Source organism: Kitasatospora sp. NPDC092286 (genome assembly GCF_044755565.1).
Classification (GTDB): domain Bacteria; phylum Actinomycetota; class Actinomycetes; order Streptomycetales; family Streptomycetaceae; genus Kitasatospora.
This window is the reverse complement of the sequence record NZ_JBIVRD010000023.1, coordinates 57,672-149,646: the sequence shown is the minus strand read 5'-3', so window position 1 is coordinate 149,646 and position 91,975 is coordinate 57,672. Positions and strand designations below refer to the sequence as shown.

At 73.1% G+C, this 91,975-nt stretch carries 81 protein-coding genes (1 of these 81 running past the window's edge); 39 read left to right on the top strand and 42 right to left on the bottom strand.

What is annotated here, in order from left to right; translation table 11 throughout:
* Positions 1-290: 290 nt before the first annotated feature.
* The 3 genes from ACIQIB_RS23560 to ACIQIB_RS23550 form a co-directional block, all read right to left on the bottom strand.
* Positions 291-1,505 carry a CMD domain-containing protein gene (locus ACIQIB_RS23560; protein ID WP_400760309.1) on the bottom strand — a complete coding sequence of 405 codons (1,215 nt, stop codon included), beginning with the start codon at positions 1,503-1,505 and terminating at the stop codon, positions 291-293.
* A gap of 136 nt (positions 1,506-1,641) precedes the next feature.
* Positions 1,642-2,673, bottom strand: a complete 1,032-nt coding sequence (locus tag ACIQIB_RS23555; protein WP_400760307.1) for an LLM class flavin-dependent oxidoreductase — start codon at positions 2,671-2,673, stop codon at positions 1,642-1,644.
* 167 nt (positions 2,674-2,840) lie between these two features.
* A complete protein-coding gene (locus ACIQIB_RS23550) occupies positions 2,841-2,915 on the bottom strand; it encodes a putative leader peptide (protein ID WP_363608505.1) in 75 nt (24 codons plus the stop codon).
* 579 nt (positions 2,916-3,494) lie between these two features.
* On the opposite strand from ACIQIB_RS23550, the gene ACIQIB_RS23545 reads away from it, so the two are divergent.
* The 5 genes from ACIQIB_RS23545 to ACIQIB_RS23525 all read left to right on the top strand — a co-directional run bounded on the left by ACIQIB_RS23545 (position 3,495) and on the right by ACIQIB_RS23525 (position 7,935).
* Positions 3,495-4,112 carry an OsmC family protein gene (locus tag ACIQIB_RS23545; protein WP_363608479.1) on the top strand — a complete coding sequence of 206 codons (618 nt, stop codon included), beginning with the start codon at positions 3,495-3,497 and terminating at the stop codon, positions 4,110-4,112.
* Complete coding sequence (locus ACIQIB_RS23540) at positions 4,112-5,188, top strand: LLM class flavin-dependent oxidoreductase (RefSeq protein ID WP_400760305.1); 1,077 nt, start codon at positions 4,112-4,114, stop codon at positions 5,186-5,188. Before ACIQIB_RS23545 ends, ACIQIB_RS23540 begins: the two co-directional genes overlap by 1 nt.
* Positions 5,189-5,252: 64 nt before the next feature.
* On the top strand, positions 5,253-6,344 hold the full coding sequence (locus ACIQIB_RS23535; RefSeq protein WP_400760303.1) for an ABC transporter substrate-binding protein: 1,092 nt from the start codon (positions 5,253-5,255) through the stop codon (positions 6,342-6,344).
* Positions 6,341-7,165, top strand: coding sequence for an ABC transporter permease subunit (locus tag ACIQIB_RS23530; protein ID WP_400650743.1), 825 nt, complete (start codon positions 6,341-6,343; stop codon positions 7,163-7,165). Before ACIQIB_RS23535 ends, ACIQIB_RS23530 begins: the two co-directional genes overlap by 4 nt.
* Positions 7,138-7,935: an ABC transporter ATP-binding protein gene (locus ACIQIB_RS23525; RefSeq protein ID WP_363608473.1), complete on the top strand. Its 798-nt coding sequence runs from the start codon at positions 7,138-7,140 to the stop codon at positions 7,933-7,935. The genes ACIQIB_RS23530 and ACIQIB_RS23525 overlap by 28 nt, the downstream gene beginning before the upstream one ends.
* A 161-nt stretch (positions 7,936-8,096) precedes the next feature.
* Here the strand turns inward: ACIQIB_RS23525 and ACIQIB_RS23520 are convergent, their stop codons facing one another.
* Positions 8,097-9,080: a carbohydrate kinase family protein gene (locus ACIQIB_RS23520; protein ID WP_363608471.1), complete on the bottom strand. Its 984-nt coding sequence runs from the start codon at positions 9,078-9,080 to the stop codon at positions 8,097-8,099.
* A 247-nt stretch (positions 9,081-9,327) separates the two neighbouring features.
* Entirely contained in the window at positions 9,328-10,800 is a 1,473-nt protein-coding gene (locus tag ACIQIB_RS23515) for an MFS transporter (RefSeq protein WP_400760300.1), read from the bottom strand.
* 221 nt (positions 10,801-11,021) lie between these two features.
* Here ACIQIB_RS23515 and ACIQIB_RS23510 point away from each other — a divergent pair, with 221 nt between their 5' ends.
* Positions 11,022-11,378, top strand: a complete 357-nt coding sequence (locus ACIQIB_RS23510) for a helix-turn-helix domain-containing protein (protein WP_363608467.1) — start codon at positions 11,022-11,024, stop codon at positions 11,376-11,378.
* A gap of 86 nt (positions 11,379-11,464) precedes the next feature.
* Positions 11,465-12,547 carry an LLM class flavin-dependent oxidoreductase gene (locus ACIQIB_RS23505; protein ID WP_363608465.1) on the top strand — a complete coding sequence of 361 codons (1,083 nt, stop codon included), beginning with the start codon at positions 11,465-11,467 and terminating at the stop codon, positions 12,545-12,547.
* Between the two features lie 108 nt (positions 12,548-12,655).
* Here ACIQIB_RS23505 and ACIQIB_RS23500 read toward each other — a convergent pair whose 3' ends face one another.
* The 7 genes from ACIQIB_RS23500 to ACIQIB_RS23470 all read right to left on the bottom strand — a co-directional run bounded on the left by ACIQIB_RS23500 (position 12,656) and on the right by ACIQIB_RS23470 (position 20,948).
* Entirely contained in the window at positions 12,656-13,651 is a 996-nt protein-coding gene (locus ACIQIB_RS23500) for a methyltransferase (RefSeq protein WP_400760296.1), read from the bottom strand.
* An 88-nt stretch (positions 13,652-13,739) separates the two neighbouring features.
* Complete coding sequence (locus tag ACIQIB_RS23495) at positions 13,740-14,735, bottom strand: Gfo/Idh/MocA family oxidoreductase (protein ID WP_363608461.1); 996 nt, start codon at positions 14,733-14,735, stop codon at positions 13,740-13,742.
* A gap of 76 nt (positions 14,736-14,811) precedes the next feature.
* On the bottom strand, positions 14,812-15,312 hold the full coding sequence (locus tag ACIQIB_RS23490) for a flavin reductase family protein (protein ID WP_400650756.1): 501 nt from the start codon (positions 15,310-15,312) through the stop codon (positions 14,812-14,814).
* A 72-nt stretch (positions 15,313-15,384) separates the two neighbouring features.
* A complete protein-coding gene (locus tag ACIQIB_RS23485; protein WP_400760292.1) occupies positions 15,385-16,959 on the bottom strand; it encodes a trehalose-6-phosphate synthase in 1,575 nt (524 codons plus the stop codon).
* A gap of 65 nt (positions 16,960-17,024) precedes the next feature.
* Positions 17,025-18,092: a zinc-binding dehydrogenase gene (locus ACIQIB_RS23480; protein WP_400760289.1), complete on the bottom strand. Its 1,068-nt coding sequence runs from the start codon at positions 18,090-18,092 to the stop codon at positions 17,025-17,027.
* Between the two features lie 137 nt (positions 18,093-18,229).
* Positions 18,230-19,438: an acyl-CoA dehydrogenase family protein gene (locus ACIQIB_RS23475; protein ID WP_363608453.1), complete on the bottom strand. Its 1,209-nt coding sequence runs from the start codon at positions 19,436-19,438 to the stop codon at positions 18,230-18,232.
* Positions 19,439-19,727: 289 nt separating this feature from the next.
* Entirely contained in the window at positions 19,728-20,948 is a 1,221-nt protein-coding gene (locus ACIQIB_RS23470; RefSeq protein ID WP_363608451.1) for a transposase, read from the bottom strand.
* A 327-nt stretch (positions 20,949-21,275) separates the two neighbouring features.
* On the opposite strand from ACIQIB_RS23470, the gene ACIQIB_RS23465 reads away from it, so the two are divergent.
* Positions 21,276-21,857: a TetR/AcrR family transcriptional regulator gene (locus ACIQIB_RS23465; protein WP_363608449.1), complete on the top strand. Its 582-nt coding sequence runs from the start codon at positions 21,276-21,278 to the stop codon at positions 21,855-21,857.
* A 13-nt stretch (positions 21,858-21,870) separates the two neighbouring features.
* Here ACIQIB_RS23465 and ACIQIB_RS23460 read toward each other — a convergent pair whose 3' ends face one another.
* Together ACIQIB_RS23460 and ACIQIB_RS23455 are read right to left on the bottom strand one after the other, a co-directional pair.
* Positions 21,871-22,545, bottom strand: a complete 675-nt coding sequence (locus tag ACIQIB_RS23460) for an HAD family hydrolase (RefSeq protein WP_400760285.1) — start codon at positions 22,543-22,545, stop codon at positions 21,871-21,873.
* 417 nt (positions 22,546-22,962) lie between these two features.
* A complete protein-coding gene (locus ACIQIB_RS23455; RefSeq protein WP_400760283.1) occupies positions 22,963-24,045 on the bottom strand; it encodes a ScbA/BarX family gamma-butyrolactone biosynthesis protein in 1,083 nt (360 codons plus the stop codon).
* 236 nt (positions 24,046-24,281) lie between these two features.
* On the opposite strand from ACIQIB_RS23455, the gene ACIQIB_RS23450 reads away from it, so the two are divergent.
* Complete coding sequence (locus ACIQIB_RS23450) at positions 24,282-24,968, top strand: ScbR family autoregulator-binding transcription factor (RefSeq protein WP_363608443.1); 687 nt, start codon at positions 24,282-24,284, stop codon at positions 24,966-24,968.
* Between the two features lie 60 nt (positions 24,969-25,028).
* Here ACIQIB_RS23450 and galK read toward each other — a convergent pair whose 3' ends face one another.
* Together galK and galT are read right to left on the bottom strand one after the other, a co-directional pair.
* A complete protein-coding gene (galK, locus tag ACIQIB_RS23445; RefSeq protein ID WP_400760282.1) occupies positions 25,029-26,159 on the bottom strand; it encodes a galactokinase in 1,131 nt (376 codons plus the stop codon).
* A 55-nt stretch (positions 26,160-26,214) separates the two neighbouring features.
* Complete coding sequence (gene galT, locus ACIQIB_RS23440) at positions 26,215-27,366, bottom strand: galactose-1-phosphate uridylyltransferase (protein WP_363608439.1); 1,152 nt, start codon at positions 27,364-27,366, stop codon at positions 26,215-26,217.
* 185 nt (positions 27,367-27,551) lie between these two features.
* Here galT and ACIQIB_RS23435 point away from each other — a divergent pair, with 185 nt between their 5' ends.
* Positions 27,552-28,358 carry a DeoR/GlpR family DNA-binding transcription regulator gene (locus tag ACIQIB_RS23435; RefSeq protein WP_400650780.1) on the top strand — a complete coding sequence of 269 codons (807 nt, stop codon included), beginning with the start codon at positions 27,552-27,554 and terminating at the stop codon, positions 28,356-28,358.
* A 56-nt stretch (positions 28,359-28,414) separates the two neighbouring features.
* On the opposite strand, the gene ACIQIB_RS23430 is transcribed toward ACIQIB_RS23435, so the two are convergent.
* From ACIQIB_RS23430 to ACIQIB_RS23405, 6 genes are all read right to left on the bottom strand, one after another.
* The gene (locus ACIQIB_RS23430; RefSeq protein WP_400650783.1) at positions 28,415-29,434 is read right to left on the bottom strand and encodes a LacI family DNA-binding transcriptional regulator; all 1,020 of its coding nucleotides are present in this window, start codon (positions 29,432-29,434) and stop codon (positions 28,415-28,417) included.
* Between the two features lie 54 nt (positions 29,435-29,488).
* On the bottom strand, positions 29,489-31,228 hold the full coding sequence (locus ACIQIB_RS23425) for a glycoside hydrolase family 36 protein (protein ID WP_363608433.1): 1,740 nt from the start codon (positions 31,226-31,228) through the stop codon (positions 29,489-29,491).
* Positions 31,229-31,242: 14 nt separating this feature from the next.
* Entirely contained in the window at positions 31,243-32,076 is an 834-nt protein-coding gene (locus tag ACIQIB_RS23420; protein WP_400760279.1) for a carbohydrate ABC transporter permease, read from the bottom strand.
* Positions 32,073-32,999, bottom strand: coding sequence for a carbohydrate ABC transporter permease (locus tag ACIQIB_RS23415; protein WP_400760277.1), 927 nt, complete (start codon positions 32,997-32,999; stop codon positions 32,073-32,075). The genes ACIQIB_RS23420 and ACIQIB_RS23415 overlap by 4 nt, the downstream gene beginning before the upstream one ends.
* Positions 32,996-34,333, bottom strand: a complete 1,338-nt coding sequence (locus tag ACIQIB_RS23410) for an ABC transporter substrate-binding protein (protein WP_400650790.1) — start codon at positions 34,331-34,333, stop codon at positions 32,996-32,998. Before ACIQIB_RS23410 ends, ACIQIB_RS23415 begins: the two co-directional genes overlap by 4 nt.
* Before the next feature lie 101 nt (positions 34,334-34,434).
* Complete coding sequence (locus ACIQIB_RS23405; protein ID WP_400760274.1) at positions 34,435-35,544, bottom strand: aminotransferase class V-fold PLP-dependent enzyme; 1,110 nt, start codon at positions 35,542-35,544, stop codon at positions 34,435-34,437.
* 654 nt (positions 35,545-36,198) lie between these two features.
* On the opposite strand from ACIQIB_RS23405, the gene ACIQIB_RS23400 reads away from it, so the two are divergent.
* Positions 36,199-38,541 (top strand): collagenase, encoded by a 2,343-nt coding sequence (locus ACIQIB_RS23400; RefSeq protein WP_400760271.1) that lies wholly within the window; start codon positions 36,199-36,201, stop codon positions 38,539-38,541.
* 119 nt (positions 38,542-38,660) lie between these two features.
* Entirely contained in the window at positions 38,661-38,816 is a 156-nt protein-coding gene (locus ACIQIB_RS23395; RefSeq protein WP_400760269.1) for a hypothetical protein, read from the top strand.
* Between the two features lie 10 nt (positions 38,817-38,826).
* On the opposite strand, the gene ACIQIB_RS23390 is transcribed toward ACIQIB_RS23395, so the two are convergent.
* Entirely contained in the window at positions 38,827-39,564 is a 738-nt protein-coding gene (locus tag ACIQIB_RS23390; protein WP_363608423.1) for a GntR family transcriptional regulator, read from the bottom strand.
* A gap of 274 nt (positions 39,565-39,838) precedes the next feature.
* Here ACIQIB_RS23390 and ACIQIB_RS23385 point away from each other — a divergent pair, with 274 nt between their 5' ends.
* From ACIQIB_RS23385 to ACIQIB_RS23340, 10 genes are all read left to right on the top strand, one after another.
* On the top strand, positions 39,839-40,963 hold the full coding sequence (locus ACIQIB_RS23385) for an ABC transporter substrate-binding protein (RefSeq protein ID WP_363608421.1): 1,125 nt from the start codon (positions 39,839-39,841) through the stop codon (positions 40,961-40,963).
* Between the two features lie 26 nt (positions 40,964-40,989).
* Positions 40,990-42,609, top strand: coding sequence for a sugar ABC transporter ATP-binding protein (locus ACIQIB_RS23380; protein WP_400760268.1), 1,620 nt, complete (start codon positions 40,990-40,992; stop codon positions 42,607-42,609).
* A complete protein-coding gene (locus ACIQIB_RS23375; RefSeq protein WP_363608417.1) occupies positions 42,602-43,561 on the top strand; it encodes an ABC transporter permease in 960 nt (319 codons plus the stop codon). Before ACIQIB_RS23380 ends, ACIQIB_RS23375 begins: the two co-directional genes overlap by 8 nt.
* A complete protein-coding gene (locus ACIQIB_RS23370) occupies positions 43,558-44,568 on the top strand; it encodes an ABC transporter permease (RefSeq protein ID WP_363608415.1) in 1,011 nt (336 codons plus the stop codon). The genes ACIQIB_RS23375 and ACIQIB_RS23370 overlap by 4 nt, the downstream gene beginning before the upstream one ends.
* A 51-nt stretch (positions 44,569-44,619) precedes the next feature.
* Complete coding sequence (lsrF, locus tag ACIQIB_RS23365) at positions 44,620-45,507, top strand: 3-hydroxy-5-phosphonooxypentane-2,4-dione thiolase (protein ID WP_363608413.1); 888 nt, start codon at positions 44,620-44,622, stop codon at positions 45,505-45,507.
* Positions 45,508-45,573: 66 nt separating this feature from the next.
* Positions 45,574-47,232, top strand: a complete 1,659-nt coding sequence (locus tag ACIQIB_RS23360; RefSeq protein ID WP_400760267.1) for a glycerol-3-phosphate dehydrogenase/oxidase — start codon at positions 45,574-45,576, stop codon at positions 47,230-47,232.
* On the top strand, positions 47,229-48,743 hold the full coding sequence (locus ACIQIB_RS23355) for an FGGY-family carbohydrate kinase (RefSeq protein ID WP_400760265.1): 1,515 nt from the start codon (positions 47,229-47,231) through the stop codon (positions 48,741-48,743). The genes ACIQIB_RS23360 and ACIQIB_RS23355 overlap by 4 nt, the downstream gene beginning before the upstream one ends.
* 536 nt (positions 48,744-49,279) lie before the next feature.
* The gene (locus ACIQIB_RS23350) at positions 49,280-50,014 is read left to right on the top strand and encodes an alpha/beta hydrolase (RefSeq protein WP_363608407.1); all 735 of its coding nucleotides are present in this window, start codon (positions 49,280-49,282) and stop codon (positions 50,012-50,014) included.
* 477 nt (positions 50,015-50,491) lie between these two features.
* Positions 50,492-51,466, top strand: a complete 975-nt coding sequence (locus ACIQIB_RS23345) for an SDR family NAD(P)-dependent oxidoreductase (protein WP_363608405.1) — start codon at positions 50,492-50,494, stop codon at positions 51,464-51,466.
* A gap of 365 nt (positions 51,467-51,831) precedes the next feature.
* The gene (locus ACIQIB_RS23340; protein WP_400760262.1) at positions 51,832-52,371 is read left to right on the top strand and encodes a hypothetical protein; all 540 of its coding nucleotides are present in this window, start codon (positions 51,832-51,834) and stop codon (positions 52,369-52,371) included.
* A gap of 10 nt (positions 52,372-52,381) precedes the next feature.
* On the opposite strand, the gene ACIQIB_RS23335 is transcribed toward ACIQIB_RS23340, so the two are convergent.
* Positions 52,382-54,343 (bottom strand): LysR family transcriptional regulator, encoded by a 1,962-nt coding sequence (locus ACIQIB_RS23335; protein WP_400760260.1) that lies wholly within the window; start codon positions 54,341-54,343, stop codon positions 52,382-52,384.
* Here ACIQIB_RS23335 and ACIQIB_RS23330 point away from each other — a divergent pair.
* Both ACIQIB_RS23330 and ACIQIB_RS23325 read left to right on the top strand, forming a co-directional pair.
* Positions 54,336-54,533 carry a hypothetical protein gene (locus ACIQIB_RS23330; RefSeq protein ID WP_400760257.1) on the top strand — a complete coding sequence of 66 codons (198 nt, stop codon included), beginning with the start codon at positions 54,336-54,338 and terminating at the stop codon, positions 54,531-54,533. The genes ACIQIB_RS23335 and ACIQIB_RS23330 overlap by 8 nt on opposite strands.
* Before the next feature lie 52 nt (positions 54,534-54,585).
* Complete coding sequence (locus ACIQIB_RS23325; protein ID WP_400760255.1) at positions 54,586-56,205, top strand: MFS transporter; 1,620 nt, start codon at positions 54,586-54,588, stop codon at positions 56,203-56,205.
* Positions 56,206-56,270: 65 nt separating this feature from the next.
* Here ACIQIB_RS23325 and ACIQIB_RS23320 read toward each other — a convergent pair whose 3' ends face one another.
* Positions 56,271-56,945 carry a helix-turn-helix domain-containing protein gene (locus ACIQIB_RS23320; RefSeq protein ID WP_400760253.1) on the bottom strand — a complete coding sequence of 225 codons (675 nt, stop codon included), beginning with the start codon at positions 56,943-56,945 and terminating at the stop codon, positions 56,271-56,273.
* A gap of 288 nt (positions 56,946-57,233) precedes the next feature.
* Here ACIQIB_RS23320 and ACIQIB_RS23315 point away from each other — a divergent pair, with 288 nt between their 5' ends.
* Together ACIQIB_RS23315 and ACIQIB_RS23310 are read left to right on the top strand one after the other, a co-directional pair.
* Positions 57,234-58,103 carry a universal stress protein gene (locus ACIQIB_RS23315; protein ID WP_363608397.1) on the top strand — a complete coding sequence of 290 codons (870 nt, stop codon included), beginning with the start codon at positions 57,234-57,236 and terminating at the stop codon, positions 58,101-58,103.
* 105 nt (positions 58,104-58,208) lie between these two features.
* Positions 58,209-59,069: a universal stress protein gene (locus tag ACIQIB_RS23310; RefSeq protein ID WP_400760251.1), complete on the top strand. Its 861-nt coding sequence runs from the start codon at positions 58,209-58,211 to the stop codon at positions 59,067-59,069.
* 43 nt (positions 59,070-59,112) lie between these two features.
* Here the strand turns inward: ACIQIB_RS23310 and ACIQIB_RS23305 are convergent, their stop codons facing one another.
* Positions 59,113-60,351 carry a styrene monooxygenase/indole monooxygenase family protein gene (locus tag ACIQIB_RS23305; protein ID WP_363608393.1) on the bottom strand — a complete coding sequence of 413 codons (1,239 nt, stop codon included), beginning with the start codon at positions 60,349-60,351 and terminating at the stop codon, positions 59,113-59,115.
* A 340-nt stretch (positions 60,352-60,691) separates the two neighbouring features.
* Here ACIQIB_RS23305 and ACIQIB_RS23300 point away from each other — a divergent pair, with 340 nt between their 5' ends.
* Complete coding sequence (locus ACIQIB_RS23300; RefSeq protein ID WP_363608391.1) at positions 60,692-61,099, top strand: DUF190 domain-containing protein; 408 nt, start codon at positions 60,692-60,694, stop codon at positions 61,097-61,099.
* A 54-nt stretch (positions 61,100-61,153) separates the two neighbouring features.
* Here ACIQIB_RS23300 and ACIQIB_RS23295 read toward each other — a convergent pair whose 3' ends face one another.
* Both ACIQIB_RS23295 and ACIQIB_RS23290 read right to left on the bottom strand, forming a co-directional pair.
* On the bottom strand, positions 61,154-64,660 hold the full coding sequence (locus ACIQIB_RS23295) for a S8 family serine peptidase (protein ID WP_363608389.1): 3,507 nt from the start codon (positions 64,658-64,660) through the stop codon (positions 61,154-61,156).
* 225 nt (positions 64,661-64,885) lie between these two features.
* Complete coding sequence (locus ACIQIB_RS23290; protein ID WP_363608387.1) at positions 64,886-66,076, bottom strand: AI-2E family transporter; 1,191 nt, start codon at positions 66,074-66,076, stop codon at positions 64,886-64,888.
* Positions 66,077-66,353: 277 nt separating this feature from the next.
* Here ACIQIB_RS23290 and ACIQIB_RS23285 point away from each other — a divergent pair, with 277 nt between their 5' ends.
* From ACIQIB_RS23285 to kdpC, 5 genes are all read left to right on the top strand, one after another.
* Complete coding sequence (locus ACIQIB_RS23285; RefSeq protein WP_363608385.1) at positions 66,354-66,521, top strand: hypothetical protein; 168 nt, start codon at positions 66,354-66,356, stop codon at positions 66,519-66,521.
* Positions 66,518-66,607, top strand: a complete 90-nt coding sequence (gene kdpF, locus ACIQIB_RS23280) for a K(+)-transporting ATPase subunit F (protein ID WP_363608383.1) — start codon at positions 66,518-66,520, stop codon at positions 66,605-66,607. Before ACIQIB_RS23285 ends, kdpF begins: the two co-directional genes overlap by 4 nt.
* Before the next feature lies 1 nt (position 66,608).
* Positions 66,609-68,270 carry a potassium-transporting ATPase subunit KdpA gene (gene kdpA / locus ACIQIB_RS23275; RefSeq protein ID WP_400760247.1) on the top strand — a complete coding sequence of 554 codons (1,662 nt, stop codon included), beginning with the start codon at positions 66,609-66,611 and terminating at the stop codon, positions 68,268-68,270.
* Positions 68,270-70,399 carry a potassium-transporting ATPase subunit KdpB gene (gene kdpB, locus ACIQIB_RS23270; protein WP_400760245.1) on the top strand — a complete coding sequence of 710 codons (2,130 nt, stop codon included), beginning with the start codon at positions 68,270-68,272 and terminating at the stop codon, positions 70,397-70,399. The genes kdpA and kdpB overlap by 1 nt, the downstream gene beginning before the upstream one ends.
* Positions 70,400-70,473: 74 nt before the next feature.
* A complete protein-coding gene (gene kdpC, locus ACIQIB_RS23265; protein ID WP_363608377.1) occupies positions 70,474-71,112 on the top strand; it encodes a K(+)-transporting ATPase subunit C in 639 nt (212 codons plus the stop codon).
* 69 nt (positions 71,113-71,181) lie between these two features.
* Here the strand turns inward: kdpC and ACIQIB_RS23260 are convergent, their stop codons facing one another.
* From ACIQIB_RS23260 to ACIQIB_RS23240, 5 genes are all read right to left on the bottom strand, one after another.
* The gene (locus ACIQIB_RS23260) at positions 71,182-72,387 is read right to left on the bottom strand and encodes a sensor histidine kinase (protein WP_400760242.1); all 1,206 of its coding nucleotides are present in this window, start codon (positions 72,385-72,387) and stop codon (positions 71,182-71,184) included.
* A 149-nt stretch (positions 72,388-72,536) separates the two neighbouring features.
* Entirely contained in the window at positions 72,537-74,543 is a 2,007-nt protein-coding gene (locus ACIQIB_RS23255) for a hypothetical protein (RefSeq protein ID WP_400760241.1), read from the bottom strand.
* 113 nt (positions 74,544-74,656) lie between these two features.
* Complete coding sequence (locus ACIQIB_RS23250) at positions 74,657-76,546, bottom strand: stealth family protein (RefSeq protein ID WP_400760239.1); 1,890 nt, start codon at positions 76,544-76,546, stop codon at positions 74,657-74,659.
* A 1,167-nt stretch (positions 76,547-77,713) separates the two neighbouring features.
* Positions 77,714-78,901, bottom strand: coding sequence for a YbdK family carboxylate-amine ligase (locus tag ACIQIB_RS23245; RefSeq protein ID WP_400760237.1), 1,188 nt, complete (start codon positions 78,899-78,901; stop codon positions 77,714-77,716).
* A 149-nt stretch (positions 78,902-79,050) separates the two neighbouring features.
* Positions 79,051-79,344 (bottom strand): helix-turn-helix domain-containing protein, encoded by a 294-nt coding sequence (locus ACIQIB_RS23240; protein ID WP_363608367.1) that lies wholly within the window; start codon positions 79,342-79,344, stop codon positions 79,051-79,053.
* 204 nt (positions 79,345-79,548) lie between these two features.
* On the opposite strand from ACIQIB_RS23240, the gene ACIQIB_RS23235 reads away from it, so the two are divergent.
* Together ACIQIB_RS23235 and ACIQIB_RS23230 are read left to right on the top strand one after the other, a co-directional pair.
* A complete protein-coding gene (locus tag ACIQIB_RS23235; protein ID WP_363608365.1) occupies positions 79,549-80,205 on the top strand; it encodes a HemK2/MTQ2 family protein methyltransferase in 657 nt (218 codons plus the stop codon).
* Complete coding sequence (locus ACIQIB_RS23230; RefSeq protein WP_400650845.1) at positions 80,189-80,425, top strand: CDGSH iron-sulfur domain-containing protein; 237 nt, start codon at positions 80,189-80,191, stop codon at positions 80,423-80,425. The genes ACIQIB_RS23235 and ACIQIB_RS23230 overlap by 17 nt, the downstream gene beginning before the upstream one ends.
* On the opposite strand, the gene ACIQIB_RS23225 is transcribed toward ACIQIB_RS23230, so the two are convergent.
* The 3 genes from ACIQIB_RS23225 to ACIQIB_RS23215 form a co-directional block, all read right to left on the bottom strand.
* Positions 80,399-81,394, bottom strand: a complete 996-nt coding sequence (locus ACIQIB_RS23225) for an iron-containing redox enzyme family protein (RefSeq protein ID WP_363608363.1) — start codon at positions 81,392-81,394, stop codon at positions 80,399-80,401. The two genes, ACIQIB_RS23230 and ACIQIB_RS23225, sit on opposite strands and share 27 nt — an antisense overlap.
* On the bottom strand, positions 81,391-81,714 hold the full coding sequence (locus tag ACIQIB_RS23220; RefSeq protein ID WP_400760235.1) for a hypothetical protein: 324 nt from the start codon (positions 81,712-81,714) through the stop codon (positions 81,391-81,393). Before ACIQIB_RS23220 ends, ACIQIB_RS23225 begins: the two co-directional genes overlap by 4 nt.
* Positions 81,715-81,807: 93 nt before the next feature.
* A complete protein-coding gene (locus tag ACIQIB_RS23215) occupies positions 81,808-82,725 on the bottom strand; it encodes a SigB/SigF/SigG family RNA polymerase sigma factor (protein WP_400760233.1) in 918 nt (305 codons plus the stop codon).
* 272 nt (positions 82,726-82,997) lie between these two features.
* Here ACIQIB_RS23215 and ACIQIB_RS23210 point away from each other — a divergent pair, with 272 nt between their 5' ends.
* Positions 82,998-83,321, top strand: coding sequence for a plasmid stabilization protein (locus tag ACIQIB_RS23210; RefSeq protein ID WP_400650853.1), 324 nt, complete (start codon positions 82,998-83,000; stop codon positions 83,319-83,321).
* A gap of 312 nt (positions 83,322-83,633) precedes the next feature.
* Here ACIQIB_RS23210 and ACIQIB_RS23205 read toward each other — a convergent pair whose 3' ends face one another.
* Positions 83,634-84,098 (bottom strand): ATP-binding protein, encoded by a 465-nt coding sequence (locus ACIQIB_RS23205; RefSeq protein ID WP_363608356.1) that lies wholly within the window; start codon positions 84,096-84,098, stop codon positions 83,634-83,636.
* A gap of 10 nt (positions 84,099-84,108) precedes the next feature.
* Complete coding sequence (locus ACIQIB_RS23200) at positions 84,109-84,249, bottom strand: hypothetical protein (protein ID WP_363608355.1); 141 nt, start codon at positions 84,247-84,249, stop codon at positions 84,109-84,111.
* Positions 84,250-84,613: 364 nt separating this feature from the next.
* Between ACIQIB_RS23200 and ACIQIB_RS23195 the strand changes: the two genes are divergently transcribed.
* The 3 genes from ACIQIB_RS23195 (at position 84,614) to ACIQIB_RS23185 (ending at position 87,063) form a co-directional block, all read left to right on the top strand.
* Positions 84,614-85,666, top strand: a complete 1,053-nt coding sequence (locus ACIQIB_RS23195) for an AI-2E family transporter (protein ID WP_363608353.1) — start codon at positions 84,614-84,616, stop codon at positions 85,664-85,666.
* 204 nt (positions 85,667-85,870) lie between these two features.
* The gene (locus tag ACIQIB_RS23190; RefSeq protein WP_363608351.1) at positions 85,871-86,425 is read left to right on the top strand and encodes a hypothetical protein; all 555 of its coding nucleotides are present in this window, start codon (positions 85,871-85,873) and stop codon (positions 86,423-86,425) included.
* Positions 86,426-86,508: 83 nt separating this feature from the next.
* On the top strand, positions 86,509-87,063 hold the full coding sequence (locus ACIQIB_RS23185; RefSeq protein WP_400760230.1) for a hypothetical protein: 555 nt from the start codon (positions 86,509-86,511) through the stop codon (positions 87,061-87,063).
* A 224-nt stretch (positions 87,064-87,287) separates the two neighbouring features.
* Here ACIQIB_RS23185 and ACIQIB_RS23180 read toward each other — a convergent pair whose 3' ends face one another.
* The 4 genes from ACIQIB_RS23180 to ACIQIB_RS23165 form a co-directional block, all read right to left on the bottom strand.
* Positions 87,288-87,461: a CsbD family protein gene (locus ACIQIB_RS23180; protein WP_363608347.1), complete on the bottom strand. Its 174-nt coding sequence runs from the start codon at positions 87,459-87,461 to the stop codon at positions 87,288-87,290.
* Between the two features lie 307 nt (positions 87,462-87,768).
* Positions 87,769-88,242 carry an SRPBCC family protein gene (locus ACIQIB_RS23175; protein ID WP_400760228.1) on the bottom strand — a complete coding sequence of 158 codons (474 nt, stop codon included), beginning with the start codon at positions 88,240-88,242 and terminating at the stop codon, positions 87,769-87,771.
* Between the two features lie 64 nt (positions 88,243-88,306).
* A complete protein-coding gene (locus ACIQIB_RS23170; protein ID WP_400760225.1) occupies positions 88,307-89,944 on the bottom strand; it encodes a phytoene desaturase family protein in 1,638 nt (545 codons plus the stop codon).
* A gap of 123 nt (positions 89,945-90,067) precedes the next feature.
* Positions 90,068-90,334, bottom strand: a complete 267-nt coding sequence (locus tag ACIQIB_RS23165) for a hypothetical protein (protein ID WP_400650866.1) — start codon at positions 90,332-90,334, stop codon at positions 90,068-90,070.
* Between the two features lie 222 nt (positions 90,335-90,556).
* Between ACIQIB_RS23165 and ACIQIB_RS23160 the strand changes: the two genes are divergently transcribed.
* A protein-coding gene (locus ACIQIB_RS23160; RefSeq protein WP_400760223.1) for an AAA domain-containing protein crosses the window boundary here: on the top strand, positions 90,557-91,975 show its 5' portion. 2,595 nt of this gene lie beyond the right edge of the window; the window shows 1,419 of its 4,014 coding nt (coding positions 1-1,419); it begins with the start codon at positions 90,557-90,559; the stop codon falls past the right edge of the window.

Genomic DNA, 91,975 nt, shown 5'->3' with positions numbered 1-91,975 from the left:
GCTCCCTCAAACCCGAAAGATCATCGCGTCCAACAGCCACGGCCCTCGCAACTCCCACAGATCGCGGGTGTTGCGAGGACCGTTAGAACCCAAGCTGCGCGGGGGCCGTGGACGTGTGACCGTGGACGACTGGCGGCACCGGTGTGCCGACCCGGTCGGGCGCCTGGTCGCCGACCACCTCGGCCCGGAGGAGCCCCCCCCCGGTCCGGAGCGGCCCCGGGTTCCACGACAGCGTCGTGGCCGTCGTCGAGGAGGTCCTGGCCCGGGGCCGGCGGGTCGGGCGGCGCGGGTCAGGCGGCGTGCGGCACCCGCCGGGGCTCGCCGAGGGTGAGCATGAGGCGGTTGGCCCAGGCGAAGAAGGCGGTCGCCTGGACCAGGTCCACGATCTCCAGTTCGGAGAGGCCGAGGGCCCGCAGCCGGGCCAGATCGCCGGCGTCGGCCGTCGGCGCGGTGGTGCTGAGGCGCGCCGCGAAGGCGACCAGCGCGTCCCAGCGCGCTCCGAAGCCGGCCCGGGGGCCGTGGTCGAGCAGGCGCTGGACGTCGGTGCGGCGGTCGGCCAGCCGGGCGGCCAGCCGGCTGTGCACGGAGGCGCAGAACACGCAGCCGTTGACCCGCGAGGCCACCGTCGCGGCCAGTTCCCGCTCGGCGCGCGGCAGGCCTCCCGCACCGCGGAAGATGCCCCGGTCGGTGCTGGTGCGGTGCCGCAGGATGTGCGGATCGCGGGCCAGCAGACGGAAGTAGGGCCAGCTCGCGTCGGGCGAGGCGGCCAGGCCGGCGGACTGCTCCTCGGTGGCCCAGTCCGGGTCGAGCGGGGGCAGCCAGGGGTCCCATTCCAGCGTGTCGAGGGTGAACGGGATCTCGCCCTCGGGCAGTTCGGCACCGTCCGGGACCGGGCCCGCCGGTCCGTCCTGGCCCGGCCCGGGGTGCTGGGCGAGCAGGTCCAGGCCGTGCACCAGGCGGGCCTGGTAGGAGACGTAGGCGGCGACCTGGGAGAGGGTCACGGCCTCGTCGGCGCTCAGGCCCGCGTCGGCCAGCCGGCGGTGGTGGTCGGCGGTCGCGGCGAGCGGCGCACGGGCGAGCAGGGTGGCGTGGTCCAGCAGCGCGGCGGAGCGGTCGCCGGGGGCACCCCGGTCGGCCCGGCCGGCTCCGGTCGCGGCGGCGTCGACGAACGCCTCGGGGGCACCGGTCGCGACCAGTGCGGCCCGGTAGTGCCCGGCCAGCCGGCGGGTGGCCGGACCGCCGTCGTGCAGGGTGGCCACCCGCAGGGCGGCCTGGAGCCGTTCGACGGTGGTCAGCGTGGTCTGCGCGAGCCGCGGGTCGAACAGCGCGGTGTAACTGTCCTGGGTCCCGCTGACCACGTCGGGGCGCTGGGCCCGGGCGGCGGCCAGCGGGCCGTCCGCGGGATGGGGGACGAGAGCGGCGATCAGGTCGGCGCCTCGCTCGTCGGCTTCGTCGGCTTCGTCGGTACCGGCGTTCGTGGTGCCGCCGGGGGCGGTGGAGGTCATCGGCGCTCCAGTGGGTGCGGTGGGGGACGTTCGGTGGGTCCGCGGTCCGGCTCGGCGAAGGATCCGCCGGAGCCGCCCGTCGGTGGCCGTCACCGGCGACGGCCGTCGTGGCCGCCCGTGGACGGCGGCCCGCAGGTCAGGCCGCGCCGGTCCGGACGGCCGGCCGCCTCGGCTCGGCCCGCCGCCAGCCCAGGTGCGGGGCGACCCGGGTGGCGATCAGTTCCAGGGCCGCGATGGTCTGGTCGTGGCCGAGCCGGCCGGGGTGGGTCTGCACGATCAGCTCGCTCGCGTGCGGGACGACCTCGTCGCGCCGCAGCGAGGCGACCACCTCGTCCGGGTGGCCCGCGTGCACATGGGCGCGGGCGAGGTAGCCGTCCAGCGAGGTCACCGGCGGGAAGAGACCGGCGCCGACACTCTGGTCGACGTTGTCGATCACGCCCTCCCGCAGCTGGGCGACGGCGGTCCGCCGGTCGACGGCCGGATAGACCGTCCGGGAGACCCCGATCCGGGGCGGGCCGGAGCCGCGCCAGCCGTCGAGATAGCTCTGGACCAACGGCAACTGGGCCTGACCGGTGGGGAGTTCCGTCCGAAAGGCGGCCTTGGCCAGCAGCAGGCCGTCGTGTTCGGCGGAGATCCGGGCCGCGCTTTCCGCACCGGTGGTGGACTGCCAGAGCCGGTCGAGGAGTTCCGGGCGCTCGGGCTCCAGCCGGCCCCCGCCGGGCAGCGGCCGGCCGGCCAGGGTGGCCCGGAGCAGGGACACCGCCTCGGCGTACTGCTCGCGGCGCCGCTCCGGGTCCACCCCGAAGGCGGTGAAGGTCCGCGGGTCGCCTCCGGTGCCGAGACCCAGGTGCAGGCGCCCGTCGCTGAGGGCGTCGAGAACGGCCGCGTCCTCGGCGACCCGGACGGGGTTCTCCACGGCGATCAGCAGGACGGCGGTGCCGAGCCGGATGGTGCGGGTGTGCTGGGCGATGGCGCCGAGCAGCACCAGCGGGGCGGGTAGGCGGCCGGCCGAGGAGGCGAAGTGGTGCTGCGCGACCCAGCCGCTGTCGTATCCCAACTCCTCTGCGACAACGAAGAGTTCTGTGGTTCGGCGGTACAGTTCGGAGGCCGTGGCCGGGCCGCCGTCGTCGGAGTTGACGTGGGTCAGGAAACCCAGTCGCAGGCTCATCGCGTTCGTTCTCCCGGAGGTTCGGCGGCAGACGGTGGCCGCGGGGACGGCACGGGCGCGCAGAAAGGGCGCACCGCGCTGGTGACTCTCGGGGCAGGGGGCGGCCGGCGCCGTCGCGCTCGGGGCGGCGCGACGGCCGGGCGGCCCGGGCGCAGGGGCCCGGACGGTCAGTGACAGCCTGCGGAGGCCACGCGCATCAGGTCCACGTGGCGCCGCGCGGTCAGGCGCGTCGGCGTCTTCATGCCTGAACCTTGGAACACAAAGCGATGCATTGTCAATTGCCAGCTGCCATTGTCGCGTTGGGATACTCCACCGGCCGGGCGGCGGGCCGGAGAGCGGTTTGACCCGACCCCGCCATAATCCCGTCCGGCCCTCCGGCCGGCGTCGCCGACGGGGCCGCACAGAGCCGGTCCCACCGGCCCGGCTTGCCCCGATCTCCCCAACGTCACAACTAATTGGCCTTTTGGGGAAGAGGATTGACAGCCTTTCAGATTCACTCCTAGATTCGTCCCGTGCATCCCGACCAGAGCATTCGCGGCCACGTCGACTTCTGTCGCGTCGCCAGTGCCCTGTGTCCCGCGCGCGGCTGACCCTCTCGTCTCGGCGCGCCCCCCTCTCCCCCTCCGCCGCTCCCCCGCGGATCCCGCCCGTACGCACCGCCGCACCGCCACGGCCGTGCCACGGCCGCATGCGCACCGCCGCCCCGTCGCGACCGTGCGGGGGTCGTCCCCCGAACCGGATCCACGCCTCTTCGGACCCCTGATCACCGAACTGCCCGATCACCTCCGATCACCGAACTCCTCCATCGCGCAAGGACGGACATGACCGCGACCACGCGCCCGAACGCCCCCGAACCCCTCCTGGAGACCGCCCCGGACCCACAACCCGGCCTGCGCGAGTACCTCACCGTCAAGCGCGCCGCCCTGCTGGCGAAACGCGACGGGGCCGCCGACGCCACCGCGCCCGCGCCCACCCTGCGGGTCCGCACCACGGCCGAGCACCGCAGCGGCGTCCGCCGGATCCGCATCCGCGAGCACACCGTCATCAGCGACTCCCCGCTGGACTTCGCCGGCTACGACCTCGGGCCCACCTCGCCCGAGCTCCAGCTGGGCGTGCTGTCCAGCTGCCTCACCCACATCTACCTCATCCAGGCCTCCGACCTGCGGATCCCGCTGGACGCCCTGACCGTCGAGGTGGCGGCGGAGCACGACGGCCGCGCGGGCACACCCGGCTTCGAGGACGTCCCGATCTACCCGCACAACATCCGCTACACCGTGCGCGTCACCTCACCGGCCACCCGTGCCCGGATCGAGGAGCTGCACGCCTCCGTCGAACGCAACTGCCCGATCTACAACCTGCTGCGCGAACCGCAGAAGGTCACCGGCGAGGTCGTGCACACGCTCTCCGGCGATGCCGCGCGCCCGGACGGAGGAGCGTAATGGCCACCAACGCGAACGCCGCGACCAGGGAACGCCCCGGCCTCGAACGGACCGGCCTGGAACGGCCCGGGCTGGAACGGCTCGGGCTGCTGGTCCACGTCGCCGGGCAGGGCGACCCCCGCACGGTGCTCGACCAGCACCTGCGGCTGGCCGTCGTCGCCGAGGAGCTCGGCTACGACTCCTTCTGGATCGCCCAGCACCACCTCGGCGCGGAGAGCGGGGTGGTCCCGTCCCCGTTCGTCTTCCTGGCGGCCGTGGCCGCGCGCACCCACCGGATCCGCCTCGGCACGGCCGTCGTCACCCTTCCGCTGGAGGACCCGGTCCGGGTCGCCGAGGACGCCGCCCAGGCCGACCTGCTCAGCGGCGGGCGGATCGAGCTGGGCATCGGCAGTGGCGCCCACCGGCCGTCCTTCGAGGCCTTCGGGCGGGACTTCGAGCAGCGCCGGGCCGACCAGGAGCGAGCCGCCCGGGTGCTGGAGGACACGCTGCGCGGCGGCCCGCTGCCCGGCGGCGCCCCGCTGCACCCGCCCGCCCCCGGCCTGGCCGACCGGATCTGGCAGGCCGCCGTCTCCGGGACCGAACGCGCCCGCCTGGCCGCCGCGGCCGGCCACGGGCTGCTGCTCTCCCGCACCACCACCGACCCGTCCTCGCCCGTCGGCGAGGCGCAAGTGCCCACGGCCGAGGCGTACTTCAAAAAGTTCGACACCAGCCGCGGCACCCGGCCGAGGCTCGGCGTCTCCCGCACCGTCTACCCGGTGGCGGACCGCGCCACCGCCGTCCGGGACCTCGCCCCCGGCGCCCGGTCCTGGCTGGCCCAGGCGGCGACGGAGTGGGCCGGCAGGGACCTGGCCGCCACCGAGTCGGACGACGACGCGCTGCTGCGCCGCCACGACATCCACGCCGGCCCGGTGGAGGCCGTCACGGCCGGCCTGGCCGCCGACCCCGCGCTCGCCCTCGCCACCGACCTGATCGTGCAGTTCCAGCCGGGGCTGCCGTCCTTCGGCAGCGCCGTCGGCGCGTTGGAGGCCATCGCCACCCGGGTCGCCCCCGCGCTGGGCCTGCGGCCCCGGCCCTGACCGCGCCCGGCCGTCCGCCGGTGCCACCCGACGCCCCGCACCACCCCTCACCCGGAGGATCCCCTTGCGCGCCCATCGCACCACCCCCCGTCCGCAGCGGCAGCCGCGGCGGCCGGCCGCCGTCCTGACCGCCCTGCTCCTGGCCGTCCTGCTCACCGCCTGCGCCAGTGGCGGCTCCGCGGGCGGCGGCACCGCCGAGGCCGCCCAGGTGACCCTGACCATCGGATCGCCGTGCAAGGCCTGCCTGAAGCGGCTCCTGATCGCGTCCGGGGAGGACCGGGGCGCCCCGTACCGCATCAACTGGGCCGACTTCGACTCGACGCCCACCCTGGTCGAGGCCCTCAAGGCCGGCAAGGTGGACGTCGCCCAGGGCGGCGAGACGGGCGTGCTGTTCGCCATCGGCAACGGCGCCGACATCAGGCTGCTCGGCGCGGTCGCCCAGCACCGCAGCGGCGGCACCGTCGTCCTGGTGAAGAAGGACTCGCCGGTCACCGATCTGGCCGGCCTCCGGGGCAAGAAGGTCGCCGTCCCCTTCTACACCGCGCAGCACTACCAGTTCGCCAGGTCGCTGGAGGCGGCCGGCCTGAAGTGGTCCGACGTGAACGCGGTCAACCTCACCACGACCGACGGCCTGGCCGCCTTCAACTCCGGTGACGTGGCGGCCTTCGTCATCTGGGACCCGAACGCCGCCGTGGCCCAGCTCCACAACGACGCCCGGATCATCCACGAACTCGGCCAGGACCTCCAGACCTACAGCGCCCTGTACGCCTCGGCCCGCGCCACCTCCGACCCCGCCAAGCGGGCCGCGCTGGAGGACCTGGCCCGCCGTTCGGTGCGCGCCTTCGCCTGGGTCAACAGCCACCGCGGGCAGTGGGCCGACGAGTTGTCCAAGCTCGCCCAGATCCCGGCGGACTCGGCGAAGCTGGCCGCCGACCGGTCCGAGGCGCAGCTCCAGCCGGCCGACGCCGGTATCCAGGCGGGCTGGCAGGACGAGATCGACTACTTCCGCGGCCAGAACCAGATCAAGCAGAGCTACCGGATCGCCGACCGGATCGAGCCCGGCTTCGACGCCGTCATCACCGACGAACTGGCCAGGGTCGCCGCGGCCGCCGGCGCCTCACCCGGGCCGGCCACGCCCTCCGGGAGCCACTCGTGACCGAGACCTCCGCTCCCGTCCTGCGCCCCGCCGCGGCACGGGCCCGGCGCCGGGTGCCGGCCCCGCCGCGCTGGCTGCGCAAGGCGTCCGGCCCCGTGCTGCTCCTGGCGCTCTGGCAACTCGCTTCGGCCGCCGGTGTGCTGGCCCCGGACGTGCTGCCCTCGCCGTGGGCGATGGCCGGGACCTTCGGCGACCTGATCGGTGACGGCTCGCTCGGCGAGGCGATGGTCTCCTCGCTGCGCAGGGTCGCCCTCGGTCTGGCCATCGGCGGCGCCCTGGGGCTGCTGCTGGCGCTGGCGGCGGGCCTGTCCCGGCTCGGCGAGGACCTGGTCGACGCCCCCATGCAGATGCTCCGCACCCTGCCCTGGGCCGGGATGATCCCGCTGTTCATCATCTGGTTCGGCATCGACGAGCAGCCCAAGATCGCCCTGGTGGCGTTCGCGGTGGCCTTCCCGCTCTATCTCAACGTCTACGCGGGCATCCGCAACGTGGACACCACGCTCGTCGAGGCCGCCCGCACGCTGGGCCTGGGCCGGCCGGCCATGGTCCGCCACGTCATCCTGCCGGGCGCCGCGGCCGGCACCCTGGTCGGCCTGCGCTACGCGCTCGGCTCCGCCTGGCTCGCCCTCGTCTTCGCCGAGCAGGTCAACGCGCAGAGCGGCATCGGCTATCTGATCACGCACGCCCGCGAGGTCTACCGGACGGACATCGTCGTGGTCGCCCTCGTCGTCTACGCGTTTCTCGGCCTCGGCGCCGATGTCCTCGTCCGCCTCCTGGAAAGGACCCTGCTGTCATGGCGACCGGCCTTCAGCGGCACCTGACGACCGCACCGCCGGCCGTCGGCCCCGACGCCCGGACCGCCGCTCCCCCGGCGGCCCGGGTGCGCGGTCTGGTCCGGCGGTTCGGCGAACGCGCCGTCATCGACCATCTGGACCTCGAACTGGCGCACGGCGAGTTCGTGGCCCTGCTCGGCGCCAGCGGCTGCGGCAAGAGCACCCTGCTGCGGGTGCTGGCCGGTCTCGACCCCGAGGTCGAGGGGGAGGCCGAGGTCGCCGAGCGGCGGGCCGTGGCCTTCCAGGCACCCCGGCTGATGCCCTGGAAGCGGGTCTGGCGCAATGTGGTGCTGGGTCTGCCGGGCCGCGCCGACCGCGCCGTCGCCGACCGGGCCCTGGCCGAGGTCGGTCTCGGCCACCGCGCCGATGCCTGGCCCAAGGACCTCTCCGGCGGCGAGGCGCAGCGTGTCTCGCTCGCCCGTGCCCTGGTCCGCCGCCCCGATCTGCTGCTGCTCGACGAGCCGTTCGGCGCCCTGGACGCGCTGACCAGGCTGAAGGCCCAGCATCTGGTGATCGACCTCTGGCGGCTCCACCGGCCCGCCGTCCTCTTCGTGACCCACGACGTGGACGAGGCGCTGCTGCTCGCCGACCGGGCGCTGCTGATGGCCGACGGTGGCATCGCGGACGAGGTCCGGGTCGGGCTCCCCCGCCCGCGCGAGGTCACCGATCCGGAGTTCGGGCGGCTGCGGTCGCGCCTGCTCGGCGGGCTCGGCGTGGCCGTTCCGGGGGCCGCGGACGCCGGTCCGCCGGCTCCCTGAGCACCGCCGGGCCCACAGCACAGCACACGGGGCCCGTCCGCTGCGGCGGGCGGGCCCCGTGTGCTGTGCTGTGGGCCCGGCGGGCCCTGGCCGGAACGCCGACGCGGTCGGCCAGGTCCCGGCTCAGGGCGTCCGGGGCGTGCGGTGGGCGTGGCGGCACGTCACAGGACGTCCTCCAGGCGCCGGCGCAGCGCGTCGGCGGCCCGCGGCCCGTAGGCCCGTTCGGTGCGGGCGGCGAGGTCGGCGGCGGACAGCTTGTACTCCTGGCTGCCGGCCGACTCCAGGACGGTGGTGGCGAGCGCACAGCCCAGCCGGGCGGACGCCTCCCTGGACCACTGCCAGGACAGGCCGGTGAGGAAGCCGCTGCGGAAGGCGTCGCCCGCGCCGGTCGGGTCGACGACGGCGGTGGTCTCCACGGCGGGGACGGTGAGGTCGGGCCGGCCGTCCTGGGAGAGGGTCACCCCGCCGGGGCCGAGGGTGGTGACCCAGGTGCCGACCTGCGCGAGGATCTCCGCGCGGGCCAGGCCGGTCCGGTGCTGGAGCAGGGCGGCCTCGTACTCGTTGGTGAAGAGCAGGGTCGCGCCGAGGACGAGCCGGCGGGCCTCCGGCCCGGTGAGGCGGGCCAGTTGCTGGGAGGGGTCGGCCGCGAAGGGGATGTCCAGCGCGCGGCACGCGTCGGTGTGGCGCAGCATCGCGGCGGGGTCGTCGGGCGCGACGAGGACCAGGTCGAGGCCGCCGGGGCGGGCCGCGAGCGGCGCGAGGTCGATCCGGCGGGCCTCGGACATGGCGCCGGGGTAGAAGGTGGCGATCTGGTTCTGGTCGGCGTCGGTGGTGCAGACGAAGCGGGCGGTGTGGAGCGTCTCGCTGACGTGGACGGCGCCGGTGTCGACGCCGTGGGCGTCCAGCCGGGCGCGGTAGTCGGCGAAGTCGGTGCCGGCGGCGCCGACCAGCAGCGGGGCCAGGCCGAGGCGGCCGAGCCCGAACGCGATGTTGGCCGCCGCCCCGCCGTGGTGGACCTTGAGGTCGTCGGCGAGGAAGGACAGTGAGACGTGGGCGAGTTGGTCCGGCAGCAGCTGGTCGGCGAACCGTCCGGCGAAGGTCATCAGGTGGTCGGTGGCGATGGAGCCGGTGACGGCTATCCGCATCTGGGGTCTCCTCGGGGCCGGGGCGGCCGGGGCGGTCCTCGGCCGGTGCCGGGGGCGGACCGACCGAACAGTACGTACTCTCTCGTATCGTCGGACGGTCGGCAATCATCGGGGAACGATCCGGGGAGACTTCGGGAGGTTCGCGCGGCACCCGGCGGGCGGGCACGCCAACCGGACGGCGGGCGGTGCCCGGCGCCGGGGAGGCCGGGTCCACCGCCCGCCGTCCGGAGATCGGCGGGCCCCGAGATCAGTGGGCGGCGAGCGCCTCCTCGGTCGGGGTGGTGGGCGCGGCGGGCGGCTGGGCCCGGCCGCCGCGCAGGGTGAGGGTGATCAGCAGGCCGAGGAGCATCCCGGCCGCGGTGAGCAGGACGACCAGGAACTCGCCGTCTGCGGTGGCGGAGAGCAGGTCGTGGCCGGTCTTGCCGCCGGTGCCGGCGTCGGCGATGGCGGTGAAGACGGCCAGGCCGATGGCGTTGCCGAGGTTGAGCGCGGTGGAGGCGGCGCCGTTGGCGACGCCCTGCTCGTGGTCGGGGGTGCCGGTCGCGGCGGCGATCCACATCGCGGTCCAGACGACACCCTGGCCGACGCCGGAGACGATCAGGCCCGGCAGCAGCGCCAGGTAGCCGGCGTCCGCGTCGAAGCCGAAGGCGAGGGCCGCGGTGCCGACGGCGCCGACCACGAAGCCGCCGATCAGCGTGGGCCGCAGGCCGTTGCGGGTGGTGAGGCGTTCACCGAGCTGGGTGCCGATGGCGATCGCCAGGGACGGGACGAGGAAGGCGAGGCCGGTCTCCAGGGCGCTGTAGCCGTGGACGGTCTGCAGCAGCACGGTGAGGAAGTAGGGCAGCACGCCGAAGGTGGCCATGTAGATGAAGGTGATGGCCGCTCCCCCGGTCAGGTTGCGGTTGCGGAAGACGCGGAAGGGCAGCAGCGGGTCGGCGCTGCGGGTCTCGATCAGCGCGAAGAGCCCGAGCAGGGCCACCGCGAGGACGAACGCGCCGACCACCCAGCCGCTGAGCCAGCCGAGTTCGGGGCCCTGGACGAGGGCGAAGACGAGCAGCGTGGAGCCGCCGGTGACGCTCAGGGCGCCGGGCAGGTCGAAGCGGCGGCGTTCGGTGCGGGGCGCGTCGCGCGGGATGACGAACAGCGCGGCGAGGGCGACCAGGCCGGCCAGCGGGACGTTGACGTAGAAGACGGCCGGCCAGCCGAAGTTCTCGGTGAGGACGCCGCCGAGCAGCGCGCCGAGGGTCAGGCCGCTGGCGCCCGCGCCGCCCCAGACGGCGAGGGCGCGGTTCCGCTTGGGGCCCTCGTCGAACAGGGTGTTGATCAGGGAGAGCGTGGCCGGCAGCAGCAGCGCGCCGCCGATGCCCTGGATCGCCCGGGCCGTGATGATCACGCCGGGGTTGCCGGCCAGGCCACCGGCCAGCGAGGAGACCGCGTAGACGGTGAGGGCCAGCACGAACATCCGGCGGCGCCCGAGCAGGTCGGCGGCGCGCCCGCCGAAGAGCAGGAAGCCGCCGGCGAAGACGACGTAGGCGCTGACCACGAGCTGCTGGGTCTGGCCGGGGAACCCGAGGTCGGAACCGATCTCGGGCAGGGCGACGAACACGATGTTGAGATCCAGCGCGTAGATCAGCTGGGCCAGTGCCAGCAGCGCCAGGGTCCAGCCCAGGTGCCGGGCGCCCCCCTGGGCGGGGCCCGTGGGCGCGGACGAAGTGGACATGGGAGTGCACCCTTCTCGGATCCGGTCTCGGGCGGCCCGGGGCCGGGGGAATCTCGGGCAGGAATGCCCGTCCTGAGTACGACTGTTTGTATCTTTGCGTACTCTAGGACTGTTCGGCAACCTCGTTCCGGCCCCCGGCCGGAGCGGGGGACGGAACGAGACGGGGAAAGGGCGTCCGGTGGGGGCTGAGCACTGTTGGACTGTCGCGGTACTGTGGCAGCATGAGTTTTCGCCACCCAGAACGCGACCAGATCCGGATCGAGAGTGTCCTGTCGGCCCTGGGCAGCCCGGTACGGCTGGCCGTCGTCCGGGTCCTCGACGCCGGCGGGGAGCACAACTGCGGCAGCGTCCTGAACGTCCTCGGCGTGACGGCCAAGTCGACGATGACGCACCACTGGCGCGTCCTGCGCGACAGCGGCGTCATCCGGCAGGAACCGTCCGGGCGGGAGAACCTGCTCTCGCTGCGCCGCACCGACCTGGACGCCCGCTACCCCGGGCTGCTCGACGCCATCCTGGCCGGCGCCCTGGACGACGAAGCCGTCCAGGCGGCCCGCCACCGGCCCGACTCCGCCGGCTGAACCCACGCACCGGATCCCCGCACGGCCCCCGCGGCCGGGTGGCCGGCGCGTCACGACCTGCCACTGCCACCCCTGCGAGGACACCCATGCAGTTCGGGATCTACAGCGTCGGCGACTGCACGCCCGACCCGACCACCGGCCGCGCCGCCACCGAGCACGAGCGCATCAAGGCGATGGTGGCCATCGCCGCCAAGGCGGAGGAGGTGGGGCTCGACGTCTTCGCGACCGGCGAGCACCACAACCCGCCGCACGTGCCGACCTCTCCCACCACCCTGCTCGCCTACATCGCCGCGCGCACCGAGCGGATCATCCTCTCCACCGCCGTCACCCTGATCACCACCAACGACCCGGTGAAGATCGCCGAGGACTACGCGATGCTCCAGCACCTCGCGGACGGCCGCGTCGACCTGGTGCTCGGGCGCGGCAACACCGCGCCCGTCTACCCGTGGTTCGGCCGGGACATCCGCCTGGGCATCCCGCTCGCGATCGAGAACTACGCGCTCCTGCACCGCCTGTGGCGCGAGGAGGTGGTGGACTGGGAGGGCCGCTTCCGCACCCCGCTGCAGTCCTTCACCGCCACCCCGCGCCCGCTGGACGGCGTCCCGCCGTTCGTCTGGCACGGCTCCATCCGCAGCCCCGAGATCGCCATCCAGGCCGGCTACTACGGCGACGGCTTCTTCGCCAGCAACATCCTCTGGCCCAAGGAGCACTTCCAGGAGCTGATCGCGCTCTACCGCGAGCACTACGCCCGCAACGGCCACGGCACGCCCGAACAGGCCGTGGTCGGCCTCGGCGGCCAGGCCTTCATGCGCAAGAACTCCCAGGACGCGGTACGGGAGTTCCGGCCGTACTTCGACAACGCCCCGGTGTACGGGCACGGCCCGTCGCTGGAGGAGTTCATGGACATCACCCCGCTGTCGGTCGGCAGCCCGCAGCAGGTGATCGAGAAGACCCTGCGCTTCCGCGAGTACTTCGGCGACTACCAGCGGCAGATGTTCAACATGGACCACGCCGGGCTGCCGCTGAAGACCGTGCTGGAGCAGCTCGACCTGCTCGGCGAGGAGGTCGTCCCGGTGCTGCGCAAGGAGTTCGCGGACGGGCGGCCGGCGCAGGTGTCACCGCCGCCGGTCCACCCGGCCGTCGGCAGCGGCGCCGCGCTGCTGCGCTGAGCACAGCCGGACAGCACCGAAACGCCCGGCCGGGGAGAACCGGCCGGGCGTTTCGGGGTGCGGTGCCCGCGACCGGGTGCGAGCGGTCGCGGCGGCCACCGGGGTGGCTCAGGGCTTGCGGGCGACCCAGACGCCGTTGGCGCCCTGGCCCTCGAACGGGACGACGCCCTCGGGCTTGAGCCCGAACTCGGCCGCCCACTCCCCGTACTCGGCCGCCGTGTAGTTCCGGCCCCAGGTCTCGACCAGCATGTTCAGGCTCATCAGCGCCGCCGGCGCGGGCCCGCGCTTGTCGTCGTCGACGAAGGACTCGGTCACCAGCAGCACACCGCCGGAGGGCAGCGCCTCTGCGCAGGCCCGCAGGATCTTGCGCGCGTCCTCGATGCCCCAGTCGTGCAGGATGTTGGAGAGCAGGATCGCGTCGTAGCCGCCGGGCACCCCGCCGACCTCGAAGAAGTCACCGCTGGCGAAGTCGATCCGGTCGGCCAGGCCGGCCGCCTCGACCCGGGGCCTGGTGAGCTCGCAGACGAACGGCAGGTCGAACACGGTGGTCTTCAGGTGCGGGTGACGACGGCACAGCTCGATGTCGTACGCCGCGCCGCCGCCGCCGACGTCCAGCAGCCGCTTGATCCCGCTGAAGTCGATCGACTCCGCGAGCCGGCCGGCCGTGTAGGCGGACAGCGAGTGCATCGCGTCCCAGAAGTGCTCCTTGACCACCCGGTCGTCCGGCTGGAACAGCGACTTCTGGTTCTCCACGTCCCAGGTGGTCGGGTGGTTGCCGCGCAGCGAGTCCAGCATCTTGATGTAGGCCGGGTACTCGTGCTTGTCGACCAGCGTCACCCAGCCGCCGAAGTACCGCGGCTTGCCCTTGACCAGGAACTCCTCGGAGACCGCCGAGTTGCGGTAGAACCCCTCGTCGTCGAGGACCAGCAGGTCGAGCGAGACCAGCGCCGTGAGCAGCAGCTCGGCCGGGCGCTCGTGGATCCCGTGCCGCCGCGCGAACGCGTCCAGGGTGACGCCCTTGCCGCCGGCCAGCTCGGTGAAGACCTCGAGCTCGGTCGCCAGCGCCAGCCCCTTGAACGCGTACACGCCCAGGGTCAGGTCCATCAACGGGGTTGGGGATAGGGGCGAAGACATTGATTCTCCTCCGGTTGTGTTCCCGGCGCCCAGAGCAGGCTCCGTACGACAATACGTATTATTTAGGATGGCAGGCCGGTTGTGGGGTGCTCGGGGCCGGATCGATGAGACTTTGGGAAGTCCGCCGTCCGATCGCGTCCATGACCCGGGCGCCGCGCAGGATCTCGGCGCAGGTCGGCGCCGCCCAGCGCCGTTCACCGCGCAGGCCGGCCAGGAACCCCTCCAGGGCCGCACCGGCCCGCGGCGGCGGATACTCCTCCACCCGCTCACCCGCGCCGGTGAGGGTCAGCCGGCCGCCGTCCACCCGGGCCGTCCCGCGCTCCCCCTCCACCCGCACCGACACACCGCCGGGGCGGGAGGCCCACCCGGCGCGCACCGAGACCGGCACCCCGCCCCAGGAGAGCAGCGCCGCCCCGCCCACGTCCGCGGCCAGGCCCGGCCGGTGCCGGAGCACCGCCCCGAGCACCCGCAGGCCGGCCCCGGGCGCCAGCCAGCCGAGCAGGTCCACCAGATGGACGGCCAGGTCGGCGAAGGCTCCGGCCGGGCCGTGCGCCGCGTCCAGCATCCAGCCGGCCGGGCCGTCGAACAGGCCGTCCGGCAGCCCCGGATGGCTGAACCCGGCTTCCACCGAGGCCAGTTCGCCGAACGCCCGGGCGGCCAGCAGAGCCCGCAGCCGTCCGAACGCCGGGGCGCAGCGCAGGAACATCGCGGTGGTCGCCGGACGGCCGCCGGACGCCAGCACCGCGAGCAGTTCGGCGGTCTGCGCGGCCGAGCCGGCGAGCGGCTTCTCCACCAGCACCGGCAGCCCGGCGGCGGCCACCCGGCGCAGCAGGGGGCCGTGTTCGGCCGTGGTCGAGGCGACCAGTGCGGCATCGGCCCCGGCCAGCGCCTCGTCGGCGGTCGCCGGCCGTACACCGGCCAGCCGGGGCGGCCAGGGGCCCGATCCCCGGTGGACGGCGGCCAGTTCGGTGTGCCGGTCCGCGGCCACCACGTCGAGGTGGTCGGCGAGGTGGACGTGGGCGGTACCGAGGACGGCCAGCCGGACGCGCTTCACCGGCGTCGCCCGGCCGGGCGCGGCAGGCCGTTCAGGCCGACCAGGCAGAGCGGGCAGACCGCGGCGACCGGGCCGGTCACCGGGCCCGGGCCAGCCGGGCGGCCGGTTCGGGCCGGGTGAACGCCCGGTCGCTGTAGACCAGGGGCGGGCCGCTGCCGGCGTGCGTCCGCTCCACCCGGCCGACCAGGATGCTGTGGTCGCCGCCGTCCAGGATCCGGTGGGTGGCGCAGGCGACCCGGGCCGACGCCGAGGCCAGCCCGGGGAGCCCCAGTTCGCAGGGCACCATGTCGCCGGCCGCGAAGCGGTCGATGCCCGAGGTGGCGAACCGCCGGGCCACCTCGGCCTGGTCGTGCGCCAGGACGTTGACCAGGAAGTGCTCGGCCGCCAGGAAGGCGGCGTGGGTACTGGCGGCCTTGTCCAGGCAGATCAGGACGAGCTGCGGGTCGAGGGAGAGCGAGGTGAAGGAGCTCGCGGTGAAGCCCCAGTGGCGGCCGGCCGCGTCCACCGTCGTGGCGACGGTGACGGGCGAGGGGACACGGGACATCGCCAGGGTGAAGTCGGCCTGGTTGACGGGCATCGGGGCCTCCGTTCTCGGTCGGTTCAGGAGCGGGCCCGCGCGCGGGCCGTCGGGCGGCGGACGCCGGCCCGGTCACGTGGTCGTGCGGCCGGGAGCGGACGTCGGGCCCCAGGTCATCGTGCTCGCGGGCGAGTCGGGGGACGGCGCGCGGACGGTCGGCGCGGTCGCCGGTGTCGTGGCGGCGGCCGGGCCGCCGGCCGGCCCGGCCGTCCCGTCGAGGGCGCTCAGGAAGGACTGCGCCCAGTGGCCGACGTCATGGCCGAGCACCTGCCGGCGCAACTGCGCCATCCGCCGGGCCCCCTCCTCCGCCGGGACGTCGAGGGCCAGGGCCAGACCCGACTTCACCTCGTCCAGGTGGTGCGGGTTGACCTGGAACGCCGCCTCCAGCTCGGCTGCGGCACCGGCGAACTCGCTGAGCACCAGGGCGCCGCCGAGGTCGTACCGGCAGGCCACGTACTCCTTGCAGACCAGGTTCATGCCGTCCCGCAGCGGCGTGACCAGCATGACGTCGGCCGCGCAGTAGAAGGCGACGAGTTCCTCCGGCCCGACCGAGGTGTGCAGATAGTGCACGGCCGGGTAGCCGACCCGCCCGAACTCCCCGTTGATCCGCCCCACCGTGCGCTCGATGTCCTCCCGCATCCGGACGTAGTGGTCGACGCGTTCCCGGCTGGGGGTGGCGATCTGAACCATCGTCACCTCCTCCGGCCTGATCCGGCCCGCCGCCAGCATCTCGTGCACGGCCCGGAGCCGGACGTCGATGCCCTTGGTGTAGTCGAGCCGGTCCACGCCGAGCACGATCCGGCGCGGGTTGCCGAGTTCGGCGCGGATCTGCCGGGCCCGGCGCCGGACCCCGGGGCTCCGTGCCAGCCGGCCCAGGGCCGCCGCGTCCACCGAGACCGGGAAGGCACCCACCGTGACGCCGCGCCCGCCGACCCGCAGCCGCCCGGGCCCGTCCGCCGGGTCACGGGTTTCGCGGTCCGGCCGCCGACCGGCCAGCCGCTCGGCCAGCCACTGGAAGTTCCTTGCACCGCCCGGGCGTTGGAATCCGATCAGGTCGGCGCCGAGCAGGCCCCGGACGATCTCGGTGCGCCAGGGGAGCTGCATGAACAGCTCCACCGGCGGGAACGGGATGTGCAGGAAGAACCCGATCCGGACGTCCGGCCGCAGCTCCCGCAGCATCGCGGGCACCAGCTGGAGCTGGTAGTCCTGGACCCAGACGGTGGCCCCGGGGGCGGCGACCTCGGCGGCGGCCTTCGCGAAGATCCGGTTGACCCGGACATAGGCGTCCCACCAGTGGCGGTGGTACTCCGGGGGCATCACCACGTCGTGGTAGAGCGGCCAGAGCGTCGCGTTGGAGAAGCCCTCGTAGAAGTCGCGGACGTCCTCGGCGGTCAGCTCGACGGGGTGCAGTCGCAGGCCGTCGTCCTGCGGGGGCGGCGCCGCGCTCGCACCGCTCGCGCCGGGCCAGCCCACCCAGGCCCCCTGGTGCGCGCGCAGGAACGGTTCGAGGGCGTTGACCAGCCCGCCCGGGCTGTGCCGCCACCGCTCGGTGCCGTCCGCGTCGCGCTCCAGACTCACCGGCAACCGGTTGGCCACCACCACGAGTCCGGCCCCGCCGGGCGGCGCCGCGCTCCTCTGCTCGTGCATCCGACGTACCTCTCTCGGGGAATCGCGGCGGTGGACGGGGCGGGGGTGGCTGCCTCGGAGAAGTCCTAGCGGAAGTCGACGATCGTCTTGAGATCGGTCGTGCTCCGGTAGTTCTCGAAGATGTCCACCAGACCGTCGTAGTCGCTGAACTTGTGCACGGTGGAGAGCAGGGCCTTGCCGTTCACCACGCCCGACAGCAGCATCTGCATGGCCGAGGCGATCACATTGGCGCTCTTGTGCATCGGGAAGCTGGTCACGTCGAAGGGCGCGGACCGGATGGTGATGCCCTTGGCGAGCATCAGCCAGGTGTCGAACTTCTGCATCTCCTGCGAGGCCCCGTACAGCACGTACTGGCCGCCGGCCCGGAGCTTGCGCATCGCCACCCGGCGTGGGTCCTTGGTCTCGTCGGAGACCTTGACCGTGGGCAGCGCGTCGAAGACGTAGTCGAAGGCGCCGTCCTCGACGGTCTCGATCAACTCGTCCGGCAGGTAGGAGCGCTGGGAGAACTGCTGCTCGGCGAACTCGTTGCGGGCCGGGTTGGCGTCCACCGAGACGACCGAGTTGGGGGCCAGCAGCCGGCGGATGATGCTCCCCGCGATCACACCGATCGGGCCGGTGCCCAGGATCAGGACCCGGTCACCGACCTGCGGCGGGTTGGAGAGCACCGAGCGCAGCGCGCCCGTGACCGGCTCGATGAACGACGCCTCCAGGTCGCTCAGTTCCTGCGGGATCTTCACCGCCGCGGCCCGGTGGTCGTCGTGGAAGTTGCGGTCGGCGGCGAAGACGTCCTCCTTCACCTGCCCGGAGAAGATCGGCCGCACGGTGCGGTACTCGGCGAACCCGCCGAAGTCGGTCTGGCCCCAGTAGACGACGCGGTCGCCGACGGCGATGTCGGCGCCGTGCTGGTCGAATTCGGGGCCGATGTCGATGACCTCGCCCAGGTACTCGTGACCGAGGATCACCGGGTACTCGGAGGGGAAGAGATGGCCCTCGAAGAAGGAGATGTCGGTGGAGCAGATCGACACGCAGCGGGTCTTCATGAGCAGCCCGTCGGCGGGCGTCTTCGGGATGGGCAGTTCGGCCAGTACCGGTTTGCGCGGGGCCAGAAGCTGTACGGCCTTCATCGTCTCCATGCCTGTTTCCTCATCTCAGTTGTCCGAAGGCGGAGGGTGGGAGCGGTGACACGGGCAGCGGTGACACGGGCGGTGCGGTGGCGCGGCGGAACGGCGAAGCGGCGGTGCGGTGACACGGGCAGGACGGTGGCGCGGTGCTACCGCCGCATCTGGAGACCGCCGCCGAGCAGGTACTGGCCGGCCATCTCGAAGTGGGTCGGCGAGAGCGTGATGTGCTTGACGGCCGAGTGGACGTCGCGGAAGCAGCGTTCGAGCCGGCTGGTCTCGTAGACCGAGGTGGCCCCGGCGAGGTCGTACGCGGCGTCCACGGCCGCGACCGCCTGCTCGGCGACGGTGGCGGCGGTGAGCCGGGCCACGGCGCTCAGCGGGTCGCCGCCGGTCGGGCCGAACTCCTGGACCCGGCGGGCGGTGTCGAGCAGCAGGACCCGCGCCGCGTACACCTGGAACTCCGCCCGGGCCAGCTTCTCCTGGACGACGTGGCTCTGCGCGAGGGTGCTGCTGCCGGCCGTCCTGGTCTTGCCCGCGGCGAGCTCCTTGAAGGAGTCGACGGCGTTCTGCGCGATCCCCAGGGCCGTCGAGGCCGAGGTGAACGGGCCGAAGTCGTAGTAGCTGATGTCGTAGGCCCGGGACGCCCTCGGCGCCGGCGGGCGGTACATCTCCGCGCCCGCGACGGTGTACTCCACCGGCACGCGCACGTTCTCCACCCGGTAGTGGTTGCTGCCGGTCGCGCGCAGGCCGACCGTGTGCCAGGTGTCGCGGATCTCGACGTCCGAGGCGCGGACGAAGAGCTGGCGCAGCTCCGGGCCGGCCTCGGTGCGGCGCACCTCCCCGCCCTCGGTCACCCAGGCCGCGCAGACCAGCCAGTCGGCGTGGGCGGACCCGCTGGCGAACGCCCATTCGCCGTTGAGGGTGAAGCCGCCGTCGGTGGCCTCGGCGAATCCGGACGGGTTGACGCCGCCGACCACCAAACCGGTGTGCTCCTCGAACAGGCGGCGCGCGGTGGGCTCGGGGAGGTAGTCCGAGAGCCGGCCGATGGCACCCTGGACGCCCATCTGCCAGGCGACGGACGGGTCCAGCTGCGCCAGGGCCTGGATCACCGCCGAACCCGTCTCGATGCTCACCTGCCCGCCGCCGAGCTGCCGTGACACCCACATCCGCGGGATCCCGGCGTCGCGCAGCGCCTCGAAGACCGGGCGCGGGGTGACCCGCTCCCGGTCGCCGCGCTCGCGGTTCTCCTCGACCAGCGGGGCGATCTTCTCCACCCGCGCCAGCCATTCCCGGGTCTCGTCCGAATAACCGGCCCGGAGCAGTCGCCCCTCGGCCGGAGCTGAATTCGCGACAGTCATCCTCGATCCTTCGCTTGATTTCGGCGATTACCGGTATGCGACCCGGCACAACGCAGGCACAATGCAGGCACAGCGGACCGGCAGCGCCAAGGCGTACCGGTGTCACCGAACGGAACAGGGAATTGCGGCGGGGCGGCCCGCGATTTCCGCGGCCTTTCCGGAAAACGGCTCCGGGGATTCCCGCGCCGGTTCCATTCTCGGGCGCGCGGCCGCCTCCGGACAAGCGCGACCTCCGGAAGTCGCAGGGCTCCGCGGGCCCCGGCCGGCGCCCGCGGAGCCCGGCCGGCGGTCAGGCGGAGCGGCGCTCCGGCCCGGCCGCCCGGTGCGCGGGCACCCGGGCGGTGAGCGGGGCCCGCGCGCCGGCGGGGCCGGTGTGCAGCCGGCTGTAGGCGGCGGCCGCCGAGGCCATCGTCATGTGGTGGTGCCAGCCCGGGTAGGAGCGGCCCTCGAAGTCCAGGACCCCGAAGTTCTCCGCCAGGTCGGCCATGGCGCGCTCGGCCGCCGGGACGGCCCGGGCGAGCGCCAGCACGTCCTCCACCCGGCGTTCGGTCAGGCTGGTGATCCAGTACCGGGCGGGGTGCTGCCCGCTCGGGGCGGGCCTGACCAGCACCCGGTAGGTGCGCCGGGGCGCGGCGCCGGAGGCCTCCGTCCGGGGCAGCCGGACCAGCCCCGAGTGGACGGTGAACGGTTCGGGCCGGCCGGACGGCAACTGACGGACCACCAGATGCGGCTGGCGGGTCTGGCTGCGCGCCATCAGCGCCCCGATCCCCACCGGCGGGGACGGTGTGCGGGCGGGGGGCCGCACCGGCTGCCCGGGGCCCACCTCGCAGACGAAGTCCATGCCCAGCTGGGCGAGTCCGGCGGCCACCGGTGCGATGTCGGGCTCGTGCCGCAGGTCCAGCACCCAGGGCACGGAGGCCAGCCGGGGGTGGGCGGCGACCGCGGTCGCGAAGTCCAGGACGTGGGTCCAGGAGGGCCGGGCCGCGACCCCGTCCGGGATCCGGGCCCGCCGGCGGCGCCGCTCGTCCTCGCACCAGGCCTCGCAGAGCAGCAGCCGCCAGTCCACCGAGACGCAGTGGGTGTCCGTGACCAGGAAGGAGCCGCTCGCCTGCTGGCAGTTGACGGTTCGTCCGGATGCCGCGTCGAAGCGCCGGTGGACCCCCACCGAGTGGTCGCCGCGCTTGGGGATGGTCAGTTCCGCCACGCTCCAGGCGCGCGGCACCGCGCTCTCGGCCACCGTCCGGGCCAGTGCCTGGCGCACCGGCCCCCAGTCCCACGGGCTGGCGTTGATGAACTGCTGCAGCCCGTGGACGGCGGCCGAGGTCGGCGCGACCGTCCGCGCCAGCTGCTGCAGCGTCTTCTTGCCGGGGACGCTGAGCAGCCCGCCCAGGTACGCCCGGGCCCAGCGACGCTGATCGGCACGGTGCAGCGAGTCGAAGACCTCCTCCATGAACGTCTGTAGGAGGGGTCTTCCGGCCGGCGCCACGTCCTGAATGTCGTCTGACCGCATGTGACGTTCACTCCCCCTTGTATGGTGCACCGATGATGCGTCTGCGCGATCGACCGCAGACAAAAATACCTTCTCGAACGTCAGTTTTGACGGAGCGGTCGACGACTTTGCAACCTCCCGCCCCGACCTGCGCACACGCCCGCGCACACGGCGCCCGCGACCGCGCACGGCCGCCGCACACCGCTCCGGCGACCGGCCGAAGATGGCTCAATCGTCCACCGCCCGCCGCACCGCCCTTGTTGCCGGACCCGCCCGCGGTAAAAGATTCACAGAAGACGGTTCCGGCGTTTCGCCGGCCACGTTCGCCGACAACGGCTGAGAGGCATCGTGATCAAGCAGGAACGGGCGTGGAGGACGCATGAGCTGCTCCTCGACGCCTCTGCCGACGAGTTCGTCCGGCACGGGTACGCCGGAGCGAACCTGCAACGCATAGCGGTCCGGACGGGAATGACCAAAGGCGCGCTGTACGCGCACTTCTCCTCGAAGGAGAAACTCGCTGCGGCGCTCACCGCCCCCTTCGACCATGCCTGGCGCGGCGTCCTCGACCAGGTCGAGGAATCCGACCGGCACCCGCTCGGGGTGCTGCGTCAGATCACCTTCGGCCTCGTCGGTCTGCTCCACACCTGTCTGCGCTTCCGGGCCGGGCTCCACCTGGTCGTCGAGGAGGCCCAGTCCCGCAGCCAGACCCCGGACGTGATCACGGACCTGTCCCTGGTGATGACCCGTCTGGTCCGGGATGCCCAGCGGCTCGGCGAACTGGAGGACGGTCACGAACCCTCGGCGCTCAGCGGGTTCGTGATCGCCTCCGTCTTCGGCACCTACTACACCGCCACCTCCGCGTGCCGGCTGGACACCTTCCCCGCACAGGTCCAGGAGATCTGGCGGCTCGTCCTGCCGCCCGCGGCCTGACCGGCCGCGGGCGTCAGTCCGGCAGGACCCGCGCACCGGGCAGCGCGGCCAGCAGGGCCGGGTCCGCGCCCACCACCACCGGGTGGCCGACCTCGGCCAGCATCGGCAGGTCGGAGACGTGGTCGCCGTAGCCGTAGCACTCCTGCGGCCCGAGGTGCGGGTAGGCGCCGATGAGGTGGCGCACGGCGGCCCCCTTGCCCGCGCCGATGACCGGGTCGCCGACCACCCCGCCGGTGTAACGGCCTTCGCGGACCTCGGGATTGGTGCACACCAGGTGCCGCGCGCCGATGTCCGCGGCGACGGGCTCCAGGAGGGCCGGGAACCCGCCCGACACCAGCACCAGGAGGCCGCCCTCGGCCTGGTGCCGCCGCAGTTCGGCGCGGGTCCGCGCCCGGTAGAAGCCCTTCTCGGCGCTGGCCGCGACGAACCAGCGCCGCGCCGACTCGGCGACCGAGGCTTCGCGCTGACCCTCCCACGCCCGGTAGTAGGCCAGGTTTCCGCGCTCCCGCGGGGCGCCGGCCGCCGCCAGGGCCGTCAGGCAGCGGCGCGTCTGGTCGACGTGCCGCGCACCGGCGGCACCGTAGCGGCGGGTGAAGTAGTAGTCCAGGAAGTCGAACAGGCTCTTGCGGGTGAGCAGCGTCTCGTCGACGTCGCTGAACACCAGCCGGGTGGGCTCTGGGACGGCCATGCGGTTCCTCCGGTACGGAGCGGGGGGCGCGGGCGGGAGAGTGGACGCGGAACGAGGGACGCGCGGTTCGACGGGGCGACGGCCGGCGCCGCGGGAGGAGAACGACGATGGAAGGTTTGGTGAAGGACGATTCACCGGGCCCGCACGGCCGGTGGTGCGGCCGTGCGGGCCGGACCACGCCACCGCCCGACCGCCGGTCCCGGCCGGACCGGCGCGCACTGATGGCCACACTTCCCCTACCTGCAAGGAATTATGACGATCAGTCAGTTGTCACTCCGGCCACCGGCCACCGAACCGGACCGGCGGCCGGCCCCCACCCGGGAACGCCCCGAAGTGCGGCCGGCACCCCGGCTCACGGTAAAGGGATCTTCAAGGAAAGGATGATCCCGTTGCTCCCATTCCTTCCCGACGGTATTTCTAAGGGTGCCTGTCGGCGGTCACGAAAAAGGGAGGTCGGAGTCCATGGTTCGCCATCGCATCACCCGGACCGGCCCCGCCCCAGCCCGTCTCCGATGTCATGAGCACCGTGTTTCCCTGGAGCACGTCGATCGCCAGCCGCCCCCGGCCGGACGCCCTCGTCACCCCGCCCCGCACCGCGAGGAGAAGGGGCTCGTCCAGCTCCGCGAAGGCCAGACAGCGTGTCGTCAGGGCGAGGAGGACCTGCGGGCCAAGGGCCCGCGGGCCGACGACGGGCGGTCCCGCCGCGGGGTCGTGGACCAGCAGGTGCCCCAACTGCCGGACGCCCTCCAGCAGGGCCATCAGCGGCACATGGTCGGTGGGGTGGTCGAAGAGGATGGCGTGGTCGAGGTCGACCAGCATCCGCCACTCGCGCGGCGACGGGCCCGGGACGAGCACACTGTCCTTGCCCCGCAGCCTGCCCACCCGCCACGGCCGGACCCTCCGGCGCGCCGCCTCCGGCGCGACGGTCCCCCCGGCAACCGGCCCGGCCGGGCCGGGACCGGCCTCGGAGCGGCGCCCGCGCAGCACCCGGTAGGTCCGCTCGTCGAGGGCGACGACCCGCAGACCGCCACGGCCGCACTCGCGGCCCGCGATGCTGAGCACCACCTCCAGCCGCATCCCGAACCGTCGCGGCGGCCGGTTGTCCACCCAGTGCCACCGCGCCAGGAGTTCGGCCCGCAGCGGCTCCGCGCCGACCCGCAGCGCCCCGGGGTCGGTGATCTCGAAGTCCATGTCGCTGCCCACGAACCGGTGGGTCAGCGGCACTCCGTAGTGCCAGTGCGCGAGACAGACCAGCGCCTGACGGATGGTCTCCGCGAAGAGCAGCGGATCACTCACCCCCTGCGGGTCCGGGTGGTAGAGCGCGTGGTCCCTCGGCCACTGCGCGCCGACCAGGAAGCGGTCGCCGCCGAGCGCGACCGCGTCCGTCACGAACACCTCGGCGACGGCCGCACGGTGGACGAGGTGCCGGGGTATCGTCCGGTCGAACGTCAGTCGGGCTCCTGGCAGGGTGGGGCCGGCCAGGACCGGGGCGGCCGTCACGGTCCCGGCCGCCGGGTCACCCGCCGCGTCACCGTTCTCCGGACCGCACGTCGCACATGGTATTGCCGCATGTTCTCCCCCCAGAGGTCGTGGGCGAGCCCTTACGGGCCCGGCCCGCCAGCGCTCTCAAATCTACCTTTACGAAGGTTTGTTTCAAGGGCCGGCCGTTCACTGTTACGTCGTGTGGCACCAGCGTCCGCCGCACCCCCGTCCACCGCGTCCGAGAGAGGCCGATCATGAGAGCGCCGCAGGGACAACGCCTCCCCGGGCCCACCACCACCCCGCCGCAGACGGCCCGGGGCAAGGAACTCAAACAGGAACGGGCCGTCCGCACCCAGGAGCGGATCCTGCACGCCGCCGCCCAGGCCTTCGCCGAGAACGGCTTCCCCGCCGTCACCATCCTCGACGTCGCCCAGCTGTCCGGGATGACGAAGGGCGCGGTGTACTTCCACTACGCCAACAAGGAAGCCCTCGCCCTCAGCATCGCCGACGAGTTCTACCGCCGCATCGCGGCCATCGCGGGCCGGGTGGAGCAGCTCGGCCTGCCGCCGATCGCCTCCGTCGCCGAACTGCTGCTGCGCACGGCGGCGGCCCTGCGCGACGACACCGTGATGCAGGCCGGCGCCCGGCTGCAGATCGAGCGGGCGGCGATCGAGGCCGAACTCCCGCTGCCCTACCAGGGTTACACCGCGCTGATCTGCTCCTGGCTGGAGCACGGGGCCGAGCGCGGCGAGCTCGCCCGCTCGACCACGCCCGCCGTCCTCGCCAAGGTGCTGGTCTCCGCCTTCTTCGGCGCCCAGCACATCTCCTGGGTGCTCGGCAACCGGGCCGACCTCACCGAGCGGACCATGGAGATCATCAGGACCGTCATCCCGTGCGCCGAGAGCGCGCTCCCCGAACCGCTCTCCGTCCTGGAGTCGTGACGCCCGGTCAGCGGGGCGGGGACGGAACACGCGGACCGGCCGCCCCCCTGCCGGGGTCCGTCAGGACACCCGACGGGCCCCGGCGGACGCGATCGCGTGGACGAGGCCCGGCTCGGGGTACCCGGCCCGCCGGAAGGCCGCCGCCACCGCGGCCGCCGTCTCGTCGGCGGCGCCCACGGCCACCAGGGCGATCGCCGAGCCGCCGAAGCCGCCGCCGGTCATCCGGGCGCCGAGCGCCCCGGCGGACAGGGCGGCCTCGACCGCCAGGTCCGTCTCCGGGCAGGAGACCCGGTAGTCGTCGCGCAGCGAGGCGTGCCCGGCGGTGAGGACCGGCCCGAGCCCGGCCGGGTCACCGGCGTCGAGCAGGGCGACGGCCCGGCGCACCCGCTCGTTCTCGGTCACCACGTGCCGTACCAGCGGCCGCAGTTCGGCGGGCAGCCGGCCGAGCGCGGGATCGAGGCCGGACGGCGGAACGTCGCGCAGGGCGGGCAGGTCGAGCAGCGCCGCGGCCCGCTCGCAGCCGGCGCGCAGCGCCGCGTACGCACCGTCGGCGAGGTCGTGCCTGGTCCGGGTGTCGATGACCAGCAGCCGCAGGCCCGCGCTCGCCAGGTCGAACGGCACGTGCCGGATGGACAGGTCGCGGGCGTCCAGGTGGAGCGCGGTTCCCGCGCGGCCGCACATCGACGCCATCTGGTCCATCACGCCGCAGGGCACGCCGACGAACCGGTTCTCGGCCTGCTGTGCGACGACCGCGAGGTCCTGTGCGGCGAGGCCGAGGCCGTACAGGTCGTTGTAGGCGGAGGCGACCGCGCACTCCAGCGCGGCGGAGGAGGAGAGGCCCGCGCCGGTCGGCACGTCGCTGTCGAGGAGCAGGTCGGCGCCGCCGACCGGGTGGCCGGCCTGCCGCAGGGCCCAGACCACGGCGGCGGGATAGCCCGCCCAGCCCGCCACCGTGCCGGGGGCGAGGTCGGCGACGGCCAGCTCGGCGACCCGGCCGTCGCCCTGGGCGCTGTAGAGCCGCAGCCGGCCGTCGTCGCGTCGGCGGGCCCGGGCGCGGACGGTCTGCGGCAGGGCGATCGGCAGGACGAACCCGAGGTTGTAGTCGGTGTGTTCACCGATCAGGTTCACCCGGCCCGGTGCCGCCCACTCCCCGGTCGGGGCGTGGCCGAAGAGCTCGTGGAAGGTGGTCATGGTGTCTGCTCTCCCGGGTGGAGGAACGGGGTGGTGGCGCTGCTCGCGGGCCCGGTCACGAGGCGACCTCCCGCAGCCGCCGGGCGGCCGCCTCCGGGGCGATGTCGTTGACGAAGGCGTCCATGCCGGACTCGACCCCGGCCAGGTACTTGAGCTTGTCGGCGGCCCGCCGGATGGTGAACAGCTCCAGGTGCAGGGCGAGTTCGGCGCCGCCCTCGCGCGGCGCCTGGTGCCAGGCGGAGATGTAGGGCGTGCGCACGGGGGCCTCCGGGGTGCCGAAGAGCCGGTCGAAGCGGCGCAGCAGTTCGAGGTAGAGCCCGGGGAACTCGGCGCGTTCGTCCTCGGTGAGGCGGGTGAGGTCCGGGACGCGGCGGTGGGGGTAGAGGTGGACCTCGTAGGGCCAGCGGGCGGCGAACGGGACGAAGGCCGTCCAGTGCGTTCCGGTGAGCACCAGCCGTTCGGGGGTGGCGCGTTCGGCGGCGAGCAGGTCCTCGAAGAGGTTGCGGCCGGTGGCGGCGCGGTGGCGGCCGGCCTGTCCGGCCATCCGGGCGGTGCGGGGGGTGGTGAAGGGCAGCGCGTAGATCTGGCCGTGCGGGTGGGCGAGGGTGACGCCGATCTCGGTGCCGCGGTTCTCGAAGCAGTACACCTGCGCGACGCCGGGCCGGGCGGAGAGTTCGGCGGTGCGGTCGGTCCAGGCGTCCAGCACCAGCCGCGCACCGGCCTCGTCGAGGTCGGCGAAGGAGGCTCCGTGGTCGGCGGTGAAGCAGACCACCTCGCACCGGCCGGAGCCGGGCCGGGCGGTGTGCAGCCCGCCCTCGGCGGGATCGGTGGCATCGGCGGACGGCGCGCCGGGCGCTCCGGCGAGCGAGGGGAAGCGGTTCTCGAAGACGGCGACCTGGTAGTCCCCGGCGGGGATCTCGCTGAGCCGCCCGTCCCGGGACGGGCAGAGCGGGCATTCGTCGGCCGGCGGCCGGTAGGTGCGGACCTGGCGGTGCGCGGCGATGGTGACCCAGTCGCCGGTGGCCGGGTCGAGGCGCACCTCGGGGCGGTCGGCCGCGGGTTCCAGCGGGCGCCGGTCGGTGGCCGGGCGGGGGGCGGCCCCGGTGTGGAAGTAGACGAGTTCCCGGCCGTCCGCCAGCCTGGTCACCGTCCTCTCCGTCCCCGCCGCCGACGGCGGCGCCGTCGGCTCGGTCACGGTCCTGGCCATGTCTTCCTCCCGAAGGCGTTCCGGCGGCCGGCCGGTGGGCCCGGCCAGGCAACATCATAATCAAACAACATCCAACAAAACGCAACAGAATTGGTGGGCGCGCCCCGCCACGACCTGCCATCATGGCGTTGACCACCTTCATCGATCACTCTTCACCGATCACCGCGCCGCCAGGAGGCCGCCCGATGCGCGACAGTGCCCAACCGCTCGCCGGACAGCGGCGCGTCCAGATCCTCGACCTGGTCCGCGCGCAAGGCGGCGTCCGGGTCACCGAACTCGTCCGGGACCTCGGCGTCTCCGACATGACCGTCCGCCGGGATCTGGACGCGCTCGCCCGCCGGGGTCTGATCCACAAGGTCCACGGCGGCGCCGTGAAGGTGGACGCCCCGCTCAGCGGCGAGCCGGGGTTCGAGACGAAGGCGTCCTGGCAGCTGCCCGCCAAGGAGGCGATCGCGCGGGCCGCCGCCGGGCTGGTGCCGCCCGGCTCGGCGGTCGGCCTGGCGGCCGGCACCACCACCCACGCGGTGGCCCGCCACCTGCGCGCGGTCGAGGGCCTGACCGTCGTCACCAACTCGCTGCGGATCGCCGACGTGCTCGAACAGCCCGCGGAGGACGGCACCCCGCCCTCCGCCGCGGTCATCCGCACCGGCGGCGTCCGCACCCCGTCGGACGGCCTGGTCGGCCCGGTGGCGGACCAGGCCATCCGGTCCCTGCACGTCAATGTGCTCATCCTCGGCTGCCACGGCCTCTCGCCGGCCACGGGACTGACCACGCCGAACCTCGCCGAGGCGGAGACCAACCGCACCTTCCTCCAGTCGGCCCGCCGGGTCGTGGTCGCCGCCGACCACACCAAGTGGAACGCCGTCGGCCTCGCCTCGTTCGCCACGCTGGACCAGATCGACGTCCTGGTCACCGACGACGCCCTGCCCGACGAGGACCGCGAGGCCGCCGCCCGCCTCGTCGGCGAGCTGATCGTCGTCCCCGCGTCCTGACCTCGCCCGGCCCACCGGCCGCAGGGCCGGGCGGCACCGCCGGCTCGGCCGGCCGGTCACCGGGAGCTGTCGCGCACGACGAGCTCGGTCGGCAGCAACAGCCCGGCCTCCGGCTGCGGTTCGCCGCGGAGCTGGGCCAGCAGCAGCCGGACCAGCGCCGAGGCGATGGCCCGCAGCGGCAGCCGGACGGACGTCAGCGCGGGATGCAGGTGCCGGCAGATCGGGGTGTCGTAGAACCCGACCACCGCGACATCACGGCCGACGACCAGGCCTTCGGCCCGGATCGCCTCGTAGACGTCCAGCGCCAGCAGGTCGCTGCCGGCCGCGACCGCCGTCGGCCGGTCCGGCCCCCGCAGCAGCGCCCTGATCTCCCCGACGGCCGCCGGCGCCACCGGCTCGGAGACCTCCAGCCCCTGCCGGACCGCCTCCGCCCGGAAGCCCTCCCGCCGCGCCGCCATCCAGGGCAGGCCCGCCGGGGGCCCGGCGAAGCCGATCCGCCGGTGGCCGCGCTCCGCCAGGTGCCGGACGACCTCCGCCATCGCCGCCCCGTTGTCGATGTCGACCCAGTGCCGCGGACCGCCCTCGCCGATCCGGCCGAAGGCCGCGAACGGGATCCCCGCCGCGGCGACGTGGCCGACCCGCGGATCGTCGTGGAGCACGTCCGCCAGGACGAGCCCGTCCACCTGCCGGGCGGCGACCACCTCGTCGATCGTCGGCCGCGGGTCCGCCGTACCGGGCGGCGGCCGGAAGAGCAGCACCCGGTACCCCTCGGCCCCGGCCGCGTCGACCAGGGCCTCCAGAAAACCCGCCATCAGCGGATTGGGGTCGAACGGGTCGTCCGTCGGCGCGAGGTAGCCGAGGGTGCGCCGGGCGCCGGTGCGCAGCGACCGGGCCGACTGGTCCGGCCGGTAGCCGAGCCGCTCGATCGCCGCGGTCACCCGCTCCAGGGTGTCCGGGCGGACCCGGTGCGGCGCGTTGAGGGCATTGGAGACGGTCTGCCGGGACACGCCGACCGCGCGGGCGACGTCCTCGATGGTGGTGGCGCCGCCCCGCGGCCGACGTGGTCCCTGGCTCATCTGCTCTCCGCTGGCTGGATCGGGCTCATCAGTGGTGACCGGTGGACGGCGGCCTCACCCTCGGCCCGGCTCCGCCCGGCGCAGGGTCAGCAGCCCCCCGCGCGGCACGGGGACGACCGCACCGCCGGCCAGGTCGATGGTGCCCTGCCGGACCTGCCGTCCGCGAGCGTCGTGGACGACGGCCTCCGCCAGTCCCCCGCCGCCGACCAGTCGGACCTCCGGGTCCGCGTCCGCGTTCGCGACCAGGAGGGTGCGCCACGGATCCGAGCCGATCCGGACGGGCCACGGGGCGTAGCGCGCGACCGCCACGGTGTCGCCGCCGACGGCGGTCACCAGGGGGTAGCCCAGGTCGGGCCGGGCCGGGCGCAGTTCGCCGAGTTGCAGCGTCCCCAGGTGCTCGCGGAAGACGCCGAGCCAGAAGGCGATCGCCTCCCGCTGCTCCGGGGTCTGGACCGCCAGGTCCACCGAGATCTGCGGCACGGAGAACAGCACGTTGATGAGGTGGCAGGCGATCTGCTCGGGGGGTTCGGCCGGGTGCCACATGAGCATGTCGGCGTGGACCGCGATCGGGCCGGCCACCAGCCGGGTGTCGATGGTGCGCTGCCGGTTCTCGGCCGGGCTGAGCGGGCAGTCGGTGGCCCGGATCATCGTGACGTAGGGCCAGAGGCCGGGGCTGACGTACGGCTGCCGGAACTCGATCATGGCCTGCGGCCGGACGGCGGTGATCCGCCGGCGGATCTCGGCGAGGAGCAGTTCGAGGCCTTCGGCGACCGTCCCGCAGTCCGCCTCCGGGCCGGCGGCTGGTGGGTTCTCGACGCCGAACCAGTCCACGAAGTCGATCTTCAGCCCGTCCATCCCCCACTCCTCCACGGCCCGGGCGAGCCGCTCGGTGAGGTGCTCGCGCACCACCGGGTAGCGCGGGTCGGCGACGATCGCGCCCATGTGGGCGGCGTCGGCGAGCGCGTACCGGCCGAGCCGCTCCCAGGCGGCACTGTCCCGGCCGATGAACGGCAGGGCGTACCAGAGCAGGTACCGCACCCCGAGGTCGTGGACGCGCCGGACGTGGGCGGCGGTGTCGGGCAGCGAGACCGGTTCCCAGTCGCCGCAGTGGCCGTAGCCCCGGGTGCGGTCGGCGGTCATCCAGCCGTCGTCGACGATGATGCTGTCCAGCCCGAGCTCCTTGCCGAGCGCGGCCTGGGTCTCCACCGCCTCGGGGCTGATGTCCTGGTGCAGCGAGTACCAGGTCGAGTAGGCGGGCAGCCGGGCGGCCTCGGGGACGGACGCCTCGCGGTCGGCCCACCACCAGCCGGCGATGGCGGCCAGGCAGCGGGCGAAGTGCCGGCGGGAGGTGTCGATCCGGACGGTCAGCCGCCCGGCCGCCTGCACCCAGAAGCGGAACTCGCCGGTCTCCTCCAGGACTCCGGCCCCGGCCAGGACGTCGGGGCGGTCGGCGGCGAAGGCGCAGATCGCGATGTCGCCGGTGCCGACCAGGGCGGCGACCGGGGCGCCGCGCGCCAGGGTCACCCGGCGGGGGGCGCTCCAGGCGGCCGGCAGCCAGCCGGTGCCCTTGGGGTCGGGGGTCCAGAAGGCGGTCGCGTCGACGCACGGGAGGCGCCACTCGATCCGTACCTCGCCCTCGCCGTCCGCGGTGACCTCGACGACCCCCTCGTCCGTCGTGCGCGCCGTCGCGGTGCCGGTGACCAGGAGGTCCAGGCCCTCGACGGTCAGCGGCCGGGGACGGCCGGACGCGGTGGGGGCGTGCGGCTCCCAGATCTCTTCCACGGTCTCCTCCACGGTTTCCTCCATGGTCAGCCTTTCGTGGCGCCGGCCAGCAGGCCGGAGATGAACTGCCGCTGGAGGACCAGGAAGAGGACCATCATCGGCAGGGTGGACAGCGCGGTCCCGGCGAGGATCGCGCCGTAGTCGGTGTTGCTCTCGTTGCCGTGGAGCGTGGCGAGGGCCACCGGCAGGGTGTGCATCTCGGGGCTGCGCAGCGCGATCAGCGGCCAGACGAACTGGTTCCACGAGCCCAGGAAGAGGAAGATCGACAGGGCGGCCAGCACCGGGCGCATGACCGGGACGACCACGCTCCACAGCACCCGGAACTCCCCCGCGCCGTCGACCCGCGCGGCGTCCAGGAGTTCGTCCGGCATCCCGCTCAGCGCCTGCCGCATCAGGAAGATCGCGAACGGCACACAGAGGCCCGGCAGGACCATGGCCTGGTAGCTGTCGAGCAGGCCGAAGGACATCATCATCTTGAACAGCGGCACCAGCATCACCTGCTCCGGCACGACCAGGGTCGACAGCAGCAGGGCGAACAGCACGGTACGGCCCCGGAACCGGAACTTGGCGAAGGCGTAGCCGGCCAGCAGCGCGACGACCAGTGCCCCCGCCGTCTGCAGCCCGGCCACGAGCAGCGAGTTGCCGACCACGCGAAGCAGGCCGATCTTGGCCTGGAGGTGGTCGAGGTTGTCGCCGAGGCTGCCGCCGGGCAGCAGTCTGGGCGGCCAGTCGAAGATGTCGCCGTCCTTCTGGGTGGCGGACACCACCAGCCAGTAGAACGGGCCGACCGAGAGCCCGGTGACACCGGCCAGGACGAGGGTCAGGGGCCAACCGCGCGGCCGCGCGGACCTGGTGCTCATTCGCGCTCTCCCATCAGGCGCATCTGGACTACTCCGAGCACCGATACGAGCAGCGTGAGCGCGTAGGCGATGGCGGAGGCGTAGCCGAAGTCGAAGTAGCGGAAACCGTTGACGTACAGGTACATCGAGACGGTCAGGGTGGCGTTGTCCGGTCCGCCGTGGGTCAGCACGTAGGGCTCGTCGAAGAGTTGCAGCGTGCCGATGGTCGAGAGCACCACCGTGAAGAGCAGGACGGGGCGCAGGGCCGGCACGGTGATCGACCGGAAGCGGCGCAGCGGTCCGGCGCCGTCCATCATCGCGGCCTCGTAGAGCTCCTTGGGGATGCCCTGCAGGCCGGCCAGGTAGATGACGGCGTTGTAGCCGGTGTAGTGCCAGGTCAGGACGAGGACGACGGACATCCGCGACCAGAACGGGCTGCCGAGCCAGTCGACCGCGGGCAGGCCGACGGCGTCGAGGAGCCAGTTCACCGCGCCGTGGTCGGTGTTCAGCAGGAAGGCGAACATCACACCGGTGGCGACCAGCCCGGTGACGGCCGGCATGAAGACGCCGAGCCGCCAGACGGCGCGCCAGCGGACGACGGCCGAGTTGATGCCGACGGCCAGGCCGAGGGCCAGCAGGAGCATCAGCGGGACCTGCACGACGAGGATCTCGCCGGTGTTGCGCAAGGCCGTCCAGAACAGCGGATCGTTCAGCAGCCGGCGGTAGTTGGCGAGGCCGGCGTTGTGGGTGGCGGCGCCGGAGCCGGTGGTCAGCGAGAGCAGCAGGGAGGAGATGATCGGGTAGGCCTTGAACACCGTGAAGGTGATCAGGGCCGGGGCGAGCAGCAGGTAGGGCAGGGCCCGGCGGCGGAGCACGGCCGCCCGGCGGCGGGGCGCCGCCGCCACGGCCGGGGCCGGGGCGGCGGGTCGGGCGGTGGCGGTCATGCGATCGTGCGCCCGGTCTGCTGGGCGAGCTGCTTGGCGGCGTCCTTGAGGACGGCCGCCGGGTCGGCGCCCTTGAGGAAGACCTTCACCTGCGCGTCGCCGGCGAGCTTGAGCGCGCGGGCGTAGTCGCCGGAGTAGTTGGTGGCGTCCGCGCCCTCGGCGAGCAGGTCGGCGAAGGTCTTCAGGACGGGCTGGCCGCCGTAGAAGGCGCTGGGCGCGGCGTACATCGGGTCCGTGTGGGCCGCCGTCAGGGCGGGGAAGACGCCGCCGGCGGTGAACATGGCGTTCACCGAGGCGGGCCTGGTCAGGGCGTACTCGACGAACTTCCAGGCGGCGACGCGGCGGGGGCTGGTGGCCGAGACGGCGAGGTGGGTGGAGTTCACGATGGCGGCACGCTTGCCGCCGGCGGTGACGGCCGCGGGCCGGGCGAGGCGCCAGTTGCCGCTCTGGTCCGGGAACTTGGTCTCCAGGTAGTGCGCGGCCCAGGCTGCCAGCGGGGCGGCGGCGACCTTTCCCGCCTTCACCAGGTTGGACCAGCCGTGGTCGCCGGAGGAGTCCGCGACCAGCCCGGCCTGGTCGAGGCTCCTGATGACGGTCAGGGCCCGGACCGCCTCGGGGGAGCCCATGGTGATGGCACCCTTGAGGTCGAAGTAGAACGCGCCCTGGAGCTGCATCAGCGCCTGCAGGAAGTTGGGGTCGGCGTCGGGGGTGCCCGGCTTGTTGAGGCCGATCAGGGCGACACCCGGGTTGGCCGCCTTGAAGGGGCCGGCGGCGGCGATCACGTCGTCCCAGGTCCGGAAGGACTCCGGGTCGAGGCCGGCCTTGTCGAACAGGTCCTTGCGGTAGAAGAAGCCGAACGGGTTGACCTCCCACGGCAGTGCGTAGGCGTGCCCGTCCTTGCCGCTGACCACCGGCCAGAGCCCCTGGGCGAACGCTTCCTTGTGCGCGTCGGCGCCGAGGGCCGAGAGGTCGGCCAGGCCGCCGGGGAACTTCTCCAGGTAGCCCGGCAGGTAGTCGCAGCCGATGTGGAGCACGTCGCCGAGGCCCTGGCCGCCGGCCGCCAGACCGACGGTGATCTTGTCCCAGATCGCCGGCTCGCCGATGTCCTGGACGTCGACCTTGATGCCCGGGTTGTCCTTCTCGAAGGCCGGGACGACGGCGCGCAACGCCTCGGCCGCCGAGGTCCAGGACCAGACGGTGACGGTGCCGGTGGCCGCGTCCCCGCCCGGGGCCGAGCCGGAACCGGAGCAGGCGGAGAGCGCGGGGAGTGCCGTCAGGCCGAGCAGGCCGGCTCCGGAGGCGCGCAGCAGGGCGCGACGGGAAAGGTGTGACATTGCATTCCTCTCGAAAATGTGGTGGCGTCACCTGTGGGCACCCGGACGGGATTTGGCCGACCGGGTGGCGGACGCTCCCGGCGGGCCGGGGTCCGGAGTGGTCAGGAGGCCCGTAGGGCGTGCAGCGCCCCGGCCAGCCGGGCGGCCGCCTCCGGCCCGCTGGAGGCGTGCGGCGACAGCCGGATCCAGCCGCCGCGCAGTGTGGTGGCGAGCCCGGCGCCGGTCAGTGCGTGATGGACCGCGGCCGGGTCGGCTCCGGGCAGCCGGAACCGGGCGATCCCGCTGCCCGTACCGCCGGCCGTTTCGGCACCGGCCGACCGGGCGGCGTCGAGCAGGCCGTCGAGCGCCTCGCCGATCAGGGCGTTGATCGGCTCGACGCCGGTCTCCCGGACCAGCGCGAGTGCCGCGCCGAGCGCGGCGACGGCCGGGCCGTCCGGGTTGGTGAGCGTGTGCGCGACGGCGCCGGGCCGGGCCGGGCGCGGGTGGTCGTCGCGGTCGATCGGGTCGACCACGCCCGACCAGCCGCCGAGCCCGGGCCGGAGCAGGCCGGCCACCCGGTCGCGCACCAGGAGGAGCGCCGCCCCCCACCCCGCGCGCAGCCACTTCTGGCCGCCGGAGGCGAGGATGTCCGCGGCGTCGGCGGCGATCCCGACCGCGCCGAGGGCCTGGACGGCGTCGACGACCAGGACGCGCCGCGGGCCGATCAGCTCCTTGAGCGCGGCCAGCGGCGCCCGGTGGCCGGTCGCGGCGTCCACCGCGCAGACCGAGACCGCCCGCACCCGGTCGTCCAGGTGGGCCCGGACGGCGTCCGCCGTGACCGGCCCGTCGATCAGACGGACCGTCAGGCCTCCGCTCCCCTCGGCGCGCAGCCAGGGGTAGACCGCGCCGGGGAAGTCCGACCGGCCGACCAGCACCGTACCGGGGCCCCGCAGCGCGTGGGCCGCCGCGAACATGCCGTGCGAGGTCGAGCTGACGAAGGCGATCTCGTGCGCCGCGCAGCCGAGCAGGTCCGCGGCGGCCCGGGCCGCCTCCTCCCCCGCCGCGTCGAGACCGGCCAGCGCCTCCCAGCCCTGGCCGTGGATCGCGGTGGCGGCCCGGCCGAGGACGTCGCGCACCCGGGCCGACACCGGCCCGAAGCGCGCGAAGTCGAGGTAGCCGACGGGCTCGTCGAACTGCCGGAGGTACTCCGCCGCCCCAGCGATCGCGCCCATGTCGCGCTCCTTCGATTTGAACGTTCAAAAACACATAACAGACCAGATACAAACAGAATTAAACGAGCGGGTCACAGCAAACGCCGCACCCCGGACCGCGTCAAGGCCTCCGTGTGACGCCGCGCCACTTCGAAACCCTTCCGTGACCTTCCACGGCACCCCTCCCACCGGGGGTCGACACGGCCGGGATCCGCTCGGACACGGATGAATAACGGGGCTGCACCCTCTTGTCGAGTGCCATGTCACATTACTATGTTATGCAGGGCGGCCACCCGGCCGCCGCCCTCACCCAGTGACCCGACCGGGTCGCCGGGAATCTCCTCGCTGCCCTCAACAGCGGTGATTCTCCTGGCACTCGACTCTCGGCCCGGCCGGTCCTGACCGCATCTCACCCACCTCGGCCGCGCCAGGGCTTGGGGTCCACGACACGGACCCCACGCCCTCCCCCGCAGCCCCACCGAACCCCCGTACGGGGCCGCCGATCCGATCCGCTTCCGCGGCGGCCCCGTACGGGTCCGGCTCCACGTCGACATCGCTGTATCCCGATACCGGCACCACCCCAAGTCCCGGTATCAGGGGCGCCCGCCGCCTCCCTCCTCCCCCGGCGAGCACCCCCGCACCACCCCCCACACGTACCCCCATCGAGGAGATCCGGTGCCCTCAACCGCATCCGTGCGCAACACCCTGCTCTCAGCCGCCCTGGCCACCGCCCTCGCCGTGCCGCTGCTGCACAGCGCCCAGGCCGTCGCCGGCCCCCTTGGGGCAGCCACCACCCAGGCGGCCTCCGCCACCGCGCGGCCGACCGCCGGCGACCAGGTGGCGCACCAGGGCGCTCCGGGCGCCGCCGTCCGGTCCGGCCCGCAGGGCTTCCCCGGCACCGCTGCGCTCCAGCCGACCACCGGCGGCCCCCAGCCCGGCGAACCGGCCACCGCTCCGCCGGCCGCCGCCCGCGGCGTCGCCGCGCGGCAGGCCGCCTGCACGCCCGAGGAGTTCACCGCGCTCGGCCCGAGCGCGCTGGCCGACTTCCTCGCCGACCGCGGCCACACCTACGAGGCCTGCCTGCGGCCGCTGCTGCTCACCTGGAACCCCCAGCTCGCCAAGGTGATGACCCCCGCCCACGTGCGGGCCGTCGCCGACCGGATCAGCACCCTGGCGCCGTCCTTCGACAGCGCCAACAACCTGAACCAGCAGGAACTCTGGTACTACCTGCACAGCGTCGCCTACTTCGACTTCAGCCACTCCGAGATCGACGGCGGCGACGCCGTCACCGTGGCCGCCGTCGACCGCGCCATCGCCGCCTACACCGCCAACCCGCGGGTGTTCGAGCCGACCACCACCAACGGCAACACCATGGGCGAGCTGTTCCAGGCCGGCTCCACCCCGCAGTTGCGGCAGGCCCGGATCCCGCTGATCAAGCAGGTCCTGCGGATGTTCGCGCCCGGTGGCAGGGCGATCGGCGACAGCGGCTGGAACTGGGCCGCCCTCGGCGCCCTCCAGATCAACTTCCAGGGCATCTCCAATGTCGCGGACGACCCGCAGGGCCTCTTCCGCGCCGCCGTCGCCGCCGACGCCGACTACCGCGAGACCTTCCGGGTCTTCGCCGGCTACGCCCACCTCAGGGGCACCGCCAGCGAGTGGGCCGCCGCCGACGCCATGCTGGAGTACGGTCGCTTCGCCCAGATCGGCGCCCTCAAGCCCGAGCTGACCAGCCGGATCGGCCCCGAACTGGAGCTCGCCGCCGCGACCTTCGGCCGGATGAGCAGGCCCTGGGCCAACCTCGTCGGCCCGGTCAACGACCTCGGTCTCTGCGCCCAGTACGGCGTCTGCCGCGCCGACATCGAGAAGCAGCTCTTCCCCAACACCTACACGTACGACAACGGCACCCTGATCGTGCGCACCGCCCTCGACCGGGCCACCGCCGACCAGCTCTACTACGCCACCAAGCAGGTCAAGGCGCAGTTCTTCCGCGTCATCGGCACCGACCAGCCGCTCGCGGACGACACCCACCCGGCGCTCACGGTCCAGCTCTACGACACCAAGACCAACTACCAGTCCTTCCAGAGCCTGCTGTTCGGCATCGGCGACGTCAACAACGGCGGCATGTTCATGGAGGACCAGTCCACCTTCTACACCTACCAGCGCACCACCGCCGAGTCGTACTTCAGCCTCGAAGAGCTGTTCCGGCACGAGTACACGCACTACCTCAACGCCCGCTGGGCGATCCCCGAGTCCGGCTACACCACCCGCTGGCCCGGCGACGCCACCTTCGCGATGAACGAGGGCACCGCCGAGTACTTCGCCGGCGCCACCCGCGACGACGGCGTCAAGGCCCGCAAGTACATGGTCCGCCAGGTCGGCTGGGACGACCAGGCCGGCACCCCCCGCCTGACCGTCGACCAGATCCTGCACGCCACCTGGGCGGGCGAGGGCTTCCGCGCCTACCCCTACGCCGCGACCTTCTTCAACCTCCTCGGCGAGCGGCACCCCGACCAGCTCGCCGAGATGTACCGCCTGCTGCGTGCCGACGACCGCACCGGCTACGACGCCTGGCGGGACCGCCTCGGCCGGGACGCCGCCCTCCAGCGCGACTACACGGCCTACCTCGACGCCGAGGTGCCGCTCGCCGACGAGCTGTTCGTCCCCGACACCACCTACACCCCCAACGGCCGGCTCGCCTCCGCCCTGGCCCCCGAAGTGCAGACAGCGTTCGCCAGGGCCACCCAGAACGCCCCCGTCTGCAAGGACAACGGCGACTGGGACAACAAGATGCGCTTCACCTGCACCGGGCGCATCACCGCCAACCTCGGCAACCCTGCCGACAGCGGCCGGGTCCGCAAGGACATGGCCGACACCGTCGACCACTTCCTCCTCGGCCGCGGCGGCGCCGCGAGCAACAACATGGCCGACATGAACTGCTGGTTCGGCAAGGTCGACGTCTGGCCCGCCGGCCAGGCCGGCAGCGCCGACTACACCTGCGAGGGCCCGCTGCGCCGCTAGCCGCCGGGGCCTGTCGTCGAACCCACGCCGTCCGCCCTCCGGGCGGGCGGCGTGGCGGCGTTGCCCCAACACCGCCACGCAGGCGGGAGTTTGACGACCGTCCCCAGGACCGTACCCGGTTGCGGTCAAAGGGCGGCCTGGGCGGGATCGCCCGGCCGTACGCCGACGAGACCCCCGGCGGGATACCCGCCTCCCCCGCGGGCAGGTGCGAACCGCCCGGCCCGGCCCTGGACATCGACGCCACCCTCGCCATATCCCCTGGGGCCGCCGAATAGTGACTGCCCGTCAGCGGATGCCGACGTAGAAGCGGGTCTGGTCGCTGCGGTGGAGGGCGTAGTAGGCCTCGAAGCGGGTCCGGTCGGGCAGCCAGGACACGGATTCGATGCCGAGCAGCGGTGTGGAGGTGGAGACCTCCAGGACGGCCGCGTCCTGCTCGTTGGGGAAGACGGCCTCGATCCAGCGGTCGGCCCCGTCGGGTTCGATGCCGTAGCGACGGCGCAGCACGTCGTAGAGCGACTGGTTCTCCAGGACGGCCTTCTCCAGGCCGGGGACCAGGCGGGCGGGCAGGGTGGTGTCGACCAGGAGCCAGGGCTGGCCGTCCACCCGCCGGAGCCGGCGCGTCCTCACCACCTGTTCGCCGATGGGGATGCGCAGCAGTGCGGCCTCGCGTTCGTCGGCCTCGGCCAGTTCCTGGTGGATGGTCTGGGTGGTGACGCGGCGTCCGGACTCGCGCAGGTCGTCGGCGGAGCCGGAGACGGAGCCGACGAACCGCAGCTCGGTCTTGCGCGGGGCGACGAATGCGCCGCGCCCTTTGACCTTGTAGATCAGCCGCTGCTGGACGAGTTCGCCCAGCGCCTCACGGACCACGGTGCGGGAGACGCCGTAGAGGTCCGTCAGCTCCGCCTCGGAGGGCAGGGGTTGGTCGGGTGCCAGGCGGCCGGCCTCGATCTGGGCGCGTAGCGCCGTCATCAGCTGCATCCAGAGCGGCTCGCTGGAATCGCGGTTCAACCGCTGATGCGCCATGGTCTGACCATCCCCCTCGGTGGCGGTACGACTGTGTCCTCAAATCATGCCACGGCATCGATGCTGTCATGACAGGTAGGGAACAAGAGATCCCCCAGCGGGGAGATTTTCCGCCACTGCGGCCACAAGTGTGACCTACAACACATTAGCTCCCACCCTCTGGCCAACCTGTCATTACAGGCCTGTAATGACTACTCACTGCGTCGGAACCGGGCACTGACCCCCACCGCCGCCCCACCCCCACCCTCAGCGGTCCTGCTTCCCAGGAGGCACCATGCGCATCCCCTCGACCTCCCCGCGCCGTCGTGCCGCAGCCGCGGCCTCGCTCGCCACCGCCGTCGCGCTCCTGGCCACGGCCTGCGGCTCCGGCTCCGGCTCCGGCTCGGCCGGCGGCGACGCCGGAACATCCGCCAAGAGACCGGGCAAGCCGTTCATCGCCCTGAGCAACGGCTTCATCGGCAACGGCTGGCGGCAGACCATGGTCGCCTCGTTCGAGACCGCCGCCAAGCAGGCCCAGGCGGACGGGCTGATCGGCAAGTACCAGACCGTCAACGCGCCCGGCGACAACTCGGCGACGGAACAGATCGCCCAGATCAAGAGCCTGCTGCTGCAGAAGCCCGACGCGCTGCTGATCGACCCGGCCTCGCCCACCGCGCTGAAGCCCGTCATCCAGCAGGCCTGCACCGCCGGCGTCAAGGTGGTCGTCTTCGACTCCGCGATCGACGCCCCGTGCGCCCATGTGATCCAGAACAGCTTCACCGACTGGGCCACCGACGCGGCCAAGCCCCTCCTCGACGGCATCGGCGGCAAGGGCAACGTCATCGTCAGCCGCGGTGTGGTGGGCTCCCAGCCCGAGGCCGAGATGCACAAGGCCACCGAGGAGATCCTCGCCAAGTACCCGGACGTCAAGACCGCCGCGACCGTGAACGGCATGTGCGACGGCGCGACCGCGCAGAAGGCCGTGCTCGGCGTGCTCTCCAGCGTGCCCACGGTGGACGGCGTCATCGGCTGCGGCGACGGCTACGGCGTGGCCCAGGCCTTCACCACGGCCGGCAAGCCCGTCCCGGCGGTCACCTTCGAGACCAACGGCCGCGCGCTCAACTACTGGAAGGACACCAAGCTCGACAACGGCTCGGTCGCCGTCATGTCCGACCCGGGCCAGTCGGTGGCCGCCCTGTGGGCGGCACTGGACCTGCTGGACGGCAAGGACGTCCCGCAGCACATGACCCTGCCGATCGTCCTGGTGGAGCAGAAGGACCGCGACGCCTGGGCCGCCGTGCTCAAGCCCGACCAGTACGCGGCCTGGCCGTGGACCCGCGAGCTGTTCCAGAAGCAGGTGGAGGCCTCGAAGAGCGGCGGCGCCCCGGTGCAGCCCCCGGTCCCGACGACCGCCGGCTGACCGGACGACCACACCAGGAGCGAGGCATGCACGTCGACAAGCTGCCGGCGGGACCATCCGCCGTCCCGCCGGGGAAGAACCAGGACCCCCGCGCCGTGACCGTGGTCGCCGCACGCGGCGTCACCAAGAGCTACGGTCCCACCCGCGCGCTCAACGGGGTGGACCTCGCGGTCCACGCCGGCGAGGTGCTCGGCCTGGTCGGCCACAACGGCGCCGGCAAGAGCACCCTCATGCGGGTTCTCGCCGGTCTGGAGGGCTGCGACCAGGGCACGGTCACCGTCCTGGACCGACAGGTCCCCGGCGGAACCCGGCCCCGCGAACAGGACTTCCGCACCGTCCGGATGGCGTACCAGGAGACCTCGCTCTGCCCCGACCTCACCGTGGCGGAGAACATCTGGCTCTCCTCGCGCCACTGCCTGCCCCGGACCCGCCCGCGGCGGGCCGCCGCCGAGGCGGTGCGGCAGCGGCTGGACGAGATGTTCCCCGGCCACGGCGTGTCACCCCGCGACCGGGTCGAGGACCTCACGCTCGCCCAGCGGCAGATGGTCGAGATCACGCGGGCCGGCCTGGCCCATCCGCTGAACCTGCTGATCCTCGACGAGCCGACCGAGTCGCTCGGCCCGGACGCCGCGCAGTCGCTGTACGCGTACGTCCGCACCCTCACCGCCCGCGGCACCGCCGTCCTGCTCATCTCGCACCGCATCCGCGAGGTGCTGTCGGTGGCCGACCGGGTCGCGGTGCTGCGCGACGGCGCCGTCGCCGAGGACCGCCCGGCGGCCGGACTCCGCGAGGACGACGTGCTGGCCCTCATGGGCGCCGACGTGGCACCCCGCGGCGCGGCCCGGGGGGCGGGCCCGGCCACCGGGGCGGCGCCCGCGGCCGACGGCCCCGTGGTGGCCCAACTGCGCGACGCCACCGGACCCGGCCTGCACGGCGTCAGCCTGCGCGTCGCCAAGGGCGAAGTGGTGGGCCTGGCCGGGCTGGCCGGGCAGGGCCAGCAGCAGGTACTCGAACGCCTCTGGCACCCGGTACGCCGCGACACCAAGGTGCACGGCACCCGGGCGTTCGTCCCGGGCGACCGGCAGCGCTCCGGCGTCCTGCCGCTGTGGACCGTCGCGGACAACCTCATCGTCTCGGGCATGCGCTCCCTCGCCCGGTACGGGCTCCGCCGGACCGCCGAGGAACGCGCCGTCGTCCAGGACTGGGTCGGGAAGCTGTCGATCCGGGGCGGCGCCGACGCCGCGATGACCGCGCTGAGCGGCGGCAACCAGCAGAAGGTGATCGTCGCCCGCGCCTTCGCCTCCTCGGCCGACCTGGTGCTGCTGGACGACCCCTTCCGGGGCGTCGACGTGCACACCAAGACCGACCTGTACAGCCTGATCCGAACCGAGGCGGCCCAGGGGCGCAGCGTCGTCTGGTACTCCAGCGAGAACGCCGAGATGGCGCACTGCGACCGGGTCTACGTCTTCCGGGCCGGCCGGGTCGTCGCCGAACTGGCCGGGGCCGAGATATCCGAAGAACGGATCATCGCCGTCTCCTTCGACGAGTCCGCCCCCCACCCGGCGCCCGAGCCGCCGCCCGCCCCCCACCCGACGGCCGCCCCTCAGGCGGCCGGGAGCCCAGCCGGAGCACACCGCCATGACTGATGTCCTCACGTCGGCCCTGCCGACCAGAGCCGGGCTGCACAGAGCCGCACCGGCCGCGGTCAGCGCCATCGCCCTGGCCGCCATGATCGGGGTCTGCGCCTCCCTCCAGTCCGGGGTGCTGACCGTCCCGGGGCTCACGCTGGTGCTGTCCGCGACCGTGCCCCTGGTCTTCGCGGCCCAGGCCCAGATGATGCTGATGTCGGTCGGCGACATCGACCTCGGGATCGGCTCCTTCGTCGGCCTGGTCACCGTCGTCGCCGCCACCCGGCTGGTCACCTCTCCCCTGGTCGGAGCGCTGATGCTGCTGGCGCTGGTGGCCGGGTACGCCGTGCTGGGCGCGCTCATCCACCTGCGCCGGGTGCCCTCGCTGATCGCCACGCTCGGCGCCTCGTTCATCTGGCTGGGCCTGGGGCTGTTCCTGCTGCCCACCCCGGGCGGGACCACCCCCGAGTGGCTGGCGCGGTTCGGCGCCTGGCAGCCGAGCGGGTTCCCCGCACCGCTGCTGCCGATCATCGCGGTCGCCGCGCTGACGTACCTGCTGACCGGGCGCAGCTCGGTGGGCGTGCGCATCCGCGCCCTGGGCAGCAACACCACCGCGCTGGAGCGCGCCGGGCTGAGCCCGCTGACCTCCCGGGTGGCCGTCTACGCCGTGGCGGGCGTCCTCGGGGTGCTGTCCGGGCTGCTGCTGGCCTCGCAGACCGGCGGCGGCGATGTCTCGTCGGCCTCCAGCTACACCCTGGTCACCGTGGCCGCGGTGATCCTCGGCGGCGGAAGCTTCCGCGGTGGGAGCGCCGTGCCGTGGGGCGTGGCCATCGGTGGCGTCACCCTCGGCCTGGTCAGCGTCACGCTCAGCCTGCTCAACGTGCCGTCCAACATGCAGTCGGCCGTCCAGGGCGGCATCGTGCTGGCCGTCCTCGCCGGCCGGGCCGTGATCGGGAGGGTGCTGCGATGAACCTCCGTGCGCTCTTCACCCGCCCCTGGATCTGGGGATTCCTCGCGGCCCTGCTGGTCTGGCTGGTCATCCTGGCGGTCTCCGGCCAGGGCGGCGGCCAGACGGTCTCCCTCGCGCTGTCGCTGGCGCCGTACCTCGTCCTCGTCGGCGTCGGTCAGATGCTCGTGGTCACCGCCGGGCCGGGCAACATCGACGTGTCGGTGGGGCCGGTCATCTCGCTGGCCGGGTTCGTCTCCGTCGCGGCCGCCTCCACCACCGGCTCGGTGACGCTCGGCATCCTCGCCGGGATCGCGGCGGGCCTCGCGGTGGCCACCGTCAGTGCGACGGCGATCCTCGGCCTCTCGATGCCGCCGATCATCGCCACCCTGGCCACCGGCCTGATGGCCTCGTCCTGCACGCTGGTCATGGCCGAAGGCTTCACCGCGGTACCCGACTCAGGGCTGCGCCGGCTGCTCAACCTGCGCCCGGCGGGCGTGCCGCTGACGGCCGTCGCCGTCGCGGTGCTGACCGTGCTGATCGTGCTGCTGCTGCGCGGAACCACGTACGGCCGGTCGCTGACCGCGATCGGCCAGAGCGCCCGCGCCGCCGAGCGGGCCGGTATCCCCGTCACCCGGGTGCTCGCCGCGACCTACCTGGCCAGCGGCGCGCTGGCCGGGCTCGCTGGAGCCCTGCTGGCCACCTACATCGCGCCCGCCCCCGACCTGGGGACCCGCTACCTGCTGGACTCGATCGCGGTCGTGGTCATCGGCGGGACGCTCATCTCCGGCGGCCGGGCGGTGCCGGTCGGCATCTGGGGCGGCGCACTGTTCTTCATCCTGCTGGACGGCCTGGTCAACCTGGTCGGCTGGAGCACCGCCGCGCAGAACCTGCTCAAGGGCTCCCTCGTCCTCTTCGTCCTCTTCCTGGCGGGCGGGGGAGGCCGCACCGGCCGCACCCCCCTTCGCCGCACCGGGCACCGACCACCCGTCCCGGGCGCGTCCGCCACCCCGACCAACCCCGACAACTGACCTCCGACAACTGACCCCCGACAACCCAGACACGTACAGGAGTACACACCCATGGCTGACACCGACGCCTTGATCGAGGCCCGCGACTTCGGCGGGGCCCAGGCCGCCGCGGGCACCTTCCACGTCAAGGGCGCCCACGCCCAGGACTGGGGCCTGCAGAACCGGCTCTCCCGGATCTTCCGCCGGGACACCGGCCGCACGGTGATGCTCGCGTTCGACCACGGCTACTTCCTCGGCCCGATGGCCGGCCTGGAACGCCTGGACACCAACATCGCCCCGCTCGTCCCCGACGCGGACGCGATCATGATGACCCGGGGTGCGCTGCGCACCAGCATCCCCTCGCACAGTGAGGCAGGGATCGTGCTGCGCGCCAGCGGCGGCCCGAGCGTGCTGCGTGACCTCTCGGACGAGCACATCGCCCTGGACATGGAGGACGCGGTCCGGCTGAACGCCGCCGCCGTGGCCACCCAGGTCTTCATCGGCGCCGAGCACGAGTCGCGCTCGGTGCGCAACCTGGCCGCCCTGGTGGACGCCGGTCAGCGGCACGGCATCGCCGTCCTCGGCGTCACCGCGGTCGGCAAGGACATGGTCCGCGACGCCCGCTACTTCCGGCTGGCCACCCGGATCAGCGCCGAGATGGGCGCGCACGTCGTCAAGACCTACTACGTGGAGCAGGGCTTCGAGACGGTCACCGCGGCCTGCCCGGTGCCGATCATCGTGGCGGGCGGCAAGAAGCTGCCCGAGCTGGACGCCCTGACCATGGCCTACCGCTCCGTCCAGGAGGGCGCGGCCGGTGTGGACATGGGCCGCAACATCTTCCAGAGCGAGCACCCGGCCGCCATGCTCGCGGCCGTCCGGGCCGTCGTGCACGACGAGGTCAAGCCCGAAGAGGCGTACGAGCTGTTCCGGGAACAGTCCGCCGGCTCCGCCTCCGCCTGACCCTGCACGGGTGCCGGTCCCGGTGCGAACCACCGGGACCGGCACCCCTCACCTCCGGGAGCTCCCATGTCGCACCATCCCTCCAACGGCGAGGACATCGTCGACCTCGCCGTCGTCGGAGCCGGGATCAACGGGCTGGCCATCGCCCGCGACGCTGCGGCCCGCGGCCTGCGCGTCGTCGTGGTCGACCGCGCCGATGTCGGCTCCGGCACCACCAGCACGTCCAGCCGGCTCATCCACGGCGGCCTGAAGTACCTCGAACGCTACGACTTCACCCTGGTCCACGAGTCCATCCGGGAACGCCACCTGCTGTTCCGCAGCGCCCCGCACCTGGTCCGCGACTACCCCATGCTCATCCCCTTCTACGCCGGCAACAGCAGGCCCGGGATCCTGATCCGGCTCGGCCTCGCCGTGTTCGACGCCCTGGCGGCGCGCCGGGGGCGCGGCCTCAGCCGCACCGTGACCAACCACCGGGTGGCCCAGCGCTGGCCGCACCTGTCCAGAAAGGGCCTGCGGGGTGCGGCGCTCTTCCACGACGCGCAGGTCCCGTGGGCGGAGCGGCTCTGCGTCGAACTGTTCCTGGACGCCCGCCACCTCGGCGCCCGGGTCCTGACCTACACCACCGTCACCGGGCTCATCCGGGACGGCGCGCGCGTGACCGGCCTGCGGACCCGCGACAACCGGACCGGCGAGGAACAGGAGATCCGGGCCCGCCTCACCGTGAACGCCGCCGGCCCGTGGATCGACCACGTCCTCGAAGGGCAGATCGCCTCCAAGCGGCTCAACGGCGGCACCAAGGGCAGCCATGTCATCGTGGACCCCTTCCCGGGGGCCCCGAAGACCTGCATCTTCTTCGAAGCCGCAGCCGACCAGCGGCCGATCTTCGTCCTTCCCTGGGAAGGCCGCTACATGCTGGGCAGCACCGACCTCACCTACGAGGGCGACCTGGACGAGGTCGTGGCCAGCGAGGCGGAGATCGACTACCTGCTCGACGAGACCAACCGGATCTTCCCCGGCGCCGGGCTCACCCCCGACGACGTGCTCTACAGCGTGTCCGGCATCCGCCCCCTGCCCTACGCCGCCGACGTCACCGACAACGCCAAGATCAGCCGCGGCCACACGGTACTGGACCACGCCCCGGCCCACCCCGGCCTGCTCACCGTCATCGGAGGCAAACTCACCACCCACCGCGCGCTCGCCGAGGACGTCACCGACAAGGCGCTCAAGGTCATGGGACGCGCCCCACGGCGCTGCACCACCCGCACCCGCCCGTTCCCCGGCGCGGACACCGCGCAGTGGGAGGCGTTCCGCGAGGACTTCCTCAGCTCCCCGGTACTCACCCCGGCCCAGCGACGCCGGCTGCTCGACGTCTACGGCGTACGGGCCCGGCGGGTGCTGGCGCTCGCCGAGGCCGACCCCGGGCTGCTGGAGGTCGTCGACGAGGAATCGGGGGCGATCGCCGCCGAGGTGGCCGTCGCGGTCGTCGACGAGGGAGCCGTCACCCTGGGGGACATCATGCTGCGGCGTACCCTCGTCGGCCTGGGCGGCGACATGGGCCGAGCCGCGGCCGCCCGCTGCGCCGGGATCGCCGCGCGGTACCTGGGCTGGGACGACGAACGGATCGCCGCGGAGATCGCGGCCTACGACACGGAGCTGCGGCGCTTCCGTCCCCGGGGCCTGAAGACCCCGGCGACCGCCGCGACCGGCGACAGGAGACCACAGTGACCACCTGCTACATCGGTGTCGACGTCGGGCTGACCGCGACGAAGGCCGCCGCCTTCGACGCACAGGGCCGTGAGCTGTACGTCGTCACCGCCCGGACACCGCGCACCTGCGTCACCGCGCACCGCCACGACGTGGACATGGTCCTGCTGGCCGACACGGTGCTGTCGCTGCTGGCCGAGCTGAACGCGAAGCTGACGGCCGACGGCTGGACCCCGGCCGGCCTCGGCGTCGCGGCGCACGGCAACGGCCTCTACCCGGTCGACGCCGAGCTGCGGCCGGTGGGCCCCGCCATCGCCTCCTCCGACACCCGGGCGCAGCGGATCGTGGACGCGATCTCCCCCGAGGCGGCCGCCCGGCTCGCCGCGGAGACCGGTTCCATCCCGTGGGCGGCCCAGCCCGCGGTGCTGCTGCGGTGGCTGCGCGACCACGAGCCACAGGCCTACCGGGCCACCCGATGGGCGCTGTCCTGCAAGGACTGGGTGACCTCCCAGCTCACCGGGGTCGCCAGCGCCGACTACAGCGACGCCAGCGCCTTCGGCATGGTCGTCCTGGACACCCGCCGGTACACCACCACCGCGCTGGACCTGGTCGGCCTGCCGGCCGCGGACCTGGACCGCTTCCCCGCGCTGCGGCCCTCCGGTGAGGTGGTCGCCGGGCTGACCGCGCGGGCAGCGGCCCGCACGGGCCTGGCCGAGGGGCTGCCGGTCATCGCGGGCGCCATGGACTGCGTGGCGGCCACCCTGGGCACGGGAGGCCACGAACTGGGCGACGTCACGGTCATCGTGGGCACCTGGGCGATCAACGGCGCGGTGGTGCCGGCCCGGACCCCGGCGCCCAAGGTCACCCTCAGTGCCCTGCTGCCGGACCCCGGCCGGATGCTCGCGATGGAGGTGGCCCCGACCTCGGCCGCCAACCTGGAGTGGCTGGCCGCCGCCGCGGTGCCGCACGACCGGGCCGACCGGGTGCCGCCGACGGAACTGCTGCGAGAGGCGGCCGGGGTCCGGCCGGGCGCGGACGGCCTGCTGTTCCTGCCCTTCGTGAACGGCGCGCCCGAGCATCCCGCCGCGTCCGGGACCTTCCTGGGCATCTCCGGTGTGCACCGGCGCGGCCACCTGACCCGCGCGGTCATCGAGGGCGTCGCCCAGTACCACCGCGTACAGCTCGACCGGCTCGTGGCCAGCGGGGCGGACGTGGCCGACCGCCCCTGGCGGATCGCGGGCGGAGGCGCCCGCTCCGAGGTCTGGGCGCAGATCTTCGCCGACGTGCTGGGCCGCCCCGTCCGACGCCAGCTCACCAGCGAGCTGGGGGCACGGGGAGTGGCCTCCCTGCTGCCTGCCGCGCTCTCCCACGGGCTCCAGCCGTGGTCGGTGGGCGACGCGGACGACCTCTGCGTGCGCCCCGGTCCCGACCGTGCCGCCTACCTGCGCCAGGCCGAGGTCTTCGACCGGTGCCTGGCGTCCCTGCCGGTCACCTGGCAGAACGTCGACCAGTACCGGACCGCGACCGCGTAGCCCCTCCGCGCCCACCCCCGGGGACGCCGTCCGGCACCGCCACGCCGGCACCTCCTTCGTGGTGGTCCTGGAACGGGGCTCCTGGCCTCCGGGCCCGGCATGACTGTTGCCCCTGCCGATCGGACGACCCGGGGGTGGTGTCAACCGGGCCCGGAACACCGCCTGACCGCTGATGAGAGGCCTGAGCAGCCGCGCAAGGTGGACCTGCGGATCGGGGCCGGGCCCGAAGCCCTGTTCCAGGCTCTCCTGGCAGTCGGCGGCCTGCCCGGGCGTCGGCTGCCAGGTGTCAGGGTCGAATCCGAGCGTCAGGGTGCCGCCGAGGGCGGGCAGTCTCCGGCATCCGGTCACGGAGCCTCCGCAAGAACCCGTTTGGCGAACCTCGGTGACCATTGCTAGCTTTGCCGGAGGCCGTGCGAGAGAACAAGGAGGTGGTACCCGTGACCGTATCGACATGGGTGCTCTCCTCCGGGGTCACGGTCGGGCGATAGGTCGTCGTCCGGGAGCGCCGTTCCAGTGCACTCCCGAAAGGCACGACCGTGCATTTCATTTCTGAGCAGCGCCTCGATGACGGCGTCCTCGAGCGCGAATTCACCCTCGGTGAGATCCCCGGCATCCTGTGGACGCCCGGATCCGCATCCGCACCGGCGCCGCTGATCCTGCTCGGCCACCCTCCCCTCGGGCTGCGCAAGATGTACCCCCGACTGGTGGCGCGGGCCCGGCACGCCGCGGCGGATGGCTTCGCCACGGCCACCATCGAGCTCCCGGGGAGTGGTGACCGGCCCCGTTGGCCCGCCGCCGAGCAGGCCCGCGCCGACCTGCGCCGGGCCATGGAGGCCGGCGAGCCGGTCAGCGGCGAGATCATCGACGCCCTCGTCCTCCCGCTGGTCGAAAAGTCGGTCCCGGAATGGCAGGCCGCCCTGGACGCCCTCCTGTCGCTGCCCGAGATCGGCGGCCCGGTCGGGTACTCGGGGGGAGTGATCTCCATCGGCGTTCGCCTTGCGGTGGTCGAGCCGCGCATCGTGGCCGCCGGCTTCTTCGCCGGGAGTTTCGTGCCTCGCGCCATGTTCGAGGAGGCCCGCCAGGTCACCATTCCGCTGCACGTCCTGCTGCAGTGGGACGACGAAGGCAACGACCGGCAGGCGGCGCTGGACCTGTTCGACGCCTTCGGCTCCAAGGAGAAGTCCCTGCACGCCAATATGGGCGGGCACACGGGCGTCCCGCAGTTCGCAGGGGAGGGCGCCGCCGGGTTCTTCGCTCGGCATCTGCGCTAGCCACGGGCCGGCTCCACCGCCGGGGCAGTAGACGGTAGGCGGTACCGGCCAGCCGCTCATCAAGGGCAGGCCCTGGCCCTCCTCGATGGCGGTGGCCGGCAGATGCACAACCGCCCCGATCGCGACGGTACCGGCCACCGCTGGTACCGGCCGGTCGGGGCGGCGTGAGGGTGTGGACGCCCAGGTTCGGTGTCAACCGCCTCGATTGGATGACAGGGCTGACCGTTCGCAAGGAATTCAGTCGCCGGGGATCCCGCTGACCTGTGCCGACTCGGTCGGATGAGACACACATGTGTCGGGTACGGAGATCGGCTGCGACGGATGACGGGCCCACGCGATGCCGGTCGGCTGTCAGTGGCGACAGCGACCTGTCGGTGGGATGTGAGTTGCCACCGGGACCGTAGGGGCTGGGTGGGACCGGTGGTGAAGGTGCGGCTCCGCCCGCCTCCAGATCACTCCAAGCTCCGGGAGCCCGCCATGCCCTCCGTACCCAAGGCCCCAGTGTGGGACGTTCACCGGCTGCCTCGCGCCGAGGGCAGGAATTTCCTGGTCACCGGCGGCAACGCGGGCATCGGGTACTTCGTCGCCGAGCAGCTCGCCGGCACCGGGGCCACGGTCGTCCTCGGCAGCCGGGCCGAGACGAAGGCCAAAGCCGCGATCGCTTCGATCAGTTCACGTGTCCCCGGCGCCCAGGTGCGGCATCTGCCTCTGGACCTGGCCGACCTCGCATCGCTCAGGACGTCCGTGGACGCGCTCGAACTGGACCGCCTCGACGCGGTCGTCTACAACGCCGGCGTGGCGCTCGACCAGCCGCCGCGCCGTGAGACCAAGGACGGCCACGAGCTGATGTTCGCGACCAACCACCTGGGTCACTTCGCACTCACCCACTGGCTGGCCCCCCTGCTCATGGCAGCCCCAGCGAGTCGGATCGTCACCACGGGCAGCTTCGCGGCCAAGTCCGAACGCCTGGACCTCGACGATCTCCAGAGCACGCACGACTACCAGCCCAAGCGCGCCTATGCGCGGTCGAAGCTGGCCCAGATGTTCTTCGCCTTCGAGCTCGACCGCCGCCTGGACGCCGCCGGCAGCACGACGCTGAGCGTGGTCGCCCACCCCGGCGGCGCGCTCGACTCCCTCACCCCCTCGCGGCCGCCGGTTCAGGTCCGGACCACCGGCGAGCGGCTGCTCGGCCTGCCGCTCGGCCTTCTCGTCCAGGGCAAGGAAGCCGGCGCTTGGCCCACCGTACGCGCCGTGCTCGACCCAGACGTGCGCGGCCGCCAGATGTGGGGCCCCCGGGTGTTCGGGCTGCGCGGCAGGCCCAGGAGCGAACCCCTCTGGAACCACCTGGCCGACACCACGACCGCGGCGCACCTCTGGACGGCCAGCTGTGCCCTGACCGGTGTCGACCCGACGTCTGCCCGTACGACCAGGTTCACCGAGACGGAAGGCTGAACGACTGGGTTCGCTGAGTGAACGACTCGATTGAACGAGATCGGTCAAGGGCGACTGGCTTCACCGTCCAAGGACAGCCCCTCAGGGCACGACGCAGTGAGAATCCGACATCACCTCGCCATCCGAGACCGGAACAGGGTTGTAGGTTCCGGCCACACCTGGCGTGTGGCAGCGCGCTGACCTGGGATACGTGAGTGAGTCCAGATCTATGACGGGGCGAGTCCGCCCGAATCCGATGGCGGATTCCTCAGGGCGGGTGCGAGACTGTGGCGGTTGCACCCCATGGGCCCGTGTCAGGTGGAAACCTCTGCTTTGGCCCGGACCCTTCGAACCAGTACTCCCTCAGTTGAACGGAAGCACCACCGGTGAGCCGTCCCGCGATACCCGACGTGGCCTGGTGGTGCGAGGACCCAGAACGGTGGGAGCTTCTGGAGTTCGACGGACGACACGATGATGACGGTCTGCCCGTCGACGTCCGCTGGGAGGACCGACAACAGGTCCTCGAAGCCCTGATCCTCACGCCCGAACCTGGCATCGGGGACTTCGCCAGGTACCTGCTGGTCCAGGAGACCGAGCGCCACCGGCATTCCTGGGGCTTCAGCCACAGCATCGAGCTCGCAGCTCTGGTGGTCGCCGAGGAGCGCCAGACCGAGGATATCTGGCTCCTGTGGAACGCCGTCTGCAGGAGTTTCGACACCTGGTGCGGACTGCCGCACCGTCTGCTGCTCAGCGCCGGCGTGGCCCGCACTGTCGAGTACGTCAGCAGCTCGAAGCACCCGCAACGGGACAACCTACTGGGGCATCTCGGGCAGATGAATGAGACCAATGACGACGAGGTCGCCCAAGCGCTGACCGAACGGCGTCGCCACTACAGCCAGATCCTCCGCGAGCTGGCTGGGGAGTGAGGCGTCGAGATCATGGTGCAGCGAGTACAGACCCCATCGGCTGGTTGGTGAAGACGAGATCGACATGTTCGAGTACATCCATGGCCTCACCCCTTCCCGGGCCGCTCACCTGTCTGCTCTGGTCAAGGAGTGCCTCCCGCTGCTGGGCGGTGACAGCGGGATGGACTTGGTCCAAGAGCGCCTGTGTGAGCGGGGATCCGGTGTCCTCGAAGCCACCATCGTCACGCGCGAGCTGCTCGGCTTCGACGAGGTATCTCTGCGAGAAGCCCAGGAGATCGTGGTGACAAGCCCTGCCCGCACGGCCAAGTTCAGGGACCTCGATGTGATCGACGACGAAGGCCCGGTCAACGGGGCTGACGCCGTTGTCAGGACTGCACGGAATGATCAGCGCATGCTGATAGCGATGAATGAGGCTGGGCTGCGGGTCAAGAAGCCCTCGAAGCCTGCGATGAGCACCATGGTGGCCAATCTCCGACGCGGAAACTCGTTCCTGATCGTCGAGCGTGTCTCGGAGGAGTCCGACGCCAACTGGTATGTCCAGGTGCGGCTTCGTGACGACAACACATACCAACTGGATTACCGGGACAGCAGTGCCGCCGAGCACTACCAGACCCGGACGATCTCCCAAGAAAAAGTGGTCGCCGCAGTGATCGGGTGGGCTTGCGGAGATCCGGCTTGGAAGGACGCCTTCATGTGGAACAACATCAGCTCTGAGTTCGCAGGTTAGGGCCAGCAGCTGGCCCAACCGCCCTAGGGTCTGTGTGATGTTGTGATCAGCCAGCGGTCGGCAGGAGATCATCGAGGCGCGAAGCTGGAGGCCGCATCGGATCGCTGCAAGGAGGCGCTCGCCGAGTGGAGTGAGTACCAACGGACGCCTTGGACGGTGGAAGAGGTTACCCCCAATCTCTCGTTCGATCCTGTTGAGTTGCGCGAACAGGGTGGAGGAGCGTGCCCCAATTTCTCGGGCTACGCCTGCCATGGATCGGTGGCTGGTCATGACAGCGAAGCGCCGCAGCCTTTCCGGGGCTCCGTAGCCGGTCATGACCTTCTGCAAGATGAGTGGTGCTGCCGTGGCTTTGGCCTGGACAGCGAGTGTGCTGGCATGGCTGGCGCCGTCTCCGGGCCTCATCGGGATATCCAGATTGTGCGCTCTGTAGAGAAGGTTCGAGCCGCTCATCCCGAGCTCCTCGGCGATCTGGTCCAGGGTGCGCCTATTGGTCACGTACGGCTCGTAAAGCCAGGCGCGATCGATCGGCATCGGGGCAGGTCCACCGCGACGGCGCGTGACGATGCTGTACTCGCGGGCGAGGTCGGAGACAGCTCTGCGGCTGAGGTTGTGTTTGTTGGCAATCTTCAGCAGGGAAAGCTGCTGGTCGTAGTAGAGCCCAGCGAATTCGGCCTTGGGAAGGATGCTGCGGGCTTTGCGGCGTAGGTCGCCGTTGGCACGGGCCTGCGAGGGGGCCCTCGGTGCCGAAGACGCCGGGCGCTCGGTGAGCACGTGCCGGACGGTCTCGATGCTCGTTCCGAGGGCTCGGGCCACACGTCCTGTGCTGCTGTCCGGGTTGCGGATCAGCTCGTGGAGGCGTTCCGTTTCCACAGCGTCCGGGTCGTCTCCCGGTAGTTTGAGGCCGACCAGGAGTTCCAGGGGAGGCTGCCAAGTGATGGGCTCCACGATCCCGTGCTCGTAGGAACTTCTGAGCCGCCTGCTCCAGCTCGTCGCGAGATCGGGCGTGAGGTCCGTGATGAAGCTGGCCGGCATGGAACGCTCGGAGGGGGTGGACACGGCCAAGTCGGGGGCTGCGAGATCGGCGGGCATCCCGCTGATTCGTTCGAACAGGACGGCGCGGGCCAGCTTCCGGCGGAGGTTGTGGCCCGGGTGGATACCGCTGCGGCGACTCACCTGCTCCCACAACTCCTCGGGCAGGAGGCCTGTGTAGTCGAGCACGCGGCGACGGTGGTAGTCGATGGGCATCGAGATGGTCCGCCAGCCGGATCAGAGCGGTCGCCAGGACGCGCCAGTCCGCGCCGTCGTGCAGTTGTTGAAGGGCGTGGTGGCTGGTGCGGCTGCCGAGGCAGTTCACCTGGGTGGCCTGGAAGCGGTAGGGCTCGGTGCCGGTCCGGATGAGGGTGCCTCCGGGCGCCCGCCCCCGCCGACCGGCTGACCCCTCCGGCGGGTCGGGGAGCCGCCGGGCGAGGCCGTGGAACGCTACGCCCATGGCAGGCAGTGAAGGCACCTCCCGGCAGGCCGCGGCCGCGACACTCGTACTCCTGACGCTGGCGACCGGACAGTTCCTGATGGCGCTCGACAGCTCCGTCATGAACGTCTCGATCGCGACCGTGGCCAACGACGTGGGCACCACGGTGAGCGGCCTGCAAGGAGCCATCACGGCCTACACGCTCGTCATGGCGATGCTCATGGTCTCCGGCGGCAAGGTAGGCGCCCTCATCGGTCGCAGGCGCGCGTTCATGATCGGCTGCGTCGTCTACGGCTGCGGCTCCCTGACCACGGCGCTCTCCCCGAACCTGACCGTGCTGCTGCTCGGCTGGTCGCTGCTCGAAGGGGTCGGGGCCGCCCTGATCCTGCCCGCGATCGTCGCGCTGGTCGCCGGGAACTTCCCTGCGGAGCGGCGCCCGGCGGCCTACGGCCTGGTCACGGCCGCGGGCGCGGTGGCGATCGCCCTCGGCCCGCTCATCGGCGGCGCCGCGACGACCTTCTTCTCCTGGCGCTGGGTGTTCGCCGCCGAGACCGTGCTGGTGCTGGGCATCCTGCTGCTGGCCCGACGGGTCGCCGACGCGCCGCCCGGCACCCGCCCGCGGATCGACCTGCTGGGCGCCGTCCTCTCCGCGCTGGGCATCGGGCTCTTCGTCCTCGGTGTGCTCCGCTCGGCCACCTGGGGCTGGTTCCGGCCCAAGTCCGACACCGCCGCCTGGTTCGGCCTCTCGCCGGTGGTCTGGCTGATGCTCGCGGGGGTGCTCCTGATCTGGCTGTTCTTCCGCTGGGAGGCCCGCCTCGCGGAGCAGGGCGAGGAACCGCTGGTGGACCCGGCACTACTGACGAACCGTCAGCTCACCGGCGGCCTGGTCGTCTTCTTCTTCCAGTTCCTGGTGCAGATGGGCGTCTTCTTCGTCGTGCCGCTGTACCTGTCCGTCGCGCTCGGGCTCTCCGCGCTCGCCACCGGGGTGCGCATCCTGCCGCTCTCCCTCACCCTGCTGGTCGCCGCGCTCGCGATCCCCCGGCTGCTCCCGGACGTCTCACCACGGCGGGTGGTACGGCTGGGGATCGTCTCGATGGTCCTGGGCGCGGTCGTCCTGATGGCCGGTCTCGACGCGGGCACGGGCGCGGAGGTGGTCACCGTCCCGCTGCTGCTGATCGGGCTCGGCATGGGGGCGCTCGCCTCCCAGCTCGGCGCGGTCACCGTGTCCGCGGTGCCGGACGAGCGGAGCGCCGAGGTCGGCGGCGTGCAGAACACCGTCACCAACCTCGGCGCGTCGATCGGCACCGCGCTCGCCGGGTCGATTCTCATCGCCGTCCTGACCACGTCGTTCCTCACCACCATCGAGCAGAGCCCGGCGATCCCGGACGAGGTCAGGAACCGGGCCGGGGTGGAGCTCTCGGCCGGCGTGCCGTTCCTGTCCGACGCACAGCTGACGGCCGCCCTCGAGCAGGCCGGCGCGGAGTCCGCGGCGGCCCGGGCCGCGCTCGACGCGAACGCCGCCGCGCGGATCGAGGGACTGCGCGCCGCCCTCGCCGTCCTCGCCCTCAGCGGGCTGGTCGCGCTCTTCTTCGTCCACCGGATCCCGACCGAACCGCCCCGCTCCCCCGCACCCGGGTGAGGCACGGAGCCGGGTGCGGAACGCCGGGGACGGCACGGTCCGGATCGCCCCGCCGGGCCATGGGCTCACCCGCCGCCGATCCGACGGCCGGTGATCTCGTCCGGCCGGATCCGCACCCAGACCGCGCGAACGCCACCGGCCCACGGGGCGGTTCCGGGCAGTCCCCGCAGGCGGTCGGCCTCCGCGGGGTCGTCGACGTGCTCGACCCGGCCGAGGAGGAGCACGCTCCAGCCCTGGCTCAGCTGCTCGTCGATGCGGTCGACCTGGAACGAGACGGACGAACCGTCGGCCGGGTCCGTCGGGCCCAAGGCGGCCGTCCGGTAGACGATCGTCCTGGCGTCCACCGCGTAGTTGACCGGGAAGACCGCCGGGGCGGGCTGGACCGGAAGGCCGATCCGGCCGATGCCGTGGGTACCGATCCGCTCCCAGCACTCGGACGCGGTCAGGTGGAAGAGCAGCGGGCGCGCGCCTGCCTCACGCTGCCCCGGCGGCGCGTCGGCACGGCCCTCCAGCAGCTCCCGGTACGTCGTCCGCAGCACGGCGGCGATCCGCGCGAGGCCGGCCGGGTCGAAGGCCGGCCCGGCCTCCAGCAGGTACTGGAGATAGCGCGGCGACATCGCCGCCCGGGACGCCAGCATCTGCTCGCTCAGGCCGAGCAGATCGCGGCGCTCGGTGATCCGCCGGGCGACGGCGGCGGGGTCCGCCCGCCGGGCGTCCTCGAGGTCGGGGTCGTGGTCCACGGTGGCTCCTCGGCTCGCCGGTACCTGTGCCTGTCGCCACGCCCGGACGAGCGCGACCGTGAGGGTGCCGGTGCGGACGTCGTACGTGTCCTGCCGCCCGTCCGGGCCTGGCCGGCCCTCTCCCCCAGCGTTCCCCCTGCGGCCGGTGGCCGCCACGGGGGCCAGTGGGGCCGGGACCCGGCTCCGCAGCCGGCCGGCCCGAGCCCTGGCATCGGGCGCGCCGCGTCCTTAGCGTGGAAACAGGGCCGGAGCCCGGTGTCCCACCCCGCCCTGCCCCATGGAGGAGCCATGACATCCGCCAGCGAGCGCCGGCCGGTCGTGCTGGGCGTCGATGCCGTCACCACGGGTGCGATGACCACCGCCTGGGCCGCCGACGAGGCCGACCGCCGCGGGCTGCCGCTGCGGCTGGTCCACGCGATTCCGACGCCGGTCCACGAGCTGCGCGCGTTCGACGAGGGCCGGTACCACAAAGCGCTGCGCGAGCGCGGCGACGAGGCCCTGGACCGGGCCGCCGGCGTCGCCCGCGAACGGCACCCGGGACTGCCGGTGACCACCGCCGTCGCCGAGGACGTGCCCGCCCTGGTGCTGTGCCGGGAGTCCGCGCACGCCGGCCTCGTGGTCCTCGGTTCACGCCGGCTGAACCGGCTGGAGGAGATGCTGAGCACCTACTCGGTGACCGTCCCGGTGAGCGCCCAGGCCCACTGCCCGGTGGTGGTCGTCCGCGAACCCGAGCACGTCACCCAGGAGCCGCCGTACGTGGTGGTCGGTGTGGACGGCAGCCCGGCGTCGGCGGCCGCCCTCGACTTCGCCTTCGGTCTCGCCGCGAGCCGCCGGGCCGCGCTGCGCGCCCTCTGGGTCTGGCAGATCCGCCTGTTCGGCCGCTCCGACGAGCAGGAGGTCGAGCAGACGCTCCGGCGCCTGCTGTACGAGAGCACGGCCGGCCGGCGCGACCGCCACCCCGAGGTGACGCTCACCCACGAGGTCCTCCGGGACCACCCCGTCGAGGGGCTCGCCCTCGCGTCCGAACACGCCCTCGCCGTCGTCGTGGGCCGCCGGGGGCGCGGCGGCTTCACCGGCATGCGGCTCGGGTCCGTCCCGCACGGCCTGCTGCACCGCGCCCACTGCCCGATCGTCACGGTGCCCGCCTCCCCGCACTGACCCGGGGCCGCTCGGCGGGCACGAGGCCGGACACCGGTCGATACTGGCCGCGGTGCCCGGAGCCCGGGCGCCGCACCACCGACCGCCCCGGTACCGGAGGGCAGCATGACCACACCGATCGTCGCGGGCTTCGACGGCTCGCCGGAGAGCGTCGCCGCGGCCGGCTGGGCCGGCCGTGAGGCGCTGCTCCGCGCCCTGCCGCTCGAACTGCTCCAGGCCTGGCCGTGGCCGAAGACCGATGTGCTCGGCACATCCGACGCCGTCACCTGGAGCCGGCAGCAGCTGGCCGCCGAGGAGGCGAGGCTGCGGGCCCTGCTCACCGGGGTGGAGGTGACCTCCGCCCACGTCCCCCATGACCCGGCCGACGCGCTGGAGGCGGCAGGCCGGCGGGCGGCCATGCTCGTCCTCGGCTCACGTGGGCTGGGCGCCCTGCGCGGCTTCCTGGTCGGTTCGGTGAGCCAGGAGGTGCTGCGGCGGGCGCCGTGCCCGGTGGTACTGGTCCGGGCGGCCGAGGAAGACTCCGCGACGGACGCCGGGAACCACGAGGTCGTGGTCGGGCTGGACCTGCGGCGCCCCTTCGACGAGGTCCTCGCCTTCGCCTTCGAGGCCGCCGAGCTGCGCTCGGCCCCGCTCCGGGCCGTCCACGCCTGGGACCCGCCGACCGGCAGCGCGTACATGGCGTTCGCCGCGATCGGGAGCGTGTACGAGGAGCTGTCCGCCGTCGAGAAGCAGCAGCTCACAGACGTCCTGGCGCCGTGGCGGGCCCGTCACCCGCGGGTGGCCGTGACCGCGGACCTGGTCCGCGGGAACGCCTCCGTCGCGCTGGTCGAGGCCACCGCGGCGGCCGGCCTCGCCGTGGTCGGCCGCCGCGCCCGCCGGGCGCCGATCGGCACGCGCCTCGGCTCGGTGGCGCACGCCGCGATCCACCATGTCCGCTGCCCGGTCGCGGTCGTCCCGTACGGCTGACACCGCTGCCGGGGCAGGACCGGTCGCCGGCCCGGGGCGTGCCCTACCGGCCGACCGAGGCCAGGTAGGCCTCGGTCGACTCCGGCGCGGCGAGCCAGGCGGCGTGGTCGCTCGGCTCGGCGTAGGTGTTGGCGAGGCGCCGGGCGACGTCGTCGTGCTGTGCGGCGGCGGCGAAAACGCCCTGGAGGTGGTCCGGCACGGTGAGCATCGTGGCGGTGAAGTCGACGGTGTGGCGCGCGTGTTGCCGCCAGAACCGTTCGAAGGTGTCGCGCATCCAGGCGGGGGTGAACGAGGCGTCGCCGTGCTCGGTGATCGCCCGCAGATAGGCGTCCGCGGCCCGCGCCGCGCTGTTGGCGCCCTGGCCGGTGATCGGGTCGTTCACCACCAGCGCGTCGCCGAGGCCGAGCACATGGACCTCCCCGGCACCGCCGTCCAGCCGGGCCACCGGCCGGCGGACCGTCGGGGTCACCGCCCCGTACAGGCCGGCTCCCGCGTCGGTCGGCTCGGCGGCGGCCCACAGCTCCGCCTCCCACGGCAGGTACGTGTGCAGCAGCTCGCGGATCCGGGCCAACTGCGCGACGGGGGAAGGGCGGTCGGCGAAGCAGTCCAGCGGGCCGCCGGGGAGCGCCTCCCAGAGCAGGATCGCGCACGGCCCGGAGAGGGTGAGGGCCGGCTGCAGGTACAGCTCGCCGGCCCCGGGGAGCGCGTGCATCCGCGCCCTCGGCCCGGCCGCCGGGTCGGGCGAGCCGACCCCGTGCACATAGAGACACGAGAGCGCCCGCTGCGGCGCGTCGAACGGCGAGCGGTCCCCGTCCCGTTCGAAGATCCCGGCGAGCTCGCCCCGGCCGGCCGCGACGACCGTCAGCTCGTGCCGCTCGGCGAGCTTCCGCAGGCCCGCGCGGTCCAGCGTGCGGTACTCCACCCGGCCGCCGCGCGCGGCCAGCAGTTCCAGCCAGCGCGCCAGCTTCATCCGCTGGTCGACCGACTGGGCCGGCTCGTCCAGCGTCATGGTGAACTCCAGCGCCCGCACCCCGGGGGGCGTCACGAGCACCGAATCGACCGACCTGACCGCCGGCGCCTCGTCGGCCCACAGGTCCAGCCGGGCCGCACGCTCGATCCGCAGCGCCGGGCCGAACATCGCCTGCGTCGACAGCACCGGTCCGCACCGCAGCTCCGCCGGGGTCCGGGCGGCCACCAGCGTCACCTCGTACCCGCCCGCCACGAGCCCGAGCGCGAGCTGAAGACCCGCCTGGCCCGCTCCGACAACGGCGATCCGACGCATGACAACCTCCCGGTGGGGACAAGTCTCTGATGCTACGTCAGTGCACCGCGCCGGCACAGCCGTCGGGCGCGCCAGGAGGACGGCGCCAGAGGGACGACGCCCCGCTCCGCTCCGCGATCACCCATCGCGCCCCGGCCCCATCGGCCGCGATCGGCCGCGATCGCGGGCTCCGCACCGCCGGACCGAGGCGGTCGGTGCGGTCGGTGCGGTCGGCGCAGTCCGCGACCGGGCGGGGCCGCCGCGAGGAGGGCGGAGGTACCGGCGCGCCGGTATCGTGGACCTGAGGACGGCGGGGCCCGCCGCGGCCGCACCGTACGCCGACGGCCGGAGGAGGGTGGCGATGAGCCCGCACCTGCACCGCCACCACGACGACCGGGACGCCGAACCCCCGCCGCCGCCGCGCGAGCTGCCGACGGGACCGGCCCTGCGGGCGACGGTCTACCTCGGCGAGTCGGACCGGTACCGGCACCACCCGGTGTTCTCCGAGATCGTGCACCGCGCGCGCCGGGCCGGCCTCGCCGGGGCCAGTGTCTTCCACGGCGTCGAGGGGTTCGGCGCGGGCTCGCTCATTCACACCTCCCGGCTCCTGGACCTGACCGAGGACCTCCCGGTCGCCGTCGTGATCGTGGACAGCGAGGAGCGGATCCGCGGCTTCCTGCCGGAGCTGCGCGAGGTCGCCCCCCGGAGCCTGATCACGCTCGACCCGGTCGAGGCCGTGCCGCCGCGGCCCGACGAGCCGCGTTTCTGACCGCCGAGAGGCCGCCCCGGCAGCCGGGGCGGCCTCGGCCGTTGTGGCGTGGTGTCAGTTCACCGTGTAGCTGTACGGGATCGCCGCCAGCACCGAACCGGTGGTGCCGAGCGAGTTGTTGGCGGTGGCCAGACCGGTCGGTCCGGAGACCAGGTACAGCACGCCGTGCACGGTACCGCCCTTCGGGCCGGTCGGGGTGAGGGTGACCCGCAACGTGCCCGTGGCGCCCGGCTGGACGGTCACGGGGGTGGCGGCGGGGGCCGCGGCGTCGACCGCGGCGGCGAACGGGTCGCCGGTGCTGGAGGTCAGCGCCGGGTCGAACGCCCGGGTGTGCGCGCTCGCGGTGACGGTGGCCGTACCGGCCGGGGCGCCGGAGGTGCCGAACGGGCCGATCTGCTGCACGAAGGTGGTCCACCTGCCCGGGACGACCGGCTGCGCGGGGCTGCCGGCGGCGGTCGCGGCCGAGATCGTCGAGCCGTTCTGGGCCTTCTTCAGATCACCGAACAGGTCGGGCGAGCCGGTGACGGCGCTGATCTCCAGGTGGGCCGGGACGGAGGAGGCCGACACGGCGGTCAGCCGGTCGGTGCCCGGCGGGACCAGGAAGGACGGGGTGGTCGCGTCGGTGGTCAGCGGCAGGCCGACCGTCGCCGAGCTGCCCTGCGGCACCAGCGGCAGGTCGACCCGGCCGTCGAGCCGGGCGTCCGCGGCGACCTGCTGGGTGGCGACGGTGTTGTTGGTGTAGTCCACCGCCACCGTCACCGGTTTGCCGGCCGCCAGCCTGGTACGCGGGTCGTTCGGCAGACCGGCGGCGGTGGCGCGGTCGAGGTTGAGGCCGACCGTGCCGGTGAACTCCTGGCTGACCTGCGCACCGCTGACCGGGCCGAGCACGACCAGGACGAACCGCCAGCGGCCCGCGGCCGGGTCGACCGTGGTGGCGGAGACCCCGGCGGTGGTGCCGGTGAGGTTGCCCCGCGCGTCGAGGACCGCGTTGCCCTCGGCGTCGACCGGCGTGCCGTTCGGGCTGACCAGGACGCCCTGCAGGAGCAGGTTCGGGTCCTTGGCGACCGTCACGCCGACCCGCAGGTCGTGCTGGCCCTTCGGGACGTCGAAGGCGTAGCCGAAGGTCTGCGTGGGCGAGGCGCTGCGGGCGTTGCCGCCGGTGATGGTGCCGGTGAAACCGCCGGTGCCCTGACCGATCGCCACCAGGCTGCGCAGCACCACCGGCACGCTGGTGGTGCGGCCGTTGGAGCTGGAGACGGTGACCGACTCGCTGGAGTCGCCGCCGGTCTGCGGGGTGGTGAGCCGGACGTGCAGGGTCTTGCTGGCGCCCGGCGCCAGCTCGGCCACCTGCGGGCTCACGGCGCCCGCCGGCACCGCGCGCTGGGTGGCGGTGTCCAGCAGGACCTGGCCGGTGTAGCCGCTCTTGCCGGCCGGGGTGTACAGGATCGCGGTCCAGTCACCGGCCACCGGGTGCGGGACGTCCACCAGGCCGAAGTCGGCCACGGTGGCACCGCCCTGCGGGCGGGTGTTGGTCTCGAACCGGCCGGACGGGTCGAGCAGCGTCAGCCGGACCACCGGGCCGTTGCCGACCGGACTGGCCGCCCCCTGCCAGGCGATCGACGCCGCGAGGCGGTCGGCACCGGCCGGAACGCTGAACCTGACCTGCTGCTGGACCCAGGTGGCGCCGTTGGTGGCGTACTTGAAGGTCTGGTCGGAGGAGGAGCTCAGCTGGATGCTCTGCTGGGCGTCGGAGAGCGGGGCGAAGCTGCGGGTGGCGCCGCTGACCGTCTGCGGGGTGGCGCCGGTGTTGGTGACCGTGATGTCGGCGGTGTGGGCCGAGCCCGGGGTGCCGGCGATGTCGACCTGGCCGGAGGTCACCACGACGGTGTTGCCGTCCTGGGCGCCGGAGCCGTTCTGGTAGCCCCGGGCGGCCTCCACGGCCGCGCGGACGTTCAGCAGGCCCGCGCCCTGCTCCTCGGCCGGCAGGCCCAGGTCCTGGGCGGTGCCGGTGAGGAGCTTCTTCACCAGTGCGGGAGCCGGCGAGGCGCCCTTGTGGGTGTCGCGGTAGGCCTGGATGACCACGGCCGCGGCACCGGCGGTCAACGGCGCGGACTGGCTGGTCCCGCCGAACGACTGGATCGGGGAGCCGTTGCCGCTGAAGCCGGCGCAGTCGGTGTACTTGGACAGGTCGGGCGAGCAGAGCGCCCAGTCCGACTCACCGGGGGCGACCAGGTCCAGCGTCCGGCCGGCCTGGGTGAAGCCACCCGAGGACAGCGCGGAGATCCGGTTGTCGTCCCAGGTGCCGTTGGAGAACTGGGCCGCCGCGTAACCGGTCTGCTGGTAGTTCTGGTTGTCGGTGGAAGCGCCGACCGCGATCACGTTCGGGTCGGTGGACGGGGTGCCGACGGTGCCGCTGATCCCGGCGTCGCCGGTGGACACGGCGACGGTCACACCGGCTGCGACGGCCTGGTCGTTGAAGAGCGAGATGGTGTCGCGCGCACCGCTGTCGGGGGTGACGTTGCCGCCGAAGGACTCGTTCAGCACGTCGACGTGGGCGACCGAGACCGCGTAGTCGATGGACTGCAGGATCGAGGAGTTCGACATGATCTCGCCGCCGGCCCGCAGCGCCACCAGCGAGGCGTCGGGGGCGATGCCCCGGACACGGATGGTGCAGCCGGCCGGCAGCGGGTGCGAGGGGTTGACGAACTGCGCGACGTCGTAGACCTGACGGCCCTGCGCGATCATCGCCGAGGCGTCGCCGAAGGCCTCCGCGCCGCCGGTCGGCGCGTCCGTGCCCTCGCCCGAGAAGTCCTGGTAGTCGACGACCGCGTGCGAGCCGTCGGCCCGGATGAAGTCCGGGTTGTCCGGGTCGAGTCCGTCCGCGATGTAGGCCACCTTCACGCCCTTGCCGGTGGCCAGGTCCTGGGCGCCGGGCGAGCCGGCGGTCGCGACCGTGTGCGTGGAGTACAACGCCTCCGGCTCCAGCAGCGGATGGGCCGGGTCGGACGGGCAGACCGTGTTGGTCGCGTTCTCCTCGCCGCCCGCGCCGCCCTTGCCGGCCTTGTCTCCCCGGGCGGCCTCGGGGGCGGCCGCGGCGGACTTCGGGGCCTTCGCGGCGGGGGCGGTCGCGGGGTCCGCGTCCTTGCCGCCGATCGGCGGGGCGACGGCGACCTGTCCGTCCGCCACCACCGAGGCGACCGCCGGGTCGGCCTGGAGCGCCGCCCGCAGTGCCGGGCCGACCGTGGCGGAGAACGCGTTTCCGACCACGAAACTCTTGATCCCGGTGCCGCCACCGGCCCTGACCCGCTCCAGCAGCGGCGCCTGGGCGGACGCGGCCTTCTGCCTGCGCGCGCCCAGGTGCCCGGCGTCCGCCGGGGCGTCGGCGATCTGGTCCTTGAGAATCACGATCACCGGTACCGGGGTTCCGCCCGCCGCGGCCGCCTGGGCGGTCGTGGGGTCGGGCGCGGGGGCGGCGCTCGCGCCTGCCCCGCCGGCCAGGAGCATGGACGCGGCGGTGACCGCGACGGCGATTGCTAGCTGGGATTTCCGCCAGCCGATCATGGACATCCTTTCGTCTGATGCGACGTCAGGCTGCGGTGGCCCAGTGCACGCGGATCCGGGTCGGACGCGTGGATGCCTCTGGAACGCGCGTCCCGACAGCCCTCGCATTCCAACGCACTTGACACCACTGGAACAAGGCGGTTAGTCCCATAAGGAAGTCATCAGAAAGTAAAAAGGAGACGGAAATTCGCCCTCACATGCCGTCAACGCCCCGTCAGCGCCCCGTCAGCGCCCCGGCCACCGGCTCGCGACGCTGGAGAGCAGCCCGCGTATGCCGTGGCGCCGGGGGCGGCGGTGCCGGTCGAAGCGGAGGTCGCCGACGACCTCGTAGCGGGGCATGTAGGTGCTGAGGAAACCCTGGAGCGTGGCCGCGGCGGGGATGGCGATGAGCGCGCCGACGGCCCCGAGCAGGGCGGCGCCGACGATGACCGCGGCGAAGGCGATCGCGGCGTGGATGTCGACGGTCCGTGCCGTGATCCGGGGGTGAAGGAGGTAGTTCTCGATCTGCTGGTAGACGAGGACGAAGCCCAGGACCCAGAGGGCGTCGGACGGTTCGCCGGTCAACGCGACCAGAATGGGCAGCGCGTTGGCGATGTAGGTGCCGACGGTGGGGACGAACTGGGACACCACCCCGGCCCACACCGCGAGGGCGGCGGCGTAGGGCAGCCCGACGATCTCGAAGGCGACCCAGTGCGCGAGGGTCGAGACGGCCGCCAGCAGGGCCCGGGAGTAGAGGTAGCCCCCGGTCTTGGTCAGGGCGATGTCCCAGGCCCGCAGGAGCTCGGCCTGCCGGGCGGGCGGCAGCATCGAGCACACCAGCCGCCGAACCCGCGGCCCCTCGGCGGTGAAGTAGAACGTGAACAGGCCCACGGTGAACGCCTGGAACAGGCCTCCGATCACCGTGCTGGACACCCCCCAGAGGTTCCCGGCCAGTTGCTGCGCGTACTTCTCCACCGCTCCGTCGGCGAAGAACTTCTTCCGGATGCCGTCCAGCGAGAGGCTCTGGTGGAAGTTCGAGTTGATCCAGTCGATCCCGTTCTGCAGGGTGCCGGGCAGCCGCTCGGACAGTTGGGCCACCTGGTCGACGAGCAGCGTGCCCAGTGCGGTGACGAAGCCGGCCATGGCCGCCGCGAGGGCGATGAAGACGAGGAACGTGCCGACGCCGCGCCGGATGCCGCGGGCGGCCATCCGGTCGACCGCCGGCTCCATGGCGAGGGAGAGGAAGAAGGAGATCAGCAGCATCACCAGGAGGTCGATGAGCTGATGGAAGGCCCAGTTCGCGAGCTGGAACGCCCCCGCGAGCAGCAGGGCGAGCATCATCGCCCTGGGCAGCCAGCGGGGCAGTGCCCGGTCGTCGTCGCGTCGGCGGTCGGGGTTCCGCGGCGTGGTGTCGGGCGTCGGCGGTTCGGAAGACATCGGAGGTTCTCCTGCGCTCTGGCCGGCGGTGAAGGCCGGTCGGTTCGGCGGTGCGGGCCGGTCGGTCGGGCCGTGAAGGCCGGTCGGTGCCGAAGGCCGGGCCGACGAGTTCACCGGCGCCGGTGTCCTGACGGCTCACCGGAGGAACGTGCGGGCGGCGGCGGTGAGTTCGCGGGCGGCGGTACGGACCGCCCGGTCCGCGGACCCGCCGCTCCCGCACCACCGGCACGCCGCCCCGCCGGCCGCCGTCACCCTGACGGACGCGGATAACCACGGATTGTCACCCCAGCCGTCCGACAATCGACTGGACCGATCGGACAGCCGCTCGGCGCCCGGTCCCGACAGCCCCGGTGGAGCCCTCATGACCGACCTGGCCTTCGTCGGCGTCACGGTTCTCGTGTTCGCCGTCCTCGCTCTGATCGCCAAGGCGGTGGAACGGCTGTGACCGCGGACAACATCGTCGGGCTCATCGTCGCGACCGCCCTCGTGATCTACCTGCTCCTGGCGCTGCTCCACCCGGACCGGTTCTGAGGTGAGCCCCACCCTCGCGGGCCTCCTGCAAGCGCTGGCGCTGGTGGCCGCGCTGGGTCTGTCGCACCGCCCGGTGGGCGACTACCTGGCACACGTCCTGACCAGCCGGACACACCTGCCCGGGGAACGGGGTGTCTACCGGCTGATCGGTGTCAACGGTGACCAGGACCAGTCGTGGACGGCCTATCTGCGCAGCGTGCTCGCGTTCTCCGCGGTTTCGGTGCTCTTCCTGTACGCCTTCCAGCGCCTGCAGAACCACCTCTGGCTCTCGCTCGGCCTCCCCCCGGTGGGCCCGGCCACCGCCTTCAACACGGCGGCGTCGTTCGTCACCAACACGAACTGGCAGTCGTACTCGGGTGAGTCGACCATGGGCCACCTGGTGCAGATGGCGGGGCTGGCCGTACAGAACTTCCTCTCGGCCGCGGTGGGCATCGCCGTGGTGGCCGCGCTGATCCGCGGCTTCGCGCGCGACCGCACCGACCGGGTCGGCAACTTCTGGGTGGACCTCACCCGGATCACCCTGCGGCTGCTGCTGCCCGTCTCGGTCGTGTTCGCGGTCGTCTTCGTGGCCGGCGGCGTGGTGGAGAACCTGCACGCCGCGCAGCAGATCACCACCCTGACGGGCGACACCCAGTCGGTCCCCGGCGGGCCGGTGGCCTCGCAGGAGGTCATCAAGGAGCTGGGCACCAACGGCGGCGGCTTCTACAACGCCAACTCCGCGCACCCCTTCGAGAATCCCGGCCCGCTCACCAACTGGCTCCAGCTCTACCTGATGCTGGTGATCGCGTTCTCGCTGCCGCGCACCTTCGGGACGATGGTCGGCGACCGCCGCCAGGGCCATGCCATCGTCACCGTGATGGCCCTGTTCTGGATCGCCTCCGCGGCCCTGATGACCGTCTTCGAATGGCGGCATCACGGCACCGCGCTCCAGGCGGCCGGAGCGGCGATGGAAGGCAAGGAGGTCCGCTTCGGCATCGCCGGGTCGACGCTCTTCGCCGCCTCGACCACGCTGACCTCCACCGGCGCGGTCAACTCCGCCCACGACTCGTACTCGCCGTTCGGCGGCGGCCTGACCCTGCTCGACATGATGCTCGGCGAGATCGCCCCCGGCGGCACCGGCTCCGGCCTGTACGGGATGCTCGTCCTGGCCGTCGTCACGGTCTTCGTCGCCGGGCTGATGGTCGGCCGCACCCCGGAGTACCTGGGCAAGAAGCTCGGCGGCCGGGAGATGAAGTTCGCCTCCCTCTACCTCCTCACCACCCCGGCCGTCGTACTGGTCGGCACGGGCACGGCGATGACGTTCGAGGGCGTGCGGTCCGCCGCCCTCAACTCCGGCCCGCACGGCTTCTCCGAGGTCCTCTACGCCTTCACCTCGGCGGCCAACAACAACGGCTCCGCCTTCGCCGGCCTGACGGCCACCAGCACCTGGTGGAACACCGCGCTGGGCCTGGCCATGCTGTTCGGCCGGCTGCTGCCGATGGTCTTCGTCCTCGCCCTGGCCGGCTCGCTGGCCCGGCAGCAGCCGGTCCCCGCCACGGCGGGGACGCTGCCGACGCACCGGCCGCTCTTCGTCGGCATGCTCTCCGGCGTGGTGCTGATCGTCGTCGGCCTCACCTACTTCCCCGCCCTGGCGCTCGGACCGCTCGCGGAAGGACTCCGCTGATGGACCCGCCCGTTCCGTCCGGCCCCGTCGACCCTGCCGACGCGGCCGGGCCCGCCGGGCGCGGGGCGCGCCGGGTCTCCGGTGGTCTGCTCGACCCCCGGCAACTGGTTTCCTCCCTCCCGGACGCGCTGCGCAAGCTCGACCCACGGGTGATGGTCAGGCATCCGGTCATGTTCGTGGTCGAGGTCGGCTCGCTGCTGACCACCGTCTCGGCGATCCGCCACCCCAGTGTCTTCGCCTGGGTGATCGCCGTCTGGCTCTGGCTGACCGTCGTCTTCGCCAACCTGGCCGAGGCCGTCGCCGAGGGCCGGGGCAAGGCGCAGGCCGCGACCCTGCGCCGGACCAGGACCGAGACGGTGGCCCGGCGCATCGTCGGCGACTGGCGGCCCGGCGCTGCGGTGGCCGCCGAGGAGGTGGTCCCGGCCGCGCGGCTGGGCCTCGGCGACCAAGTGATCGTGGAGGCCGGGCAGATCATCCCGGGCGACGGTGACGTCGTCGAGGGAATCGCGAGCGTCGACGAGTCCGCCATCACCGGCGAGTCGGCACCGGTGATCCGCGAATCCGGCGGCGACCGCTCGGCCGTCACCGGCGGCACCAAGGTCCTCTCCGACCGCATCGTCGTCAGGATCACCTCCGAGCCTGGCAGGACCTTCATCGACCGCATGATCGCCCTGGTGGAAGGCGCCGCCCGGCAGAAGACGCCCAACGAGATCGCCCTCGACATCCTGCTCGCCTCGCTGACCATCATCTTCCTGCTCGCCGTCGTGACCCTGCAGCCGATGGCCGCCTACGCGGGCGCCGAACAGCCCCTCGTGGTCCTGATCGCCCTGCTCGTCGCCCTGATCCCGACCACCATCGGCGCGCTCCTGTCGGCCATCGGCATCGCCGGCATGGACCGGCTGGTGCAGCGCAACGTCCTCGCCATGTCCGGCCGCGCCGTCGAGGCCGCCGGGGACGTGTCCACCCTGCTGCTCGACAAGACCGGAACGATCACCTTCGGCAACCGGCAGGCCGCCGGCTTCACCCCGGTCGGCGGCAGCGGGGTGGCCGAACTCGCCGACGCGGCGCAGCTGTCCAGCCTCGCCGACGAGACCCCCGAAGGCCGTTCCATCGTGGTGCTGGCCAAGGAGAAGTACGGCCTGCGCTCCCGTACCCAGGGCGAGCTCGGCCGCGCCGACTGGATCGGGTTCACCGCGCAGACCCGGATGAGCGGCGTCGACCTCACCGGGAACGGCGCGGCCCGGCGGATCCGCAAGGGCTCGGCGGCCTCGGTGAGTGCCTTCGTGGAGCGGAACGGCGGCACCGTCGGCCCCGAGGTGAGCACCGTCGTCGAGGGCATCTCGGCGGCCGGCGGTACGCCGCTGGTCGTGGCGGTCCACCACCCGGGGGAGCCGGCCCGGGTGCTCGGGGTCATCCACCTGAAGGACGTGGTCAAGCGCGGCATCCGCGAGCGGTTCGAGGAGCTGCGCACGATGGGCATCAGGACCGTCATGATCACGGGTGACAACCCGCTCACCGCCAGGGCGATCGCGGAGGAGGCGGGCGTCGACGACTTCCTCGCCGAGGCCACCCCCGAGGACAAGATGGCCCTGATCCGGCGGGAGCAGGCCGACGGGAAGCTGGTCGCGATGACCGGGGACGGGACGAACGACGCCCCGGCCCTCGCCCAGGCCGACGTCGGTGTGGCGATGAACACCGGCACCTCGGCCGCGAAGGAGGCCGGGAACATGGTGGACCTGGACTCCAGCCCCACCAAGCTGATCGACATCGTCGAGATCGGCAAGCAACTGCTGATCACCCGCGGCGCGCTGACCACCTTCTCCATCGCCAACGACGTCGCCAAGTACTTCGCGATCATCCCGGCCATGTTCGCCTCGGTCCACCCCGGCCTGGGCAAGGTCAACATCATGCACCTGCACAGCCCGACCTCGGCGATCACCTCCGCGATCGTCTTCAACGCCCTGATCATCGTCGTGCTCATCCCGCTCGCCCTGCGCGGCGTGCGCTACAAGCCCTCGTCGGCCTCCGGCCTGCTGCGCCGCAACCTCGCCGTGTACGGGGTCGGCGGCCTGATCCTCCCGTTCGTCGGCATCAAACTCATCGACCTGGTGGTGCGGTTCATCTACTAGCCGCGGCCTCCCGGATCCCCGCCGAGCCCCCCGAGCCCCCAGCCGATCCCCCAGCCCCCGCGAAGGAGTCCCCGGTGGCCACGCACCTGCCGACCCCGGTCCGGCTGCATCTGACGGGCCTGCGCGTCCTGCTGGTCTTCACGGTGCTCTGCGGTCTGGCCTACCCGCTGCTCGTCGTCGGGATCTCGCAGGCCGCCCTCTCGCACCGGGCCAACGGCTCGCTGGTCAGGGAGCGGGGCCGGGTGGTCGGCTCCGGCCTGCTCGGCCAGAACTTCACCCTGCCGGGGAAGGACCCCGCCGGCCCCGACGGGCAGGCCCGGCCGGACCCGCGCTGGTTCCAGCCGCGCCCGTCCGCGGCCGGCGCGGCCGGCTACGACCCCACCGCCTCGGGGGCCTCCAACCTCGGTCCGAACGACGCGGGCCTGACCAGGACCGTCCAGGAGCGCCGCGCGGCGACCGCCGTCTTCGACGGTGTCGACGCGGCCCTGGTCCCTCCCGACGCGGTGACCGCCGGCGGCTCCGGCCTCGACCCGGACATCTCCCCCGCCTACGCGCAGGAGCAGGTCGACCGGGTGGCGAGGGCCCGCGGCCTGGACCGCGGCACGGTCCGGCGGCTCGTCGAGGCCCACGTCCGGGGCCGCACCCTCGGGTTCCTCGGCGAGCCGAGGGTGAACGTCCTCGCCCTCAACCTGGCCCTCGCCCGGCTCGGCTGACCCGGGGCGTCGCGCCGGACCGTCATCAGTCGGCGTGTCATCAGCCGACGTGTGTCACCAGCCGGCGTGTCACCAGTCGGCGCGCGGAAGCCCGGTGGCGGCCAGCGGCAGGACGACCCTGACACGGAAGCCGCCGCCGGGCCGCGGCCCGACCTCCAGTCTGCCGCCGACCATGGCCACCCGCTCACGCATGCCGATCAGACCGTGCCCCGTACCGCCGGCGCCCCACGCCGGCGACCGGCCGGTACCGCCACGGCCGTCGTCCTCGATCAGCACCCCCAGCCTGCGGTCGCCGAAATCCACCGTCACCCGGGCCGTGGGGTCGGGCCCCCCGTGCTTGCGCACATTGGCCAGCGCCTCCTGGACGATCCGGTAGACGGCCAGTTCGACCCCGCGCGGCAGCTCGCGCGACTCCCCAAAGACGGAGAACTCCACCGGCAGACCGGCGGTCCGCACCTGCTCCAGCAGCTCCGGCAGATCCTCGACACGCGGCTGCGGCACATACTCCTCGGCCGTGCCCGCGGCGCGCAGCACGCCCAGCAGGCTGCGCATCTCGGCCAGCGTCTTCCGGCCGGTGGAGGCGATGGTGCCCAGCGCCTCCCTGGCCAGCGCCGGGGAGGTCTCCACCACGCACGCGGCGCCGCCCGCCTGGACCGCCATGAGGGAGACGTTGTGGGCCACCACGTCGTGCAGTTCCCGGGCGATCCTGGCCCGCTCGTCCGCCACGGCCACCCGGGCGTTCGCGTCGCGTTCCTGCTCCAGCCGCACCGCCCGCTCCTCCAGCGAGATCAGATAGGCACGGCGCGTGCGGATCAGCCGCCCCCAGGCCCAGCAGAGGAGGAAGGGGCTGGAGAGCAGGACGGCCCACAGGACCGCGTGGTCGGGCGCCGGGTGCCTGGTGATCAGGCCAAAGGCGAGCAGGCCGGTCAGCAGGCAGCCGACCAGGGCCAGCCGTGAGATCCACACCGAGCCGAAGGCCGCGCCGGTGTACGCGAAGACCAGGTAGGCGATGCCCTCGCCGTCCGGGTGCATGTCCAGACACGCCTGGGCGAGGCCGAGCACCAGTGCGCCCGCCACCACCGCGTCCGGCCGGCGGCGCCGGACCACCATCAGGCCGCACAGGACCAGGGCGACGGCGTCCTCCGCGCGCAGGCCTCCCTGCCACGCGCCGTGACCGTCGAGCCGGGAGAGCGCGGCGAGGCAGAACACGGCGAACGCCCAGGCGCCGTCGACCGCCAGGGGGTGCTCACGGAGCCAGACATCGAGGCGCGTCATCAGTCCAGAGTAGAAATACGAGGTTCCCCGCGGCTAAGCCGCAGGGGTGATCCTCCCCTCCTCCTCAGGTCGCACACCGGTGGCCGCGGCCGCGGGCAACTCCCCGGCGGCGCCGGTGTTCTCCGGCAGCGCGGCCGGCTCACGTCGTGTCAGGAGTCGCCCATCGGGAGCCAGCCGGCGAACGAGCCGTCCGCCTTCTGCCGGTTGTCGTAGAGCCGCCCGTCGATGCCGATGGTCACCAGGTCGGTCAGGCCGTCGCGGTCGATGCCCGCGGCGGGGACACCGACGATGTAGCCGCCCAGGTGGGTCCAGGCCCCGAACGAGCCGCTGTCGTCGCGGGTGCTGACGCTGACGGCGCCGTCGCGGTTGCGTACGGCCACGACCGTGCGGCGGCCGACCACCGGTCCCGGGGTGGCGATGGCCGCCTCGCCGCTGCCGCCGTCGTCCGCGGTGCCGTTGAGCGCGCGGCCCTGCGGGCCCCATGCGCCTCCCTCGGCGGCCTCGGTCAGGACGGCGGTGGAGGAACTCGCGTACTGGTCCAGCGGATCGGCGGCATCGATACTGCGGTAGTACAGTTCCAGCCGCCCATCGGGGCCCACCGCCGCGCTGACGGTGCTGGTGGGGGCGATCACGGGAAAGCCGGGGTCGATGACCGGCAGCGCGCCGGGCGCGGGCTGGTACCAGTGCCGGACGGTCGAACGCCCGCCCGTGACGGAGAGCGCGAACACCTCGATCCGGCCGTCCCGCGTGGTGACGGCGGTGGGCGGCCCCTGGAGGTCGTGCTGCCCCAGGTCGGCCCAGCCGCTCCAGGCGCCGTCGCCCTCCCGCTGCCAGCGGGTGCTCAGACCGCCGTCCCGGTTGCGCACGAAGAGCTGGAGCCGCCCGTCCCCGTTGGACGCCACGACCGGGGTGCTGACCTGAAGCGCGGCATTGCCCAACGGGCCCGCGGCCTGGGCGATTTCGTTCGGGCTGCCGAGCGGCTGCCACGTCCAGCCCCCCGTCCCGTCCTGACGGCAGGAGACGATCTCGCCGGTGTCCGCACGCTGGCCGAAGACCGCCGGTCGGCCGTCCTGGTCGCGCCCCACGGACAGGCCCGCGACCAGCGGGCCGCCGGGCGTCCCGAGCATGTTCGGGCCTCGCCAGGCCTTGTCCGCGTCCTCGTACCACTCGTAGAGCCTGCCGCTCTCCACGACGAAGGCGTGCAGCGCGCCGTCGCGGTCGGCGGTGACCACCTGCGTCGACCGGGGTGAGCGCGGGTACTGCCGGGACTGCCAGCACCGGTACCGCTTCTGGTCCGCGCAGACGCCCGGGGTCAGTTCGTCGGCCAGTTCGTCGTCGGTGGGCGCGTAGGCGCCCTCGAAGGTGGCGTGCTTGCCGGCGCTCTCGGCCGAGGCCAGGTTGGCGGGCGAGTTGCGGGTGTTGTAGTCGCGGTAGTGCTCCACGACCACCCGCCGCCGGCCGGTGGCGGAGTAACGGTCCACGGCCGCCTGCCCGAACCAGGCCGCCCGTATGTGGTCGCCGTGGTCCGCGGCGAGGGAGGGGTCCGGGGCCGGGTCCTGGACCCGGACCAGCGTGGCCTCCTCGGCTGCCAGCAGGCCGTTCAGGACGCCGATCAGGGCCGCCCGGTCGTAGCGCTGGGGCCACACCCCGCCGGCGCCGTCCATGTCCAGGGTGCTGCTGGAGAGAGCCGGGTCCCGCCACAGCCGGTCGAGTGCCTCGCCGCCGAGGTAGGCCGCGTCCCGGTCGGTCCACTCGGGCAGGTTGAGGAAGACCACCCGCGTGTACGTGGCGCTCCTGAGCGTGTCACGCTCCACGGCCGGACCGCCTTCGACCGGCCGGTACACCTCCCTCATCCAGCAGCCGCTGCCGTCGTCGCCGCAGCCGCGCACACCGGCCATCTGCGCGTAGGCCCGCCGCACGCCCCTCTGCCGGTCCCTGGCGTAGGCCGGACCGCGGTTGGCGTCCCCCGCCGTGATGAAGACGGTCACGACGGGAAACCCGCGGCGGATCGAGCTCGACACATCGGGGTTCATGAACAGCAGGTCGTCGTCCTGGTGCGCGACGATCTGGACGATCTTGCCGGGGCGCACCCCGGGCACCGCCTGGGGCGCGTGCCACACCGGGAACACCGCCAGCACCAACGCGAGCGCGCCCACGGATCGCTTCCTCAATGCCCCTCCCGGTCCTGCGGCTCGCAGAGCCTACCAAGCGGATCCCGGGCACCTGAACAGCGGTGATACCCGCGCGGGCGGGGGCGGAGGGCGGGGTGCTACGCGGTGAACGCCCCGTCCCGCTGTACCGCGGGACGGTCGGCCCCGTGGTGCTCGAAGCGGGACGGCACGGGGAAGTACTCCTGCAGGAAGTCGCGGACGGCGCGGTCCTGTTCCTGCGGCCCGACGGCATGACGGGCCCCGTCCGCCAGACAGAACACGTCGGCCCAGCGCTCCCGCGTCAAGTCGTCCAGCCGTTCGAGGTCTTCGGCGCTGTCGGCGGCGAAGTAGCCGTGGTAGAGGTGGCCGTCGACCGCGCGACCGGAGGCGTGCGCGAAGTTGGTGACGAGGGTCACCGGAGCCAGGTCCGTGGCGGAGCGGAACGCGGACCGGGTGGTGGCGGCCAGGCCGTCCGCGAACCGCTCGGAGGCCTCGTCCATCACACTGCGGCGCAGCGGCTGCGGCACATGGGCGAGGACCAGCGGGTACGTTCGTCCGCACTCCCGCTCCAGGACGGCGCGGGTGTTCTTCTGGGCCGCGACGTAGACGGCGTCGTCCGGGTTCTCCTCGTCGTGGACGGCGGCGTCCGGGTCGTTCACGTCCGGCGGGATGACGCGTGTGTCGCGGAAGATCTTCGAGAGCCCGTTGCCGAGGAAGAACGCCTGCGGGCGCACGGGCCGGCCGAGGAACACGTCGTCGTTGATGTACAGGAAGTGCTCGGCGAGGCCGGGAATCAGGTGGAGCCGGGTTTCGATGGCGTGCGAGTTGAACACGGGCAGGGCGTCGGTGCCGGCGAACAGCTCCCGGTGGGAGACGACGGTGAGCCCGGGCTGCGAGGAGTCGAGCCAGGCCGGGGTCTGGTCGTCGGTGACGAGGAAGACGTGCCGCACCCACGGGGCGTGGGCGGCGATCGACCGCAGGCAGTACCGCAGTTCGTCCCGGTTGTGGTAGCGGTGGTCGGCGTCTCCGGGCAGTTCGGTGCCGTCCCGGTCGGGTGCGTGGCCCGCGAGGCCCGCGAGGACGCGGGCGCGGGTCGCGGTGCGGCGCTGCTGCCATTCGGGGTCCGAGTCGTCGACCCAGGTGATGACCACGTCGACGGGGAAGCCGACGTCGTCGGGGAAGGTCGCGGCCAGGGCGTCCAGCACCGGGTAGTTTCGGCCACGTATCCGCAGGTCGGCCGTCGCCTCCAAGGAGGGGAGCCACCAGCCGAAGCTCGTTTCCGCGATGGAGGCGATCGCTCCGGGACCGGGCTCGGCGGAGTCCCAGAACTCCAGGTCACAGCCGTAGTCGGCGCCGTAGTACTGCGGTCCCTGCGTGAGGCGGGGACGGTAGAGACGGATGCCCTTGACCCGGTCCCGAACCTGCTCCTGCTCCTGCTCCTGCTCCTGCTCCGCCGGGTCCTCCGCGTCGCGCTCGTCCTGTGCGCCGCGCTCCGTCGGCAACTCGTCGGCCGGCGCCTCGAACTGTGCGACGGCCACGGGAAGTTGTTCCGCCAGGACGGTGCGCAGCGTCCTGCCGTGCTCCAGCAGATCCGCGTAGACGGCCTGACCGGCGAAGGCGGTCGCGCAGGCGTCGAGTACCGCGGCCCGGTCGCCGGGGCGGATGGCCAGGCGGTGCCGGAACTCGGGGTCCGGCACGAGCGCGAAGGCCAGGCCGGCGGCCCGCAGCGCGGCGGCGGCCTCCTCCAGGTTCTCGTCCCAGGCCTGCGCCGGCCAGTAGTCGCCACCCGGGTACGCCAGGCGATCGCCGTGGCGCACCACGGTGGACAGCTCCTCGGCCAGCTGCGCCTCCCGTTCGGCCAGCGGGTCGGGGGCGGGTTCGGCGGGCGCGACGGGTGCGGCGGGCGGCGCGGGTTGGGCGGGGACGGGAGCGGGAGGCTGAGGCGCCTTGGCGCCGACGATTCCGAGCAGGCGCTTCCGAAGGATGGCGGCCACGTGGGTACTGGGCATGGGGGACTCCGAGAGAGAACGTCGGCCAATCCGGGGCAGCGCCCGGAGATGCCGTGTCAGGGCCGGTGTGTCAACGGGTTCGCCCGTCGGGCGGTGGGTGGTACGCCTCGACGGGACGGGGCGGGGTGGTCCTGCGGCGGTCGGGCCAACCACCCGGCGGTCCGTCCTGCGGAGTTCGCCGGGGTACGGACCCCGGCGGGTCGCCCGGATCGGTCCCCGGACAATCCCGGTGGCTACAGCCCGCAGAATCCGGCATGCCCATGCGGAAGCCGGGCAGCAGCGGAACATCGCCGAAGAATCATCGCATTCATTGAGAATCCCGCAGGTCAACTGGATGCCGCATTAATAACGCCAAGGCCGCTGGCGCACAGTAGGCGATCATACGCATCTTTGACTCGCCCATTGCCCGTTATTCGTAACGACCTCATATCGCCAAGGTCTCAACCGAATTCAGGGGCGGCCGGGCCGGCGACCGATCTGCGGCAAGTGTCGCTCTTGCCTCCGGCACATCTCCGGGCGGCTCCACCGAGGAGGTCGCGGCCCGAACGACCCTGCCACCGCAGGGCCCGCCCCCGGAACCAGGCACGGGACGGCAGGGGAGGGCGGCCACGCGCCTCGCGATTCCCACCCGCACCGCGAAGGCCGCCGCCCGGCCGAATACCCACCGGGAGAACGACGTTGACGCACCACCTTCGCCCGGGCTCGCGCCCGGAAGCCCTCGCCCCCACCCGATTCCCCCGGTTGATTTGTCCACGCTTCGCCTGCCATGCATACGCCTGCGGAAGAAAGGGCCACTTTGGGCCGCTCCTGCCACGGGCACGACAAATGCGGGCGAATTACGGGCGAAGAGCCGCCTGCCGGGCCCGGCCACCGCAGACCCCGCCCCGGGATCAGCTCCGAGGCGGAGCGGAGTCGGACACCGCCTCACGGGCAGGGCACTCCATTGAGGCGGCCCGCGACCATCACGCCCTCGCGCACGTCTCCCCCCACCCCATCGCACCGTGCTGCGCCAGACCTGGCTCAGGCGACTGTAGCCGAAGCGCAAAGTCAAGTGACAGACAGTCAGAAACGTTCACGCTCAAGATGTTTGCGGCAAGGATCGTCCACAGAACGGGCGGACTCGGAGGCCGGTCGATCGGGCCTCCGCCCCCTCCCCGCCCTTGGCTGTCAGAACGGGGCGGCGGTGCCGCCGGCTCGGCGGGAGGACGTGGTGCCGCCGGACGCGAGGACCGGAAGCGGCGCGATCCCCGGGCCCGCGGTGAGGCGGGCGAGGTGGTCGACGACATCCGTCAGCGAGCGGCGGCGGGCGAACACGGCCCGCTGCCGGTCGGCGCCCGTGCCGCAGGTCAGCTGGCGGTGGAGGAGAATGCGGGCGAGTTCCAGGTCCCCTGCCCTCGCCAGGCCGGGAGCGGCCAGTTCGAGCACCTCGTCGACCAGCCCGGACACGGGTCGGCGGAGTCCGGTGGACGGGTCCGTACCGACGGCGGCGAGACCGCCGAGTGCGGCTCGCCGGTGGGCGTCCCGCAGAACCGCCGGGGCCATGCGCGGGGGTGGGGCACCGTCGCGGTGCGCGGCAAGGAGCACCTGGGCGAGGCCGCGCAGCAGGACGGCCAGCAGGAGCGGGACGCCCGCATCCGCGTTGGTGTCGGCGATCCGCACCTCCAGGGTCGGCAGGTGTTCCGACGGCCGGGCGTACCAGTAGACCATCTTCCGGTCGAGGATCACGCGGTGGGCGATCAGCCGCCGCATCGTCTCCTCGTACTCTCTCGGATCCAGGACCGGGGCGGGTCCGCAGGTCGGCCACGCCTCGTAGCGGCCGGCCCGGCTGCTCGCGGCACCGCCGTCCCGGCCCTCGCAGAACGGCGAGTTGACACAGAGCGCCTGCAGGACCGGCAGCCAGGGGCGCAGGTGCGCGCTGAGCGCGAGGGCCTCGGACCGGCTGAGGTCACCGAGGTGGACGTGGCAGCCGCAGAGTTCGCCGCCCCGCTGGTCGGCGATCCGGCCCACGTGGTCGGCGACGCGCCGGTAGCGGTCCGTCGGCGTGAGCGGCAGCGGGTGGTGGCTGGGCAGCACGGCGGTACCGGAGGCCACCAGCAGGCACCCGGTGTCCTCCGCCGCGGCGGCCATCGCATGGCGTGCCGCCGCCAGTTCCCTGCACAGGTCGGCGGCCGTCACGACGGGGCGGGTGCACACCTCGACCTGGGTGGCCAGGAACTCGTGCTGGGCCCGGCCGCCCAGTGTTCGGGCGGCCCCCGGCACTACGCGGTGGGCTCGGGGAACGGTGAGCCGCGTGGCCGGATCGACCAGCAGGAACTCCTCCTCGACGCCGAACCTGAACACGCCGGGGCCGGTCACGGCCGCGCTCCCGTGCGGGAAGGATTCCCTGTCATGGTGCTCCGCTCCGGGCAAGGTGTTGTCATCCGGCGTGTTTCCCGAACGGGCAGCCGGAAACACACGCCCCTGCCGCGGAAGGGCGAGGGCCCGGGCGCGGCCGAGGCCGACGGTCAGCGCAGCAGGACAGCCAGCAGTTCCGCCAGCGTCGGGCCGCTGTCGGCGGGGTGGCGCAGCTGTTTGCCGTCGATGACGCGGTAGATGTTGGCGCGTCCGACGCGGTGGTGGCTGAGATAGCCCGCCGCTTCGAGGTCGGCGATGATCCGCTGGACCGCTCGCTCGGTCAGCAGGCAGCGGGCCGCGATGTCCCGCACCCTGATGCCCGGGTCCCGGGCGATCTGCACCAGGACGCGCGCGTGGTTGGTCAGAAACGTCCACTGACGCCCGACCGCCTGCTGCTCTTCCACCTCTTCAGGATAGGACGATCACGCTGAACAAGACATGAAGTGGAATTCGCGCATTCCTTGACACGAAATGCGCTACGAGGTCAACGGTGAGTGAGGGAGTTGCCCGGACGCGCGCCGGCAGGCCGCGGACCGTCGCGGCAGCCACGGCACGGCGCAGGTCGGCGTCCGAGGTGTAGGCGCCGCCGACCTGGGCAGCCGCCCGGCATGCTGTTGATCAGACCACCGGGCGTCTACCCGCCCCAGGGCGACACCGAGCTCCTGCTCTCCTGCCTGCGCCAGGAGTCGCTGGACGCCGCCAGCCGGGTGCTGGACCTCGGCACCGGGACCGGTGTGGTGGCCCTCGCCGCCGCCGGGTCCGGCGCGCGGGTCACCGCCGTGGACCTCTCCGCCCGGGCGGTGGCGACCGCCTGGCTGAACGCGAGGCTGAACCGCCGCAGGGTGCGCCTGCTCCGGGGCGACCTGGCGGCCCCGGTCGCCGGACAGCGCTTCGACCTGATCACCGCCAACCCGCCGTACGTCCCCACCTGCGAAGACGTGGCGCGGCCCCGCCCCAGGCGCACGCTGGCCTGGGACGCCGGGGCGGACGGGCGGCTGCTGCTGGACCGGATCTGCCGGGAGGCGCCGCAACTGCTGGCCAGGGGCGGGGTGTTACTGCTGGTGCAGTCCTCGCTGGCCGATGTCCCGGCGACACTGGCCACGCTGCGGTCGGCCGGGCTACGGGTGGCGGTGGCGACCCGTCGCAGGCAGCCTTTCGGGCCGGTGATGACGGCGCGCGCCGGACTGTTCGAGCGGCGGGGGCTGATCCGGCCCGGCGAGCGCGAGGAGGAACTGGTGGTGGTGCGCGGTGTCCGGGAGCGCTGACCGGGCCGCGACCCGGGTGACCGTCGTGCCGGGCGGGCCGCTGCTGGTCGAGGGCCCGGTGGAGGTTGTCCTGCCGGACGGGACGGTCCACGTCTCCGACCGCCCGGTGGTGGCACTGTGCGCCTGCCGGCGCAGCCGTCGCTATCCGTTCTGCGACACCAGCCACCGGCGCCGCGCCCGGCCGGGGCGGGCTTCAGCCCCGGCCGTCGGGCAGGAATGAGCGAAGCGAGCTGCGGCCGGCCCGCCACTGGCCGAGCAGGTGGTCCGCGAACCGGCCGTCGACGACTTCGGCGGCCGCGATACCGAACGCGATATCGTCCTCCAACCCGGGCTCGGCGCTGATCAGTTCATCGATCACCCCACGCCGGACCAGTTGCTCGTGGACGGCGTCCGCCTCGACGTGCTCGCGGTAGAACAGCGTGCCGTCCGGCCCTGCGCCGAGGCGTTCCAGGGCTGCGGCCAGGCGGGCGGAGCCGGGCGAGGAGGTGATCTCGACAGTGGCGAAGTGTCCGACGGCGGCGCCGCGCAGCACGCGGTGCAGGCCGAACAGCGTCATCAGGTTGACCACCGCGAGCGCGGGCGCGGGGACGAGGCCGAGGTAGTGCCCGTACTCCGCGTCGAGGCCGAAGTCGGCCATCATCCGGGCGAACAGCAGTGAGTGGGCCCGGTCGGGCCGGCCTGCGCCGTACTCGTCGTACGCCACCGTCATCAGCACCGCCTGGGCGGGACCGTGGATCCGCGGCAGCATCCACAGCTGCGGGTCGGCCTCTTTCAGGTGGTAGACCGAGCGGTGCACCAGATACTCGCGCGCGTGCCACCGCGCACCCTCGGCGAGCAGGAAGTGCGACGGCCCGGTCCCCTCGGCGGGCTCCGTCAGCAACCGTTCCAGGGCCTGGCGCAGCGGCCGGACGGGCTCCGCCCCGGCGCGCACGGCGGCGAGGAACGGCCGTTCCAATTCTCCTCTGAAGGAGAGCAGTTCGGGCTCCCACTCCCAGCCGGGGTGGACGCCGGGCAGGCCGCGGTCGTGGAGTTCGTAGCAGAGGTGGAGGGCGAGCTGGTGGTCCTCGCCCCACGGGTCGGTGCCCGGGACGGGCGGCACGAGGAGCCGGCCCGCGCCCGGCGGGCCGGAGGTCACCAGGCTCAGCACCGCCTCGGACAGCGGGCCGCGCGGGCCCGGGAGCCGGTTCACCGCCCGCTCCGGCGGCCCTCGGCGAAGGCGCACAGTACGGCGAACCCGACGCCCAGCGCCAGGGCCCAGCAGCCGGTGATCGCCCAGAACACGGCCGCCGGGGAGGTCCGCAGCCCGCCCATCAGCAGGCCCAGGGAGAGCAGGCCCAGCACCAGCACCGTACGGGGCCGTACGCCGCGCATCACCTCCCAGGCCCGGCTTCGCAACCCGAGGCCGAACCTGCGCAGCAGCGCGTCCGGCTCGCGGTCGCGGCGCGCCTCGGTCCCGCTTCCGAGCGGTGCCGTCTGGTCCTGCTGGTCCTGCTGGTCCTGCTGATCCATCGTGCCCGCCTCCTCGCGGTCGCCGTTCTTGCCGCCGAGCGGCCCCCGGTCGCGCCCGGACCGACCCGGCCGGTCCACGGCGACGGCTCCGCCTCAGTCCTCCTGGCCGGGCCGGTCGGCCCAGCCAGGGGCCTCGCGGTCCTCCAGTTGCTCGCGCAGGCGGACCAGGGTGGCGGTGAGCAGCCGGGAGACGTGCATCTGGGAGACGCCGATCCGCTCGGCGATCTCGGACTGCGTCCAGCCGTCCCAGAAGCGGAGCTTGAGCACGGTCTGATCGCGGCGCGGCAGTTGGGCGAGCAGCGGGCGCACGGCGATGCGGAACTCGGCGAGCTCGATGCCCGGATCGCAGTCACCGAGCCGGTCCAGCAGGGCGCTGCCGGTTTCGTCGGCGTCCTGGTCACGCAACGCGTCCAGCGAGTCGGGGTGGTAGACCCGGCCGGCGACCAGGCCCTCGATGACCTGGGCCTCCGTCAGGTCGAGGCCCTCGGCGATCTCGTCGGGGTGCGGGAGGCGGCCGAGATCCTGCTCCAGCAGGTCGGAGCCGCGGGCGACGGTCAGGTACAGCTCCTGCATGCTGCGCGGGACCCGGACCGGCCAGGAGGTGTCGCGGAAGAACCGCTTGATCGCGCCCGCGATGGTGGGGATGGCGTAGGTGACGAACTCGACGCCGCGCTGCGGGTCGTAGCCGTCGACGGCCTTGATCAGACCGATCGTACCGACCTGGAGGATGTCGTCCATGTCCTCGGCGCGGTACCGGAAGCGGGCGGCGATGAAACGCACCAGCGGCATGTTGAGTTCGATGATGGTGCCGCGCACGTAGCTGTACGCGCGCGTCTCGCGGCCGAGTCCGGCCAGGCGCTCGAACAGCGCGTCGCTGAGTTCGCGTGCCTCGGACTTGTCCATCGCACGCAGTTGCGCGTCGGTCGGACGCGGTGGCAGGTCGGGCGGGAGACCGGATGGCGGGGCGGCCGTCCGGTCGGTGGGGTGACCGGTTTCCAGTGTGGTGAACACGGTGGTTTTCTCCTGGGCATCGGGGCGAACGCCGCGAGCGGCTCGCGCTCAAGCGCGGCGGGCTGCTTTCCGGAGGACCTGTGCCCGTCTTCAAGCGACGGTCCCGGTGGCACCCGGCGGGGGTGCTGACGCGGCCGGCTGTGTGTCTGGGCCGCGTCATGGGTTTTTCTACCCGACACACGACATCCAATTCATGTTTTGGGTGGTTTGTTGCTTTTTCTCCGGGTATACGCGCTCGGGCAACAATCTCGGCCGAGAGAGGAGCGACCGCCATGCCGCGAGGATCCAGCCCCAAGCGGGAGCGCCAGTACGAGCACATCAAGGAGAGCGCGCTCGACCGGGGCGAGAGCGAGAAGCGGGCGAAGGAGATCGCCGCCCGGACGGTGAACAAGGAACGCGCCCGGCACGGCGAGTCGAAGACCGCGAGCCGCAGTTCCCTCCAGGACATGTCCTCCAGCCGCCGCGGTGGGCAGCGCTCGCACAAGGGGGCCCAGGGCCCGACCTACGAGCAGTTGTACAACGAGGCCAAGCACCGCGACATCAAGGGCCGTTCGAAGATGAACAAGCGCGAGCTGGCGCACGCGCTGGGCCGTTGAGGAGGCCGTCGTGAAGACCGTCCCGGCCGTGATGACCATCCCGCCTCCCCCGGGCCCGGACACCGAGCCGATCCCCCGCCCCGACCCTGCGCCGAAGCCGGGCAAGGACCCCGACCCGGTTCCGCCGCCGATCCCGCCCTTCCCGAATCCCGGCCCCTTCCCGGGCCCCGATCCTTCACCGCCGCCCAGGCCACACCCCGGGCGGACCTGACCGCGCAGACCTGACCGCGCCGGCCTCCGGGGGCAGACCTGGCTGTACCGAGGGGGCAGACCTGGCAGTACCGAGCCCGAGGGTCAGCGGGTCTCAGCGGGTCAGCGCCGACGGGCGCCGTGGTCCATCGGGGACGGAACCTCCAGCCAGACCAGCTTCCCCTCGCCCTCGGGCAGACAGCCCCAGTCGCGCGCCAACCGGTCCACCACCCGCAGACCGTAGCCACCAGGACGACCGGGGTCGGCGAACGGGCGCAGCCGCGGCGGGACCGGGCTGGCGTCCGAAACCTCCACCCGCAGCCGCTCGCCGTCCCAGCTCAGCCGCAGTTCCCGAGGGCCGCCGGGCGCGTACAGGCACGCGTTGGTGACCAGCTCCGAGACCATCAGCAGGACGTCCCCCGCCACCGCCAGCTGCCCGGCGTCCGAGGTGGGCAGCCAATGCCAGGACACCAGGGACCGGCGGCTGAAGTCCCGGGAACGCTGCACCGCGCCTTCACCGCCGTCCAGCACGAGCCGCCTGGTCCGGTCGGAGCCCTTTGGCGCGGGGCCTTCCCCTGGGCGCTTCATGCCGGGCTCCTCACTCCACGTCGTCGGAGGTGCCCGGCGGCGGGTCTGCGGCCGTCGTGCGCCGGGCGGCGCGCCGGGTCGCGCGGACGACCGGGGCCGGGGAAATCGCCGTCCCGGGCAGGACCGGACTCACCACCTGCTCCTCGTCCACGCCCCGCGTTTGCCCGGCTCCGCGGCGGCTACACGGGCGCGGGCGCAGGAGAGACCGTCCTGCCTCCCGCACCGCCCCCACTCCGGACTGCCCGGCGACCACGTGGCGTGACCGGCCGTGGGCCTCGTGGTCCTGCCGGCCGCGGTCGCCACGCCGCCGTGGCCGCGACCGTTTCCGGCCCACCCGCCGGGGTAGCCGCACGGGACCGGACGAAACCCGGCCGACGTCAGGGAGGCCGCCCGTGCGAGTGAACGGCGTCAGACCGGCCCGGCGACCCCGCCCGCCCGGCAGCCGCCGGACCAGGGTGAACCCGCCCCGGGTCCGCCCCCCGGCGTCCCGGGACCGCGTGCCCTCCGGGGACCGCGTGCCCTCCGGGCTGCGGACCGCCGCCGGGTACACCTGGCGGCTGGTCCTGCTGGGCGTGGCCGCCTATCTGGCCGTCTCCGTCCTCACCCAGCTCGAACTGCCGGTCATCGCCGTGTTCCTGGCGCTGGTCATCACCTCCGTCCTGCGGCCGCTCGTCGACCTGCTGGCGCGGACGCTGCCCCGCCCGCTCGCCGTCCTGCTGGCCGTCGTCTGCGCCCTCGTGGTCGTGGCCGGCGTTCTCACCCTGGTGGGGACGACCGTCGCCGGTGACTGGAGCCGACTGGGCACCGAACTGCGCGGCGGCCTCGGCCGGATCGACCACTGGCTCACCGGTGCCCCCTTCCACCTGCGGCCCGGCACCGTCACCGGCCTGCGGGCCAAGATCGGCGAGTTCGTCGCCGCCCACCGCTCCGCGCTGCTCAGCACCGCGCTCAGCGGCGCGAGCCGGGCCGTCGAACTGCTCACCGGGCTGGCGCTCGCGGTGTTCTGCTCGGTGTTCTTCCTCCACTCCGGCGACCGGATGTGGTGCTGGGCGCAGCACCAGCTCCCCGCCCGGGCGCGTCCGGTGTGGGGCCGGGCGGGGCGCGCCGCGTGGCACACCTTCGCCGGTTACACCCGAGGGGTGCTGATCGTGGCGGCGACCAACGCGATGCTGGTCGGTATCGCCCTGGCCGTGCTGCGGGTGCCGCTCGTACTGCCGCTGACGGTGCTGGAGTTCGTCGCGGCGCTCGTCCCGCTGATCGGCTCCCCCATCGCGCTGGCCGTCGCCGCGCTGGTCGCCCTGGCCGCCCGTGGTCCGCTGGTCGCGCTGCTGGTGCTCGGGCTGATCGTGGTCATCGGCCAGATCGAGGGCCATCTGCTGCACCCGCTGGTCATGAGCTGGTCGGTCCGGATCCACCCGGTCGCGGTGGCCCTGTCCGTGACCGGCGGCGCCGTCCTGGCCGGCCTCCTGGGCGCGGTGGTGGCGGTGCCGGTGGTGTCGGTGGCCTGGGCGGTGATCGGCGAGCTCCGGGACCACGGGCCGCCGACCCGACCGGCGCCCTCGGGCTGATGGCGCTCCACGAAGTCGAGCGATTCGAGCGAACCGCTGCCGGGCGCCGGCCCCACGACGGCCGGAGACGTACGCCCTCAGCGGGGGCCGGTCTTCGGAGGCCGCCAGGTGGCGAAAGTTCGGCCCGGTTTGTCCGCGTTTCGGATCAGCAGTCAAGGGAAGGCGCGGTCTTGGGGGTTCAGTGGGCTACAAGCGGAGGACCCAATGTCAACAGGAACCCTCATCATCATCGGTGTCGTCGTGGTCCTGCTGATCGTGTGCGCGCTGGTGGCGTGGTTCGTCACACGCCGCCGCCACTTGCGGGAGCGGTTCGGGCCGGAGTACGACCGGACCGCGGAGGCGAAGGACGGCCGTCTGGCGGCCGACCGCGAGCTGCGCGAACGCGAGGCACGCCACGACGCGCTGAACATCAAGCCGCTGCCACCAGGCGTCCGGGAGCGGTACGCCGAGGACTGGGCCCGGGTGCAGGAACGGTTCGTCGATCGGCCCGACGACGCGGTGCACGAGGCGGACCGGCTCGTCACCACGCTCATGAGCGAACGCGGATACCCGACCGAGGGGTACGAACAGCAGCTCAAGGACCTCTCCGTCGAACACGGGAACGTGCTGACGCACTTCCGGTCCGCCCACGAGGTCAACGACCGCAGCAGCCGCCACCAGGCGACCACGGAAGAGCTGCGGGGCGCGATGGTGCACTACCGCACCCTGTTCGAGGAACTGCTCCACAACGGCGACCGGCCGCGGGACAGCCGTACGTGAGCCCTGGACCGGCGAGTTGAGCCGGCAGGGCGCACCCGTCGGCGGCCGCAGCCGACCGTAACTGCCGAAACGGAAGTGAAGAGATGCGCAGCCAAGAGACACCCGAGCCGGGCGAGGGCGGCCTGTCCACGCAGGACCTGGCCGGCGCCCGACAGGACACCGACGAACAGAGCGGTACTTCCTGGGCGGATTCGCCACCGGCGTTCCCCGGGGAAGCCACCGCCACCGAGCGGGAGAGCCGCGGGCAGGAGTCCACGGCCGAAGACCGGGCCGAAGACCGGGAGAAAGCCGAAGACCGGGAGAAAGAAGACCGGGAGAAAGGTGACGCCCAGGCATCCGAGCCCGCCGAAGACCAGGAAGCCGCCGACGAGAGCGAACCCCTGTTGGGGGCGGAGCAGGAGGAGTTCCGCTCACGGTGGCAGAAGATCCAGAGCGATTTCGTCGACGACCCGCGCAACGCCGTACACGCGGCCGACACACTGGTCGCCGAAGCGATGCAGGCACTCGCCACCACCTTCGCCGCACACAAGCAGGACCTCGAAGGCCAATGGCACCGCGGCGACGAGGTGCCGACCGAAGAACTGCGCATCGCGCTCCGGCGCTACCGCTCGTTCTTCAACCGCCTGCTCAGCACCTGAGCAACGCGGCAGAAGACACACGCCCCCGTGGCCCCTGGAGAAGACCAGATCGTCGTTGGCCGGGGTCGCGGGGTCGTGCCGGTCGTAACGCAGGTGACGACCTGTCAGTGCGGCCATCGGATCGGCGGCGGACATGCTGGACGTGGGGCGGCGCGCCAGGGTGTCCGATACGCCGGGCCGCGGCCGCGCGAGAATACAGGCCGAGCGCCGCCGCGGCCGGACGGTCAGTGCTTGAAGGCGTCCTTGATCTTGGCGCCTGCCTGTTTGATGTTGCCCTTGATCTGGTCGCCGCGGCCCTCTGCCTCGAGCTTGCGGTCACCGGTCGCGCGACCGGCGGTCTTCTTCGCGCCGCCCTTGACCGCTTCGGCCTTGTGGGCGGCCTTCTTCCCGATAGCCATGGCTGGTTGCCTTTCGTGAGTTATGGCCCCGATCGCGGGCCCGCCACTCCTTCCACGATAACGCCGGGGGTCTCCTGGGTCGCCCTGATGCACGGGTACGTCGGACCTGAAGGTCGACTTCCCGGCGTGAAGAACGATCAGGGTGGGCAACAAGCGGCCTGGCGCCCCGAACTACCTTTTGGCTGCCAAGACTTGTCCGGCCGACCACTGCTTCACGCCGTGCCGTTGTCGCGGAGAAGGCCTGTCAGCGAACGACGCTGTGTCGTCATCGGCGCCGCCCCGTCATCGGTGACAGAGGCGATCGCGCTCACCAATGGTGCGGGGCGGAGCCCGAGGCCGTGTCCTGATGCTGTTCCCCGACCGCTACCCGGGCCAGGTTGCCGAGCAACCGGCGGTTGCGCAGGTGGAGCAGCAGTTCGCTGGCCGGTCCCTGGAGCCGCGCGCCGGCACCGGTCAGGGGGTGCTCGTCGAGGAGGACCAGGGTGTTGTCTCCCCAGGGGATGAGGGTGAGGGCGATGCGGGCGGCGCCGAACGGGTGGGCCTTCGCCTCGAGTTCCAGGCGGGTGCCGGGCTCGCAGATCCTCACCACGGTCATGTCGTGGATGTTGAACGGTCCGAGGCCGGCCTGGTAGCGCAGGACGGCACCGACAGCGGGCCAGCACGGGTCGACATGGCCGATGTGCTGGGTGCCGACGACCCACTGGGCGTAGCTGTGGCCGTCCGCCAGGACGGCCCACACCTGCTGCGGTGGGCACTCGATGAATTGCTGGCGCCGTGCCATGCGGTTCCTCCTCCGTGTTCCCCGCCACGCGGTCTGCTGCCCGGCGGGGCCGGTGCGGTGATCGTCAGATGTGTTTCTCGCGTGGGCCCGACAGCAGCCGTTGGGCGGCGGCCAGGCCGGGTGAGAGGATGCGGCCGGCCAGAAGCCGGTGCGAGCGCAGGGCCGCGCGGGCGGCGTTGGCTCCGCAGGCGCCGTGGACGCCGCCGCCCGGGTGCGCGGAGGAGGAAGCCAGGTAGAGCCCGGTGACGGGTGTCTCGGGCCGGCCGGTGCCCGGCACGGGGCGGAAGACGAGTTGCTGGTGCAGGGCGGTGGTGCCGCCGTTGATGGCACCGCCGACCAGGCTGGGATTGAGGGACTGCAGGATCGGCGGGGTGAGGATGCGCCGGGCGACGATCCTGTCCTTGAAGCCCGGCGCGAAGCGTTCCACCTGGTCCTCGACGCGCTCCGCCATGGCGTGTGCCTCGCGGGTGTCCCAGCGTCCGGTGATGGCGTCGGGGCCCAGATCGTCCTTGATCGTCTGCGGGACGTGGGTGTAGGCCCAGGCCGATTCGGTTCCGGCCGGGGAGCGGGCGGGGTCGGCGGTGGTCATCTGCCCCAGGAGGGCGAACGGGCGGCGCGGGAGCCGCCCGGTGGTCAGCTGCAGGGCGTAGTCGCTGAGCTCGTCCAGGTCGGCGCCCAGGTGCACGGTTCCCGCGTCCGCCGCCGCTGGTGCGGCCCAGGGGATCGCGCCGTCCAGAGCCCAGTCGACCTTGAGGGTGGAGAAATCCCACTGGAAGCGGCGCAGGTCCTCCGCCGTCCGGGGCGGCAGGTGCTCCCACCCCACGAGTGAACCGTAGAGGGCGGGGGCGGGCACGTCCGCGAGGACCGCGCGATGGGCCCGGTACGCCCGGCCGTCGACGGTACGCACTCCCAGCGCGCGGCCGCCGCGCACGATCACCTCCACGACCGGGGCCCCGCAGTGCACCCTGCCGCCCAGGGACTCCAGGCGGCGCACCAGCGCGCCCGTCAGGGCGGAGGCGCCGCCCACCGGGACGGGCCAGCCGACCTGCTGTCCGAGCATCGCCATCAGCCAGCCGAAGGCCGCGCTGCCGACGCCCTCGGGCAGCATGTCGGCGTGCAGCGCGCACCCGGCGAGCAGCAGACCGGCACCCGGTTGGGTGAACTCCTCCTGCGCCAGGCGGCGCACCGGCAGGGTCAGGAAGCGCAACGCCCGCAGACCGCCCGCCGCCCGTATCCGGGCCGCCGTCGCCGCACCGGCCTTGACCGGCGGAAAAGGAGTGAAGAGCGTCCGCAGGAGGTGGGGGTCCAGCTCGTCCCACAGCTGCGAGAGCCGCTGCCACGCCCCGGCGTCCGCCCCGCCGAACGTGCTCTCCAGGCCTGCGCAGGTCGCGGCGGCGCCCCGGTGCAGCGTGGCGCAGCGCCCGTCGGGCAGGGGGTGGGCCAGGACGGTGGGTGCGTGGCTCCAGCGCAGACCGTGCTTCTCCAGGTCCAGTGCTCCGATGGCGGGCGAGGCCATGGCGAGCGGGTAGAAGGAGCTGAACACGTCGTGGACATAGCCGGGGTGGACGCCCCGGTCGCTACGGACCGCCCCGCCGGGCTCCGCCTGGCCTTCCAGGACATCGACCTGCCAGCCGGCGTCCGCCAGGACGTTGGCGGCCACCAGCCCGTTGGGGCCCGCGCCGATCACGATGGCATCGGACATGAGTCTCCTCGCGCTGCCGGGCTCCCCAGGACAAGACGCTACCCGCGCCAGTGCGGCGCGGCCCGCCGGAGGATCCGGGGCAACGCCCGGTGACACACGCTGCCGATCAGGCCTCCTCCTCCATTACGGCGCCGGCGGCGTCGCGCTGCCGTACTCCTCCAGCACGTCGAGCACCTCCGGCAGTGCCAGTTCCATGGCCTCGTTGCCCGGGCCTGTGGCCCACGCGTACCGGAACCCGCCGTCGTGCCAGAAGACCACCCGCACCGTCCGCTCGAACAGCGACATCATCAGACTCTCGTCCGCCTCCCGCGTGACGTTCCACCCGAACATACGGGCCGTGGCGTCCAGGTAGAACGCGTCGTGACTCAAGGGGATGTCGCGGTCGGCCATGGTCTCGATGCTCGCCTCCCCGCCGCGGGCACGCCACCCGACAGCGGGCGAGGGCTGATCCACCGATCGGGCGCAGTCCCGGCCCTGCCGTGTGCGCACCGCGCCCCGCCAGGCACCCGTGCAACCCACTCCGCTCACCCGGACCTGGTCGGGTAGATTCTGCGGACAGCTGATCAGCACAGAAAGCGGCCGTGCGCCGCACGTTCGACACGGGGGCAGTGGGTGCGGACCGCACATGGGGAGGGCCGGCGCCAGGAGGCTCTGCTGGAATGCTGGCGGGCCGTCGAGCTGTTCAGCCCGCCGACCATCCCGGCGGCGAGCCGGCGCCGCGCGGGCCGGGCCGGCACCGCGGACAAGCACGTCGTGGATCTGACGCCGACGGCGGGCCAGGCACTGCCGCCGCTGCCGTGGGCGCCGGACCATCCGGTGACGGCCGCAGACCGGGCGCCGTACGGGAAGGTGTGGCGCCACGAGGTGTACGGCGGGGTCTTCGACCTGGAGCTGTTGCGCCAGGCGATGATCGCGGTGCTGCCCGAGGGCACCGACCCGGATCCGGGGGTGCCGCAGGAGGAGCTGGTGCTGTCCGGTCAGAGCGCGATGTTCGCGCTCGTCCTGGACGACCAGGGGCGCCCGATCGAGGACACGTCCGTGGTCTCCGCGTGCGGCTGGGCGGCGGGGCGGCTGTTCGACCCGGGCCCGTCCGTTCCCGGGTGGCTGGACGGCTTCGAGGAACTGAGCGAGGCGTTCGCCGTGGCGGTCGGCGAGCTGACCGCTGCCGCGAACCCGTACGCCACTTCCCCCCGATCGCCCGGATCCACGGTCCGGGAAGCGGTCCGGCGGCCCGATGGGACGGCGGCACCGGAACCCGTGGCCGGTACTCGCGGCTGGCAGCAGCTGCTCGCCGAAATTCTGGGCGGCGCCGCGGTGGCCGCGGTCGGCGCGCTGTTCGGCGAGATCGCCGGCGTCGCGTTGCAGGGTGCGACGGAGCCCCTGGTACGTCGCGCCGCCGACTGGGCTGCGGCCCGCCACTCCGCTCGCGGCACCGTGGAGGAGGGCCGCGCGGCCGAAGCCGACAGCGGCCCGGACGCCGCCTCCGAGGCATCGCCCACCGACCCGGCGGACGTGGCTGCGGTGCCCGGCCGCGAGGCCGATGCCGGTCCGCGCCCGGTCGCGTTCGCCGACCTGGTGGCCCTGACCGCGCAGATCGCCGACCTGTGCGGTGTCCAGGAGCACCTGCGGCCGAGGGTCGTCCGGGTGCGCAGCCTGCTGGTTCACCGCCCGCGCGATCCGAGGACCAAGGTCACCGCCGCCCAGCCGTTCCTCAACAGCCTGCTTCCGCCGGACCTCGCCCGGGTGCGCGCGGCCGCCGGCGAGGGCCTCGGCCCGGCCCTGGACGCCTACCTGACCGAGCACGGCGCCATCGACACCGGCGCGAGGACGGATGTCCGGCAGGACCGCGAGGTCGTCCTGGCCGGTGTCGCTCCGGACCTGGTGCCGGCCGGCCGGTGGCCGGCACCGGCGCGGTTCCCCCTCGCGCTGAGCCAGCAGTTCGCGGTCGACCGCATGCTGGCCGACCGGGCGGGCACCGACGGCGGGCTGTTCTCGGTCAACGGCCCGCCGGGAACGGGCAAGACGACGATG

Excerpts from the sequence above, each read along its gene's own strand:
- ACIQIB_RS23560 (WP_400760309.1), bottom strand. The coding sequence starts at position 1,505 with ATGACCTCCACCGCCCCCGGCGGCACCACGAACGCCGGTACCGACGAA.
- ACIQIB_RS23555 (WP_400760307.1), bottom strand. The coding sequence starts at position 2,673 with ATGAGCCTGCGACTGGGTTTCCTGACCCACGTCAACTCCGACGACGGC.
- ACIQIB_RS23545 (WP_363608479.1), top strand. The coding sequence starts at position 3,495 with ATGACCGCGACCACGCGCCCGAACGCCCCCGAACCCCTCCTGGAGACC.
- ACIQIB_RS23540 (WP_400760305.1), top strand. The coding sequence starts at position 4,112 with ATGGCCACCAACGCGAACGCCGCGACCAGGGAACGCCCCGGCCTCGAA.
- ACIQIB_RS23525 (WP_363608473.1), top strand. The coding sequence starts at position 7,138 with ATGGCGACCGGCCTTCAGCGGCACCTGACGACCGCACCGCCGGCCGTC.
- ACIQIB_RS23520 (WP_363608471.1), bottom strand. The coding sequence starts at position 9,080 with ATGCGGATAGCCGTCACCGGCTCCATCGCCACCGACCACCTGATGACC.
- ACIQIB_RS23515 (WP_400760300.1), bottom strand. The coding sequence starts at position 10,800 with ATGTCCACTTCGTCCGCGCCCACGGGCCCCGCCCAGGGGGGCGCCCGG.
- ACIQIB_RS23510 (WP_363608467.1), top strand. The coding sequence starts at position 11,022 with ATGAGTTTTCGCCACCCAGAACGCGACCAGATCCGGATCGAGAGTGTC.
- ACIQIB_RS23505 (WP_363608465.1), top strand. The coding sequence starts at position 11,465 with ATGCAGTTCGGGATCTACAGCGTCGGCGACTGCACGCCCGACCCGACC.
- ACIQIB_RS23500 (WP_400760296.1), bottom strand. The coding sequence starts at position 13,651 with ATGGACCTGACCCTGGGCGTGTACGCGTTCAAGGGGCTGGCGCTGGCG.
- ACIQIB_RS23490 (WP_400650756.1), bottom strand. The coding sequence starts at position 15,312 with ATGCCCGTCAACCAGGCCGACTTCACCCTGGCGATGTCCCGTGTCCCC.
- ACIQIB_RS23485 (WP_400760292.1), bottom strand. The coding sequence starts at position 16,959 with ATGCACGAGCAGAGGAGCGCGGCGCCGCCCGGCGGGGCCGGACTCGTG.
- ACIQIB_RS23480 (WP_400760289.1), bottom strand. The coding sequence starts at position 18,092 with ATGGAGACGATGAAGGCCGTACAGCTTCTGGCCCCGCGCAAACCGGTA.
- ACIQIB_RS23475 (WP_363608453.1), bottom strand. The coding sequence starts at position 19,438 with ATGACTGTCGCGAATTCAGCTCCGGCCGAGGGGCGACTGCTCCGGGCC.
- ACIQIB_RS23470 (WP_363608451.1), bottom strand. The coding sequence starts at position 20,948 with ATGCGGTCAGACGACATTCAGGACGTGGCGCCGGCCGGAAGACCCCTC.
- ACIQIB_RS23460 (WP_400760285.1), bottom strand. The coding sequence starts at position 22,545 with ATGGCCGTCCCAGAGCCCACCCGGCTGGTGTTCAGCGACGTCGACGAG.
- ACIQIB_RS23450 (WP_363608443.1), top strand. The coding sequence starts at position 24,282 with ATGAGAGCGCCGCAGGGACAACGCCTCCCCGGGCCCACCACCACCCCG.
- galK (WP_400760282.1), bottom strand. The coding sequence starts at position 26,159 with ATGACCACCTTCCACGAGCTCTTCGGCCACGCCCCGACCGGGGAGTGG.
- galT (WP_363608439.1), bottom strand. The coding sequence starts at position 27,366 with ATGGCCAGGACCGTGACCGAGCCGACGGCGCCGCCGTCGGCGGCGGGG.
- ACIQIB_RS23435 (WP_400650780.1), top strand. The coding sequence starts at position 27,552 with ATGCGCGACAGTGCCCAACCGCTCGCCGGACAGCGGCGCGTCCAGATC.
- ACIQIB_RS23430 (WP_400650783.1), bottom strand. The coding sequence starts at position 29,434 with ATGAGCCAGGGACCACGTCGGCCGCGGGGCGGCGCCACCACCATCGAG.
- ACIQIB_RS23420 (WP_400760279.1), bottom strand. The coding sequence starts at position 32,076 with ATGAGCACCAGGTCCGCGCGGCCGCGCGGTTGGCCCCTGACCCTCGTC.
- ACIQIB_RS23415 (WP_400760277.1), bottom strand. The coding sequence starts at position 32,999 with ATGACCGCCACCGCCCGACCCGCCGCCCCGGCCCCGGCCGTGGCGGCG.
- ACIQIB_RS23410 (WP_400650790.1), bottom strand. The coding sequence starts at position 34,333 with ATGTCACACCTTTCCCGTCGCGCCCTGCTGCGCGCCTCCGGAGCCGGC.
- ACIQIB_RS23405 (WP_400760274.1), bottom strand. The coding sequence starts at position 35,544 with ATGGGCGCGATCGCTGGGGCGGCGGAGTACCTCCGGCAGTTCGACGAG.
- ACIQIB_RS23390 (WP_363608423.1), bottom strand. The coding sequence starts at position 39,564 with ATGGCGCATCAGCGGTTGAACCGCGATTCCAGCGAGCCGCTCTGGATG.
- ACIQIB_RS23385 (WP_363608421.1), top strand. The coding sequence starts at position 39,839 with ATGCGCATCCCCTCGACCTCCCCGCGCCGTCGTGCCGCAGCCGCGGCC.
- ACIQIB_RS23380 (WP_400760268.1), top strand. The coding sequence starts at position 40,990 with ATGCACGTCGACAAGCTGCCGGCGGGACCATCCGCCGTCCCGCCGGGG.
- ACIQIB_RS23375 (WP_363608417.1), top strand. The coding sequence starts at position 42,602 with ATGACTGATGTCCTCACGTCGGCCCTGCCGACCAGAGCCGGGCTGCAC.
- ACIQIB_RS23370 (WP_363608415.1), top strand. The coding sequence starts at position 43,558 with ATGAACCTCCGTGCGCTCTTCACCCGCCCCTGGATCTGGGGATTCCTC.
- lsrF (WP_363608413.1), top strand. The coding sequence starts at position 44,620 with ATGGCTGACACCGACGCCTTGATCGAGGCCCGCGACTTCGGCGGGGCC.
- ACIQIB_RS23360 (WP_400760267.1), top strand. The coding sequence starts at position 45,574 with ATGTCGCACCATCCCTCCAACGGCGAGGACATCGTCGACCTCGCCGTC.
- ACIQIB_RS23345 (WP_363608405.1), top strand. The coding sequence starts at position 50,492 with ATGCCCTCCGTACCCAAGGCCCCAGTGTGGGACGTTCACCGGCTGCCT.
- ACIQIB_RS23330 (WP_400760257.1), top strand. The coding sequence starts at position 54,336 with ATGGGCATCGAGATGGTCCGCCAGCCGGATCAGAGCGGTCGCCAGGAC.
- ACIQIB_RS23335 (WP_400760260.1), bottom strand. The coding sequence starts at position 54,343 with ATGCCCATCGACTACCACCGTCGCCGCGTGCTCGACTACACAGGCCTC.
- ACIQIB_RS23325 (WP_400760255.1), top strand. The coding sequence starts at position 54,586 with ATGGCAGGCAGTGAAGGCACCTCCCGGCAGGCCGCGGCCGCGACACTC.
- ACIQIB_RS23315 (WP_363608397.1), top strand. The coding sequence starts at position 57,234 with ATGACATCCGCCAGCGAGCGCCGGCCGGTCGTGCTGGGCGTCGATGCC.
- ACIQIB_RS23310 (WP_400760251.1), top strand. The coding sequence starts at position 58,209 with ATGACCACACCGATCGTCGCGGGCTTCGACGGCTCGCCGGAGAGCGTC.
- ACIQIB_RS23305 (WP_363608393.1), bottom strand. The coding sequence starts at position 60,351 with ATGCGTCGGATCGCCGTTGTCGGAGCGGGCCAGGCGGGTCTTCAGCTC.
- ACIQIB_RS23300 (WP_363608391.1), top strand. The coding sequence starts at position 60,692 with ATGAGCCCGCACCTGCACCGCCACCACGACGACCGGGACGCCGAACCC.
- ACIQIB_RS23295 (WP_363608389.1), bottom strand. The coding sequence starts at position 64,660 with ATGATCGGCTGGCGGAAATCCCAGCTAGCAATCGCCGTCGCGGTCACC.
- ACIQIB_RS23290 (WP_363608387.1), bottom strand. The coding sequence starts at position 66,076 with ATGTCTTCCGAACCGCCGACGCCCGACACCACGCCGCGGAACCCCGAC.
- kdpB (WP_400760245.1), top strand. The coding sequence starts at position 68,270 with ATGGACCCGCCCGTTCCGTCCGGCCCCGTCGACCCTGCCGACGCGGCC.
- ACIQIB_RS23260 (WP_400760242.1), bottom strand. The coding sequence starts at position 72,387 with ATGACGCGCCTCGATGTCTGGCTCCGTGAGCACCCCCTGGCGGTCGAC.
- ACIQIB_RS23250 (WP_400760239.1), bottom strand. The coding sequence starts at position 76,546 with ATGCCCAGTACCCACGTGGCCGCCATCCTTCGGAAGCGCCTGCTCGGA.
- ACIQIB_RS23235 (WP_363608365.1), top strand. The coding sequence starts at position 79,549 with ATGCTGTTGATCAGACCACCGGGCGTCTACCCGCCCCAGGGCGACACC.
- ACIQIB_RS23220 (WP_400760235.1), bottom strand. The coding sequence starts at position 81,714 with ATGGATCAGCAGGACCAGCAGGACCAGCAGGACCAGACGGCACCGCTC.
- ACIQIB_RS23210 (WP_400650853.1), top strand. The coding sequence starts at position 82,998 with ATGCCGCGAGGATCCAGCCCCAAGCGGGAGCGCCAGTACGAGCACATC.
- ACIQIB_RS23205 (WP_363608356.1), bottom strand. The coding sequence starts at position 84,098 with ATGAAGCGCCCAGGGGAAGGCCCCGCGCCAAAGGGCTCCGACCGGACC.
- ACIQIB_RS23190 (WP_363608351.1), top strand. The coding sequence starts at position 85,871 with ATGTCAACAGGAACCCTCATCATCATCGGTGTCGTCGTGGTCCTGCTG.
- ACIQIB_RS23185 (WP_400760230.1), top strand. The coding sequence starts at position 86,509 with ATGCGCAGCCAAGAGACACCCGAGCCGGGCGAGGGCGGCCTGTCCACG.
- ACIQIB_RS23180 (WP_363608347.1), bottom strand. The coding sequence starts at position 87,461 with ATGGCTATCGGGAAGAAGGCCGCCCACAAGGCCGAAGCGGTCAAGGGC.
- ACIQIB_RS23175 (WP_400760228.1), bottom strand. The coding sequence starts at position 88,242 with ATGGCACGGCGCCAGCAATTCATCGAGTGCCCACCGCAGCAGGTGTGG.
- ACIQIB_RS23170 (WP_400760225.1), bottom strand. The coding sequence starts at position 89,944 with ATGTCCGATGCCATCGTGATCGGCGCGGGCCCCAACGGGCTGGTGGCC.
- ACIQIB_RS23165 (WP_400650866.1), bottom strand. The coding sequence starts at position 90,334 with ATGGCCGACCGCGACATCCCCTTGAGTCACGACGCGTTCTACCTGGAC.